General features: G+C 49.0%; 122 protein-coding genes and 3 tRNA genes (1 of these 125 running past the window's edge). 65 read left to right on the forward strand and 60 right to left on the reverse strand.

Annotation, left to right across the window (positions count from 1 at the left end; genetic code table 11):
• Positions 1-273 precede the first annotated feature (273 nt).
• From NT073_RS17955 to NT073_RS17965, 3 genes are all read right to left on the reverse strand, one after another.
• Positions 274-864 (reverse strand): TetR/AcrR family transcriptional regulator, encoded by a 591-nt coding sequence (locus NT073_RS17955; RefSeq protein ID WP_297376092.1) that lies wholly within the window; start codon positions 862-864, stop codon positions 274-276.
• Positions 865-891: 27 nt separating this feature from the next.
• Positions 892-2481 carry an ATP-binding cassette domain-containing protein gene (locus NT073_RS17960; protein ID WP_297376094.1) on the reverse strand — a complete coding sequence of 530 codons (1590 nt, stop codon included), beginning with the start codon at positions 2479-2481 and terminating at the stop codon, positions 892-894.
• Between the two features lie 313 nt (positions 2482-2794).
• Entirely contained in the window at positions 2795-3211 is a 417-nt protein-coding gene (locus tag NT073_RS17965; RefSeq protein ID WP_297376096.1) for a helix-turn-helix domain-containing protein, read from the reverse strand.
• Between the two features lie 101 nt (positions 3212-3312).
• Here NT073_RS17965 and NT073_RS17970 point away from each other — a divergent pair, with 101 nt between their 5' ends.
• Positions 3313-4176: an SDR family oxidoreductase gene (locus NT073_RS17970; RefSeq protein ID WP_297376098.1), complete on the forward strand. Its 864-nt coding sequence runs from the start codon at positions 3313-3315 to the stop codon at positions 4174-4176.
• A 233-nt stretch (positions 4177-4409) separates the two neighbouring features.
• Here NT073_RS17970 and NT073_RS17975 read toward each other — a convergent pair whose 3' ends face one another.
• The 3 genes from NT073_RS17975 to NT073_RS17985 form a co-directional block, all read right to left on the reverse strand.
• Positions 4410-5276, reverse strand: coding sequence for an oxidoreductase (locus tag NT073_RS17975; protein ID WP_297376099.1), 867 nt, complete (start codon positions 5274-5276; stop codon positions 4410-4412).
• Between the two features lie 83 nt (positions 5277-5359).
• Positions 5360-6163 (reverse strand): helix-turn-helix transcriptional regulator, encoded by an 804-nt coding sequence (locus tag NT073_RS17980; protein ID WP_297376102.1) that lies wholly within the window; start codon positions 6161-6163, stop codon positions 5360-5362.
• 412 nt (positions 6164-6575) lie between these two features.
• Positions 6576-7049 (reverse strand): hypothetical protein, encoded by a 474-nt coding sequence (locus NT073_RS17985; RefSeq protein WP_297376104.1) that lies wholly within the window; start codon positions 7047-7049, stop codon positions 6576-6578.
• A gap of 1475 nt (positions 7050-8524) precedes the next feature.
• On the opposite strand from NT073_RS17985, the gene NT073_RS17990 reads away from it, so the two are divergent.
• Positions 8525-9064 carry a gluconate 2-dehydrogenase subunit 3 family protein gene (locus NT073_RS17990; RefSeq protein WP_297376107.1) on the forward strand — a complete coding sequence of 180 codons (540 nt, stop codon included), beginning with the start codon at positions 8525-8527 and terminating at the stop codon, positions 9062-9064.
• Between the two features lie 41 nt (positions 9065-9105).
• On the forward strand, positions 9106-10824 hold the full coding sequence (locus tag NT073_RS17995) for a GMC family oxidoreductase (protein WP_297376110.1): 1719 nt from the start codon (positions 9106-9108) through the stop codon (positions 10822-10824).
• A gap of 263 nt (positions 10825-11087) precedes the next feature.
• Here the strand turns inward: NT073_RS17995 and NT073_RS18000 are convergent, their stop codons facing one another.
• Together NT073_RS18000 and NT073_RS18005 are read right to left on the reverse strand one after the other, a co-directional pair.
• Positions 11088-11507: a hypothetical protein gene (locus NT073_RS18000; RefSeq protein ID WP_297376113.1), complete on the reverse strand. Its 420-nt coding sequence runs from the start codon at positions 11505-11507 to the stop codon at positions 11088-11090.
• A gap of 22 nt (positions 11508-11529) precedes the next feature.
• Complete coding sequence (locus NT073_RS18005) at positions 11530-12300, reverse strand: hypothetical protein (protein WP_297376116.1); 771 nt, start codon at positions 12298-12300, stop codon at positions 11530-11532.
• Positions 12301-13461: 1161 nt separating this feature from the next.
• Between NT073_RS18005 and NT073_RS18010 the strand changes: the two genes are divergently transcribed.
• The gene (locus tag NT073_RS18010) at positions 13462-14199 is read left to right on the forward strand and encodes an outer membrane beta-barrel protein (protein ID WP_297376119.1); all 738 of its coding nucleotides are present in this window, start codon (positions 13462-13464) and stop codon (positions 14197-14199) included.
• Positions 14200-14393: 194 nt separating this feature from the next.
• Here NT073_RS18010 and NT073_RS18015 read toward each other — a convergent pair whose 3' ends face one another.
• The 5 genes from NT073_RS18015 to NT073_RS18035 form a co-directional block, all read right to left on the reverse strand.
• A complete protein-coding gene (locus NT073_RS18015) occupies positions 14394-14846 on the reverse strand; it encodes a hypothetical protein (protein WP_297376123.1) in 453 nt (150 codons plus the stop codon).
• 531 nt (positions 14847-15377) lie between these two features.
• Positions 15378-15773, reverse strand: coding sequence for a hypothetical protein (locus NT073_RS18020; protein WP_297376126.1), 396 nt, complete (start codon positions 15771-15773; stop codon positions 15378-15380).
• A 423-nt stretch (positions 15774-16196) separates the two neighbouring features.
• The gene (locus NT073_RS18025; RefSeq protein ID WP_297376129.1) at positions 16197-17063 is read right to left on the reverse strand and encodes a helix-turn-helix transcriptional regulator; all 867 of its coding nucleotides are present in this window, start codon (positions 17061-17063) and stop codon (positions 16197-16199) included.
• 75 nt (positions 17064-17138) lie between these two features.
• Positions 17139-17879, reverse strand: a complete 741-nt coding sequence (locus tag NT073_RS18030; protein ID WP_297376132.1) for an SDR family oxidoreductase — start codon at positions 17877-17879, stop codon at positions 17139-17141.
• A 217-nt stretch (positions 17880-18096) separates the two neighbouring features.
• Entirely contained in the window at positions 18097-19950 is a 1854-nt protein-coding gene (locus NT073_RS18035; protein WP_297376136.1) for an ATP-binding protein, read from the reverse strand.
• Between the two features lie 676 nt (positions 19951-20626).
• Between NT073_RS18035 and NT073_RS18040 the strand changes: the two genes are divergently transcribed.
• Positions 20627-21724, forward strand: coding sequence for an acyltransferase (locus tag NT073_RS18040; RefSeq protein WP_297376139.1), 1098 nt, complete (start codon positions 20627-20629; stop codon positions 21722-21724).
• A 174-nt stretch (positions 21725-21898) separates the two neighbouring features.
• Here NT073_RS18040 and NT073_RS18045 read toward each other — a convergent pair whose 3' ends face one another.
• The gene (locus NT073_RS18045) at positions 21899-22588 is read right to left on the reverse strand and encodes a hypothetical protein (protein WP_297376141.1); all 690 of its coding nucleotides are present in this window, start codon (positions 22586-22588) and stop codon (positions 21899-21901) included.
• An 851-nt stretch (positions 22589-23439) separates the two neighbouring features.
• Between NT073_RS18045 and NT073_RS18050 the strand changes: the two genes are divergently transcribed.
• The 3 genes from NT073_RS18050 to NT073_RS18060 all read left to right on the forward strand — a co-directional run bounded on the left by NT073_RS18050 (position 23440) and on the right by NT073_RS18060 (position 25425).
• Entirely contained in the window at positions 23440-24006 is a 567-nt protein-coding gene (locus NT073_RS18050; RefSeq protein ID WP_297376144.1) for a hypothetical protein, read from the forward strand.
• A gap of 219 nt (positions 24007-24225) precedes the next feature.
• Positions 24226-24390 (forward strand): hypothetical protein, encoded by a 165-nt coding sequence (locus tag NT073_RS18055; RefSeq protein WP_297376147.1) that lies wholly within the window; start codon positions 24226-24228, stop codon positions 24388-24390.
• Between the two features lie 606 nt (positions 24391-24996).
• A complete protein-coding gene (locus NT073_RS18060; RefSeq protein WP_297376149.1) occupies positions 24997-25425 on the forward strand; it encodes a BLUF domain-containing protein in 429 nt (142 codons plus the stop codon).
• A 260-nt stretch (positions 25426-25685) separates the two neighbouring features.
• Here the strand turns inward: NT073_RS18060 and yidD are convergent, their stop codons facing one another.
• Positions 25686-26057 (reverse strand): membrane protein insertion efficiency factor YidD, encoded by a 372-nt coding sequence (gene yidD, locus NT073_RS33410; RefSeq protein WP_366107463.1) that lies wholly within the window; start codon positions 26055-26057, stop codon positions 25686-25688.
• 274 nt (positions 26058-26331) lie between these two features.
• A complete protein-coding gene (locus NT073_RS18065; protein WP_297376152.1) occupies positions 26332-27021 on the reverse strand; it encodes an SGNH/GDSL hydrolase family protein in 690 nt (229 codons plus the stop codon).
• A 387-nt stretch (positions 27022-27408) separates the two neighbouring features.
• Between NT073_RS18065 and NT073_RS18070 the strand changes: the two genes are divergently transcribed.
• Positions 27409-27786, forward strand: coding sequence for a hypothetical protein (locus NT073_RS18070; RefSeq protein WP_297376155.1), 378 nt, complete (start codon positions 27409-27411; stop codon positions 27784-27786).
• Between the two features lie 1360 nt (positions 27787-29146).
• Here NT073_RS18070 and NT073_RS18075 read toward each other — a convergent pair.
• The 5 genes from NT073_RS18075 to dnaK all read right to left on the reverse strand — a co-directional run bounded on the left by NT073_RS18075 (position 29147) and on the right by dnaK (position 34506).
• On the reverse strand, positions 29147-30259 hold the full coding sequence (locus NT073_RS18075) for a hypothetical protein (RefSeq protein WP_297376158.1): 1113 nt from the start codon (positions 30257-30259) through the stop codon (positions 29147-29149).
• Between the two features lie 75 nt (positions 30260-30334).
• On the reverse strand, positions 30335-30838 hold the full coding sequence (locus tag NT073_RS18080; protein ID WP_297376161.1) for a hypothetical protein: 504 nt from the start codon (positions 30836-30838) through the stop codon (positions 30335-30337).
• Positions 30839-30938: 100 nt separating this feature from the next.
• Positions 30939-31391, reverse strand: coding sequence for a LytTR family DNA-binding domain-containing protein (locus NT073_RS18085; RefSeq protein ID WP_297376164.1), 453 nt, complete (start codon positions 31389-31391; stop codon positions 30939-30941).
• A gap of 320 nt (positions 31392-31711) precedes the next feature.
• Positions 31712-32047: a hypothetical protein gene (locus NT073_RS18090; RefSeq protein WP_297376168.1), complete on the reverse strand. Its 336-nt coding sequence runs from the start codon at positions 32045-32047 to the stop codon at positions 31712-31714.
• A 524-nt stretch (positions 32048-32571) separates the two neighbouring features.
• The gene (gene dnaK, locus NT073_RS18095; protein WP_297376170.1) at positions 32572-34506 is read right to left on the reverse strand and encodes a molecular chaperone DnaK; all 1935 of its coding nucleotides are present in this window, start codon (positions 34504-34506) and stop codon (positions 32572-32574) included.
• 264 nt (positions 34507-34770) lie between these two features.
• Between dnaK and NT073_RS18100 the strand changes: the two genes are divergently transcribed.
• Positions 34771-35106: a YrdB family protein gene (locus NT073_RS18100; protein WP_297376173.1), complete on the forward strand. Its 336-nt coding sequence runs from the start codon at positions 34771-34773 to the stop codon at positions 35104-35106.
• A 156-nt stretch (positions 35107-35262) separates the two neighbouring features.
• On the opposite strand, the gene NT073_RS18105 is transcribed toward NT073_RS18100, so the two are convergent.
• Positions 35263-35808 (reverse strand): DUF937 domain-containing protein, encoded by a 546-nt coding sequence (locus NT073_RS18105; RefSeq protein ID WP_297376176.1) that lies wholly within the window; start codon positions 35806-35808, stop codon positions 35263-35265.
• A gap of 126 nt (positions 35809-35934) precedes the next feature.
• Here NT073_RS18105 and NT073_RS18110 point away from each other — a divergent pair, with 126 nt between their 5' ends.
• On the forward strand, positions 35935-36375 hold the full coding sequence (locus tag NT073_RS18110) for a nuclease A inhibitor family protein (protein ID WP_297376178.1): 441 nt from the start codon (positions 35935-35937) through the stop codon (positions 36373-36375).
• An 85-nt stretch (positions 36376-36460) separates the two neighbouring features.
• Here the strand turns inward: NT073_RS18110 and rplT are convergent, their stop codons facing one another.
• From rplT to NT073_RS18150, 8 genes are all read right to left on the reverse strand, one after another.
• Positions 36461-36805, reverse strand: coding sequence for a 50S ribosomal protein L20 (rplT, locus tag NT073_RS18115; protein WP_297376181.1), 345 nt, complete (start codon positions 36803-36805; stop codon positions 36461-36463).
• A gap of 177 nt (positions 36806-36982) precedes the next feature.
• The gene (gene rpmI / locus NT073_RS18120) at positions 36983-37177 is read right to left on the reverse strand and encodes a 50S ribosomal protein L35 (protein ID WP_012926783.1); all 195 of its coding nucleotides are present in this window, start codon (positions 37175-37177) and stop codon (positions 36983-36985) included.
• Positions 37178-37404: 227 nt separating this feature from the next.
• Positions 37405-37962 carry a translation initiation factor IF-3 gene (gene infC / locus NT073_RS18125; RefSeq protein ID WP_297376187.1) on the reverse strand — a complete coding sequence of 186 codons (558 nt, stop codon included), beginning with the start codon at positions 37960-37962 and terminating at the stop codon, positions 37405-37407.
• Positions 37963-38196: 234 nt separating this feature from the next.
• The gene (gene thrS / locus NT073_RS18130; RefSeq protein ID WP_297376191.1) at positions 38197-40140 is read right to left on the reverse strand and encodes a threonine--tRNA ligase; all 1944 of its coding nucleotides are present in this window, start codon (positions 40138-40140) and stop codon (positions 38197-38199) included.
• A gap of 125 nt (positions 40141-40265) precedes the next feature.
• Complete coding sequence (locus NT073_RS18135) at positions 40266-41558, reverse strand: tetratricopeptide repeat protein (RefSeq protein ID WP_297376194.1); 1293 nt, start codon at positions 41556-41558, stop codon at positions 40266-40268.
• Positions 41555-42448 (reverse strand): class I SAM-dependent methyltransferase, encoded by an 894-nt coding sequence (locus NT073_RS18140; RefSeq protein WP_297376197.1) that lies wholly within the window; start codon positions 42446-42448, stop codon positions 41555-41557. The genes NT073_RS18135 and NT073_RS18140 overlap by 4 nt, the downstream gene beginning before the upstream one ends.
• A gap of 50 nt (positions 42449-42498) precedes the next feature.
• The gene (locus NT073_RS18145) at positions 42499-42942 is read right to left on the reverse strand and encodes an EVE domain-containing protein (protein WP_297376246.1); all 444 of its coding nucleotides are present in this window, start codon (positions 42940-42942) and stop codon (positions 42499-42501) included.
• Between the two features lie 103 nt (positions 42943-43045).
• Positions 43046-43621 carry a DinB family protein gene (locus NT073_RS18150; protein WP_297376249.1) on the reverse strand — a complete coding sequence of 192 codons (576 nt, stop codon included), beginning with the start codon at positions 43619-43621 and terminating at the stop codon, positions 43046-43048.
• Between the two features lie 368 nt (positions 43622-43989).
• On the opposite strand from NT073_RS18150, the gene NT073_RS18155 reads away from it, so the two are divergent.
• Complete coding sequence (locus NT073_RS18155) at positions 43990-45486, forward strand: capsule assembly Wzi family protein (RefSeq protein WP_297376252.1); 1497 nt, start codon at positions 43990-43992, stop codon at positions 45484-45486.
• A gap of 17 nt (positions 45487-45503) precedes the next feature.
• Here the strand turns inward: NT073_RS18155 and NT073_RS18160 are convergent, their stop codons facing one another.
• The 8 genes from NT073_RS18160 to NT073_RS18195 all read right to left on the reverse strand — a co-directional run bounded on the left by NT073_RS18160 (position 45504) and on the right by NT073_RS18195 (position 55075).
• Entirely contained in the window at positions 45504-46208 is a 705-nt protein-coding gene (locus tag NT073_RS18160; RefSeq protein ID WP_297376254.1) for an ElyC/SanA/YdcF family protein, read from the reverse strand.
• A 91-nt stretch (positions 46209-46299) separates the two neighbouring features.
• Positions 46300-49014, reverse strand: a complete 2715-nt coding sequence (locus NT073_RS18165; RefSeq protein ID WP_297376257.1) for a DNA gyrase/topoisomerase IV subunit A — start codon at positions 49012-49014, stop codon at positions 46300-46302.
• Positions 49015-49157: 143 nt separating this feature from the next.
• Positions 49158-50090, reverse strand: coding sequence for a D-2-hydroxyacid dehydrogenase (locus NT073_RS18170; protein ID WP_297376261.1), 933 nt, complete (start codon positions 50088-50090; stop codon positions 49158-49160).
• A gap of 207 nt (positions 50091-50297) precedes the next feature.
• On the reverse strand, positions 50298-51593 hold the full coding sequence (locus NT073_RS18175; protein ID WP_297376263.1) for an acetylxylan esterase: 1296 nt from the start codon (positions 51591-51593) through the stop codon (positions 50298-50300).
• 72 nt (positions 51594-51665) lie between these two features.
• Positions 51666-52919 carry a DUF4105 domain-containing protein gene (locus tag NT073_RS18180; RefSeq protein WP_297376266.1) on the reverse strand — a complete coding sequence of 418 codons (1254 nt, stop codon included), beginning with the start codon at positions 52917-52919 and terminating at the stop codon, positions 51666-51668.
• Positions 52912-53652: a 16S rRNA (cytidine(1402)-2'-O)-methyltransferase gene (rsmI, locus tag NT073_RS18185; RefSeq protein ID WP_297376269.1), complete on the reverse strand. Its 741-nt coding sequence runs from the start codon at positions 53650-53652 to the stop codon at positions 52912-52914. The genes NT073_RS18180 and rsmI overlap by 8 nt, the downstream gene beginning before the upstream one ends.
• A gap of 83 nt (positions 53653-53735) precedes the next feature.
• Positions 53736-53969 (reverse strand): 4a-hydroxytetrahydrobiopterin dehydratase, encoded by a 234-nt coding sequence (locus NT073_RS18190; protein ID WP_297376272.1) that lies wholly within the window; start codon positions 53967-53969, stop codon positions 53736-53738.
• Between the two features lie 566 nt (positions 53970-54535).
• The gene (locus NT073_RS18195) at positions 54536-55075 is read right to left on the reverse strand and encodes a helix-turn-helix domain-containing protein (protein ID WP_297376275.1); all 540 of its coding nucleotides are present in this window, start codon (positions 55073-55075) and stop codon (positions 54536-54538) included.
• Positions 55076-55241: 166 nt separating this feature from the next.
• Between NT073_RS18195 and NT073_RS18200 the strand changes: the two genes are divergently transcribed.
• A complete protein-coding gene (locus tag NT073_RS18200; RefSeq protein WP_297376278.1) occupies positions 55242-55481 on the forward strand; it encodes a hypothetical protein in 240 nt (79 codons plus the stop codon).
• A 519-nt stretch (positions 55482-56000) separates the two neighbouring features.
• On the opposite strand, the gene NT073_RS18205 is transcribed toward NT073_RS18200, so the two are convergent.
• Complete coding sequence (locus NT073_RS18205) at positions 56001-56264, reverse strand: hypothetical protein (RefSeq protein WP_297376280.1); 264 nt, start codon at positions 56262-56264, stop codon at positions 56001-56003.
• Here NT073_RS18205 and NT073_RS18210 point away from each other — a divergent pair.
• The 6 genes from NT073_RS18210 (at position 56263) to NT073_RS18235 (ending at position 59310) form a co-directional block, all read left to right on the forward strand.
• Positions 56263-56526 (forward strand): hypothetical protein, encoded by a 264-nt coding sequence (locus NT073_RS18210; protein WP_297376283.1) that lies wholly within the window; start codon positions 56263-56265, stop codon positions 56524-56526. The two genes, NT073_RS18205 and NT073_RS18210, sit on opposite strands and share 2 nt — an antisense overlap.
• Before the next feature lie 232 nt (positions 56527-56758).
• A complete protein-coding gene (locus NT073_RS18215) occupies positions 56759-56926 on the forward strand; it encodes a hypothetical protein (RefSeq protein ID WP_297376285.1) in 168 nt (55 codons plus the stop codon).
• On the forward strand, positions 56926-57336 hold the full coding sequence (locus NT073_RS18220) for a hypothetical protein (protein ID WP_297376288.1): 411 nt from the start codon (positions 56926-56928) through the stop codon (positions 57334-57336). Before NT073_RS18215 ends, NT073_RS18220 begins: the two co-directional genes overlap by 1 nt.
• Positions 57337-57599: 263 nt before the next feature.
• A tRNA-OTHER gene (locus NT073_RS18225) sits at positions 57600-57703 on the forward strand.
• Positions 57704-58282: 579 nt separating this feature from the next.
• Complete coding sequence (locus NT073_RS18230; RefSeq protein ID WP_297376291.1) at positions 58283-59011, forward strand: hypothetical protein; 729 nt, start codon at positions 58283-58285, stop codon at positions 59009-59011.
• An 8-nt stretch (positions 59012-59019) separates the two neighbouring features.
• On the forward strand, positions 59020-59310 hold the full coding sequence (locus tag NT073_RS18235) for a hypothetical protein (protein ID WP_297376294.1): 291 nt from the start codon (positions 59020-59022) through the stop codon (positions 59308-59310).
• A 77-nt stretch (positions 59311-59387) separates the two neighbouring features.
• Here NT073_RS18235 and NT073_RS18240 read toward each other — a convergent pair whose 3' ends face one another.
• On the reverse strand, positions 59388-59681 hold the full coding sequence (locus tag NT073_RS18240; RefSeq protein WP_297376296.1) for a hypothetical protein: 294 nt from the start codon (positions 59679-59681) through the stop codon (positions 59388-59390).
• 36 nt (positions 59682-59717) lie between these two features.
• Here NT073_RS18240 and NT073_RS18245 point away from each other — a divergent pair, with 36 nt between their 5' ends.
• From NT073_RS18245 to NT073_RS18345, 21 genes are all read left to right on the forward strand, one after another.
• A complete protein-coding gene (locus NT073_RS18245) occupies positions 59718-59954 on the forward strand; it encodes a hypothetical protein (RefSeq protein ID WP_297376298.1) in 237 nt (78 codons plus the stop codon).
• A gap of 29 nt (positions 59955-59983) precedes the next feature.
• Positions 59984-60253 carry a hypothetical protein gene (locus NT073_RS18250; RefSeq protein ID WP_297376300.1) on the forward strand — a complete coding sequence of 90 codons (270 nt, stop codon included), beginning with the start codon at positions 59984-59986 and terminating at the stop codon, positions 60251-60253.
• On the forward strand, positions 60234-60674 hold the full coding sequence (locus NT073_RS18255; RefSeq protein WP_297376302.1) for an NIF family HAD-type phosphatase: 441 nt from the start codon (positions 60234-60236) through the stop codon (positions 60672-60674). The genes NT073_RS18250 and NT073_RS18255 overlap by 20 nt, the downstream gene beginning before the upstream one ends.
• Before the next feature lie 212 nt (positions 60675-60886).
• Positions 60887-61360: a hypothetical protein gene (locus NT073_RS18260; protein WP_297376304.1), complete on the forward strand. Its 474-nt coding sequence runs from the start codon at positions 60887-60889 to the stop codon at positions 61358-61360.
• A gap of 194 nt (positions 61361-61554) precedes the next feature.
• Complete coding sequence (locus NT073_RS18265; protein ID WP_297376307.1) at positions 61555-62127, forward strand: hypothetical protein; 573 nt, start codon at positions 61555-61557, stop codon at positions 62125-62127.
• 2 nt (positions 62128-62129) lie between these two features.
• Positions 62130-65582, forward strand: coding sequence for a collagen-like protein (locus NT073_RS18270; RefSeq protein WP_297376310.1), 3453 nt, complete (start codon positions 62130-62132; stop codon positions 65580-65582).
• Positions 65583-65719: 137 nt separating this feature from the next.
• Positions 65720-66556: a S49 family peptidase gene (locus NT073_RS18275; protein WP_297376313.1), complete on the forward strand. Its 837-nt coding sequence runs from the start codon at positions 65720-65722 to the stop codon at positions 66554-66556.
• 5 nt (positions 66557-66561) lie between these two features.
• Positions 66562-67170: a hypothetical protein gene (locus NT073_RS18280; protein ID WP_297376316.1), complete on the forward strand. Its 609-nt coding sequence runs from the start codon at positions 66562-66564 to the stop codon at positions 67168-67170.
• A gap of 69 nt (positions 67171-67239) precedes the next feature.
• On the forward strand, positions 67240-68238 hold the full coding sequence (locus tag NT073_RS18285) for a hypothetical protein (protein WP_297376319.1): 999 nt from the start codon (positions 67240-67242) through the stop codon (positions 68236-68238).
• 102 nt (positions 68239-68340) lie between these two features.
• Positions 68341-69009, forward strand: a complete 669-nt coding sequence (locus tag NT073_RS18290) for a hypothetical protein (protein WP_297376321.1) — start codon at positions 68341-68343, stop codon at positions 69007-69009.
• A gap of 60 nt (positions 69010-69069) precedes the next feature.
• Entirely contained in the window at positions 69070-69267 is a 198-nt protein-coding gene (locus tag NT073_RS18295; protein ID WP_297376323.1) for a hypothetical protein, read from the forward strand.
• Positions 69268-69269: 2 nt separating this feature from the next.
• Complete coding sequence (locus tag NT073_RS18300; RefSeq protein WP_297376324.1) at positions 69270-69653, forward strand: hypothetical protein; 384 nt, start codon at positions 69270-69272, stop codon at positions 69651-69653.
• A gap of 193 nt (positions 69654-69846) precedes the next feature.
• A complete protein-coding gene (locus tag NT073_RS18305; protein WP_297376325.1) occupies positions 69847-70098 on the forward strand; it encodes a hypothetical protein in 252 nt (83 codons plus the stop codon).
• Between the two features lie 38 nt (positions 70099-70136).
• Complete coding sequence (locus NT073_RS18310; RefSeq protein ID WP_297376327.1) at positions 70137-70790, forward strand: hypothetical protein; 654 nt, start codon at positions 70137-70139, stop codon at positions 70788-70790.
• A gap of 19 nt (positions 70791-70809) precedes the next feature.
• On the forward strand, positions 70810-71430 hold the full coding sequence (locus tag NT073_RS18315) for a ParB N-terminal domain-containing protein (protein ID WP_297376329.1): 621 nt from the start codon (positions 70810-70812) through the stop codon (positions 71428-71430).
• Positions 71409-72152, forward strand: coding sequence for a hypothetical protein (locus NT073_RS18320; protein ID WP_297376330.1), 744 nt, complete (start codon positions 71409-71411; stop codon positions 72150-72152). The genes NT073_RS18315 and NT073_RS18320 overlap by 22 nt, the downstream gene beginning before the upstream one ends.
• A 1-nt stretch (position 72153) precedes the next feature.
• Positions 72154-72435 (forward strand): hypothetical protein, encoded by a 282-nt coding sequence (locus NT073_RS18325; RefSeq protein WP_297376331.1) that lies wholly within the window; start codon positions 72154-72156, stop codon positions 72433-72435.
• Between the two features lie 211 nt (positions 72436-72646).
• Positions 72647-73327, forward strand: a complete 681-nt coding sequence (locus tag NT073_RS18330; RefSeq protein ID WP_297376332.1) for a hypothetical protein — start codon at positions 72647-72649, stop codon at positions 73325-73327.
• Positions 73328-73371: 44 nt separating this feature from the next.
• On the forward strand, positions 73372-74163 hold the full coding sequence (locus NT073_RS18335) for an N-6 DNA methylase (protein WP_297376334.1): 792 nt from the start codon (positions 73372-73374) through the stop codon (positions 74161-74163).
• 110 nt (positions 74164-74273) lie between these two features.
• Positions 74274-74480: a hypothetical protein gene (locus tag NT073_RS18340; protein ID WP_297376336.1), complete on the forward strand. Its 207-nt coding sequence runs from the start codon at positions 74274-74276 to the stop codon at positions 74478-74480.
• A 158-nt stretch (positions 74481-74638) separates the two neighbouring features.
• On the forward strand, positions 74639-75151 hold the full coding sequence (locus NT073_RS18345; RefSeq protein ID WP_297376338.1) for a hypothetical protein: 513 nt from the start codon (positions 74639-74641) through the stop codon (positions 75149-75151).
• A 54-nt stretch (positions 75152-75205) separates the two neighbouring features.
• On the opposite strand, the gene NT073_RS18350 is transcribed toward NT073_RS18345, so the two are convergent.
• On the reverse strand, positions 75206-76093 hold the full coding sequence (locus NT073_RS18350) for an abortive infection system antitoxin AbiGi family protein (RefSeq protein ID WP_297376340.1): 888 nt from the start codon (positions 76091-76093) through the stop codon (positions 75206-75208).
• An 89-nt stretch (positions 76094-76182) separates the two neighbouring features.
• Between NT073_RS18350 and NT073_RS18355 the strand changes: the two genes are divergently transcribed.
• The 7 genes from NT073_RS18355 to NT073_RS18385 all read left to right on the forward strand — a co-directional run bounded on the left by NT073_RS18355 (position 76183) and on the right by NT073_RS18385 (position 82037).
• Positions 76183-76707: a hypothetical protein gene (locus NT073_RS18355; protein ID WP_297376341.1), complete on the forward strand. Its 525-nt coding sequence runs from the start codon at positions 76183-76185 to the stop codon at positions 76705-76707.
• A complete protein-coding gene (locus NT073_RS18360; protein WP_297376343.1) occupies positions 76700-78259 on the forward strand; it encodes a terminase family protein in 1560 nt (519 codons plus the stop codon). The genes NT073_RS18355 and NT073_RS18360 overlap by 8 nt, the downstream gene beginning before the upstream one ends.
• A gap of 118 nt (positions 78260-78377) precedes the next feature.
• On the forward strand, positions 78378-78554 hold the full coding sequence (locus NT073_RS18365) for a hypothetical protein (RefSeq protein WP_297376345.1): 177 nt from the start codon (positions 78378-78380) through the stop codon (positions 78552-78554).
• 33 nt (positions 78555-78587) lie between these two features.
• Entirely contained in the window at positions 78588-78878 is a 291-nt protein-coding gene (locus NT073_RS18370; RefSeq protein WP_297376346.1) for a hypothetical protein, read from the forward strand.
• A 1-nt stretch (position 78879) separates the two neighbouring features.
• The gene (locus NT073_RS18375) at positions 78880-80220 is read left to right on the forward strand and encodes a hypothetical protein (protein ID WP_297376348.1); all 1341 of its coding nucleotides are present in this window, start codon (positions 78880-78882) and stop codon (positions 80218-80220) included.
• On the forward strand, positions 80217-81218 hold the full coding sequence (locus NT073_RS18380) for a DUF6712 family protein (protein WP_297376350.1): 1002 nt from the start codon (positions 80217-80219) through the stop codon (positions 81216-81218). The genes NT073_RS18375 and NT073_RS18380 overlap by 4 nt, the downstream gene beginning before the upstream one ends.
• Positions 81219-81254: 36 nt before the next feature.
• Positions 81255-82037, forward strand: coding sequence for a hypothetical protein (locus tag NT073_RS18385; protein WP_297376352.1), 783 nt, complete (start codon positions 81255-81257; stop codon positions 82035-82037).
• 11 nt (positions 82038-82048) lie between these two features.
• On the opposite strand, the gene NT073_RS18390 is transcribed toward NT073_RS18385, so the two are convergent.
• A complete protein-coding gene (locus NT073_RS18390; protein WP_297376354.1) occupies positions 82049-82246 on the reverse strand; it encodes a hypothetical protein in 198 nt (65 codons plus the stop codon).
• A 57-nt stretch (positions 82247-82303) separates the two neighbouring features.
• Between NT073_RS18390 and NT073_RS18395 the strand changes: the two genes are divergently transcribed.
• Entirely contained in the window at positions 82304-82540 is a 237-nt protein-coding gene (locus tag NT073_RS18395; RefSeq protein ID WP_297376356.1) for a hypothetical protein, read from the forward strand.
• 47 nt (positions 82541-82587) lie between these two features.
• Here the strand turns inward: NT073_RS18395 and NT073_RS18400 are convergent, their stop codons facing one another.
• Positions 82588-82740 (reverse strand): hypothetical protein, encoded by a 153-nt coding sequence (locus NT073_RS18400; protein ID WP_297376358.1) that lies wholly within the window; start codon positions 82738-82740, stop codon positions 82588-82590.
• Between NT073_RS18400 and NT073_RS18405 the strand changes: the two genes are divergently transcribed.
• The 10 genes from NT073_RS18405 (at position 82739) to NT073_RS18450 (ending at position 94449) form a co-directional block, all read left to right on the forward strand.
• A complete protein-coding gene (locus NT073_RS18405; protein WP_297376360.1) occupies positions 82739-83170 on the forward strand; it encodes a hypothetical protein in 432 nt (143 codons plus the stop codon). The two genes, NT073_RS18400 and NT073_RS18405, sit on opposite strands and share 2 nt — an antisense overlap.
• A gap of 23 nt (positions 83171-83193) precedes the next feature.
• The gene (locus NT073_RS18410; RefSeq protein ID WP_297376362.1) at positions 83194-83532 is read left to right on the forward strand and encodes a glucosaminidase domain-containing protein; all 339 of its coding nucleotides are present in this window, start codon (positions 83194-83196) and stop codon (positions 83530-83532) included.
• A gap of 12 nt (positions 83533-83544) precedes the next feature.
• Positions 83545-83844 carry a DUF2829 domain-containing protein gene (locus tag NT073_RS18415; protein ID WP_297376364.1) on the forward strand — a complete coding sequence of 100 codons (300 nt, stop codon included), beginning with the start codon at positions 83545-83547 and terminating at the stop codon, positions 83842-83844.
• On the forward strand, positions 83844-84032 hold the full coding sequence (locus NT073_RS18420; RefSeq protein WP_297376366.1) for a hypothetical protein: 189 nt from the start codon (positions 83844-83846) through the stop codon (positions 84030-84032). The genes NT073_RS18415 and NT073_RS18420 overlap by 1 nt, the downstream gene beginning before the upstream one ends.
• On the forward strand, positions 84029-84862 hold the full coding sequence (locus tag NT073_RS18425) for a hypothetical protein (protein WP_297376368.1): 834 nt from the start codon (positions 84029-84031) through the stop codon (positions 84860-84862). The genes NT073_RS18420 and NT073_RS18425 overlap by 4 nt, the downstream gene beginning before the upstream one ends.
• On the forward strand, positions 84859-85365 hold the full coding sequence (locus NT073_RS18430; RefSeq protein WP_297376370.1) for a hypothetical protein: 507 nt from the start codon (positions 84859-84861) through the stop codon (positions 85363-85365). Before NT073_RS18425 ends, NT073_RS18430 begins: the two co-directional genes overlap by 4 nt.
• Before the next feature lies 1 nt (position 85366).
• Positions 85367-87418, forward strand: a complete 2052-nt coding sequence (locus NT073_RS18435; protein WP_297376371.1) for a DUF5977 domain-containing protein — start codon at positions 85367-85369, stop codon at positions 87416-87418.
• Positions 87419-87985 carry a hypothetical protein gene (locus NT073_RS18440; protein WP_297376373.1) on the forward strand — a complete coding sequence of 189 codons (567 nt, stop codon included), beginning with the start codon at positions 87419-87421 and terminating at the stop codon, positions 87983-87985. It begins immediately after the preceding gene.
• A gap of 97 nt (positions 87986-88082) precedes the next feature.
• The gene (locus NT073_RS18445; protein ID WP_297376375.1) at positions 88083-93041 is read left to right on the forward strand and encodes a phage tail tape measure protein; all 4959 of its coding nucleotides are present in this window, start codon (positions 88083-88085) and stop codon (positions 93039-93041) included.
• Between the two features lies 1 nt (position 93042).
• On the forward strand, positions 93043-94449 hold the full coding sequence (locus NT073_RS18450; RefSeq protein ID WP_297376377.1) for a hypothetical protein: 1407 nt from the start codon (positions 93043-93045) through the stop codon (positions 94447-94449).
• Between the two features lie 184 nt (positions 94450-94633).
• Here NT073_RS18450 and NT073_RS18455 read toward each other — a convergent pair whose 3' ends face one another.
• Positions 94634-95041, reverse strand: a complete 408-nt coding sequence (locus tag NT073_RS18455; RefSeq protein WP_297376379.1) for a hypothetical protein — start codon at positions 95039-95041, stop codon at positions 94634-94636.
• A gap of 78 nt (positions 95042-95119) precedes the next feature.
• Complete coding sequence (locus NT073_RS18460; RefSeq protein WP_297376381.1) at positions 95120-95305, reverse strand: type II toxin-antitoxin system HicA family toxin; 186 nt, start codon at positions 95303-95305, stop codon at positions 95120-95122.
• A 265-nt stretch (positions 95306-95570) separates the two neighbouring features.
• On the opposite strand from NT073_RS18460, the gene NT073_RS18465 reads away from it, so the two are divergent.
• A complete protein-coding gene (locus tag NT073_RS18465; RefSeq protein ID WP_297376383.1) occupies positions 95571-96176 on the forward strand; it encodes a recombinase family protein in 606 nt (201 codons plus the stop codon).
• A gap of 150 nt (positions 96177-96326) precedes the next feature.
• Here the strand turns inward: NT073_RS18465 and NT073_RS18470 are convergent, their stop codons facing one another.
• The 12 genes from NT073_RS18470 to NT073_RS18525 form a co-directional block, all read right to left on the reverse strand.
• Positions 96327-96773 carry a Fic family protein gene (locus NT073_RS18470; protein WP_297376385.1) on the reverse strand — a complete coding sequence of 149 codons (447 nt, stop codon included), beginning with the start codon at positions 96771-96773 and terminating at the stop codon, positions 96327-96329.
• Positions 96766-96936 (reverse strand): hypothetical protein, encoded by a 171-nt coding sequence (locus NT073_RS18475; RefSeq protein ID WP_297376387.1) that lies wholly within the window; start codon positions 96934-96936, stop codon positions 96766-96768. The genes NT073_RS18470 and NT073_RS18475 overlap by 8 nt, the downstream gene beginning before the upstream one ends.
• A 175-nt stretch (positions 96937-97111) precedes the next feature.
• Positions 97112-98344, reverse strand: a complete 1233-nt coding sequence (locus tag NT073_RS18480) for a phage integrase SAM-like domain-containing protein (RefSeq protein ID WP_297376389.1) — start codon at positions 98342-98344, stop codon at positions 97112-97114.
• 321 nt (positions 98345-98665) lie between these two features.
• Positions 98666-98752: transfer RNA gene (locus NT073_RS18485), tRNA-Ser, on the reverse strand.
• A gap of 34 nt (positions 98753-98786) precedes the next feature.
• Positions 98787-98876 (reverse strand) — tRNA-Ser (locus NT073_RS18490).
• A 70-nt stretch (positions 98877-98946) separates the two neighbouring features.
• Entirely contained in the window at positions 98947-100056 is a 1110-nt protein-coding gene (locus NT073_RS18495) for an asparaginase (RefSeq protein WP_297376391.1), read from the reverse strand.
• A 63-nt stretch (positions 100057-100119) separates the two neighbouring features.
• Positions 100120-100926: a TatD family hydrolase gene (locus tag NT073_RS18500; RefSeq protein WP_297376393.1), complete on the reverse strand. Its 807-nt coding sequence runs from the start codon at positions 100924-100926 to the stop codon at positions 100120-100122.
• Between the two features lie 199 nt (positions 100927-101125).
• Positions 101126-101926, reverse strand: a complete 801-nt coding sequence (locus tag NT073_RS18505; protein WP_297376395.1) for an SDR family oxidoreductase — start codon at positions 101924-101926, stop codon at positions 101126-101128.
• Between the two features lie 165 nt (positions 101927-102091).
• Positions 102092-103123 (reverse strand): glycosyltransferase, encoded by a 1032-nt coding sequence (locus NT073_RS18510; RefSeq protein ID WP_297376397.1) that lies wholly within the window; start codon positions 103121-103123, stop codon positions 102092-102094.
• Positions 103110-103757 (reverse strand): polysaccharide deacetylase family protein, encoded by a 648-nt coding sequence (locus NT073_RS18515; RefSeq protein ID WP_297376399.1) that lies wholly within the window; start codon positions 103755-103757, stop codon positions 103110-103112. The genes NT073_RS18510 and NT073_RS18515 overlap by 14 nt, the downstream gene beginning before the upstream one ends.
• A gap of 92 nt (positions 103758-103849) precedes the next feature.
• Positions 103850-104974 carry a glycosyltransferase gene (locus NT073_RS18520; protein ID WP_297376401.1) on the reverse strand — a complete coding sequence of 375 codons (1125 nt, stop codon included), beginning with the start codon at positions 104972-104974 and terminating at the stop codon, positions 103850-103852.
• A complete protein-coding gene (locus NT073_RS18525; RefSeq protein WP_297376403.1) occupies positions 104971-105948 on the reverse strand; it encodes a lysylphosphatidylglycerol synthase domain-containing protein in 978 nt (325 codons plus the stop codon). Before NT073_RS18525 ends, NT073_RS18520 begins: the two co-directional genes overlap by 4 nt.
• 30 nt (positions 105949-105978) lie before the next feature.
• On the opposite strand from NT073_RS18525, the gene ruvC reads away from it, so the two are divergent.
• From ruvC to NT073_RS18550, 5 genes are all read left to right on the forward strand, one after another.
• Complete coding sequence (gene ruvC / locus NT073_RS18530) at positions 105979-106581, forward strand: crossover junction endodeoxyribonuclease RuvC (protein ID WP_297376404.1); 603 nt, start codon at positions 105979-105981, stop codon at positions 106579-106581.
• Positions 106582-106675: 94 nt separating this feature from the next.
• Positions 106676-107770 carry a sensor histidine kinase gene (locus NT073_RS18535; RefSeq protein WP_297376405.1) on the forward strand — a complete coding sequence of 365 codons (1095 nt, stop codon included), beginning with the start codon at positions 106676-106678 and terminating at the stop codon, positions 107768-107770.
• The gene (locus NT073_RS18540) at positions 107767-108501 is read left to right on the forward strand and encodes a response regulator transcription factor (protein WP_297376407.1); all 735 of its coding nucleotides are present in this window, start codon (positions 107767-107769) and stop codon (positions 108499-108501) included. The genes NT073_RS18535 and NT073_RS18540 overlap by 4 nt, the downstream gene beginning before the upstream one ends.
• Before the next feature lie 172 nt (positions 108502-108673).
• Positions 108674-109426, forward strand: a complete 753-nt coding sequence (locus NT073_RS18545) for an intradiol ring-cleavage dioxygenase (protein WP_297376409.1) — start codon at positions 108674-108676, stop codon at positions 109424-109426.
• A gap of 191 nt (positions 109427-109617) precedes the next feature.
• On the forward strand, positions 109618-110343 hold the full coding sequence (locus tag NT073_RS18550) for a pirin (RefSeq protein ID WP_297376410.1): 726 nt from the start codon (positions 109618-109620) through the stop codon (positions 110341-110343).
• Positions 110344-110356: 13 nt separating this feature from the next.
• Here NT073_RS18550 and NT073_RS18555 read toward each other — a convergent pair whose 3' ends face one another.
• A complete protein-coding gene (locus tag NT073_RS18555; RefSeq protein ID WP_297376411.1) occupies positions 110357-111214 on the reverse strand; it encodes a hypothetical protein in 858 nt (285 codons plus the stop codon).
• A gap of 98 nt (positions 111215-111312) precedes the next feature.
• Between NT073_RS18555 and NT073_RS18560 the strand changes: the two genes are divergently transcribed.
• Entirely contained in the window at positions 111313-111735 is a 423-nt protein-coding gene (locus tag NT073_RS18560) for a secondary thiamine-phosphate synthase enzyme YjbQ (RefSeq protein ID WP_297376412.1), read from the forward strand.
• Positions 111736-111754: 19 nt separating this feature from the next.
• On the opposite strand, the gene NT073_RS18565 is transcribed toward NT073_RS18560, so the two are convergent.
• Positions 111755-113857, reverse strand: a complete 2103-nt coding sequence (locus tag NT073_RS18565; RefSeq protein ID WP_297376413.1) for a thioredoxin domain-containing protein — start codon at positions 113855-113857, stop codon at positions 111755-111757.
• 44 nt (positions 113858-113901) lie between these two features.
• Positions 113902-115343: the 3' portion of a T9SS type A sorting domain-containing protein gene (locus NT073_RS18570; RefSeq protein WP_297376414.1), read on the reverse strand. Its footprint extends 208 nt past the window's final position; 1442 of the gene's 1650 nt are visible here — the last part of the coding sequence; its start codon lies off the right edge, out of view — the gene reads right to left on this strand; its stop codon occupies positions 113902-113904.

The raw sequence follows: 115343 nt of genomic DNA on the forward strand, positions 1-115343 counted from the left end.
TAAACTAGTTGACAGGTAGTAAAACAAGCCGTCCAATTAAACGCCCCATTTATGAAGCAGTTGAAAAGAGAGCGCTTATAGCTCTTTAAGTAACCACAGAAGTATCTTTATATGCCTTGTCAATCTATGAAGCTGAATTGAAAAATGGGATTCGAAGGTCCGCGCATAAACGGGGTCTTTCGGGTAATGCAACCTATTTACACCGGTGTAGCTAAGTCAAATATTTCGCGTCAGGAGCGTTTTGTGGCATATTAATTATTTACTTATCTTCTACTAGGATTTAAAGAGTACTCGGATAATTAGGCCCTTACGTTCATTCATCAACTCCTTAAACGCTGATTCTGAAAGGCCAAAGAACTGACCATAAAGCGGGGCCATGATCAGGGGATAAGAGAGAAGCGAAAACAGATTCATAAGAAAATGAATCGGGTTCATCGGCTCCAGGGTTCCATTCACCATCTCCTGTTCTATTTCGGCCATAAACGACTTGACAGGGTCTATCTGTATATGCTCGATCAGTTGATGCCCTACGGTATTGAGCTGAGTAACCATAAAGGTTTCCTGGTAGGGGTAAGTGCCCATGTCGATTAGAAAAACCTCGATCAGTTCCTGGATTTTCTCCCGGAACGGTTGGGGCGATTTCATGGCGGTGGCCAACCGTTGGCTTAGCGCCTGCATGGCTTCCTGAAAAACCGTGTCAATTAACTGGTCTCGCGACCGGAAGTAGTAATGCAGGGCCGCCCGGTTAACACCTGCCGCATCGGCTATATCCTGCGTGGTGGCATGTAGTCTGCCTTCGGCAAATAGAATCCGCTTCGCCGTTTCTTTAATCAGTTGTTCAGTTCCAGTGTCTTTTGATGGCATGTGCGTAAGGGTAAACCATTCATTTATTCAGGCGACGCGAATCCGGCTGTCAATCCCTACTTGCTGGATAAAATAGGAATCGTGCGAGATCACCAGTAATGTACCGTTGAAATTCTTCACGGATGCTGTAAACACATCTAGGCTTTGTCCATCAAGGTTATTAGTCGGTTCATCCAATATCAGCATATCGGGTGTGTGATTGCTGACCGATAGACAGCATAAAGCCAGCTTCATTTTTTCACCCCCACTTAATCCACTACATTTCCGGTCGAACAAATCTCGCCCGAACTTTGAATAAATAAGCAATGATTTTACCTCGTGTTCAGGTAAGTGGCGGCTATTAAAGTGCTCCACTTGTTCATAAACCGTTCGGTTGGGATCGATCAGGGTATAGTCCTGGTCAAGATACAGGTAAGTGAACGAAGCTCGCTGAATTGTGCCCTGTACTGGCTCCAGCTTACCAGTTAGAAGGCGCAACAGGGTTGTTTTACCTGCCCCATTATCGCCCTCAATTCGGATACGGTCGCCCGAGCGGATCTGAAATGTCAGCGGCTTCCACAAGGGAGTGTTGCCGTACCCAAAACTAAGTTGCTCGGCATCGATCAGCATCTTTCCGCGGTGGAGGGTAGAAGCGCCAATATCGATTTTCAGTACGTGATAGGACTGAATCTGCGACCGAATCTGCCGGATATTTTCAGCGATTCCAGCTACTTTTTCACTATGAGTGTTTAACAGGTTAGCGGTGCTTTGCTCAGCTTTACTTTTCCGTCCACCGGCAATGATGCGCGGCAGCGATTGGCTCTGGCCGACTACCCTGCCGTTGGCTTCCTTTTTTTGACGCTGTTCGACCATATCCCGCGCTTTTTGCTGACTTTGTTTCAAGGTTTTAGACTGCTCATCCAGTTGGGCTTGCAAAGCCCCAACCTGGCCATTTTTCTGTTCGCGGTAAAAATCAAAATTCCCACCGAATACGGTTAGGCCACGCTCACTAAGTTCTAGGGTTGTCGTCAATAAATTGAGCAACGTGCGGTCATGACTGACAACCAGCAACGTTGCTGTACTCGACTTGATAACCTCATATAATTGCTCCCGGCTACCCACATCCAAATGATTGGATGGTTCGTCGAGTAAGATGATCCCCGGCTTGTGAAGGGATATGCCTGCCAGAAATACCTTCGTTTTTTGCCCACCACTCAGTTCGTCTAACCGCTGATCAACCGTTATGTGCGCCAAATCCCAGTTCGAAAGGGCAGTAGACACAGCCTCTTCGATCTCCCAGTCATCGGCCAGGTCCGTAAAAAACTGTGGGTCAGTTTCGCCGGACAGGATAGCCCGGATACTGCGCAGCTTTTGGTCAACGCCCAGCACCTGGGCAACCGTCAAGCTGTCGTATTGGCCCAGGTGCTGGGGTACAAACCAGGGCTTTTCGGTCGCCATGATTTGACCCGCTGATGGAAGCAATTTTCCGGCAAGGAGCTGCAAAAGAGTTGATTTCCCTGTTCCGTTGTTGCCTACCAGCGCGGCTTTCTCACCGGAGTTTAGGGTAAGGTTTAACCCCTCAAACAGCAACGTCTTATCGGGATGTCTATAGGTTAGCAACCTGGTCGTCAAACTCATGTAAATCGGCGTAAAGGCTTGTAAATGGCACTAACATCCATCAGTTTGATGAACGGAAGCGCAAACCTAACAAATTTGTTTAACAAATTTGTTAGGTTTGCGTAATAGAACTCAGCTTAAAACCTTGTTGCGCCAATATTCAAGCCTACTATACTCCAGCTCATAAGAGGGAGAATTAGCATTCCTGCTTGTTTCAAGCATATATGAGAAGAGGGCTACTCTGGCGATACTCCGGAAGTCTAGAAGAGCTGGCTTGAAATCGCACCGCTTTTTGGCCCACTACTTTCCAGTCCTAAGGTCGCACGACGGTTGTTTAGGCCAGGGCCTTTTCGCGGGCGAGCCGTTGGTACTTTTCAACGGCTGCATCTTTCCCAAGCTGTAGTTCTTCTAGTAAGCCTGGGTCGACGACGGCGGGGCCATGCTTAGTGCCCCACAGAATGAGCTCTATAATAATGGGGACTGTTTCAACACCTTTTTCTGTCAAGCGGTAGGTGAACTTCGACTTCTTATCGGAGGCCACTGCCTTGGTTAAGATACCTTGCGACTCCAGGACTGCCAGGCGGTCGGCCAGAACGTTGGTCGCCATTTTCTCCGCTGACTGCAGGAATTGGCCATAAGTAGACTTACCCGCAAACACCATATCCCGCAGAATGAGCAGGGTCCATTTGTCCCCCAACACATCGAGCGACGTGCTGATAGGGCAAGTAGAACGCTGTTTTAGCGCTTTCATAAAAAACGATTTATCTTTTACTTGCTTTTTGCAAGTATTACGCCCTATCTTTACACTTGTAATTTGCAAGTAAATATACACGAATTTTATTTCTTTCTATCATGATTCTAGTGACTGGAGCCACCGGTGGATTAGGCCGCCAAACCATCGACTTTTTACTCACAACCACCCCAGCCGCAGAAATCGTCGCACTGGTGCGCGACCTCAGCAAAGCCACGGACCTCGTCAGGCGGGGCGTGGATGTCCGGCAAGCCGACTACTTTGACTACCCCGCCCTTGTACAAGCCTTTCGAGGCATTGATAAGGTGCTGCTGGTTTCAGCCGTGGCCTTTACCGACCGGCTGCGCCAGCACCAAAATGTCATCGATGCCGCTAAGGAAGCCGGGGTGAAGCACCTTTTTTACACCAGCATCCAGCGCAGCACACATTTTGTCATGCCGGAGGTCACGGAAAGCGACCTGGCCACTGAAGCCTACCTCAAAGCCTCCGGGCTGATCTACACCATTCTCAAAAACGGCTACTATTTTGAAGGCCTTGGCTACCTGATTGGAAGCGAGGTGCCGGACACCGAACTACTTTTCCCGGCGGGAGAAGGCAAGATCGCTTTCGTTAAGCGAACCGAATTGGCAGCCGCTACGGCCGCCCTGTTAACCAGCGCAGGGCATGACAACCAGGAGTATACACTGTCGGGGAGCGAAGCCTATTCGTTTCACGATATCGCCCGGGAACTCTCCGCGTTAGCGGGCCGACCTATCGTTTACAAAAGTAGCGAGCTGGCGCCCTACATCGCCCAGAAAGTAGCTGCAGGCTTCCCCGAAGTCGTCGCCAACTTCTTTGCTCAGTGGGGTGCTGCCGCCAAACACGGCATGCTGGCCGGGACACACGATACCGTCGAGCGTATGCTGGGCCACAAGCCAACTTCACTTCGGGAGTACCTGAAAACGACTTATTTCCCGGGTGCCTAACAGCTTTTAGGGGCAGTCAATTCTCCCCGCATTAATTCATACAGGCTAGGCAGGTGACTTTGCACAGAAGCTCACTCGCCCGGCCTGGCCATCCCCCAAGACCCCTATCATGCCCCCGGCGCGGCCCTGTCGGCTAGGCGCTGGCAGCGAAGATTGAGCAAGCAGGTAACCCCAACTTAATCAGAAGACGATAAGCTCCAAAAGGTTAATTGATTAACAGGCGTACAGTTACCTTAACTCCTTGTAATAGCATCAATAGAGGTAAAACCGGTAGCGAGTGTAACGGCTTTCCAGTTTTCCATATCCTGCTGGACGGCCTGTATCTTACTATTCGCCAGATCATAAGCGTCCTGACCTAGCAACAAGTGCAGGGGCGGGTTTGAGGTGTTAGCCACACCAATGATAGCAGCTACCGCTTTTTTGGGATCACCAGGTTGATTTCCCCTGATGTGTTCCCGATGGAGCGCTTCGGATTCCCGCACCAACTCGTATTCGGACAACTGTTCTTGAGCGACCCGCATTGACCCCGATGATAGGAATTCTGTTCGAAAATATCCCGGCTCAACGATCGTTACCTTCACTCCGAAGGGGGCCACCTCGGCCGCTAGCGACTCGGACAAACCTTCAACAGCAAATTTAGTGGCGCAATAAATACCCCAGCCGGGAAAACTGCCTGTAATACCGGCAATCGAGGAGACGTTTATGATATGCCCCGACTGCTGTTGCCGCAAGTGAGGCATAACCTGTCGGATTACATTCAGCATCCCAAACACATTGACCTCAAAATTGCTCCGAGCTTCGTCATTGGTCACCTCTTCCAGACTACCTAACTGACCATAACCTGCGTTATTGACCACCACATCAATCTGGCCAAACTGCTTGACGGTGGCGTTGATGGCTTTGCTAACGCTGGCTTCGGCAGCTAACTCGACGGTTAATGGTAAAAAATCAGTCGAGTGGTGGCCAACGGCTTGCTTTAATTCGTCAATACTGCGGGAAGTTGCTGCCACCGCATGACCCGCCTGAAGGAGTTGATTGACTAATTCAAGACCTAAGCCTTTAGAAGCTCCCGTAACCAACCATACTTTTTTGTTTTCCATTTTGTTTTCGTGTTTAACGGCCACAAAGGTCGGTTAGCAGGACTTGTAACGGCTTTCGCGATTCAAACCGTTACTTACCAAATTCAAACAGTGCGAAAGGCTGATGGAGTCAGAAGGGTATGCTTTTTGAAGAAGTAGGAAAAATGGGCCGGTTCGTCGAAGCCTAAGCAGTAGCTAATTTCGGCGATGTTCCAGTCGGTATGTTTCAATAAAGCCGTGGCTTCGCCGATGAGCCGCTCGGCGATGTGTGTTGTCGTCGTTCGGCCTGTCGTATCGCGCACAGAGCGGTTCAGGTGATTGACATGGACCGATAATTGCCGGGCAAAATCACTGGCAGACCTTAACCGGAACCGCTGACCCGGCAACTCAATGGGGAACTGCCGTTCAAGCAATTCGATAAAGGCAGCCGTCGTGCGGGACTTGGCATTAGGGTGTTGATAGAGGTTGTGAGAGGGTTCAAACTTCAGGGCGGTATGAATCAATTCGGTTAGATAGCTGTGGAGCAGATCATATTTGTAGATATAGTCTGAGTTTACCTCGCTTAGCATTTTCTCAAAAAGCTTGCTTATTATATCATCCTGTGCCTTGTCAAGCAGATAAGCAGGCCTGCCCCCAAGACGGAACATAGGCAATTCATGCAGGTTTCCCCGCATATGTTCGGCCATAAAAGCATCTCGAAAAATACAGAAGAACCCGGTTTGATTATCCGAACGAGGCTCCCAATTATAAGGCACTTGCGGATTAAAAAATAGCAGTGCGGCTCCGTTAACCCGGATACTTTTATCTGCGTAATGATAGAGGTTGTCGCCCCGGATGAGTGAGACTTTATAATAATCACGGCGGCTGTACTGGATTGGAGCGGTTCCCTGATCCAGACAGTCTTCCAAGCGGAAGACGTTTATATGAGTAGCTTCGTTGTGCTGACCACTCGGTTGTTGATTGAATTTTATTCGATAAAAGTCGGCTATTGTTTCAACAGGTCTCATTCAACAAACTTACATGAATCAACCAAAACTTCCTTATTTACTTTCCAGAGTAAATGATGCGCTCGCGAAGTGGCTTTACTAGGGCTTCAGCGCCTTACTGTACAAGTAATTTCGGGCAACTATTTTCGGATGCCGTTGGACCGTATGCGACTTACTGGAGTTAACAGCTGTTAAACATAATCGTCCCATAAATGCCCCATTTAAGAAGCACTAGCATGATGCTCCCATCGTCTCAAGTGCGAGGTTTTTTGCGCGACACTGACTTTTTTATATCTGTACAATGCAGTTAGTAACATACGCCAGGGTTCAATTACTAGTTGAGTGATCTTCTGATTGAAGGTAGAAAAAGGAGTCTCAAAATCATCAAGCCCATTAGCGCGTCAAGTACTTGGTAAAGAGTACGAAAACCTACCAGCCAGATTAACCCTAACGTCCACAACAAGAGCAGAGTTGCTAAACCGACTGTAGCCAGCCAGGCCCAGTGATAGTCCTTATCACCGAAAATCATCTCCGCTAACGGCCATCGCAGACGAGTCAGCATGGCATAACTTAAGAAAATGGGTGCAAAGCCAAAGAAGATAAAAATATAAAGACCAGGTAAAAAAAAATCGCCTATCCATTGATTGAATAGAATGGGAGAAACCGCTAGCCAGTGACCCGAGGGCTCTGCCATCAGATGCCAGCCGCCCTGAAAGCCACCTACAGAAAGCAGACCTAAAAGAGCCAGTAACCCATAAAATGATCGGGATCTTTTCGCTATCGGGGATGCTTGTGTCTTACTACTCACTGGAAAAACGTCTTATGAAAGTCTTTAAAGCTACTAGTGAAAACCGGCCAAGTGTATGACAGTAATCGTGAGTAGCTTGTATGATTTATAATCTCAGTGGCTGTTGCAGAAGCCTGAAAGGGATGTGATATCCCTAGCCTAGTTGCCAACTCTACGCCATTTGTAAGACAACAATTGCTTACCTGGCAGCTGGCTTCGTAGGCCTGTTGGCTTATGCAACACCTATATATATGTGTTAAGCTAAATCTTGTGTCTGAGCCAATCGGTAAAGCTTCCAGGACGACGATCAAGCCAACTGTACCAGAAAGCTAACCCAGAGTTAATCAATAATCCTGTCAGAGCAATACAGAACTTGCCTCTGAAATTAGTAGCTCCCCAGAAAACGATACCGGTTATCGGAATGACTAACGTCATTACGACCGTGATTAGCCATTTAGTTAGTGAAGTAAGCATTGCTTAGTGTTGTATGATCGATTGTTAGGTTGACCTGACTTCTGCAAAGCCGCTATTGGGTGGCCTACACAGGCTTACGTTGAAAAATAAGCGATTGTATTTCCAAATAAGCAAAAATCAGCTTATACAGACAAATAACTCGTTGGCGGCCTAGTTTTATCTATATGTTTCACTCAAAGTAGTCCTAGATGCACTTACTTAAAACGCAGCCATAGGCCTGAATACAGAGCACAAAGGAAGCCTGATGACTCCTAGGCTGTCTGGCTTTTAATTTCTCTTCAGACAGAGTTGTGTAGCAGCCACAAGCCTTTTAGAAGACAATTATTTAATATTTGTCAACGACACCCCCTAGCCTACGAACAGGTTTGCCGGTATAGCAGGACATCCTCCGGCTTCGTATCACCAAGTTTACCTGACACATATTGCGCAAATTGAGGATAATATTACGTGAATTACGCAGCACTCTTTTTTCGTAGTTCGTACCTTTGAGTAGACGCTTATACTACTTTTCAAGGATTACATTAACCTTTAACTAGCTATTCGGGTAGACTCTGCTTGTTATAAACGTTCACACCTTTCTGAAAGGATAGTCAGTGATCCTATACCCGTAAACTATGTCCTCAACCTATCGCGATTTACTTTGGTATTAGTGCGGTTGAGTATGCCGATCTATGGTGGATACGGCCTATCCCCTAGCCTAAACCGACGACGCGACAAGGAAACAAGGTACTGAAAGTCATCACCAATGGGTAGATGCGGCCAAGTTCCAGGGTCGCCTTTCGGGTAAATTTATGCGGGAAAGGACCAACCCAAAACGTAGCCAAAGCAAGTATTAACTACTCATAAATGGTACAAATTGTCATAAAAGACAAAACATCAGCGTTTAAAGAATACATCGGTATTAATATTCGGGCGATCAATTAAGCGAGGACGAAGGCATTCACGCTTCAAAAGTTTTGCTGAAACGAGTAGGACAGACTGTTTAATTTTCAAGTAATTCGATTTCTAAATCTTTTAATTCTATGCAACGACGTTATGCTCTGAAAGGCTTGGCAATGAGCCTTGGCGGCTTAGTTAGCTTACCTGCCTGGGCTTCCGGCTGGACAGGCAACTCTTTAGGAAGCGTTTCTCTGGTATCATTTGACGAGCAAACCCTGTTAGGTGAGATCGTAGAAACATTTATTCCAGAGACAAACACACCCGGTGCTAAATCGCTCAACGTGCATCAGTTTGCCTTACGAATGATTAAAGACTGTTTCGGCGAAGCTGCTCAAACTACCTTAAAGCACGGCCTTGATTTAACGGAAACTACCGCTCAGCAAACTTACACCAAAGCATTTGCCGACTGCGACGCCCCCAAACGAAGGGACATTCTGTTGAAACTGGCAGCATCGACCGATCCGGCTGGCAAAGCTTTCATCGATATGATCAAACGGCTTACTATTCAGGGCTATACAAATTCTGAATACTACCTGGTGAATGTCCAGAAATTTAATATGGCTCCTGGCTTTTATCACGGCTGCGTCCCAGTACCAAAGTTGGCTGTAAGCGGAACTAAGTAATCCAGTTGACTCTATTTATTTACCCTTTATCTCGAAAATCGATGTCTTTTTTAAATATAGATTCAGTTAAGGAGCGTACGTTTGATGCAATTGTGGTTGGTTCAGGCATCAGTGGTGGCTGGGCAGCCAAAGAGCTGACGGGTCATGGGTTACGTACTCTCGTTCTGGAGCGGGGTCGCGATGTGAAGCACATTACCGACTATCCGACCACAATGATGCAGCCCTGGGAGTTTGCGCATGGGGGGCAGCTAACCAAAGAATACCGAGACGCTAACCCCATTGCTAGCCGATGCTATGCGAACCGGGAAGATGCCAGTCATTTCTTTGTCAAAGATGCCGAGCACCCTTACGTACAGGAAAAGCCGTTTGACTGGATACGCGGCTATCAGGTTGGCGGCAAATCGTTGATGTGGGCACGGGGAACCCAACGCTGGTCACAATATGATTTTGATGGTCCCGCCCGCGATGGTTTTGCCGTTGAGTGGCCTATTGGCTACGCGGACATTGCCCCTTGGTATAGCTATGTTGAAAAATTCGCCGGTATCTCCGGAAACCGGGACGGCCTGGCGCAACTACCTGATGGTGAGTTTCTGGCTCCTCATGAGCAGTCATGTGTAGAAAAGCACTTTACCGACCAAATGGCAAAGCACTATGCCGGTACTCGCCCCATTATTATTGGTCGTTGCGCTCATTTGACTAAGCCGCAACCCATCCACTACCAACAGGGCCGCGGTCAGTGCCAGAACCGTTCATTATGTCAGCGGGGTTGTCCGTATGGCGGCTATTTCAGCAGTAATTCATCTACGCTGCCCTGGGCGGCTAAAACCGGGAAAATGACATTGCGCCCTGACTCTGTGGTGCATTCGATTATCTTCGATGAGAAGAAAAATAAAGCGACGGGCGTTCGTGTTATTGACGCCCATACCAAGGAAATAACCGAGTATTACGCCAAAATTATCTTTGTTAATGCGGCTTGTTTAAACACCAATCTTGTTCTGTTGAACTCAAAATCAAACCGGTTCCCTAACGGCCTTGGTAATGACAACGGCTTGCTTGGTAAATATGTAGCGTTTCATAATTTCCGAACGACTATATCGGCTGAACACGAAGGTTTCCAGGATACAACCACCGAAGGTATTCGCCCTAACGGCAGCTACATTCCCCGCTTTCGTAATGTATTCAAGCAGGAAACAGACTTTCTGCGCGGCTACGCGGCCGGGTTTGGCTCCAGCCGTATGACTTCTACTGATACATCGGGACTGGGTGAAGACCTAAAGGCAAGTCTGATGCAGCCTAAGTATGGTAACTGGCAGGTAAGTTCGCATATGATGGGAGAAACCATTCCCAAAGAGAGCAACTACGTGCAGTTGGATAAAAGTTTGACTGACGCCTGGGGGATTCCACAACTGAAAATATCTGTCGCCTATGACGATAACGACGAGAAAATGATTCGGGACTTCCATGAACAGATGAGTGAGATGTTAACGGTATCCGGCTTCAAAAACATACGTACCAATGACCGGCCTGATAAAGCTCCGGGCCTGGACATTCACGAAATGGGTGGAGTTCGTATGGGCAAAGACCCCAAGACATCTCTGTTAAATAAGTGGAATCAACTTCACACTTGTAAGAACGTATTTGTTACGGATGGTGCCTGTATGACCTCAACGTCCACTCAAAATCCATCGCTTACATTCATGGCTATCACGGCCAGGGCTGCCGATCACGCAGTAAAAGAGTTAAGGAAAGGAAATTTGTGATTTTCGGTGGTGGTTGAACTGTGTTGATGACGTTCAGCCACTACCGAATAAGTTAAACCGTAAACTTTTGATTATAAGTTAATAGACCAACTACGTTTCGTATTAAGCCAGGAAATACTAGTTGATAAAATGTATTTTTGGTCATAACTGTATGTCGTCAGCCGCATCTGTACACTTCCGGTTGACGACATACAGCTGTTGCCAGTTATTAAAACAATCCTTCTGCTGATATATTCTATTCATAAACACATATTGGAATAGTTTTAACCGATTGCGTCTTTGAGCATAAGTATAAATTCAAATCCTGTCCACAAAATACCCATTGCAAATCCCACCGAAGCGAAAGTCTTTTTGTCGGTCAGTTTGTTAGTTGCGAAAGCGTATAACAGCAAGAGAGGCCCTGAAAAAAAGACAGCGAAATAGACGATCCCGATGTTAGGCCCACCGGGAGTTTTATAAAACTTCTCGCTAATCATGATGAGTATCGGTAAAATCAGCAGAGTGAGTATAGCAACATGCAGGTAAGAAGATCGGTCCATCTGTTTTGTTGTATAAGTGCAGTGGCTATTGCAAAAGTCTGAAACGGGTGTGACTGCCTTGGATGAATGGCTAATTTCACTCCATTTACAAGGTAAAACCAGCTTACTTGGCAGGAGTTTTCGTAACCCTGTTGACTTTTGCATCAGCCACTGTCTTTATATTCAGCTATGGCAACGGATGCTTAGAGATATAGACCACCCCCCGCCCCTGCTTACTGTTGCAGAATGAAAAGGCTTCCCCCGAATTCCCCCGCCCACAGACCGCATCGGTACCGGCTATATAGAGCCGCTGTTGCTCATCCAGATACAGACTCTTCAGCTGATGCAACTGAGGCAAATCAATTCGACGGCCGGTCGCCGTAACAACACCAGGCGTTTCGAAATTACCAGTTGTAGCGGTTGGCCCATCGAGGAAGACTCGGTTGATCTTATAGTTGTCTCCCGTGGTTGTCACAACTGGATTAACCAGCAGTCGTTTGTCAATAGTACCGGGGGCAGGCATCTCCGTTAGCAACCGGTTACGTCCCCTATACGGTTGCCAAGTTTGGCCATCATCTAAACTGTAGTTGTCGGCCGTGATTAGAAACTGTGGGGACTCACTGGATACTTTCACGGTTTGGCTTGCTAGCCCGTTCATGGTAAACAGTGTATCGCCGTTCTGAACTACGCCAAACATAGCGATCGATTGCTGATGGACCTGTTGCCAATTCTTACCCTGATCGGTCGAGCGGAAAAGTAAATACCTGGTCGAAATCAATAAGGTCTTGTCCCGATTGCCCCACACTCCTTGAATATCTTTGTCCACTGGAGCTTTGAACGTGTACCAGTCTGGGTATTCGGCTAATACAGTGTCGTGCTTAGGATCGACGACGTCAGATTGAGTTTTTTTACAAGACAAGGTTAGTAGCAGTAAGCTACAGTAAAGTAACGTTTTCATGGTTGTTGAGTCATGGTTTTACTGCTTTTAAAAGGCAATAATAGCTGCTTATACTCCCTGATTTAACCAATGGTTATGCTGTGAACCTACTGAAATTCTATTAACATAATATTGATCTTTCGTCTCTCCTTTCCAAAGGACAATCCGGCCTCTTTTCACGGCTTATATAGAAGGGTTGATCTTGGAAATTTCACATAACATAAGATTAGTGGCTGTTGCAGAAGTCGGCACCGGCTTACACATTCCGTTTCAACCGTTTGTTTTTGAAGTTAAATTACGTGAAATGAGAGCTGTTGTTTGAGCCAAAAAAGCGCCTTTCAGACTTTTTCAACAGCCACTGTAGTTATACAAAAAATCTAGAGAGAGTATATAGTTTAATGCCATTTAGAAGATAATACATTTTTGTATTTTAGCTTTAAAAGTACCAAATTAACTGAGCTTGTAAACTAATCGAATAGTCATTATAATAAGTTTTTGTCATGCTCAGATATACACCAAATTTGTACGTTTTCTAGCTATATCGTATAACGAGTTCTATGTAAAATGTTACAAATTGTAAGACAAAAACTGCCATCTGTCTTCCAGTGTAAAACGTAGTATAAGATTATTTAGCCGATAATTCTACAAGCAATTTCGTGGAGCAATAGGCCAATAAAACCTCTTATTCATGGTGAAAGTACATAAAAATTCCTCCATCTAATTTGGAGACATTTTGGAGAGAAAATGATTTTTAGCTATAGCTAATACAATCCAGTCGCGCACGTCGGGCAACTTCCTACTTCACGCGTTATAATAAGCTAAGTGATTTACTTTACTCACTTTTGTAGAGAAGCTACTGGTTTCATCTAACAAGGGGTTAGGGTCTGTTGTTAATCAGGAACAGAGCTAATAAACCTACTCACCACTTCACTTATGGAAAAGGAGCCGATTAACAAGAAGGTACTGGCCAACCACACAACACTAGTAGTTCTTAAACACGGTAATCCCGACTAAATCAAGGAAAAGCTAAAACTTATTGGGGAGAACATTAGCCATCTGGGTAGAACCATTGAACTAAAATTGATCAATACCAAACACTAGCTTTCTACTTCATAGAGGGCTTATTGAGACACTAAGTTTTTAATATTTATACAACTCTAACCATTATATACGCATATAACAATGACTGTAAGATTAATTGCCATGTGCTTGCTATTATCGGCATTTCAGCCGTTAAAAGCTCAATTTCGATTGGATTTAGAAGGAGGTTTAGTGTTTAGTACCAATTATAATGATATCCGGATACCCGGCATTGGTGGGACGCTCATTGATGTAAGTGATCAGCTTACGGTAAAGCCTCAGGTCTTCTACCGGCTTCGGGCAGGTTACACGATTGCAAACAGACACACAATTTCAGCATTATATGCCCCTCTTACCGTAAATTATGACGGATCATTTGACCAAGACGTCAACTTCAATGAGGTTATCTACCGCAGAAATGAAGATGTAAGTGTGAATTATAAGTTCAATTCATATCGTTTGACTTATCGATATGATTTCATTGCAAATAATAGTTGGAGAGTTGGCGCTGGTCTGACTGGTAAGATCCGAGACGCAGATGTCAGATACAGAAATGCGTCAAATGATCAACATTTCAGCAATATAGGTTTTGTCCCTCTTGTGAACTTTTACGTCGGTTATAAACCAAACGAGCATTGGACAGCCATTTTGGAAGGCGATGCTTTAGCTTCCAAATTTGGCAGAGCTGAAGATATCTTTGCTGGCGCATCCTACCACATAAATCAGAATTTTGGTATAAAATTAGGCTACCGCGTTGTCGAAGGAGGGGCCGATAATGACCAGATCTATAACTTCACCTGGATTAATTACGCTTCAGCGGGTTTGTTGATATCATTTTAAAAACCTACGACAGAAGGCAAGATCAGTAAGCTGATTCTTTTATAAGCAATCCAGGAAAGCAGTGTTTAAAATAATTTCTGTTTTAAAAAGCGGATACATGAACGTCCCTTCGTCGCACTCAGGAGAGTTTTAGTAAACGTTTTTAAACGTGGTTTAAGGCAGTTGCTTAAAGTACTTAGCCAAATACGGAAAGTTTATTTCATTAGATCAACGCCAACATTGAACGCAAGCCAAGCCTCTGATCTATCCCGGTACAAGTTAATAGAGGATGGTAATTTGCTGAACGTAATGGGATTTTTAATTTGAAGGTATTGTACTGGGGCAACAATGGTGGCATTGCTGCCCGTTGAATAATTCAGTTGAAGCATAAAGTTAACCCGGTTGGGCCGACTTCTGAACGCGGGCAGTTCGGGACTGACATCCACTTTCTTGACCAACACCACCTCCCCCGGAGAAATCGGACTACCAACTGTTGAAGTACCAACTTCATAAAATCCCGTCTGTAGACGCGAACCAACAATGGGGCTTTTCTTAGGGAGGAAACTGGCGGTATTGATGCGTCTGAAGTCGAGCGATACGTTATACAAATAGGAGTCCCCACTTGTTGAATGAATAATATCGACTGCCTTACTTTTGGGTAACTTCACGTTTGGACTGGCGGGCGTTATTTGGCCGACGATCTCCTGATTTTTTCCAAGAAAAGTTAGCCTCTGGATTTGAAATTCGCAGGGAAACGGTCTAGGCTGGCCATTATTCATTTTGCAAGGAAGAGGTGATGGCGGAGCAGTATCAACAATAGATACTGCGGAAATCAAACTGGCTAGGAGTACAGCGAATAGACTTGTTTTCATTGGTAAAGATCAGTGTATGGTTATCCGTAATGACATACTATATTTTCGTTGATCTTTAAGATAGCTAAAAATCTGGTGTGTAGAAAGGTGCCTTTTTCGCTTTAGGCTTTTCTTTATTAACTATCTTCGCATTCACCATCTGTCAAACGTGATCCCTCAAATACGAGAGGTTTAATAACTCCGATTTAAATAAGAGATTTTCCAGATAGTAAAGCTTTGTTCCAATCCGGGTAGCACCAATAGTTCGTGCAAACTTCACCCTACTATGGCTCGTCATACCGGCACGTTTACCCCGTAAAAGTTACTCCACACACCTTAAGTTAAAGGCTATCTACTACTGTAAGCCACTTTCTTGAAGGGCGTCGGCTGCAAGGCGCCAGATCGTAATGGACACTCATCGTTGATTAGTTTTAAGACCAGCTGATCATCTTTTATAATTGCTTGATAGATACCAATCGCCTGGGTGTCGCAGGGACTACTTCCACTTACTTTTTTCCAGCTCAGCGTGTCCCCTTTCATCGTGTAGGTCATCGTTTCGAGCAACTGCTGATCCGATGCCGTATACATAGAGATCGTGTCGGCGCCATACCGCATAATAACATTTACCAATTGGCTGGTCTCGACCGCACCTTGCCAGGCGGTATGGGCTAATGGGTTTTTTACCTGGGCAGTAGCCGGTAGGCTAACCCACAGGAGAAGAATTATACCAAAGCATGGTTTCATAAGCTAACCTAGTAAGGAGTCGTTAAAGGAAGGTCAAATTTATTCCGATAAACCTATTGGCTTTAGCGTATAATTACCCGATTTTACCGGATGCGCCTAATTTAGCTGGGGTAGCCAGCCGGAATGCCAATTCGGGCCGGGTCGCACCACCACATGTGCAGGACAACCGGCTAAATAGTCATAAATCAGCCTTCTACGGAACGGGAAGCGTTAGTGATGTCTACCTACTTGGTGTCTATCCCTGCTTTTCTCTTCGTTATGCCCTATCTGATAGCAATTAATTTGTTGAACTTAGCCAACCGCAATCTTAGCAGGACTCACTAAAGTGGATCAACAGACGCTCTCGTGTTTCACATGGGAGCATTTCCTGAGAATAATAACGTACCCGATACTGCAGTTAACGTTGTCGAATCTTAGGGTTGATTAATTGAACGATCGCCTAAACTCCAGCGGGGAGAGTTTAGTCTTCGTTTTAAAGAGCTTACTGAACGACTGCGGATGCTCAAACCCAAGCTGATAAGCGATTTCGGCAATGGAGAGGGTGCCAGCACTCAATAAATCTTTCGACCTTTCGATAAGCGCCTGTTGAATATACTGCTGCGTATTCTGCCCAGTGAGCGAACGTAGCATGTCGCTCAGATAACGAGCAGATACATTGAGCTGAAAGCTGACGTACTGCACCGATGGTAAACCGGTTTGCTGGCTTTTATTCTCCTCAAAATACTGATCAAGCAAGTTGTCCAATGAAGAAATGATATCGTGGTTTACCGCTTTTCGCGTGAGAAACTGGCGATTATAAAAGCGGTGGCTGTAGTTGAACAACACTTCAAGTTGTGATACCAATACATCCTGACTGAATGCGTCTATGTTGGTTTCCAGTTCGCTTTGTATGGCATCAAACAGGTGGCTGACGATCTCTTTTTCCTGTGCGGACAAGAAAAGTGCTTCATCAGCGGTATAGGAGAAAAACCCATAGCGGTTGATGGACTTGCTTAATGGATAGCCTCTAAGAAAATCAGGATGAACATATAACGCATAGCCTTCGTATTGGTTACTATCGTCAGAGGTAAAAACAACCTGGTTGGGCCTTAAAAAAGCGAGGCCTCCTTCGTCAAAATCATAATAGCGTTGCCCGTATCTCACCCGACCTTTAAAGCTTTTTTTAAAAGACACTTTATAAAAATCAAGTATGATTTTTTCGCCCGTCTTTAAGACGTCAAAATGAGTCTTGCTATAATCGATTAGCGCGATCAAAGGATGTAAGGGCGGAAGATGTCCCACATGCTTCATAAGTTGGGAGATACTTCTAAAATGGTATGTACGAATACTATCTTTCATGTAAGTACTAACAATATCTTTTCAGGCTTAATCCTGTTTCGCAGGCCGGATAACAATGTCTCCTACTTCTACATCGGCTGGCTGACTGATCGCATAGATAACGGCATTAGCCACCGCAACCGGAGGTAATCCTAATCGCTCCATTGTCTGTAGAACCTGTTGGCGTTTTTCTTCATCTTTTATCGTATTTACGAGGTTTGTCTTTACATAACCCGGCGATATACCCGTAATGCGAATGGTGCCATCCGACTCCTGGCGGAATGCTTCGGTCAGGGTTCGTACGGCATTTTTAGTTGCGGCATACACTCCCTGCGTCGGAACAATCTTTAGGCCCGAGGTTGAGATAATGTTGATGATGTGACCGGACTGCTGCTGTTTAAAAACAGGGATGGCTGCTGCCATGCCATATAATACGCCTTTCAAGTTACTGTCGATCATTTCTTCCCATTCGTTCAGTTCCAGTTCATCAATACGGTTTATGTGCGTGACACCGGCATTATTGACCATAACATCCAGCCTGCCATAAGTATCTACAGCGGTAGTAACCAACCGAAGCAGGTCTTCTTTTTTCTTTACATCGGTCACTACATGCACGGCATCTCCGCCCGCTAGTTTTATCTGCTCGGCTACCTCTATCAATGCCGCTTTCGTGCGGGATCCTAACACTACTTTGGCTCCGTATTTGGCCAACTCTACCGCAATGGCCTTGCCAATGCCACTTCCTGCACCCGTAATGGCAATTACCATATCCGAAACTTGCTTTTGCATATGCTTCAATTTATTTTATGCAAAGGTCCCATTCAGGCTTGGGCAAAAAGTAGTCAGATCGGTAAATGCTGTAATCAGATCGGCAGGATCGGTTTTCAGTATGTGACATTTTATCTAACGGAGGAGCGTTATTTGAAAATGGGCTTTCAGGAAAGTGAGGGCATTTGCCAAGGGCCGTACGGCTAAATTATTGACTAAGCACCTCTTAACGCATGGGCTACGCCGGTAGGTAGATGGTAAAGGTGGCGCCTTGCCCCGGCTGACTCGTGGCCGTAATAGCGCCCCCATGATTGGCAACTACCTTCTCACAGATGGCCAAACCAACACCTGTACCCGCATACTGGTTCTTACCATGCAGCCGCTGAAAGACCTGAAAAATGCGATCCAGGTACTGCTCATCAAAACCAATCCCGTTATCGGCTACCTCAAGCTTGTGATAAGCCCCGGATACGTAGCCCGGTTTGACGCCTGCCGGTAACTGATCAGCCGAGACCAGTTGAGCCCTGATCTCAATCAGGGGAGTCACCAGAGCGCCTGCCTGGTTCGTGCGGTGAAACTTCAGGGCATTACTCAGTAGGTTCTGAAAGAGCTGACTTAGTTGCGAAGCATCCCCCGTAACGGTTGGTAACAGCCCCACCTGGATCTGAGCCCCTAATTCCTCCATCCGCAGCTCTAAGGTGCTCAGTACGCTCTCCACTACCGTTTGCAGCGACACCGAGTCATTGGCTTCCCGTTGAGTGGCAATCCGCGAGAAGTTCAGCAGGTCTTTAATCAGGATGGACATGCGGCTAGCCGCCGATTGCATTCGATCAACGTACGCCAGCTCTTCCTTCTCTGACTCATTGTAGCGGGCCTTCAAAAGGTCGCCAAACTGCCGGATTTTTCGTAAGGGCTCCTGCAAATCATGACTAGCTACGTAGGCAAACTGCTCAAGGTTGTCGTTGGAGCGGTTGAGCAAAACGTTTGCTTCTTCTAACTCTTCGTTAATTGCCGCGTACTCTTCGTTGTTAGCCGACAACTCTTCATTTGTCGCAATCAGTTCGTTATTGGCCTCGGCTAGCTCCTGGGTGCGCTGGTTGACCAGGCTCTCCAGTTCGGCGGATAACTGTCGGTACTGCTGTTCGCTTCGACGCACCTCGGCTTCGGTCCGGGTTCGGTCAACAGCCACCACCAGCCGCTCAGCGACCATCTCCAGCAGGCCCAGCTCGTCGTCTGACCAGGCATGCGCTTGCTTATAGTGAATGAACAACACGGCTACTAACTTTCCCCCCTTCATCAGAGGCTTGTTCAGGGTAGCCCCTAGCTGAAGAACTCGATGCGCTTCTTTTTCGGCCGTTGACAGGGCAGGATCCTGGGCAATGTCTGAGCGAACCACCGTACGACCCGCCAGAAACTCAGCCAGTAGCGGCCCATAATCCGCATACTGGTAGGTACCCTGTAGATCAGGCACGCCGTTGATGTAGTTGCGCAGTACCACAATGGTATTGCCATTCCCCTGATCTTCGGCATAACCGACTCGGTTGGCTCCCAGGTATCGGCCCAGCAGACAGGCGGTATAATAGTAGACGTCCAGAGGATCGTTCAGGGATCGCAGGGTGTCGGACAGTTGCAGAATGAAGCGTTGCTGTTCTTGGAGTCGCTCCAGCACTTGTTGAGCCAACACCTGTTGGTTGACTTCCTGGGCGATACCCGCGAACCGGTAAAACTCACCTGTCGGGGTAAAGTAGGCACGTCCCTGAAAGCGTACCCACCGCAATCGGCCATCATCTAGGCCAATCGTGCGATAGGTTTCATCGTACATCCCATTTGATTGAGGATCTATCGCCCGTTGCACGGCTGCATCGACCCGGTCAGCATCATCTGGATGAATGTGTCGAACAGCTTGTTGGTAAGCAATATCATTGGCAGCGGAGATTCCATACAGTGCTCGGCATCGCTCGTCCCAGTCAACTAGTCCTGTTTGGGGATTATATTCCCAAACGCCGAGTCCAGCAGCTTGTAAAGCGAAGTCAAGATCTAGTCGCAGGGTAAGCTTAGTCGGGTTATTGGAAGGCTGTTGATGGCCGGTCATAAAGGACTTATACAGACTGTTACACAAATTATGGGGAATTCGTTAAGTCTATAGCCCCAATGACGACAAAAAAGGGTAATTGGTTTTGATTGAGCGAACTCTATCTATCAAAAGGGCCTCACAAAATGCCCCGTTTAGGATGCAGACACATGCATGTCCCTTCGTCTCATTTATGAGTATTTTCAGGAGACGGTTATTTTTAATCGCTTTCAAACAAAGTCAATAACATACGATTGCAAAGGCTAATGTTTGTCGTCCAGAATTTGGCAAATTATATACCATTGATTGTCAGACCTGTACATAAACATGATTAACGTCCAGACCCAACCCAACTGCCGAAAAAGTGGCTTACTAACGTAAAAAGGCATGCTTTTACGAGTAGCTTTGTCGAATATATTTTAAAATACATTCTCCGTAAGTAACTTATTCAGCGGCTTCCGCACTTAAAGCATTCGTAAAAAATACGGTCCTTCGTTTCTCTACCAATAGCTTTATCGGGCGGGTCTGTGTGAGAAGTAAGTCTGGATGTGCATGGAATAATAGGTAAACTATACTTACAAACTGTGACCGAGGGCCGAAAGGTTGGCTTTTTTTGCCTATTAACCGCCTTTAAGTTAATATGGTTACTACACTCACCATCCGATTAACGCAATCAATTTCTTACAGAAATAAACTCATGAGTGATTTAAAAAAAGAAAGAAATATAGGGTATGATGCTGTTAAAACTTTCTCAATATTTCTTGTATGTATTTATCATTATCCTTTTTTTAACGCCAACTTTACGGATACCAATACGTTTGACATCTATCTAAATTATTTCTTATTGGGTGCTGCAAGTGCGGGTGTTCCGTTATTCTTTATGGTAAACGGAGCATTGCTGCTTAATAAACCATATGAATTTCGGCCTTTTCTACATAAAATAGTCAAACTTATTAGTCTATTTGTTATTTGGGATATTATTTTATTAGTGGGCTTCCAACTGCTAACCAATCACCGGGCGTCGTTAAAATCGTTTGTCCTGGATCTATTTTATTTAAAAATGGATGTCACTAATCATTTATGGTTTCTTCAGGCCTTACTATCCGTTTATTTATTCTATCCCATTATTAAAGAAGTTTATGAAGCAGCAAGGAAGGAGGTTCTGTATTGGTTGTGTTTCACCATAGTCTTGTTTTCGTTTGGCAATTTATTTCTTAACTCAGCAATAAACGTAACAGAGTTCTTATTCCATAGAAACTATCTTAAAGAGGAAGAAGTCAATTTTTTTCCCTTTATCAACCCATTTGGTAATTACTACTTTAGTTTATTTTATTTTATCCTTGGTGGACTCTTGTCAAAAAAAAGATTAACCTATTTTTATAAAGCCCCAAGCTGGGTTCTCATTGGCATTTACTTACTATCCTTATTTATTTTATTCTTATATGGTATTATAATGACGATCTCCGACCAGAAACTGTATGACACAGTTTGGTATGGCTACTATTCGGTGATGACACTTGCTATGTCAATATCAGTTTTTATTCTATTTTCTAGACTAGAATATCGAAACAAGATAATAAATTATTGCCTTATTATTATTGGGTCTAATACACTAGGAATTTACTTAGTTCATAGGTTTATAGGCTGGTTTGTAAATCAGCTTGTTACTGGCAATAATCTTTCAGGAAACCTGGCTATCAGCTTACTATGCGCAGCAATAATAGTGGTAAGTTCACTATTAATTGTGCTGGCTATAAAAAAGGCACCCATTCTGAAAAAGTTAGTAAGTATATAAAAGGACCTACTTAAAGAGCAGATACCCGCAAGTTCTTTCGTCTGACAATGGAGTCTTTTGTGAGACATTGATTTTTTAACACCTGTCCAACACAAACAGTAGCATACGACTCAAAGAACCAGAAGTGGCCCACAGTTGATTAATCTTACTCTTACAAGCAGCATCGTTATACACTTAGAGTTTTTCAAAACGATTTACGATAATGTATTGTACTTTCTTATTCTGAAGATGAATCTCGACACCGTCAAATGATTGAGCTTGGCTACGGTAGATGAAGCGCCAAGGGGCACCGGACTTTGTTGGATCGTAGAGCGCATAACTATAGCGGCTTAACAGAACTATCCGCTCAAATTTGGGTGTGTAAGCTGCCCTCTGGCTTAGTGATTCTAGCTTCGTATAAAGAAGAGTGAGTTTGTCGCCCACTTGAATGGCTTGACTGGAAGAAACTGATTCAGGCCATTGTTCAAGCTGGCGCCGATTGTTAAGCGTTATAGCCTTGACTTGGCCTGATTCAAGCTGGATTTGTATCCCTGATTCGGTATCAAACGATTCATCTAGAACCAACCAGTCAAACTGAGCAAGTCGATCTTTCAAGTCCATTACGTTCGAGAAATAGGTATTAATAGCTCCCAAATAGGAAACCAGCTTTTGGTATCTATATTGTTCCAAAAGGGAAAAGGCCTCAGTCGTTGAGCTGCCAATGGCAATACCACGATACGAACCGTTGGCGATGCTGTCACGTCCGACTAACTTAGCGGAATATACTGGATCAGGTCGTGGCATAATGGGGTCGATATTCGTATGGGTACAAGCTGCTAGGACTAGTAGGCAAAGTAAGCTGAGACTAGCAAGTGTTTTTCTCATGATAAATCCGAGTTTAGGGTTTATGTAACGACCTGAGTTTAGGCCGAAGCGTTGTAGACAACACCATAGGGTTAGCTGACACATTTAGGGTATAGACGCCACCAAAGAGGGATAAATAACTGTATATTAGTAACTTGACAGAAAAACGTGTACGCTTAACGTTCGTTTTAGAGAGCAATTAATTTTGCAGTTTAGGAACGTGTAAAAGCAGCCAATTTGATACTTTTAGGCCTGTAAACGACATTAAGTCCATCTTATTCCGAAATGCAGCGGTTAACATATCAAATTCACATTTATTTCGGGTACTATATAAGTAAGCCCAGCCAAGGGGTATGTTTACCCAGACGAAAAGTAGAACAAAATTGGAGTTCTGTTCTACAGTTAAATTAGGTGCTTTCTTCTGAATTTATCTTTTATGAAAGAAGAGTTTTACATCTGAGTGGTAGCCGACTGATTATTTGACGGTAGGCCGTCGCTACCCCCTTTTTAGGTTTATCCGCTGCTCCTAGATATGTGGCCTTGAGGGACAGTTTCTCAACACGTCCTATTTAAGAAGTATATAAAAGAAGTTCCCCCGTCTCGCTTGGGAGCGTTTTATAAGACAGTTGAATAGTCAACATTAGTGTACACTATATCCAACTACTTAGAGGCCAAAATCCATAGCAATTTATAAAAGCAACTTTTACGTTTCGTTAACATTCTTTTACAGACTATTAATAAACGAAAGGATTGATACTTTTAGCTTTACGGCCCACAGCAGTGGTGGAAATCCTTGAAAATAAAAAAGAATTCCTTAAACGGATCTGATTTATTAGGATATAAATTCATTTTAATCAAACCATTAAAAAAAAATGAAAAAAATCATTTATGCGCTGATCTTACCGCTGATTGTGGTGAGCGGACTAGTATTTGCTAATCGTGAATTTAAAAATAAAGCTTCTATAAACTCAATCGCAAAACCACTCACAGCCGCTGAAAGGAAAGCTGCATTGAAAAAATGGGAAGCTACCCCAGATGGTATAAAGTATAAAAAATGGGAAGTGTCAACCGAAGGCAAAAAAGTGTATGCTGGTGAAGCTAAAATAAGGAAGCATTTGAGTGCTTTTACCAATATGGAGGCTGTTGTAACCTCTCTTTCTCTTCCGCCAGGCTCACGATTAGGTTTCGGAGTAATGGTCAGGATTAATGGTGACGATTATATTCTTAGTTTTGGGTCGGAACAGTCTGACAAGAATTTTTTAAATTTTAACAATGAATTTCAGCAATTGCATAGCCTGGAAGTTAACGACAAAATAATAATTAGAAGCCACAATGTATCGCACGCACCCAAGTATTCATATCCAATAGTATCGGGCGACTATATAGAACGTGATAGTAAAATAATTTATAAACGTGCCCCTCGTAAAGGCGGTTGCTGAATAAATCATGAAATACATATATGTTTTAGCTATTCCTCAAACCGCTCCATTTACGGCCGAAGAAACCTCATCCGTCTTCAATAGGAGGTCTTTTTGATACGAGTAACTAACCATCATACAGGTGAAATTGGATTACGTTATTTCTAGTAATGGAGTAGAAGAACGGTTTTTAGTGCTTAAAGGATTTAGTATTTTTCTAATCAACTTACTCTACTGGCTATGGACATACTTGAAGTGCTTGCTAAATGGCTTTTTTGGCTCTTTGATGGAATCGGCGTCAACCTTATTCTTAAGAAAATTGCCAAAACATTCGACAAAAAGAGTGAAGACAGCCCAAATTCTAACAGCAATTCGCTAATCAGCCCAAAGATACCACAGGTATAATTTACGTTTTGCTCAAGGTTACGCAATTACAATTTGGCTTTCGTACTATTCTTCCTTAAGTACGAAAGTCGGTACTTGTTTGACCTTCCAATCCCCTTAAAGCTTAGTAACAGTGGTTTTGGAATGGCTTTATATCCGTACTTCCTAACTACCGCAACGATGATTCCGACAAAGATCAGAAAAAGAAATTGGCAGCATAGCTTACCGACAGAAACAGAGCCGCAAACAGCAAGCCAACAAAAGTATCCCTAGCAGTTGGTTTCAAAAAAGAGGGGATCTGTCATAGGGTAACCGGGGTTATTCTGCCTACTGGTAGTCAGGGGAGGATAAGTAACGTTTTGAAGGCTGCCGAATGGCCACCATAATTTTATCGGTGGTAACCCTCCCCTTGCGTATGGAATTGTGTTAGTAAGCTACGGGATGAAATAGCAGCGCAGGTTCACTTTTAATTGCGTGCCTGAGCCACGGCCATCGCACCGATAAACCAGGCACGTATATTTTTAATAATATGATTATGTTAACCTATTTTTATAGATAACTATACTATATAAAATAGGTGTTTGATTACCGGTATAATTTTGGCTACCTATTCTATTGGTGCATAATATGGAGTACTGCATTGTTTACCTTAGTTCATCACAAGGTATCTTATCTACTAACGATTTAACTCGTATTCTTGATCATAGTCAACGAAACAACCGTGCTTTAGGGATTACAGGTATTTTGCTCTACTTCAATGGCTGTATTATTCAAGTGCTGGAAGGGCCTGAAGAGCGTGTAAAAGCCTTGTACGAAGTTATTCGTCAAGACCCCCAGCATACGCAGGTCATTAAGTTGTACGGTGATTCCATTGAGCAGCGTTCCTTCTCGGACTGGTCTATGGGCTACAAAACACTATCCGCTCGCGAGTTAGACCACTTGAAGCATGAACTTTCATTCATAGACGACTTCTTCCTTCCCCCATCGAAGACAAAAGAAAGTAATCCGATTCTGGCTTTGGTAGAGGTATTCTACAAGACCAATTACCGCAATTAAAGTAGATACTAGTCGTCATCATCTCAAACCGATCAATCACCAGATTGTCAAGTAACTCGGGCTGGGAAAAGTGCGGTTAGAAGGCAACTCAAGCGATTCCGGCAGAAAGCTCATCAGTATATACAAACGGGTTGCCAATCACTGAGTTGTGTGACTTATCCGTGGATCATAGCAGACTCGTTTGTGTTCACATAATCTGGAGGCCCACATGGGGTCAGCGAGGTAGTCCTGTCCAGACTCGCTAAGGGTATAGAAAAGGGCTAGGGATGATCAATTCCCCCCGCTCCCGCTCGGCAACGGCGCAGGCGTTTCAACGTATGATAGAGTCCTTTCCTGAATCCATACTGACGCAAGGCCAGTTCAGCGTAGCGCGAACAGGAGGGTTCAAAAGCACATGGCACACTTGAACGATGCGCCCCTTTAGTACGATACCACTTGAGCGCCCGCACGCTTAAGCGCAACCACAGGGGTCTAGCAGGAACAGGGAGTTCATCAACTTGAGTATCCGTGGGAGTGGTACCAGTCAGGGACCGCAGCAGGCTGATCTGTAGCTTTTCGTCTTCGATTAGTTTAGCCCGTACGCCATTAATAGTCATGAAGCGGATTCCTTGTTGGCTCATTGTACGTATCATTGGTGAATTATGAGGCAAAAAGGCGATTAGTAGCGTAACCTACAGGGGTGGTAACCGGTTATTTAGCCAACGGTAGTTACTCGTATATATGAACAGTTACCGCTACCCTGCTTCACCAGAAGTTGATGAGTAGCTAGTAGCGTTATAAGCAATTCGTTTGACAAACAGGGCTTTTCTCCCCAAGTCAACGCTGCGAGCACAGGCGGCACTACGCTATATATAGTTAAGCGGGTTATTCTACCGGCAGTAGCTAGCTGATCCAGCTGATTGATTCCTACAGCAGGAAGCCTGATATGATCTTAAAAATTACTTCGTGCCCTGTATCATTGGGATGAATGCCGTCTTCGCTCAGCAGTTCGGGCTTAGTTAGATGCTGCGTGTTGGCGAGCGGGTCGAAAATGTTGACTGCCGATGAGCCATAGGTCTTCATGACCTGGTCTCGCTGAAGCAGTAAGTTGGCCGTCACCTCGGCACTGTAGTTACGCGGCAATGGCGTCGTAATAATGACATGGGCTACCCCAGCGGCTAACGCCTTACTTCGGATGGTATTGAAATTAGCGATGATCTCCTCCACACTACAGCCAATAATCAGGTCATTGGATGATATACTAAGAATTAAGGTGGTGGGCTTCTCTTTAAGGGCCGCGTTTAGGTTACGCAGAGTATCTGGCTCGGGCCGGTTAGCCGGGTGAGTGGCGTTGGTTGGCAAAAGCTGGTAACTGGTGTAGCCGCCTTTGGCCAGGTTAACAACGCGGCTATTGGCTAGCTGCTGGGTAAGCCGTCCGGCCCATGAATATTTGTAGTCCGAAGCGCCCCATCCTGCTGCGGTTGACGAGCCGATGATGACAATTGTTGCCGTAGCGGGCTTTTGGGGATCAGTTCCGCCTATCGGAGTGTCTATTTTGGTTGGTTTACAAGCGGCTAAAAACGCAATAAAAAGTAACAGAAGTAGGTGTCGTTGCATACTGGCCAAAACTGAAATATACATAGAGTTTACAAAACTAACAGAAGATGATTAATAGTTCTATCTGGTCTACAGAAAGAGAATAGTTCAGTAGTAAACCCGTACTATTATGAATACGTCCAAACTGAGAAAGGGAGTGTAATGATCAAGCCTACTAGAGTGGATACTCGCCTTATTCCGGAATCAGCGCTTTCTTAGCTTAGTTAACAAATTTTTTTTGTGGCTCTACAGGGTCATACTGAATCACTTAAGCCTCTTTATTTAGACCAACGACATCATGGCAAAACCCACCAAGTCAGCCAGTTAGTTTACATTTACAAACAAAAACATATTTTCATTTTTATCTATGTATATTTTCTTAGCCGCTTCATAAAATCTTTATTGATATTGTTCTTCCGTCGCCTTACATCCATTGGCTCTCGCCTGCAGCGTCGGCTAACCCGTTCCTCAACGATCATCTATCAACTGGACTATCTGGAAACAGGTGGGCTTGGTACTTCCTTTCCCTTTAAAGGATTGACGGGTAGAGTCGTTGCTACTCAGCGAGGCAATCAGCTCGTGTTAACCATCCGCGTAAAGGGGCAGGACATGATTCATCGCCCCATTACGCTTTATAGCAAGCCCCTTAGCCAGGATCTTTCCGGCTTGTATGAGTCGGCTGACTCGCGGGCCCTGATTGGGGTGATCGATTCGTCCTTGCTTCAGATTGAAGCCACCGATCCCGACGGAGTAGTACCCATCATTGTGCGGGCAAGCCGCAAGTAAACACCGATCTGCCCCTCGTTGCATTCCAATCAACAACCTTCTCCGCCCGACAAATTCTTACCAAGCGTAGAAGCCAGGCGCGTTTACGAAACGTTAACTTTTCATGGCTGTACGCTTGGCTCGCGCTGGTCCCCACAACGGCTGACTGTGCCGGGACTAGCGGCTGAACCGACCAACGCGGCTGGCTCCGTCGCATACAGAATTCATTTTCAACCAGATCTACAAACTAAGTTGTTAAGCCAGGTACACAGTTACTAAATGAGTGTACGGAAAGCCTTGCCAAAGTAGCCCGGTAGATAATAAGTCTGGTTGTATTGATTCCTTTTGTGATAATCCGGGTCTAAACCTTAGACGACCACACAGTCACTATAAACCATAAAGGGAGAGTTCTAAAACGCCTGGTTCACATTGACCAGGCGTTTTGCGATTAGATGCTCAGAGAAACTTTCCAATGCTTGAGCGCTTACTAAAAAAAGAACAACTGAATTCTAAGGCTGAAAAAATAAACTATGGCTTCTTGAAGGATGAAATGCCAGTATATGGGTCAGCCTGGTGGCGCTTTGTCCACAAGTGAATGAAGCAGTTCAAAACAAAGACCCGGTTCAGCTAATAGAGGGCGATAAGTCAGGCAGTTGCCAACACGAAAGAAAGTTTATCATACTGTGTTTGTCGAAAAATTTCTTTTCAATTTAAGGAATGAACATCGGCCCTAAGTAGATTGTGTCAGGCGAACGACCAGGTGCCCTATTCACTAACTTAATGAAGCCTTATGTTCACAACAAGCTTACTCGCGTTTCAACTTGAATGGTTTGCTCATTAATTAACCCAAATTACTATATCCTTTATATACGGGAAGGACAGTACTTTTTTACCGCTACTCAGAGTGTAATTGACACCTTCCATCGGATCGAGTTTATTACGAAAACCTTAAAGCTGTTGGTAGTTGGGGTCGTTGATCGTCAAGATGATCAGTTCAAGTGGAGTCTACCCGAAGTGGAAAAGCTCGATCATCAAGAGTCGGTAGAAACAATGCTCAAAAAGTTAAAGGCCACCAAGGTTTACCAGGCAGGCTTACGCTTGCGAGACCTAGATCCTGCGTATTTTCCTGAGCCAGTCAAGCGCTTTTGATGGATGTTCTCTTAGAGCTTTCACCACCCGTAGGCTATTCTGATTTTCCGCAGAGTCAGACAACCAAAACAACCTTAGGCGAAACACGATCAGGCTGTTAAGTGAACGAAGCTGATTGGACAGCCATCTACATACTGAACATCCTTTCGTTCGTCGAAGATTTGTCTGCTGGCTGTCAGTTTTAAAAGTTGCCTGGCACCTTCTGTAACCGGTTATTAGCTAAAATTATCCATTAAGCCATCCATCGGGAAATGTCTTCACCAATCGCTTCCCAACTTCGGCTTGACAAGAACCAGTCATGTAACACAGTACGACGTAGGTTTCCCTCCTCACTGGAGAGAAGTCCCGGATTGGCCGCCACCTCGGCTGGCTGAAATAACCCTCCCCCAGGGGGATTGACCAGCGTGGTAGGGGCGTGGCAAATCACGGCAACGCCATGAGCGGCCAAGGCGGCAAAGCTACCCGATTTATAGAGGCTATCAGCATCCTGTTTAACCACGGCTGCTTCAACCTCAAGCAAGTGAGCAGAGACCCCTTCAGCACTCAGGGCACCCAGTTGCCGCAAAAAGCCCTTGCCAAAATGGGCCTGGGCGAAGGCCGCTTCCTGTTGGCCATAGGCGTTATCTGCAGGCCCTATCGCTTGAATGTGGTGCAAATAGCCTGTTTGGTGCAGCCTCTTGATCATCGGCAGATGAGCCTGTAGAGCCCATAAACGGGTATGTGCCAATCCAAATAAAGCCCATAGGCCAGCTTGTCTTTGGCTTCTAAAGCCAGCGTCTTTGTCAATGGGAACAATGTTAGCCCCCACTAAACCAAGACGGACCCGTGTGTGGCCCAACACCGCTTCCAGATCTTTCTTCTGCCCCGTAGTCACCACCGAAATACCATCGGCCAACTCCCCCAACTGGTGAGAGGACCATTTGGCCAGTTGATTGCGTGCAATTTGATGAAACCTCATCTGAAAACTGTTGCTCCATAACTCATGGAAGAAGATAAACAGGCGGTTTTCACCATTGGCTTTCTTAAACCGACTCAGGGCCTTGATCAGCCGGATGGACAAGCCCGACTGGGCATAGGCAGTGGGGGTATAATGAATCAGTACGTCGGTGGGTCCACTTCTACTCGAAGCCTCTTGTAGAATCTGTTGCCAGTGACTGACTTTTAGAGCTTTAAAAGTGGCCTCATTTGACAATTTGGGCATATCCGCGACCCCAATGCCCACCGATTCATAAAATTGAGCGATTTTCTGGGTTGTCAGAAACGAGTAATCACTTACGCCACAAATGCCAGGAGGGGCCGTTGGCGAAATAACAATCAGTTGTCGACTCTTCGTTGAAGTATTCATACTACTTAGTTAGGGTGTGCTTACAAGTTGGGTGTGTTTGGCTTTCCCGGAGTGATGATGAGTAAGCGAGTCCAATTAACTTGCTAGGTGATCTTCAGGTGGCCGGTTAATGTACCACTCCCAATAGAGGAGACCGTACACCAACCCAATCAGACCAAAGCCGGGGGCAGTACACCAATTGGTGATAGTGGGCCATTTTACCCAATCCATGTTTGATGGCCCCCGCAATACCCAGTTAAGAACACCTCCCGTCAACACCCATACGCTGGTACTCAACAGGATAAAGACGAAAAAGGAGTGTTGTTTTTTGACAAAGGGGGCCATCACATAAATCAACAGTACCGGTATGGTATAGGGTAGCCAGTAGCCAAACACCGCCAGGGATATGAAAGCCTCGTAAAGTTGCCGTATGCGTTCCATGGGGGCGAGCGGTAAGTCCGCTATTGGTTTCAGCACTGTTCCATCAGTCTGTAAGGGACTGTCGATAAGGCTCACGGTCCCGGCATGAAACAGTAAACAAATCAGGAGAGTAGCGAACGGTCTTACTCCATAGGTTAACAGGTCTTCTTGAGTGGTCATCTTTAGTAGGATAGATTTCAACGTAGTCTTCAGCTGCTCGTTACTCGTCTTGCTCAGGTTGTCGCTTGAGTGGGGCTAACAGGGCTCGATAACCCGAGCGCTACCCGGCAGTGCCCAGATTTGACTTAACTGAAGGTCCCTTTGTCCCAGTGCTATCTGGTCTGGTTGCCCATGGCCGGACTCGGTTAAGACCAAACTTGGGCTTCTCTTCAAAAGCGGCCAGTTTAGTGCTCACTTCCTCGATCCGACGGCGAGCCACCCGGATAAGCTCACCATCGAGCAGGGTCAAGGTCATGTTCTTGGAATTGATCAAGGTCACCGTTCGTAAATAGGCGGGATTGATCAAGGCCCCCCGGTTGGCCCGTAGAAACTCAGCAAGCAGTTGATCAAACTCTTTTAGAGTTTGGCTGACCAGTAAGGGCGTCTTCTGCCCGCTTAGATGGATACGGGTATAATTCCCCTCTCCTTCCAGCCAGCGAATTTGGCCTACGGGTTGAGGAGTGCGATAGCCGGGAATGGCTAAATAGCCATTATCAAGTAGTATGGGTTTCATAGCGTTCGTTGAGTGCCGAGACCCGCATGGCGGGTGTGCGTTAGACCTAATTTTAAGTGTACTTCCTGTAAATTAACCACTTGTGACAAGGGGCAGACTTTCCTATTACCCTAGGCAAGCGCTTTCTGAGACAGCGGTAGCGTAAGAAATCCCGGCGCTGTCCGCTATGGCTACAAGAGGGCGTGTGTCGACTGTCTGAAGTCGGAAATCCAGATCGTTATGAGACAACAACCTACACCTGTTCAACATGCGGGCTGTACTTGTGTCAGCTCGCTTGGTTGCTGTCTTTGACCAGAAAACATCCATAGGCGCGAATCTGACTAGGCCAGCGAGAGCTGCCAGAATTGACCAGTATTGGGAAGGTAACGGGCTCGTATGGCTCTTAACAAGGTTAAGAGTATGACTACAGGCTGATACTGGGTCAGAGAGTGTAGGCCGTGCGAGAGAAGATTGTCTGGCAATTGAGAAGGGTGTACCGAAGGTACTGGTTTGTCAAACGGGTAATTAAGTTTAGGCAACAATTGGTAAGTGATCAGGAGTTGATCCTGGGGTTTGGTGCCGACCACCTGATACGGGAAGCCGCTTATTGGGTGAAAGTGCTGGTTATTCTGCTGGCGAAGCGTATTAAGGGTGCAATCTGTCCTTTTTAGGGTCATGTTCGTAAACAGAAAACATCTGGTGGATACCAAAGACGGCGTACTCAGGTTGCAGCAACCAGCGACGGAAGTTGGCCAAAGATGAACTTTAATTCTGTAGTAAATCTGTAGGCATTGAAGAGTATTATTGGATACGATGGCTAGAATAGAGTTTACGTGATACCCACCTATGGCTCAGTGAAAGGTAGAGCCCGCTGTCGAGTACTGGCCAGTCATAACTATAAGCTTGCCGAATCAGGAGTAGAATTCGCGCCTAGTTCGCGTAAGTGAGTGCTAAACAATGGAGACAGTTCTAGTCAGGCAAACTCTTACTTTATGAGACCTCATCTTATAAGATCATCTCACGGAGAGAACTCAAAACCTCACATTTTAGCTTAGCTTGTGAGATTTATAATAATTCAATAACTACACTTTTCCAAGAACTTTAAACACGAGACAAAGTCTTGTTTTTTTGGCTATGGCCTAATAGTAAAATAGCCCCGCTAAGTTTCCTCAGCGGGGCTATCCATCTAGTTTAATCTATATTATTTCACTTCTTCGTAAGGCACGTCCGAAACATTATCACCGGCGGGTTGGCCCTGGCCATTGGCTGAGCCGTTGCTACCATCGCCACCGAAACCGGCACCGTCCATTGGGTTGGCACCTGCGCCGTTTGTAGCGCTGTACATTTCAGTAGAAGCCGTTGTCCAAGCTGCATTCAGTCCTTCCAGTGCTTTGTCGATAGCGGCTGCGTCGCGGGCACCATGTGCGGTGCGGAGTTCAGCAAGAGCCGCTTCAATAGCTGACTTATTGCCTTCCGACAGTTTGTCGCCGTATTCTTTCAACTGCTTCTCGGTCTGGAAAATCATCGAGTCGGCCGCGTTGACTTTCTCAACAGATTCCCGCTCCGCTTTGTCGGCGGCTTCGTTGGCTTTGGCTTCTTCGCGCATCCGGTTGATTTCCGCTTCGGTCAAACCGCTCGATGCTTCAATCCGGATTTTCTGCTCTTTACCCGTGCCTTTATCTTTAGCCGTTACGTGCAGGATACCGTTAGCGTCGACGTCAAAAGTCACTTCGATTTGTGGAACACCACGGGGTGCTGGCGGAATATCCGACAAGATAAACCGACCGAGTTGACGGTTCTGAGCCGCCATTGGGCGCTCACCCTGTAAGATGTTGATCTCTACGCTTGGCTGGTTATCCGAAGCAGTCGAATACACTTCAACTTTCTTGCTTGGAATTGTCGTGTTGGCATCCACCATTTTCGTGAATACGCCACCCATTGTTTCGATACCCAGCGAAAGCGGGATAACGTCGAGTAGGAGAACGTCTTTCACTTCACCCGTTAACACACCACCCTGAATGGCAGCCCCAATAGCTACGGCTTCGTCGGGGTTAACGGCTTTGGATGGCTTCCGGCCGAACAGCTTTTCAACTTCTTCCTGTACTTTCGGAATCCGGGTCGAACCACCCACCAGAATCACTTCGTCGATCTGGCTGGCCGACAAACTCGCGTTTTTCAGAGCGCGACGGCAAGGCTCCAGACTACGCTGAATCAGTGAATCAGCTAGTTGCTCAAATTTCGCGCGGCTCAGCGTACGAACCAAGTGTTTGGGGATACCATTCACAGGCATGATGTACGGCAGATTGATTTCGGTCGAGTTCGAACTCGATAGCTCAACTTTTGCTTTTTCAGCCGCTTCTTTCAGGCGTTGCAGGGCCATTGGGTCCTGACGCAGATCAATGGCTTCATCCTTCTTGAATTCGTCGGCGAGCCAGTCGATAATTACCTGATCGAAGTCATCACCACCCAGGTGGGTATCACCATCGGTCGATTTAACTTCAAATACGCCATCACCCAATTCCAGAATCGAAATATCGAACGTACCGCCCCCGAGGTCGAATACGGCAATTTTCTGATCGTTGTTTGTTTTGTCCAGACCGTATGCCAGGGCTGCGGCTGTTGGCTCGTTGATGATTCGTTTTACGTCCAAACCGGCAATGGCACCGGCCTCTTTGGTGGCCTGACGTTCGGCATCGTTAAAGTAAGCAGGAACCGTGATAACGGCTTCCGTTACGGTTTGGCCAAGGTAGTCTTCAGCGGTCTGCTTCATTTTTTGCAGAATAAGGGCTGAAAGCTCCTGTGGCGTATATTGACGATCACCGATGCGAACGCGGGGCGTATTGTTCGGGCCGTTTTCAACGTCATAAGCGACGTTTTTAATTTCGTTCGTTACTTCGCCGTAACGTTTACCCATGAAACGCTTAATCGACGAGATCGTATTTTTGGGGTTGGTGATGGCCTGGCGTTTGGCAGGAGCGCCTACTTTGCGTTCGCCGTTGCCGTTGTCCATAAATGCGACTACCGAGGGTGTAGTCCGGGCTCCTTCGGAGTTAGGAATTACGACCGGCTCGTTGCCTTCCATCACGGCCACGCACGAGTTCGTGGTGCCTAAGTCAATACCAATAATTTTTCCCATGACTGGATTTAGTTTCTGTAAAATGCTGTGGTTGTAAACTGACAGACACAACCTATCTATCAATACAAATGCCAGCCCGAAAAATTGTTCAGTTTGCTGTCAGATTGGCAGAATAATCCAATCGACTGGGCCATCTTGACGGATAAATCTATATTCGGTTAAATTTATGGCAGTGTTTGACACCCCTAAAGCAGTAAGACCAGTGATTTTGACGCTTGCGAGCAGTCTGCTCGACTTCGCCCTGGACCCCTACCCTTTTGAGTTATGCAACTAATTAAAGTTATCCATCAATTGATCGCTTTTCTGCTTGAAATCGCCATGCTTATCTCGCTAGGCATGTGGGGATTTCACGGCGATAAATCAATCTTTGAAAAATTGTTACCCGGACTTGGACTACCTATTTTGGCGGCCGTTCTATGGGGTATTTTAGCGGCTCCCAAATCCGGCTACCGCTTGGATTTACCATACAGGTTGCTTTTCAGCTTTGCTCTTTTTTGCCTTGCCGCATTCCTGTTATATCGACTGGGTCACACAACGCTGGCCCTTACATTCGCCGGGGTAGCGATCATAAGTACTCTGCTCGAACTGGTTTTCGATTAGCTGAGTTCGGCTAGACATGCCCGACCTTGTAAATGTAATACTGGTATGGATTGTGGCACAGACCGGACATAAAAAAAGGCAGACCTTGCGGGACTGCCTTACTTAATTGCTAAGCTATTATTCAGCTTTCGAGCCTGTTTATACTTGAGCCAGCGTTTACTTACCGCCGAACAGCCCGCCCAGCATGCCACCTAGGCCACCACCGCCACTGTTGCCGCCCTGTGCAACGCGCAACAGATCATTCATATCCAATTTACCATCAGCCATCGCCGATCCGGCCATGCCCATCCAATCGACTCCCTGCTTGCCTGTAGCGGCACCCAGAATGGAGTTTCCATCAATGCTGGAATCGTTCGGATCGGCGGCTTTGTTCATTAACTTTCCCAATACCATTGGGACAACGGCACTGGCTACCGACATGGCTACCTGTGGTGATATGCCTAATTTTTCCATCAGATTCTGCTCAACATGCTGTTGGACGCCCTGCGTTACGGGACTTTGCTGAACGTTACCACCACCATTGGTAACCATACCCAGAAGACTGCCTAATCCACCACCCTGCGCTTGCTGGCCAAGACCACTCATAATGCTGCCCGCAACGGTTTGCATTACGCTATCATTCTGACTATTCGGGATGGCAGGGTTATTAATAACGGCCTGCCCCGAATGCTGCTGAACCAAATTCATTAAAGTCTCTAACATGATTTCACTCGTTTAGAAAAAAGTAAACAGGAATAGGTAATGAGGGCATCCCACCTAAAAATCATAGATCAACCAGCATACATTAAGCCAAAACGGCTAATTTTAGCTCCAATCTATTTCCCTCTTATGACGAACGAAAACTCGAAAAGTAGCGGTGATGTTTCTAAAGATACACGTTTTAGTGAGTCAGTCAGTGCCTTACTAACTGATTTACTGTATCCAAGTGAATCAGATGAGACAATAGAAATTGTTACGTGTTACCTTAAGCAGGCTGAGCCACTCAGTGTTAGTCAGATTAAAGACTGGTTGATGCTGCCTCCTTCCGTAGCTGTTGAAGAGATGCTAGAGGCTGACTTATGGGAGCCTGTCATTACCGAACAGGACTGGTACACGGCTGAAGAAAAGGACCGTACAGCCCGATTCCAAAAGCTAAAACAAGTGGTGGAAAATACATTAACGGTCCGTCAAGTGTTTCGCGTGGGAGAGGCTGAACTGGATGTGTACCTACTAGGCATTCAGGCAGACGGCGACCGGGCAGGTATCAAGACAAAAATTATACAAACGTAGAAACGGAAGCGGGGAGTGAGTAATCGGAGATTAATGGCATGGCCACTCCTATTACTCACTCCCCACTCCTACTACTTATTTCTGTTTACTTCACCTGTGCAACAACGGCAGCAAATGCTTCCGGGTGATTCATGGCCAGATCGGCCAGTACTTTGCGGTTGAGTTCGATACCCGACTTGTTGATCGCACCCATGAATGCCGAATACGACATACCATGAATACGTGCGCCAGCATTAATACGCTGAATCCAGAGAGACCGGAAATCGCGTTTTTTGGCACGACGGTCGCGGTATGAGTAACCAAGACCTTTTTCGACAGCGTTCTTAGCAACTGTCCAAACATTTTTACGCCGACCAAAATAACCTTTGGCCAACTTCATTACTTTCTTCCTGCGCGCCCGTGAGGCAACGTGATTGACGGAACGTGGCATTGTATGTTAAAAGTTTTTTGATGATCGGCGGGAGTTGAATGTATAGTGTATAATGAATAAAGTTTAACGATTACAACCGTTTTAACTATTCATTTTCCATTATTCATTATTCATTCCTCTTTAAAAGCCGGGCATCGGGTGAAACGTGAACCAGACGCAATTACGTCTTTCTTAATCCTAGACGTTCAGCAGCGCTTTGATACGACGCTCGTCTGGACCATCAACCAGCGCAGCATGTACTAAATTACGCTTCTGCTTGGTTGTTTTTTTAGTCAGGATATGACTGTGGAAGGCGTGCTTCCGCTTGATTTTTCCGGTGCCTGTCAGCTTGAAACGCTTTTTGGCAGCCGAGTTTGTTTTTACTTTTGGCATTGCAGTAACCCGCTTTGTACGGAAATTTAAGTAAACAGGCCGCAAAGATACGAAAAAGTCAGCACATCACGTAGGCTGCGCCAAGATTTGTGTAGCCTTTACAACCGACATAACAAATCCCCTGCAAAAAGCAATCTCAGAAATTGCTGTTAACAGGGGATTGATCAACACTATTAGTAGCTTATCCGGCAAAGGAATGATCTCCTTACGTCAGCAAGCACACATGACTATTTTTTGGGCGTCACTACCTTAGGCGAAAGGAACATACTCATTCGTTTACCTTCCAGCTTTGGTTCAGCTTCAATCTTACCGTAATCTTCCAGTCCTTTCGAAAAACGTTCCAGCAGTTGGAAGCCCCGATCTTTGAAGACGATGGCACGGCCAACGAACTGTACATAGGCTTTTACCTTCGCTCCTTCTTTCAGGAAGTTAATGGCGTGCTTCAGTTTGAACTCAAAGTCATGGTCATCGGTATTCGGACCGAATCGTATTTCTTTGATGACGACTTTAGTGGCATTAGCCTTAATTTCTTTCTGCTTTTTTTTCTGCTCGTACTTGAACTTGGAGTAGTCTACAATACGGCAGACAGGCGGCACCGCGTTGGGCGACACCTCTACGAGGTCAAGGTTCTGCGCTTTGGCCATTGCCTGCGCTTTATTGGTCTCGTAGATTCCCTGCTCTACATTTTCGCCGACTACCCGCACTTCGCGAGCCAGGATGCGCTCATTAACTTTGTAGGGTTCTTCAACCACACGACGGGGTGGTCTCCGCTGGGGTAATGCCATAAATTGTGTTTAGTGTGCTATTTTACTTCGTTTGGAAAACGTACTGTGGCTCAAAAAGTTCGGGAATCTATCGAAAATACTCGTTCGCTGCAAGTTTGTGCTTAAAAGTTGGTAAGTCAGTAAGCGGCTACGCCCAAGTCAGTAAGTCGGTAAGTGGCTGGCGCCAGAAGTATTTATATGCGTGAACTACTTACTGACTTAGGCACAGCCGCTTACTGACTTATCAACTTATTACTACACGGCTACTTCACGTTTAAACGTTTGTATGAAGTCGGCAATGGGCATGCTACCCAGATCGCCCTGCCCTTTGCGCCGAACAGACACCGCTCCTTCAGCAGCTTCTTTTTCGCCAACAATCAGCATGTACGGTACTTTGTTGACTTCCGCATCTCTAATCTTGCGGCCGATTTTCTCATCGCGTAAGTCGACAAAACCCCGAATGTCGTTTTCCTGTAAGCTGAAGAACAGGTCATTGGCGTAGTCTTCGTATTTTTCAGAAATCGGCAGGATCGCAATCTGATCGGGGGAGAGCCAAAGCGGAAAATTACCGCCCGAGTTTTCGATAAGAATGGCGATAAACCGTTCCATTGACCCGAACGGTGCCCGGTGAATCATAACTGGCCGGTGCTTCTGGTTATCGGCACCAATGTATTCCAGCTCGAACCGGTTGGGCAGGTTGTAATCAACCTGGATAGTTCCTAACTGCCATTTCCGCCCAAGGGCATCCCGCACCATAAAATCAAGCTTCGGTCCGTAGAAAGCGGCTTCACCCAACTCCGTTACGGTTGGCAAGCCTTTTTCGGCAGCGGCTTCAATAATCGCCGATTCCGCTTTTTCCCAGAGGTCGTCCGAGCCAATGTATTTGGTTTTATTTTCGGGGTCGCGAAGGGAAATCTGGGCGCTGTAATCCGAGAAGCCTAGCGTATTGAATACGTACAGCACCAGGTCGATTACCTTCATAAATTCTTCTTTCACCTGATCGGGGCGGCAGAAGATGTGAGCATCGTCCTGCGTAAAACCCCGTACCCGTGTCAGACCATGTAATTCGCCCGATTGCTCATACCGATACACCGTTCCGAATTCGGCTAACCGCAAGGGCAGATCGCGATACGAACGGGGTTTGGTTTTATAGATTTCGCAGTGGTGCGGGCAGTTCATGGGTTTAAGCAAAAACTCCTCATTCGGGTCGGGGGTTCGGATGGGCTGAAACGAATCTTCCCCGTATTTCTCCCAGTGGCCCGAGGTCACGTACAACTGCTTACTACCAATATGGGGCGTCACAACGGGCGAATACCCCGCCCGGACCTGTGCTTTCCGCAAAAAATTCTCCAGCCGTTCGCGCAGCACGGTGCCTTTGGGAAGCCACAATGGCAGACCTGCGCCTACTTTTTCAGAGAAGGCGAATAGCTCCAGTTCCTTACCTAGTTTGCGGTGGTCACGTTTTTTGGCTTCTTCCAGCAAAAACAGATAGTCGTCGAGCTCTTTCTGCTTCGGATAGGTTACCGCATAGATACGGGTTAGCTGCTTGTTCTTTTCGTTGCCTCGCCAGTAGGCACCGGCCACGTTCATGAGCTTGGCCGCTTTGATGAAGCCCGTATTCGGGATGTGTGGTCCACGACAGAGATCAGTAAAATCGCCTTGGGTGTAAAACGTGATCGTTCCATCATCCAGCCCTTCCAGCAAATCGAGTTTGTAAGGGTCGCCTTTTTCGTCGAAATAGGCAATGGCGTCGGCTTTGCTTATCGGTTTACGGATGTACTGCTGTTTCTGGCGGGCCAGTTCGAGCATTTTGTCTTCAACCTTCTTAAAGTCTTCCTGCGAAAATGGCTGGCCACCCAGGTCAACATCATAATAGAATCCCGTCTCGATGGCAGGTCCGATACCGAATTTCACACCCGGATACAGCGATTCGAGGGCTTCAGCCAGTAAGTGAGCCGACGAATGCCAGAACGTTGCTTTCCCTTCGGCGTCATTCCAGGTCAAAAGCTGAACACTGGCATCTACGTCGATGGGCCTAGTGGCATCCTGAACGACACCATTTACTTTGGCAGCCAGCACATTGCGCGCCAACCCTTCACTAATTTTTGTAGCAATATCCAACCCGGTACTACCTTTGGGATACTCCCGAACGCTGCCGTCCGGCAACGTCACGCGGATTTGTTCGTCCTGCGCAATCATACGTTTACACTCATTTATTTGTGGGCACCCGCAGCCTACCTACAACTGTAGGCTACTTAATCAATATACGCTATACCTGCAATCTATGCCTGTAAGAAGGGCTATAGCATACATTATAAATGTATTTATTTGTTAATTGGTTTAACGGTTCGCTGCAGCGAATCGCCGGCATTGGTTGTTACGCGTGCTTTTGGCGGAATGGTTGAAATACGTACCCGCGTGGTATCGATTTCGGTCCGGTTTCGACTCTGACTTGATGATTTACCAGCCGTATCCGACAAAAATAAGGAGTTATATGAGTTTTGCGAATACTGCCTCCGCTGAGAACGCCACAAACCCGCAGCGGCCTGCCTGTCGGCAATGTTCAGCTGGGTTGCTTTGGTGTAGGCAGCTATGGCCAGATCATATTGACCCATCTGCTCGTGGCAGTAGCCAATGTAGGTATCAATCCGCGGGAACTGAGGCCGTAACTCCTGCACTCGCTGGTAATTGTTTAGGGCTGCGTAGTAGTTCCGAAACTTCTGATTGATCAGCCCCATCTGAAAATAGGCTTGATAATACCCCGGCTGTACCTTCATTGTTTGCTGATAATAGACAATGGCACTATCGAGCTTACCCTCCGTGTGGTAAATAAGCCCGCGACCGTAATATAAGCGGGGGTTATTCGGAAAGTAACGTAACGCCTGGCCATTATAAACCAAAGCAGAGTTGAGATCACCCGTGGTGCGGTAGATGGACGCCAGTTGGTTGTACGTTTCCAGATATCGGGGTTTCAGGCGGAGTGAATGCTGATACAAGGCTAAAGCTTGTGTTGTATCCCCTTGCCGAGCAGCCATCAGCCCTTTGTAGAAGTAAGCTTCGCCATCGTAGGGCGCCATTTGCAGCGCTTTGGCTACGTAGAGTTTTGCTTTATCGAACTGATTCTGCCGTTGCAATAAATCGCCCTGTAATGTGTATAATTCGGGGGTGTCGACGCCCAGAATCTCGGCCCGCTGCGCATTCTGAAGTGCTTTGGCTGGCTGTTGTAAAGCCCTTAACACTTGTGCGCGGGTCAGGTAATACGTCCCCAAATTATCATTCCGGCTGATGGCCTCGTCAATGTCAGCCAATGCCTCATTCAACCTGCCCATAGCCAGCAGGATTACAGCCCGCTTGGCGTAGGCAGATGCCGGTGACGACTGGTTGATGGCTAGTGTCAGTGCCCGCAAAGCGCCTTCAATCCGGCTGCTGTCGCCCGGCTTTGGGTAGTCCGGTATGCGAGCCGACTGCCGGTCATCGCTACTGCAGGCGACTACTAAGCCTAAAACGGCCAGCGATAAAACGAAAGAGCGAACGAATGAAAGGCTGAAAGAGCGAATTCCAGCTGGGATAAAACGCTCTTTCAGTCTTTCATTCGTTCGCTCTTCACTATTTTTCATGATGCAAATCGGTAAAATACGCCTAATGGAAGCCGCTTCTGGTAATTATCCTGCATGAACAGTTCCCCCCACTCCGGATTGGGTATGCTGCCAAAGACCTGATTCATCAGGTTGTCGAGGATGAGCGACGAAAAACCCAGCGAGTACAAATTTATGATAAAGAAAAAGTCTTCCCGCTCCAGCAGATCGGCACAGGACTTAAGCAAGTCATTGAGGTGTTCTTCGAGTACCCATTTCTCGCCATCCGGACCACGCCCATATGCGGGCGGATCAAGAATAATGCCGTTATACCGGTTTCCCCGACGAACTTCCCGACGAACAAACTTCACTGCATCTTCAACTACCCAGCGAATGTTGTCTAACTCACTATGATCCATATTCTCACGAGCCCAGCTGATGACTGGTTTCACGGCGTCGACGTGGGTAACATCAGCACCGGCTTGGCGGGCGGCCAGGGAAGCCCCACCCGTGTAGGCAAACAGATTCAGGAATTTAGGCCGGGCGACATTGGCCGAAATCGCTTTTATTTTGTCATGAATGTATAACCAGTTATCGGCCTGTTCGGGAAAAAGCCCAACATGCTTAAAGGTTGTTAGAGCCAGTTTGAACTTCAGTTTTAACCCGCCCTGTTGAAAGGATACATACCAAGGGTCGTGCATGTCGGGGGCTGTTTGCCAGTCGCCCCGTTCGGGTGATTGCCGATCCCGCCGAAAAACAGCGTGTGCACGGCGTTCCCAATCAGTATCGGTCAGCGATTTATCCCAAATAGCCTGGGGTTCAGGGCGTGCCAAAACATAGGCTCCGAAGCGTTCGAGCTTCTGAAAATTACCCGAATCGATAAGCTCGTAATCTGCCCAGGGTGAAGGAGTAATTATCCGAATGTCAGCCATAGTTTAATAAATGAAAATGCAGCGGTATGAACGAAGATTACGCTCATTGATTATGGTTCACTCGTCACCCTTACTTCTTCACGAGTTGCCTGACCCATTTTCAGAATTAACTCAAACTCGTCGGCACGAACGGGCATAACCGACAGACGGGATTGTTTAATTAAGCTTATGCTTGCCAACATAGGCTCGGCTTTGATGTGCGCCAGCGTAACGGGCTTTTCGAAGGCCATGACCGGTTCGAGTTCAACAGCCACCCAGCGCGGATCTTCCGGCACGGTCGGATCCTGAAAGTGGCTCCGTACCACGGTAGCTAACCCAACAACGGCAGGACTGGTGACACTATGATAAAACAATACCTGATCGCCGATCGACATGCCTTTCAGGTTGTTGCGTGCCTGGTAATTGCGAACACCATCCCAAGTAGCACGACCTTGTTCAATGAAATGATGCCACCCGTACGTATCGGGTTCAGATTTGACGAGCCAGTAGTTCATGTAGTGAAGTAGGTGAAAGTAGTCAAATGAGTGGAATAGAAGTGTAATCCGTTGGTTAAAACTCACTCCACAAATTCCACTTACTCCACTAGTACACTACCTGTCAATAATAATCGTCGTGCTCATGGCCGCTGCCGAAAGGCGAGCCATATTCATCGATATCGTCATCTTTGTACCGAGAACCCGCGCTTTTGTAGCTTAAGGCCTTCTGAATGATCATTATTTGTCCGGTATGGTACATATCATGGTTGATAATACCATGTAGCATATCGTAGTATGTATAATCCCGACCCGGTACGATGTCTTCCAGAAACTCATCATCATCCCGTTTATCGAGTTCGTTAATAAGTTCTTCCTGGCTTAAGCTCAGCTCCATTTCGAGAGCTTCCCATTCGAAATCGTCAATTTTATCAGGTAACGCTCCGAAGTTTTTGTCGGGGGTTATAATATCAAATGTTTCGTCGCCCTGCATTTTTTTGACGCAGAATATCCGCCAGCTGGTCATGTGAAAAACCAGTTCAGCAATACTGTGGGTGTTTGGCGCTATCCGTCGCCCGGCCATATCTGGGGTTACACCCCGAAGGACATCAACTACCGAAGGACCATGCCAGGCTTCTTCACCTTCATATGTCGTATTCAATAAGTCGATGATTCGGATTAATTCATCGTTAGGGATCATAACAATTTTGTCATAGGGTTTGCTGACTATTCAGACAAGCGTTTTTGCCTTCATTACTCAGCAACGTCTATCGTATAACGTCAATTTAACTATACTTTACGGAGCTCTTGTTTTGGGCAGACCGGGAGATGATCAATTTGTTCGAAAGAAAGCCCTGTCTGTTCTGGAAAACAAACCACAAAGGTAAGGCAATATCAATGGCCTTGCGAAAAACTGCCAACACTTTTACCGAACGCATCCAGAGAAATACCCCAATTCGATACTCTACGCCGAAAAAAATGGCATGTTTTATGTAACACTTAAAGCAAATCATTCTACAAACGCATCCGTATCAACACTAATATGTCTCTTGGGAAGACAGCCCGTTTATGGTTTATACTCGTTTAGTTTTACTTTTTATCGGTTGTATACTGGTTTACCAGGGCTTTGGTCAGCTGAGCAAACCGGTACGGTACCGCACTGAACTTGGCAGCTATTTTGCCACATCGGGTGAAACACCGTTCTGGCTCAGGGCAAACCAGTACGGAATTGTTCCGAAAGAAGCAGCTCTAATGACCTTGCGGCAAGCTGTTTGGGTCGACTATCATGATTCCCCCAAAACAAAACTTGACAGTTTACGAGCAGCAAATCGGCAGATTGACTGGGGCTGGGGGGGCGAAGCCATCTTCAACGCCGGGTATACCTATAAACTGCTTATACCGGAAGCGTACGTAAAGGTCAAATTTGGAAAGGCACTGGAAGCCTGGGCGGGTAGGCGACGGGAAATTATTGGCCTTGTCGACTCAACGCTTACCTCCGGTTCGTATGCCTGGTCGGGGAATACCCTGCCCATGCTCAAAGTGCAACTGGCAGTTACCGAGTACTTACCGCGCAACGCCTTAATCGGCTTTAAAGGATTCTATGCACACGGCTGGTTTGAAGAAGAACGATTCATTAACAATGTCATGCTTCATCAAAAAGCGCTCTATGGACGGTTTGGAAAGCCTAACTGGCGGCTCAAACTATACGGGGGAATCAACCACCAAGTCATGTGGGGCGGTAATACCGAACGACTGCCGGGATCGGTTATTAAGAATAACCAGTTACCTAATCGTTTCAGCGATTACATTGATGTGATTACCGCCAGTTCTCTTGGCAACCGCAGTACTATCGACACGAATCGCGTCAGTTCGTTTGACAGGGAAAACCGTATCGGCAATCACCTCGGAACCGTAGACCTTGGCATTGAGTATGTGGCTCGTAATGTATCCATTTTCGCTTATAGACAAAATATTTATGAAGATGGCTCCCTTTTTTATCTGACCAATATCCGTGACGGCCTGAATGGGATACGATTCCGCAATCGGCGACCGGTTAACCGAACTGGCATACAGCTTGAACAGGTTTTGCTGGAATATTTATATACCCAAAGTCAAGGGGGGGATTTGTTTCTGGAGAATGCAATGCAACGGGGACGAGACAATTATTTCAATCATTCCCAATATCAGGATGGATGGTCACGCTTTGGCCTGACAATGGGGACTCCATTCATAACGCCTACGCAAGATAATCTCAGCGAATTGCCTCAGTATGGCTTCACCAATAACAATCGGGTTGCGGTCATACACATTGGGTTGTCAGGTCAGGCTTACGACTTTTTACGCTTTCAAGCCAAAGCATCCTACAGTGAAAATCTGGGAACGTATGTGCTGCCCTTTGCAACAAAAGTTCGACAGTTTTCGGCCGTTCTTAATCTTTCGGCGCCCTTCCAGATCCTAAATGGAATAACTGGTAGCGCTTCGATAGCTGCCGATATTGGCGATCTCTACACCAAAAACATCGGATTTTACGTAGGTATTCGAAAGGAAGGGAAAAGCCGGAAGTAGAAAAGGGCGTTTTGCCCTCAGGAATTACGCTTCCGCTCCCAGTTACCTTTTTCGGGCTGGGGACGAAGCAGGTACACGTCGAGGAGTGCATAGGGCCGAGCGAGGTACTCCCGAATCAGCGTACGGAATGAGTACCCGTCAGGTACATCCTGAGCGGCAAAGGCAATAGCTTCCATCCCCTCGTGGTTACCAATATAGAGGGCCCGTGCATTGTGGAAGTTTTGGGAAATAATCGTAATCTTTTCCTGATTAAATACATCCTTGCAGCGTACGACCGAATCGAAAGTCCGGTAACCGGCATAATCAAGCGTCATTACTGACGCCGGAATCCCCAGTTTAACCAATGCGCGCTGCATATCGACGGGTTCGTTGTAGTATTCTGAGTCATTATTACCGCTCAGAATAAGGTATTTCACTTTCCCCTCTTTCCAAAGACGGGCAGTGGCCTCCATTCGATACCGAAAGAACAGATTTTCTTTACCCGTTCGAACAAACTTGCTGGTTCCCAGTACCAGCCCCACGTCATTGGCGGGTAACTCGTGAATGTCAAAATAAATCTGGTTTCGGGTATTATAAACGACCCACCAGTTGCTAACCAGCACTACGGTCGCCCCGATAAACACCAAAGCAATTGTCAATTTAATAACACGCTTGACCGCACGGACTCCAGCCGCTTCGCGGGGCATGTCGTTACTGTAGTCCGTTGCCAAGGTCGTATTCATTTAAAAAGGGCTTAAATGGGTCTCCTTACCATGCCTATATCGTCTTGGTTGTAGGCCACAGGTGCGGCCTACAACTTAAAGTTCATCATTTTTAAGAGAATAAGCCCAACTGTATCGACTCTTTCTCTTCAGCCTCCGGAGCGGTTACAGGATCAGTAACTGCAACCAGTTCAGGAGAAACAGGTTCTTTAACAATCTTTGGGGCCAGCAATTTAACGTCTTTGACTTTGGCAAAAGGCAGTTTGTTGCCGAGCGCCTTCCAACCCCGAATATCAATAAAGCCTTCCGGCTCCAGCACCATCTTTTCAAGTGGTCCCCGGTCTTTCACCTGATGAGTGATCTCGATTCGGGGATATCTATCAGCGGTTACAGCCAGGTTTTTCGATCCTTTTGCGTCACCAATGAAATTAAACTTCTTATCGATGGTCGTTGTCTCAACTTTAAAGCGCTTCACATACCAGGCCTTCTGGTTAGCTTCGTAATACACAGATGACAATACCGTGTCGTGTTCGAACTTGACCAGAATAGCGATCTCGTTAGGCTCGTACCGATTTGTCAGGTCGAAACTCGTCAGTTCATACAGACCGTCTTTATAAACGACCAGTATACAGTCTTTCGCATCGAAGTTGCCCAATAATCGACCGCGCTCATCCCGGTTAAGTCGCCCCAGGTGCTCATCATACCAGATATCAACACCGCCCAGGGTAGATACGCCACCCGATTTTTGGGTTATTTTCCGGACGGGGTACTTGGTTAAAATATTTCCCTGAGCCGACCGGTTTTTAATACCTACGGAAGCAAAGTCAAAATCAAATTGTTTGATCTTCGCTGTGCACTGAGCCGTCAGGTTTATCGTGATAACCTCAGCCTCTCCATTATCGTTGGCACTAAAGTAGGTTAGCTTGGATTTCGGATTACCCATTGTCAGGTCATACTCCCGATCACGCGTGACACCCGTAACCGGAAAACGCTTGGCCATGGATATGCCGGATTTCCCATCCAGATAAACCAGGTTGTAAATTTTCCGCTCGTCGTTCTTCTTGAACACCGAAACATGTACAATATCCTTGCCGACAAATACTTTTTCCGCAATTTTAACGACCATACACTTTCCATCCCGCCGGAAAATAATAATGTCGTCGATATCGGAGCAGTCGCTGACGTATTCATCTTTTTTCAACCCATAGCCAATAAATCCGCCTTCGCGGTCGACATACAGCTTTTGGTTGGCAGCGGCTACTACACTGGCGGCAATGGTATTGAACGCCCGGATTTCCGTTTTGCGCTCACGGCCTTTGCCGTATTTCTTTTGCAGGTCTTTATAATAGGCGATAGCAAACCGCGTGATGTTGGCCAAGTTATCCTCGGTTTCAGCTAGTTCCTGCTCCAGCCGACGCATCAGCTCTTCAGCCTTGAACCCATCGTATTTGGAAATCCGTTTAATTTTGATTTCCGTCAACCGGATGAGATCGTCCTGAGTGATGACGCGATAAAATAGCTTTTTGTGCGGTTTAAGCGCCTTGTCGATCGCTTCGAGAACAGCTTCAAAGGTTTCGCACTCCTCAATTTTGCGATAAATTCGGTTTTCGATGAATATCTTCTCCAGCGAGCTGTACAGCAAGCGCTCCATCAACTCACTACGCCGGATCTCAAGCTCACGTTGCAGCAAATGCACCGTTTGGTGCGTGTTAACCCGTAGAATATCCGTTACACTAACAAAATGCGGTTTATCGCCGATAATGACGCAGGCATTCGGCGAAATAGACACCTCACAGTCGGTAAAGGCATATAATGCGTCGATGGTCACATCGGGCGAAACACCGGGTTGTAAATGAACCAGAATCTCGACGTCTTTAGCGGTGTTATCGACAACAGCTGCCACGTTGCGACTGGGTGCCTTGATGCGAATTTTCCCTAACTCAGCCGCTTTAACAATCGAGTCGATCAACTGTGAGGTTGTCACGCCATACGGCACATCGCGAATGGCGAGGACTTTTTTATCGACCTCTTCAATTTTGGCCCGAACCCGGACCTTGCCACCCCGGTGCCCGTCGTTGTAGTTGCTGACGTCGATCAGGCCTCCCGTCTGAAAATCCGGGAAGAGCGATACGGGTTTGTCTTTAAGGATGTTTATAGACGCATCAATGAGCTCATTGAAGTTGTGAGGCAGTATCTTCGTCGATAGGCCTACGGCAATTCCTTCAACACCCTGCGCCAGTAACAGCGGAAATTTAACAGGAAGGGTTATTGGCTCCCGTTTGCGACCATCGTAAGACAGTTGCCACTCCGTGGTTTTGTCGTTGTAAATGGCGTCCTGTGCAAACTTGGACAGCCGTACTTCAATATAACGCGGGGCAGCGGCACCATCGCCGGTCCGAACATCGCCCCAGCTACCCTGCGTATCAAACAACAGTTCTTTCTGACCGATGTTGACCAGCGCTTCGCCGATGGATGCATCGCCGTGGGGGTGAAACTGCATCGTTTGCCCGATAACATTGGCCACCTTGTTAAAGCGACCATCATCCATCTCTTTCAGCGCATGAAGAATCCGGCGCTGAACAGGCTTTAGTCCATCTTCTACTGCGGGTACTGCCCGTTCGAGGATGACGTACGATGCATAATCAAGAAAGTAATTTTCGTATAAGCCCGACACGACCGTCTGGTCGTGCAGCACTTCAGTTTTCGTGTTAATTGGTTGCTCTTCCGGTACAAGGTCGTCAGTCAGGTCGGTGCCTTCGGCAGATGGGTTAACCTCTGGCTGTTGATTATCGTCCTCTAGCGGTTGTTCATTTTCTTCGTTTATCATTGACTTGCTTCAGGAACTATTCCACTGGATAAGTACGCAGATTAGTCAAACAGTATACCACGTATTCGACTCCTTAAATATACAAAAAAAAGTTGAAAAATGGGCATATTCAAGCCAAAAAGGGCAATTCGGCCCACTTTTGCTTAGTAGCCGCGTCCCAGTTCAACGGCGTCTTTCAACGATTCACCAGCCTGAAAACGGGCCAGATTTTTGAGAAACTGAACCACTTTACCCGCGTCTTCGTCCGGCTGTCCCCCACCAGTATGCTGCGTTAGCAACACGTTTGACATCGTCCACAATGGGCTGTCTGTTGGTAAAGGTTCCTTATCGGTTACATCCAGCACAGCCCCCCCAAGATGACCTGATTGTAAGGCCTTGATTAAAGCTGATTCGTCGGTGGTAGTTCCCCGGCCAACGTTGGCATATAAACTACCGGGACGCATGGCCTTAATTACTTCTTCGGAGACAAATCCTTTGGCTGTTCCGGGCAGGCAGTTAATGACAATATCGGTCTGTGGCAGTTCGGCAATTAGCTCCTCGGCGGAATGTAAGTCAGCATGGGGATCGGTGCGAGCCAGCAGTTTAATGATACACGAAAAGCCGGTAAGCATTTGCCGGACCGCCTGCCCGATAGTACCGGTTCCCAGAATAACGACCCGCTTGTGCGATAACAGGTTGGTATTGGAACGAATGGGAGCCCCAACCCAGTCCGATCGCTGTTGTAAAAGCGTTAATTCAGGAATGCATCGGTAAACTGCCAGAATACCGGCCAGCATGGTTTCCGCACAGGGACGGGCAAAGTAATCGCCCATATTCGCAATAGCGGCCTGTACCTGAACATGTTTATAACCATCGAATCCGGCGGAGTCGAGCTGCCAGAATTTGAGGACAGGTAGCGGCTCGGTAAACCAGGCGGCAGGCGGATTGCCCAAGATAAAGTCGGCCGACCGAAAGGCTGCCTGCTGGTTTTCTTCCGGTAAGTCCTGTTTGAAGACAGCGGTTATACCAGTTGGTAGCTGTTGCAGTAAGCTGTCTTTAAGGGTATCGTTGAGAGCGGGGTTGACGAAGAGTTGCATACTATATGTACAGAAAATCGGGGTTTTTGGTTGCGTACGTTCATGGCAGGGCTAAAAAGTCACGGCCTGAAAACTATACGTCTTCAGTTTTGCATGAAATGACCGTTTTCAACCTGCACAGTTGGTCTGTAGCCTGGACGTAGCCGTCGAGGTAAGATAGACCTCACTTATCCCGGACGTAGCCGTCCAGGCTACAGACTGACTTCGTTATTTCTGGCCTTTTAACTGGCCAAGCAGCCAGCTGGTCATTTTTTCGGTTTGCTCCGGATACGTCCAGTGGCCGGTATCAAGAAACAGGGTGTCAAGGTTTTTGGGGCCGGGAATGACGTTATAAGCGGCATACATGGATGTGGGTGGACAGGTCTCGTCGTTGAACCCCCAGGAATAGTAGCCCGGCACGTTTACCTGCCGTGCGAAATTGACCACATCGTAATAACCGACGGTTTTGATCCGGTCGGGTTTGTTGTTATAGGCCAGATTATCGCCAGCGAACAGATGCGGCCAGCCACCGGCGCGTCCATTGAGGTAACCGGTCACATCGCTCAGGGCAGGGTAATAGGCACCCAACCACTTGATTCTGGAATCCAGACCAGCCGTCACGATACTAAGCGCCCCGCCCTGGCTACCGCCCGTAACCGCCATATTCTGACCGTCATACTGCGGCATACTCGCCAGGAAATCGACCGCACGTACACAACCCAGATAAACCCGTTTGTAATAATAGCGGTCTTTATCATCCAGATTGGCAGCCTGGTAGCCATTCAGCGGGCCCCGGCTCAGGTTATCGTACACGGCGGGGTCCATGGTTACGGGAACGCCATGAATACCCACTTCGAGTGTAATAAATCCTTTGTCGGCTTCGGCAATCATACCCCCGTAGGGACGAACACCAGCGCCCGGAACCCGAAGTATAGCCGGGTATTTACCTTCGTTTTTCGGAATGCATAAAATCCCGTAAAAGCGCGAGTTGTTGATGTTCTGCAAGTTGAGCTGATACACGTTCGTCAGCTCAGTACACCGTTCGGGCAGCAAGGTCATGCGGGCATCTAAAGGAACTTTAGCCAGATCGGCCTTAGCCTTATCCCAGAAGGCCTTGAAGTCGGCGGGATAGGTCACCGTTGGTTTAATGGTCAGTGGCTCGAAGCCAGCCGTCGTTAGCCCCCGGTACTCCTTTCCGTCGAGTTCAACGGTGGCGATGCAACGTAGAAAACCGGCGGTTTTCATTGTCCCGCCATCCAGCGCAAGGGTGCCCTCTTTTAGCGTGACTGTTTCCTTTTTAGTGGGCTCCATTTTTTCCGGTCCGATCTCGTACCGAAGTTTAGCGCCCCGAAGCAGTACGTTGTTCCGGTAAACGGAAATATTGAATTTGACCGGTTCGCCGGTTTTATAGAGCCAGTCGGCATGATCAGGCGTAACGAGGACTTTAACTAGCCGTTCGACAGGCTGAGCCAGCCCAATCTGAACCCAAATGAGGAGCAGGCCGGGCAGTAGTAGTTTTTTCATGGATGATAGATTGCAGATTTATTCGTTCATCCAGACAAAGCACCTGCATCCTCAATTATAACCAGACGCCAGTCAGGCAACCCGCACAGGCGTTTGCCGCCCCTGGCGCACAGGCTGCATATTGACAATGCACCGAACCAGCAGCGTTAGCGGGAAAACGATATCGACGCCCCCCGGAATTTTCGACAGAAACATACTGATCACAAGCAGCAACGCGGTGACTCCGAAGTACGTAGTCCGGCGTTTGGCGGTAGCGGTCGAACTGGTTGCCCAGTAGATCAGAGGCAAATGTAGTGGCATCAGAAACAATAGGGTTGGATTCCAGCCGGTAACGCCATCGTCTCGAATTGCCCACAGCAGCACCAAAAACCAGCCCATAAATCCACACACGCTGAACAAAAACCGGTCGAGCCAGCGATCAACCTTCCCGTTTGTCACATACCTCCGAATCGTAAATACCGCGATGATGATGCCCAGGATAGTAAATACAACGTCGGGGTCGAAAAAGATGGGGACCTGCTGACGAAAGGTTTTCTGCGCGGCAAATAATGTTTGATCGCTTTGCACCAACGGAATCAACTGCCCGTTCGACTGACGTATGGTAGCTTTGCTAAACTGGTCGTGTACCTGATCGGGCAGGTACATGGCCCGCCAGCCGTCGGTCTGCTCGTTGGCGGGCCAGCCAATGGCCAGATTCATCCCCAACTGATACCAGGGTTTTTCATTAAGGTAGTCGTTCATCCAATCGCGGTACGACTTACCCGTCATCCGATCGCGGGATGGAATCATTAGGCTATCGCCACAGGCTTCGACAATCATATCGCGGGGCCGGGTAGCGCAGTTATCGTAATAAAACTTGTAGCGATACTCCCTGTTTTCAGGCAGATAGTTCTTTTGCAGAGCGTCAAAGAGCCGTTGCCGCTGGGCTGGCGACAAGTTTAGCTGCTGTTCCCGAATGCTCCGGTTTGTCTGCTGGTAGTAGTAAGCGACCTGATATAAATTATGAACAGACACAAAATAAGGTAGTGTCCCGCGCAGAAACTTAAGAATAAAATAGTCGGCGCGGTAGTCAAACCCTCCGTAACTATAATCCTGGTCCATGCCCAGTACCGGGTCAACAAAGCGTATTTCAGTATGACCGAACGACGATGAGATATCGTCATCCCCCGGCCCGTACGTAATCAGGCTGACCCGTGCCGAAGGGGATAACGTCTGACTGAATGATGCCTGATGGCTGCCCAATAATACGACTAGTATTATCAGCAGTTTATACATAAGCTTTCCGCTCCCCTGCCCTATGCCTGCAGCTACCAGCCAGTTATTCATCTTCATCCTCCTTTTCAGTATCATCAAGTTCAGTATCATACACTCGTTTAGCCTTGCCCCGGCTTGGTTCTTTGCCCTGCACACAAACGACTAACTCGCCTTTAATGGTTTTCTGGGCAAAATAAGCAATTAGTTCGGACAACGTCCCTCGCTGGTTTTCTTCAAACATCTTGGTAAGCTCCCGCGAAACACTAGCCGGACGGTCGGGTCCAAATACATCGGCAAACTGTTGCAGGGTTTTTAATAAACGATGTGGTGATTCATAAAAAACCATCGTCCGCTCCTCTGCCGCCAGTTCGGCCAATCGGGTTTGCCGTCCTTTTTTGTGCGGTAAAAAGCCTTCGAACGTAAACCGGTCGTTTGGTAAGCCGGAGTTGACAAGGGCAGGAACGAAGGCGGTAGGTCCGGGGAGGCACTCGACCGTTATTTCATTCCTGATGCATTCACGAACGAGCAGAAAACCCGGATCTGAAATACCCGGCGTACCCGCATCAGAAACCAGGGCCAGTGTTTTGCCTTCTTTCAACTGATTAATCAACCGCTGAACGGTTTGGTGTTCGTTGAAGATATGATAGCTGTGCAGTGGTTTACTAATATTCAAATGGCGCAGCAGCACACCCGATGTACGGGTATCTTCGGCCAGAATGGAGTCGACACTTTGCAGGACTTTAATCGCCCGGAGTGTGATGTCGTCAAGGTTACCGATGGGCGTCGGCACAAGGTACAATTTCATGGTGCAAGATAGTCGATAGTCGCCAGTCAACAGCCGTTTGCAGTCTTATTCACGTCTATCAACGGTCAATTATAGACTCCTGCCTAATGGACCAATGCATCAATGGCTCCTGCCAGTATACGATCTTTTTCAGTCACCGTATTCCCGGCGTCGTGGGTCGACAATTTGATAGTAACCTGATTATATACGTTCGACCACCAAGGATGGTGATCCATTTTCTCGGCAATGAGTGCCACACGGGTCATAAAAGCAAAGGCTTCGCTGAAATCAGTAAACTGAAAATCACGCATGAGTTGGTTATCCTGTTCCCGCCACATAAGGAGTAGTTTTTAAAATTTATAACGTGCTACCAGATTACTAAACGAGGGTGTATGGGTTACGTTCCAGACACCGCAAGTGATCAGTTCTTACACTCCGGCATAGAACCAGGCCATCCGTCAGTTAATTCCAGAAGCGTTTGCCTATCCGAAAATACCCACCTGAATATGTTCCTGATAGAGTCCACACAGGCGAAACGGTTAGTAGAGAATTGAACGGGCTTCTCTTGTAATTAATTGACTAATTAACACATTAAGTTAATTAATTATATTTATATGAAAATAATTGTTACTATAAGAATATTTTTTGTTAACTTTTCAGAGCTATTTTAAATGTGTTGTTCGACTTGCTAGCCTCTTCTGATTTTCAATATTCAGTAAGTGACGCAATTTTTACAAGAAGGGAGCTAGTGGGAGAATGTGGTAGATGAGAGAGGGGTGTCAGAGCCAGCGTATTGCGCTGGCTCTGCTTGTTTTGGCGGTCTGACAAACAGCATAAAAAAAGTCCGCAAGTATACTTGCGGACTTCAATGCAGAGAGGAAGAGATTCGATCCTATCTACTTAATTATTTGTTAGCCAACACGTTCTCTACTTGTGAGAACCGGGTGCCACCAACTTTGCGACCACGCTGATTCAATTTTTGAACTGGAGTTGTCATGTGCCCCAGGCTTAGTGATTTGTATTGATCCATCAAATCAAAAATTGTCAAAGCGTATTCAGAAAGTGGCTTTTCGATAGCACCCTCAGACTTTCCCACCAGAACGTCAACCGTTCGTTGTAAGCCAGCTATTTGAAGATCTTTGGCCCGCAGTTGTTCTTCAAACATAGCCTTCATCTCATCAATATCTTTGGCCATTTTGCTTAAAATTTGCCCTCCGAAACCTGACAAATCTTCTGGCTTTTCGTTTGTAGCTCCATAAAGTTCTGAGATACTTATGTCAAAAAATTCGGCGATCTTCTCTACTCTAACTGCAGTGAATGTATTGTTTTTCATCATTGCATCGAACCCTTGCATACTCATCCCAAGATAATCATATAGACTTTTCTTGGTCCTTCGCTCTTGCTCCAGGAGCTTCTCGATTTTCTCCTTCAAACTATACTTCATTGAATTTCAGGATATAAAATGTTAACTAAAAAATATTTAAGATTATTATATCTTAAATATTTGGAGTTTATCTCCAATGGATTTAACATTGCATCACTAATCTTAGTAATAGCATCACAAAATACTGTTATCTCTCTAAGAAAAACAAGTTAAATGGCTGTTAACAATGCGAACGGTTCAGAATTTTTCGAAAGGTAAAAACCAGTTATGGGACTTGTATGTAAATGCGGTCCCTTACAAACACGCCCAAGTTGTATTCGAACTAAAGCAGGCAGGCTTATACCGGCACTGGCAGCAGGTAGCTAGTAAAGAGGGGCACGACTTGCGTATGGCTAAAGCGCCCCTTCGCGATATCTTCCTGAAGGTCATGCCCGAAACAGCGCCTTTTTTTGGTGTAACTATCTAAATAGTGATTTCTTAAGGAAAGTCTGACTGGCAAGTCGATAAAAAAAAACGCCTTAGCCCTGAATGGTTCAGGCCAAGGCGCAAGGATGTGATTTACTTAATTAGCAGTGACAATAGCTGCGGTCAACGTAAGTCTTATTGTTATTTGAATTAATGTAATAGCAACCTCCTTTGGGGCCCAGCATTAATGAATGGCCATTGTATTTACTGCCGGAACAGTCAATATCAACGGTAGAGATCATGTCATCGCTTTTGCTGCATGAATTAGCTAGTGACATTAGGCAAAGCAGACTTAGAAAGTAGACTGTTTTTTTCACGAAGGGATGTTTTAATTATTAACAAAATTTAGTTTACAACACTAAAATTAGTGACAACTACTTGTTAACAATTTTTGAATAACATCTTTTTGCATGCTTTTTATTATGAGGTACATGTTATTAAAAGTCATGCTTAATACGGCGTATTTTTTTGGTGTAACCTTTAATCGTAGAGGCTGATGCCAAACTGGCTTGATAGACAACTAGTCAAATTTTAGAACCTCTATAGAGTCTATGTCATCACCATACAGGCTGATTATTTCAGAACCTGCGTAATCATCCTGTCTGGCATGAGTTTCATCGGCAAATTTTATGAATAAGCAACTTGATGGATTGGGCGTAAAACCGGGAGTAGAAGGCTGCACACCGCCAATGGCGTTTACCTGGCCAATTATAGGGTCTGCGTATTCGGAGTCCTTAAGGGTGATTTTAAGAAACTCATTTTTGTAATCATTAAAGTTGATCATGGCTAATTTGAATTTAGATTTATTGTTTCCGCCGGGCGCTCTCAAGCAGCTGCATAAAGCAGGATCAAGCCTTGAGCAGGCACTTATAAAAGCCGCCCTGGACTACGGGCAGAAACAGGAATTGGAGATAGATAAAGAGGCTATTAATCAAGCCTATCAGTTTGAAAAAGAGGGCTTTATTACTTTCTCAGCCAGTGGCATTACGTTTCGTATTCGATTCGGAGCAGTCGAAATAGTTGATGAACCTGATGGGCAGTTATAAGAGGTAGTCGATTCGCAGCAGCATTATAAGACATTGCGGGGAGGGGGTTAAGTAAATTTTTGACTTGAACACTCAAACTTAACTCCCCTCCGCATAAATACACACACCATGAGTATCTATCAGGACACCCTACAAAACGTACAAACCAGAATGAATGAAACGGCCCTACTAGGCAATCAAGCCGCTTAACTCAGCATTACCAATACTTATATAACTATCAAACTTCTGTAATATGAACGCATCAGTACCCCCCCAGCAGACCCCTGCGGTAGTCGAGCAGCTTTTCGCTCAACTTCAGCAAGATTGTGGCGCATCAGCCATGGTAACATTCAAATCGCAAGGCTACCGCCACGCCCATAACATCGACGCATCAGTTCACCCTCAAACGGCTCTGAACTGATGCTTACTTTTTTTGGTAAACCTGCCCTCAAAGCGGCCCAGTCTTTGACAGAACTACGCCATGTCGAGATCGAGACACTTTACGTCGCGGTCAGTTTGCATCCAGAAGGAAAAAAGTTACTGGCTACTCAACTGGAGCGCGACATCGATGGGAAATCACGAGGCTGGAATCCAGTGCCGTTTACCCTACTTCAACTGCAAAAATTTGACCAGTTGTTAAAGCGCAAACCTGAAAGTGACCTGGTAGATGACGTATTATTCACTCATGAGGAACGCAAAGAACTGGCTATGTACGCAGTGCGCTATTTTGTGATGGCGCGGGATAGTGAGGATGTTGATAGGGCCACGGCCTATAAACTGTTGATTTCTTCCCTGTTGGAACTGTCAACCCTGATTAGACTACCCCTATGAGCAACCCCACAGTTGAACGGTTTGGTGCCGATGGCATGACACCCATTACACATTGAGTAAAAAAACAGCCCGCATTCAGACGAGGGCGGGCTGTAAGTATATCTATCAAAGTTCTGTGGGAGACCCAGCAGAGCTAGCAAAAGTAGAGAAAAGAGCTTATTAAAGATACTGGGAACGATGAAAGTCTCTCTCAGTACTCCCGAAAGGGAGTATGGTGTGGATAGAAGCGGTTCTACCGGGCTGGTCTCTGGCCTGGTAGACTTGGGGGATTAGTTCAGTGGAAGAGCAGTGAGAGGAATCGTGTGCTTAGGTTTTCACAGGCGATGACTAACTCTCATTAACGCAGGTTCGATTCCTGTATCTCCCGCTATACTGGAAAATCCAGTAGGTTGAAAAGAAGGGTTTTGGAATGGGACAGGCCGGTGGCGCTGCTACCGGCTTATTTAAGGCTTATTTAAACCCATTTCATTTTTTTTAACGCCTTCACGGGCACCTAAACGGCTTTAGCCATCAACTCGACGATTATGCTCCCATTAATCGCTTACCCCTACTATGTGCCGCCCTAAGTAGGCCAGCCCATCATATAACCCCCGGATGCCAAAGCTGAGTTGCAAATCAGCCTTGTGAGTGCCTACGCGCATCCCGTACCTGCCATATCGCCGAAATTTTTTCAGCCATTGACGGGGAAAATTATGTCTTAGCCGCTGGGTCGGCATTTTTTTAAGTGCAGTTTACTGTACTGTTAAGGCACTGAAAGTGCTACTCCCTTTTTAGGGAATTTGAGAGATGTTCAATGTTCTAAAATATGTACACTGTGTACACTTGTACAATTGTACAGTGCGCGAAAAATCGAAAAACGCGAACCCTCACTCCTTACCCCCGCATTCGCTCAGAATGCCCCTAAATGCGCCTAACAGCGCCAACAACCCCCAAATAATCTACTGCGATGGAAAACAGAAATAAGTCAGCCATGACCATTGGCCAAGTTGCGCAACAGCAGTTCAATCCCAACCTTCGGGAAGACACATTTAATCTCGAAACAAGCCCACAGACCCAACTTCCCGAGGAAGGTCGCAATGGCACATTTATCAAGAATTTTGGCCGCTTTGAGCGGGCCGGAGCAACCTACCACTGGAAGATTTTTCGAGCTGGAAGAGAAAAGCTGATTGGCTATTCGAAGCCCCTGAACATGGCCGAAAAAGCCAATAAACAGGAGTTGTTATTGGATTGCGTACGGCGGCTGGTTCGAAATGGATACATTAAAGAAGGCATGCGGATTGAGTTTTACCGGGCCTTCCACGAGAGTGATGACGATCAGAGTGTTAAGATTTTCACCATGTACGGCACCCGGTATATTCCTGAGCCTGTAATACTTACTGAATCATGGCTAATCGCTTTCCTGAAAAATGTGTACAGTCCCCCGGTTAGCTATTATAATCCGAGCGCCGGACTGTTTCCAACTGGCGGCAAGAATGAACCACCAGCCAATACAGCCATCATTCCTGATCCGGCTCACCAACTGTCAGCTAAAGACCCGTTCGATTTAGGGAGAAGTTTTAAAAATGAAGACGCGCTGATGAACTACATGCAGAAACTGCTCGACAATGGCGAGCCCAGGGGCCGTGTAGAGGAATATTACCGAATCAAGATTCAAGCATTTCACTCTAGAACTTAATATAAACAATGAACAATCAGTTCATTACAATCCTAGAATACGTTGCTCCCAGTTATCAACTAACTACGCTCAGTCTGCATCATATTGTTAGTCTGCAACACACCAATCCAGCGACAACGGTAATTACACTGACCGATGGTCGAGTCCTGGAGGCCGCTCACACCCTTCAGGAAATTCACGAGCTAATAGCCGACAGGAGTCGCGTCGTACCGTCAGCCCTGAAGATTTTTGACATGGACCGTGCTACCATATTTTCAGAGGAAGAAAAGTCCCTACCTAAAAATATCACCCGTACCTAGCCATGCTGAGCAACGCCAAATTTGCATCCAAACGTTAATGCCTACCTACTATGACACCGGATCTGAAACAAAAACTACTAACGTCTGAAGCTGATGCTTTGCAGCGAGTCAATGGCTTTAAAAATGGGGGTACCATTCCCTGCGAATACACCCAGTGTACCTGCGCAGAGCGATGTCGGGTTAATGTACGAACCTTCAGTCTGATTGTGAAGCCTGATGTAAGCATTGAACTCGTCTGTTTCAACGGCATGCAGCACTTTGCTAAACTCACTAACATTGATCTGTAGACCATGCTGCGCCTGAAGATTACCCCCCATGAATTTGCGGCTATGATCCACTTCATGCGTCAGGCTACTGAAGGGTACCGCCATAGACCCTTAAAAAGCCAGTCCGTCAAGGTACTGCTCATGGCGCAGTACTTAGCTAAATTGACTAATCACAAATTGACAGGTTGGCTCATTCGTCCGCGCAAGCCATACGCTCTGTCGATTCCGTTACCACTGGCCAGGGCGCTGCATCAAGACATGCAGGAGGCTTATCTAGGGGAATGGCAACAGGTTTTCTTAAACACACTCGACCGGGCTATCACCAATTACCGCGATCCGTTTACTCAGGCCCACACCGTTGGCGAGTTGATCCACTAACGAGGCCTTGTTTAACTTTCAGCTAACTTATGTGTACCTGCATTTCTATTCTGTCAAAGCCAGAAAGCTATACCCACCCAAAGGGCAAAAAAATTGTAAACGTCGAAACGCCCACCGCTTTGCGGTGGGATCAGCAGGCCAATACCCTGTCGGCCGTAACGGTATCAGAAGCCCTGGTTACTGTCGAGGGTCGAAAATCCAAAGAGAAATTCACGCTCGACCATACTTACTGCCCGTTTTGTGGTGAGAAGTATGGAGCCGATTTAACCTCTGCAAAAGATGAAAATCCTGCTGCTTGACATCGACTACACAACGTTTCACGAGTCAACCCCCAGACCCTTTTTAAAAGAGTTTCTGGAGCGGGTTACTGGGCAGTACAATGTATATTTCTTTACAGCTGCTCGCCACCAACGAATAACGGAGGTTTGTCGAATTCTATACCATCAACTGAAGCTGTCTGATGATATCGTACAGAAAATGAACCGCTACTCCCTAAGTCGTGACAACTGTCCAATGATCAGCCACAGAACGGATTTGGGTGGATACATTGACGTTAAATGCCTGCGGAAAGCTGCGGAGGTTCTTGGGGTTGATATCAGTGAAATTTTATTAATCGATGACGCTCCTATCTATGATAATCCCGATCGGGACTATCGAATACAGGCCCCCGGCTTTTCAGGAAACCCTGAGGATAAATACTTATTGACACTGTTATTATAACAATAAAATTAAATTAGTAACTTAGAGTTTACATTTTTATTAATACGTTAACTTAACTTCTTTGTGGCTGTCCTAACCAACTAGTTAAAATACCGGCACCTTTACCCATCAAAAGACCACCCGCGCCAACGGGTGGTCTTTATAAAAATACGAAAAGGGGATTTGATGAACCCTGGTGCACTAAAGATACTGAATAACACCGTAACTTACTTATGTTAAAGACACGTGTACCTGTTCGTGAACCTCATGTTCGCCAGTTTGTTGTTGCCCGTTTCGGTAACAATACCACCACCATCAATCTCAGCAAAAAATCCATGCTGGGTAGTTTAACCGAATTAGCCTGCGAAAAGGTTGGTTTCCGGCACGCCTTGCCCAAAACGACAATCGACGATTCGATTGCCATCACCCTGATCTACCCCAATTCACTGAAGAATCATTTTATTCACCCCCGCAAGGTGGATGTCTTCAGTAAGCTGCTGGCCTACCTGTTTAACCAGGCATTTCTGGAAGGTATTGAAACGGCCATATCAGTAGGCATTTCCGATTACCAGGCCGTGGACATGTTCATGGACAGGTACGGGATCACGGAAGAAATGATTTCCTCGGATACGCTCCGCAAAAAATGGCGGGATCATCAGCGGGGGATGACCAAAAAAACTGAACGAATGCTCCAGGCCGCTGCCTGAACGAAAAAATAAAGTCGGGGTACTTACTCGTGCGTTTTGGAAGGTTCTCACCGATTTTTACTAGTTACTCACTCGTTTAACGAGTTGCTCACGGCCAAAAACCGCCTTCCTGGCTAGGGAAGGCGGTTTTTGGCGTAAAAACAGCTGATTTTACGTCCTACCAATTGGCCGGATTTCGGGAGTACTTTGCAACCATGACTCCCATTGATCGGACCCCTGACATTCCTGCATTACCGAATCATGGCGGTCAAGCGAACGTGCCCGGGCTTCGGCGGCTATGGCTGATCGAAGCCCGGCATGTTTTAGCTGTGGTCGATCCCCGCACCGTGCCTGGCATCTTGGATGTTGGCTGGCACTTGCCCTCTCAGGGACTTAACCTAACCGAAGATGCTATTATTTATGACTGGCGCTTTCGGTCGAGGCAGGGTAGTTATGAGGAGAAAACGACGATTACCGTTCAGGGTATCGTCTATGGGCAGTCAATAAAACTGGTAGTACCTAAAGATGCCCCCGAAACGACCCTGGCCTGTTATCGTATGGGTCGGCGCAAGTGGCTGGCCATCTATCACGATTCGAACGGGCTGGTTCGGCTGGTCGGTACTCCCAACCAGCCGCTTCGGTTTGATCAGCAACTAACCATTGGCGCCAACGAGCGCGTATTGACCTTTACAGGCGAGAGTAAGTTACCATCCCTATACATCACTGAAGCGGATGTACTGTATTTGAGTGCCCTGCTTGGCTTTGAGTCCGATTTTTCCCTCCTATAACTATGTTACCACTCTCCACGGCTTATGCCGCCTATGCCGGTATCGAACGTATCCGGCGAGATGCCTGCACGGTCGCCTTTGTTTTCTACAACGCTGACGATACCCCCTGCCCCGTTTCGGATCAGGCTTACGAGTTCCGTATGTTCGATGATGCAGGCGTGGTTGTTCTGACCAAAAGCGGTAATGCCATAGTCTGGACAACGACCAACCGACTACAGATCGAGCTGACAACAGCCGATAAGAATGCCCTGTCTCGCAAAAATTACACCTATAGTCTATTCAATGCGACCCTGAGCCGCACGGAGGTGAACGGGACATTTGTGTGGCAACTGGGACGGAAATCGAGCGCTGGGTTACTGGCGGCACCGGACTTTAAAGTTGTTTATAATCTGGTACCCGGTGGTGTAGCCGTTGGGGGAACCATTGTACAGGGGACACTGGGCTGGACGCCCATTCTGGCGACGGTGGCGGACGGTGAACGATTGGTGCAGCAGGTGGTTGACTGGACGGGTGGTTTTCCGACAAAGCCTTCGACGGGTCAATACGTTGGAGCAACGGGTCTGGTAGCAACCCTTGACCAAGCCGTCAATATTCGCGGTAGTCAAGGACTAAAAGGGGATCAGGGTATTCAGGGACTAAAGGGTGATATGGGTCTGAAGGGCGATAAGGGTGATCAAGGGGCACCGGGTTTTCCAGGTTTGAACTGGCGGGGTGACTGGACGGCCAGTACCTCCTACGCGGTTGGGGACGGGGTTCAGAATGGGGGTAATAGCTACCGTCGGAAGGCCGCAGGTACATCCGGAAGCGTGTTCGATTTGACTCAGTGGGACCTGGTAGCTCAAGGCGGAGCACCGGCTGATGGCTCGGTGACGCCCGCCAAAACCTCGTTTTTGGTGGCCTCCAAAAACCTGTTCGATGTGAGCCAGGCCGTGGATGGCTCGTTTATCTCGTCGGGTTCGGGCAACATTTCGGCTACTGTGGGCTTTGCCCGCTCAGGCCGGATTGCTGTGCAGGCAAACACGCAGTACACACTATCGGGCATTACGGCCGCTACCACCGCACAATTTGGCTTACGCTTTGAAACGTCAGCCAATGCGTTGATTGATTACTATTCGGTTAGCCACAACGGAGCCTTTACTTTCCCGCTGACGATTACGACCCCGGCAAACTGCGCCTACGTGATCTTCACGATTCGTCATTCGTCGTCAGTGCTGAGTATTGCTCAGGCCAGCGCATCGGTTCAGCTTGAGTTGGGGGCTTTGGCAACCTCTTATGAGCCGTTCGGTCCCAAAACGTCGGGCATCCGGGTTGATCCGTCCACCATTACTCAGGACACCGCCAACCGGCTGGTGAGTGACGCCTTCATTGCCAGTGTAGCGGGTAAGCTGGATGCCAGTCAGGTCGTATCGACCGTAAAAACCAGTAAGAACCTGTTCAATCCGGCGCTGGCTACCGATGGTGCGTACCTGGAAACTAACGGCACGATAACCACCAACGCCGGATACGGCTACACCGACTACATTGCCGTAACGCCCGGTTTGAGCTATTCCGGCTGGGACGGCAGCAACGGCATGAGGAAAACGACGTTTTACAATAGCAGTAAGACGGTTGTTGCAGGTGGTTCAAGCAATGCCATCACCTCGTTTGTCATTCCCGCAGGCGTCTCGTTTGTGCGAGTAAGCTACTACATAGCCGGAAAGTCGAAATTCCAGTTTGAGCAGGCGGCAGGCGCTACACCCTTCGAGGCATACTACTCCCCCATGCTCTCACTGGTTTCGGTTAACGGGGCAATCCTGCCGGTGGTCAGCAGCGTCAGGAAAGTGACCCTGCAAACGGTGCCGCGCTTTCTGGTGTGCGGGGATTCGTACTCGGCAGGCAGCTACCAGCTTAACGGGAAGGGGCATATTTTCTCATTGTCGATGATGACCGACTGGAACGTGGAAAACTATTCCAAGAGTGGTGATCGGCTGGATATGATCCTGACCCGCATCAAAAACAACGATTTTACGTTTCATCCTTCGCTCGGCATCCGGGCTTATAAAGGGGGCGGGTATGCCATGATTATTTCGTACAGAAATGAGTTCGGCGGCAATATCATCAACACCACCGACCAGCTCAATGTCTATCTGGCTAACCTCGATAAGGTTTGTCTGGCCGTACAGGGGATGGGGTATAAGCCCCTCATTGCTACCGAGTATTTTATTTTTTCTGGTGCGCTGGGGTATCTGGTTCAGTCAGCGCTCTCGGAGTTCTGTACACGCCGGGGGTATTTGTTTTTTGATATTGCCCAGAAGGCCCAGACCCTGCGCGGGGCGTCCGATTACGCGCCCTGGTGGCTGGGGTCACATCCGGGCGTTCGCACGAACTCCCTGTTCTGGGGCCCACTCGCCAAGCACATCGAAGCCCTGCCCCGGCCCTCATCGGCCATCAAAGTGTACCGCAAGCGTTCCAGCGTAGCCGTCAGCAGCGTGGCCGATCTGCTGTTTGGCAACCGGATCGAGATGAACAAACGCTTTAAGGAAATTTTGCTAAACCAGTACGGGCTGGCTTCCTCGGTGGAGAAGTACTACGACGATCTGACAACGCTCAATTCAATGGGAGCTGTAGCCAGCACCAAAGTCTACGAATACACCTCCCTATTGAATAAAGAGAACGTCAACTTTGCTGACTACGCCCTGGTGCGCATCGTGGTCAATGCCCTGGCCGCTAACGTAAGCAGTCTGCGGCTAATCCTCTCTGACCCCACCGTGAGCGTATGGGTGCGGGATAACCTCAATGCAGCGTGGGTATCACTGGCGGCCAGTACGGCCGACGGGGTAACAGGCTTCTATCTAACCGATACCCAGACCCAGATCAATTACGATACGGCCAGTTTCCTGCTCTACAAAGCGGGCGGTTTCACGCTCAATGATGTGTACTATGAGTGGCAGGGTACAGAAGGGAAAGATATGACCCAGAAGGCACTGCCTATCGATCTATCCGGCGCAGAACTCCTCACCAAAACCAATATTGATGCCACTGTATCGGGCTGGATAGCCAGCGGCAGCGTGAGCGCCCTGACGCCGGTTGACTCGGTGCCCCTGGGTGCGGTCAAAGCCACCCTGATCGACACGGCGAATTTTTTGGCCCAGACGGTGAATTTTCCGGCTGAGACCGAGCGGACCCGTAAAGTGCAGATCCGGCTCACGGGTCGCAATAATCCGCCGATCTATAGCAGTAGTAACACGTACCCGGTTGGTTCACCCATCACGGAGGACACCTATGATCTGGCTAATCTAATCTGTGAGTTGGAGCTGAATGCCAATAACGTGATCACATTTTCACGCACCGTGGGCCTGCACTGGACCGAAACGCTGATCGAGTTCGTGCTGCCGCCCAATGTGGCCAGCCTGATCATGCGCGTGAAAGGAGAAACGGCCCTTGAATTTGTCAAGGCCAGTGTCAAGATTGAGTAGGTTATGTTGGCCCGTTTAGTAGCTAAAGCCTGACCGCACTGCGGTCAGGCTATTTTGTGAGGCACAGGTTGTGTCCTATTAACTGGCGTTTGTAGCCTGGATGTTTGCAGCGTCATATTCTCAAGACGCAGCACAGCATGAATCTACTTTCGGGCGCATGGGCCATTTCTGAACTTCACGAACATACCGTCAAAGAGGCTATCCGGGGTAATCTATTTCAGCTAAACATGCTCGGGTTCGCACATACGCTGTCCGAAAAGCAGCTTCAGGCCGCCGACTACTCCTACGAAAAAGCCTGGATCGACTACCTGTCGATGAACGGTAACGTGCCGGTGATCCCCATTCAGGGTACCATGAGCCGGGGCTATTCCTACGACAACTATTTCTCAAATACCTTTTTGATCCAACTGCTCAATAAGGTAGCCGAAGACGATTCCAAGTCGGGAGCGATCCTGCGCTATGCGTCGGGTGGCGGTACGGTCGATAGTACCGACGAGTTGGCCGCTGCGGTGGCCAACCTGTCCAGCAAAAAGCCGGTGCTATCCCACGTTTCGTTCTGCGCCAGTGCGGCTCTTTGGTCGGCGGCTCCCTCCACAGAGATCATGATGGCCACCTCCCCATTAGCCAAAATCGGCTCCATTGGTACCATTTACATTCACACCAATGTGAAAAAGGCGATGGAGCAACAGGGCTACGACATTCAGATTTTCCGCTCAACGGGTTCGGTCGATAAGGCCAAGCTGAATCCCTATGAGGATTTGGACGAAGAGACCATTGCGGAGATTTATTCTGATCTGGATGCGGCTAACAAGGCCTTCAAATCAGGCATTCGGGCTGGTCGGGGCAGCAAACTGACCTCCGACGACATATTCACCGGCAAGGTCTATGGCTACGCAAAGGCTAAATCCTACGGCTTGGCTGACTCCCAGGGCGATCTGAATGCCGCTTACAAACGAGTTATTCAACTTTCATAAATCCAATGGCAAAAAACACCGTTTCGGGCAGCTTCCTGGCGAAGCATTTCCCTACCCTGTACAAGCATTTTTCGGAAAATGCCACCCAGGAAGAGTTCAATAAAGCGGAGCAGGAAGCCGCTGTGGTCTTCCAGCAGCGCCAATCTGCCGAAGACAAACCGGCTGATCTTGGGGCTGATCTTTCCGCCCTGTTTCCCACGAGTGGTAAACTATTGGCTGATCTACTCTCGGCCGACCAGCTTAAAGCCCTCACCGTTGATGCGACAGAAATCCAGACTCGGCTCAGCGCGCAGGCCCAGGGCAACCAGGCCGTGGCGGATGATCTGACGAGCACCAAAGCCGAATTAATCAAAATCCAGGGCGAACTCTCCGCAGTTCAGGGCAAGCTAACCGAATTATCCCCAAAAGCGGCATCATGGGACGCTCACCAGGCGGCTCTAAAAGGCGCTAATCTGGCGGACGACTCGACCAACACCAACGGAAAAGGCAAGGTACAAGCGACCGATCTGACGGCGAAGGACCAGAAGAACCTGGATAAAATGCAGGAACTAAAGGCGAAATACCCCACCCTGATGGCTGATATCGACGTACCATCTGCGGAAGCGGAAGCCTAAGCCCAGCGCACCACATCTCCACTACGCATTCCATCATTCATTTTTTTTCACGTTTAACCGTTTACCCAAGTGGCAACAGGTTCACTCGACCTCAGTAAGTTAGCCGATAAGCTCAAGGAGAATATCGCTGATTATTCCGTAATTTTTAAACTGAAGCAGTCGAATGGCTTCAAAATCAAACAGGACCGGCTGTTTACCGGCTTTAAGATTCGGGACAAAGTGCCCCTGATCCGTTCCAGCTCTGACCCGATGGTTCAGCCTGGTCGTACCGGCAGCACCAACTTCAAGGGTGGCGTGGCATTAGCCAACCGGGAAGGTGTTTTGCGTCCGTTCAAGGTGGATTTGAAACTCGACGAGAAGCAAATTTATGCCTGGAGCAAAACGTATCTGGCCCGCAAAACGGCCACCGACTCATCGGATATCTACTCGTTTCCGGCCCTAAACTGGTACATGGGTGAAGTCAACACGCAGATTGGCAAAGACGTACAGGGAGCGATCTACAAAGGTGTCTATAACGCAGCTGGTACCAGCAATGTGGACATCACTGATGGTCTGGACATTCTGTTCGACAAAGGTATTGCGACAACCGGTACCGGTGCGGTAGGTGATATTCCAACGGCTAACGTCGTGGTTTCGGCGGCTACCATCAACGCGGGCAACATTCTGAGCGAAATTCTGAAAGTGGCTATGGCCTTCTTCACCGGCATGGACGAGCCGCTGGAAGAAGATGCGATCCTGGTACTCGATCCGCTGTTGTACGTCTACGCTACTCAGGCTTTGGATGCTCAGCTGAGCAACAATTCCCAGATCCTATACCGCGAAGGTGGGAAGCTGAAACTCTCGATGCTACCCAACGTAACGGTTGAGCCCCGCTCGTGGTTGAAAGGCACCAGCAAAATTATGATGACGCTGGCGGGTAATCTGGCCGTAATGGGACCAGAAGATGATACCGAAGACGTGCCAAGCATCCAGGTTGAGAAAGCCGACCGCGCCATCAAAATCTTCATCGACGGTGAATTCGGTATCGACTATTGCGATGGCCGGGTGCTGTTCATGAACGATAAGTAAAAACGTGGCCAGGCACACCAGATGCCTGGCCACCGTCTAAGGCAAGGATGTTCAATGCGTCAATTCTCTAGTTCACTTATACACCCAGATTATTTTTTCATCATGAAGAGTTTACGGATTATCGGTTCTTTTCTTTTCGCCCTCGTGCTGGCTGCCAGCGTGTTGGCTCCTGCCGAAGTAGCCGCCCTGGTGCCCCCTTCAGCGCACGATTTCTTTTTTGGCCCTGAGGGCGTAACCCTGGCCACCGTTACGTTTACGGGTATTTCTCGTAAAGCCAGGGGCCTCAGCAACCTGGGTGGTATCAAGCAGATCATTTTGTTTGCCGAAGGTGATTTTACTGCTGATTGGCCGCTGAAGGAAGACATTGTGGACGGTATTTTGTCCGAGGCTCCCCCGCTGAAAGTTGGCGTAGTCGGTGCGGTACTGAAGTTCGACAACAACACCGCGCGGGTAAAATCCAACCGGAAGGGCGAACTCGGCTATCAGAATGTGGGCGTCGATGGGGAAGGCAAATTTGCCGGCTATGAAGCCGCGCAGCTGGCTGCCATTGAGAAAACCTTTAACCAGGGCGGGGTGGCCATTGCGACCTACAAGGATGGTACGCGTTCGGTCGTTGGCACCAGCTATGAGCCATTGGTATTTGAAGACACGACTGATTCGGGTGCGAAAGCCGACGATAAATTGCAGATCGACTTCAAGTTCAAGGGTGATGGGTATGATTTCCACCCGCCGATCCTGGCCTCGTCGGTTACCATTCCGCTACCTGCCTAGGCAGGTAAGCAACTGATCCAAACCGGGCCTCTCTCGACAGGGAGAGGCTTTTTTTTACTCATGTCAAAACGCAAACGCAAAATGGTCTATCAGGTAAAACCCGAATGGCTGGGCAAAATAAAGCTGCAGACGGGCAAAAGCACAATTGTGCTGGATGGTACAGCCTCCCAGGAAACGCTGGCGGAGCTGCATCAATCGTCCGTGCTGGCGGGTCTGTATATCGAACTGGTGGCTGAAAAAGCCCCACAAATTAAGTAATCATGCAAAAGCTGGATAGTAAGAAAATTGACGCGGCCCTGAAAAGCCTGGAGAATGCTGGTAAAGGTGCCCTGCGGTCGCTCAACGAGATGACCGATAACGATTTCAAGGGATCGACCATGGAAGAAGATCCACTGAACCATTTGGCTCAGATCGTTCGTATCCTGCAAAAGGGAAAGGAACAGGCAGCTCTCGACGTTAAATACGAGGGGATGGATGTCGATCAGATCACCGAAGCTCAGGAGCAGGCCCGCGCGGCAGAACTGGAGTCGATTCAGATCAAATTCAATGAAAAGCTGGCCAAACGGATGGAGAAACCAGAACCAGAGGTTTTGGAAGAAACTGAATCGGAAGGTAACCCGGATGATCAGGAGCATCAGAGTTAATCAAAATCAAACATACGAAAAAGCCCTACCTGTTGAATAGGTAGGGCTTTTTCGTATGTTTGTGCCGCTAACTTACTATTGCTTAAAGACGACCAACCGGCCCGTGCTCCAAGACACGGCCGGTTGGCACGTTGATGCGAGTTCAACACGGTCGTCTTTGGGCGTAAGTTAGCAGTGACCAACCGGCTTATATATGCCCATCCCTGCGCCCCCGCGGTTTACTGACCTGAAGGTTCACCTTCACTCCGCCGGCGTCGATGCGGCCCGACTCAATTTTGTGCTGGAGCATTATCTGGATTTACCGGCTAACAAGCCCCTGGAGGCCTGGTACCTGGAACCCCACGAGGAACATCAGGCGTGGGCCTTCCGGGAAGCAATTCAGACCTTCCAGCAGATGATCGTCGATGATCCCGAAGCGGGAAACGGCGAAGTAGATCCTGATTAGTCCTACCAGAACCGGCCCAGCGCCGGTTTTTTTGTGTCATGAATCTTCAGACGCAGATACGCCAGCAGCAGTCGAGTGTGCAAATGCTCGAAAAACTAGTGAAAGCCCGGCGGGCTTCACCGGAAGAGTTGGACCAGGCTAAACGGCGGCTCACTGATTTGCAGGAGCAGGAAAACTTCGTACCCCTACCGGAGCGCGCGCAGCGAGTTGATCAGCCAGCCGCCCAACCTCACAGGGAACTGCCCATTGGCCCACTATTGTCCGGGGACGAATACGCCCGCACGCAGGCTGACCTTTCCAAAGAAGCCGACAGCCTTAACCGGCAGATGGCCGAGCTGAGCAACACCCTGCATACCATTCCCCAGAACGTTGCCTGCCCTCAGGTGACCAAACAGATTCTGGCGCTGAAGGAGAAGATCGAAGCCATTTGGGACAAAAAACGCTATTTGGAGCGTAACCGTGCCCTACCGGCTGAGCCTAATCAGGAGCCGGGCTACCTGCCTGACCTGGTAAGCGATGAGGCGGGTAAGTTTGAACTGGCCCACGTTAAGCGTCGCCTGATCGATCAGCGGTCAAAGCTGAGACGAAAGCTGCGTGACCCCAAAGCCAAACCCTCGAAGCGTCAGGAGTGGGAAACAGAACTGGCACTTTGCGAACGGCAGATTCAGGAGATTGAGTTTAAACTAAGTTAGCCGTGGCGACGAACGCAGTATGGAACAATTAGCCTGGAGTACTCAACAACGCCGTGTTGTTGATTTAATGCCCTACGAGTACAACCCTCGTAAAATGACGGCCCAGCAGAGCCGTAAACTACGCGAATCGCTGGAGAAGTTTGGCCTGGTCGAGATACCGGTTGTTAATTTAGACGGTATTTTACTCGCCGGTCACCAGCGGTGCAAAGCTATGATCCAACTGGGACGTGGTGACGACCTGGTAGACGTGCGCGTTCCCAACCGTCAACTGACCGAAGAGGAGTTCAAGGAATACAACATTGCTTCCAATGCCATCAAGGGCGATTGGGTCGACGAGATTCTACGTGAACACTTCGATGGGGTAGACTTGAATGATTTCGGTATCAGTCTCTCCGAAATGGAAGACTTGCACGAAAAGACCACCGCCAAGGAAGAAACGCCCGAAATGCCCATCGTGGCCAAATTTTCGGAGAAGTACGATGCATTCGTGATTGTCTGTGACAACGCCATCGACGCCAACCACCTGGCGGAGATACTAAAGGTCGATATGGCCCACAGCTACAAAAGTGAACGGGTGGGACGCACCAACGTTATCAGCGCTAAACACTTCATCGACGCATGGAAAGCTGCAAAATCGTAATTCCCTCCCATAAACGAGCGACACGCGTGCGAACCTCGTCGGTGGTAGCCAACGCCATTCTATGCGTTTCGGAGAGTCAGGCGGCCCAGTACCGGCTCTGTAATCCCTTAGAGGAGATTGTCACGCACCCGGACAACGTGGTGGGACTGGCCGCTAAACGGGACTGGATCATTCGCCATTTCGGCAACGTGTTCATGCTCGATGACGACATTGACACCATGCAGCGGGTGTACACCGAACCAGGAGAGAAATCACAGGTTGACCCGCTGACTGCGTACGACCTGATTCAGTCGGCCGCTGATGCTTGCCACCAGGCTGGTGCCTTTCTGTTTTCGTTTGCCCACGTGCCGGCACCGGTGCTCTACAATCCGATGATGCCAATCGATTTGGCCGGCTATCATACGGGCTGCGCCCATGGCGTGCTGGCGGGTAGTAAACTCTGGTACTCGCGGGAGATTCTTGTCAACGAGGATTATTGGATCAGCTGTTTAAATGCGTATCAGAACCGACTCAGCTGGAAGGATACGCGGTTCTACTTTCAGCAAAAAGATACATTTGTGAATCCAGGTGGACTGTCCGAGTTTAGAAATGTAGAAGCCGAAGCGCAGGATTTTGCCACCCTTCAGCGGGTATTCGGCCAGGATGTTGTTACTTTGAAGAAGGCGAGTGAGAAGAGTAAACTCAAGCACCCGTTTCAAAAAACGCTCAAATTACCTTTTTAAAATGGCTCTTGCAGAAAAAATCAGGCCAATAGCTGACGAGATCGTCAAGCTTCTGACCCATTCATATCCACAGTGGAGTGTTAAGGCTAGTTTTTCGACTCCTGACCCAAACGGTGTGTTGGATCTATTAATACGAGACATTGCTTCGGATCGAAAATACCAACACCGTTTTACTCGATTTGATGCTGAGACCATGCTCAAGTCGCCAAGAGAGACAGTTGCCGAAGTAATCGTTGAATTCATCGCTTCTGATGCTCGAAAAGCATTTGGACAAACAGTATAAATCGACCCGGCTGATAACGTGGGATAGAGTCAGCCCCCACACTGATCCATGTAGTGTAGCCGCGCCACGGTGGCCCCTGAACGATCCGGTTCAGGGGCTTTTATTTGGCGTAGAAACGTATAAAAGGGATAAAAAAAATCAGGAATAACGCTTTTTATATCCGTTTTGCTGGGAGAATATACAGGGGATGTTCAAGTTTAACAATCTCCAAATGGAAACGCTCACAACCCCCAAATCGCGCAATTTAGATCGCTTCATTACCGCCACCGGCAAGACCGAAAAAGAGTATCAGCAGTGGGCTACCCAGGTAGGTAAGCAGATGCACATCAATACGCTCGACCGTATTATTTGCGCCAAACTCGGTATCTACACCGTCGCTCACCTTCCCCAGCTGCCAACCTGCATCCCGGAACTAATGTGGGATGAACAGCAGATCGACGAGCACCTGTTGGCCAATTCGGAAAACCCGCTTGAATTAGCCCGGCTTTGGAAAACCTATCATTCCGAAGCACGCATGTATGTCTCAGTCGAATCGGTGCTGGCGGAGTACCTGAACCCCTTTCCCAAAACGGACTTTGAGAAAAACGGCGATGCCAACTGGCTCCCCGATGTGTCGAAAAGCTGGTTCAAGAAAACAGGTATTAATCTGGATGTACAGGTTGACGAAATCAACGAGGTAGCGCCGATCCGGATCACGATGAATGATGTGATCGCCTTCGTCCGGAACTGGAAGCCAAACGCCTACAAATCGCCCATGCAGGAAATGCTCGAGCGCATTGAGGAGCGCTTCAAGGCAGTGACCACCTTCCGAATTAAAGAGTATTACGCTGAGCACCTAATGCGCTCTTCGATGCTCATTCACTCCGCATCGACCGAAGAAGTTCCATTTTAAACCCAGGCCCCGCCATCGAGCGGGGCTTTTTTTATTTACTCGCCATGCCGAAATCAACCGACGTGCCGCACGAGCTGCGGCCGCTTAACAAGATATTTTCCGAGCAAAATTATAAATGGGATTACAGTGACTCGTTTCGCGACTGGGTAGACTTCCTGACCGAATCGTTCATGCCGGTGCGCCAGGGCGTTTACGAACAGCTGAAGAAAAAACATAAAGACCTGGATTGGTTCGTGCGTATGACCCATGAGTGGGTCAGACTCCAGAGCCAAATGATTGTTGGCGACAACGATTGGTACGATGCCCTAGGCACCTACTACGAGGTGCTGGCCAGCCAGGGTAAACGCCAGATCATGGGGCAGTTCTTCACGCCCCCCTGCGTGGTTGACTTCATGAGTGTCCTTCAGGGAGCCGACCAGAGTCTGACCGGGAAAGGCCAGCTGGTGAACGACCCTTGCTCAGGCAGTGGCCGCATGCTGTTGTCGTTCCACGCTAAAGCACCGGGCAACTACCAGTTTGGTGCTGATCTGGATGCCATCTGCGCGAAAATGACGGCCGTGAATATGTGCCTGCACGGCTGCGTGGGCCAGGCTGTGTGCATGGATTCCTTGAATCCGGACGATTGGCGATTTGGCTACCACATCAACCGCCGGCTGGGGCGTGGTGGTGGTCCAACGATTGAGCCGATGACCGGGAAAGAGGAGTGTCATACCTGGAAACTATGGCAACAGGAAAAAGCCGAATGGGCCGAAAAAAAGAAAACTGAGCCGGAGCTGCCACCGCCTACGCCCCGCATGGCTAAAGCTGCCAAAATGGGTCAAATGAGCCTGTTTTGAGCTGAAAAAAAAACTAAAAATTTATCAGAATTGACGAATTGTATATCCGTTCTGCTGGGAGAATATTACAGAGTAGTCAGCCAAATAAACCCTGATTATCAACGCAAAAAATGTTCATTAAAAAGCGCCAACGATTTGAAAACCCCAAAATGACCAAGAAGAAAAACCTGCTCAAGCTGGTAATGAAAGAAGCGCACCGGCTCTGGAAAAAGGGTATCTGGCTTTTCTTCGGTGAATGTGTACGGGATGCCTGGATGAACGTCCGGACGGGCCTGCGCAAAAAGCAGATCAATGTGGCTCAGGTGAGCCTGTTTTAAAAAGCGAAGCCCGCAGTATGACCTGCGGGCTTCTAATCCAACGCAAGGATGTTCAAGCCTCAATCAGATTAAGTCAAATGTACGCTAAAAATCGAAATCATGAGTAAATACGATATAAAGACAAAAAGGGGTATGATTTTTTTGAAGTCTCCAGTGCTATGCAAAAATGCATTCGTCGTGGCCATGAGGACCAAGCTATGTTCTGGGCCGTTGAACTATACGACAGTGGGTTTTCAGAATACGTTTGGAAGCGCTTACGCATTATGAGTTCGGAAGATGTGGGGTTGGCAGAGCCAATGATGCCATCTAATATTTGGGCACTCTACCGGATGTTCCAGGAACAGGCCAAGAAAAAAGATGACAAGAACGAGCCACAGCGGTTGTTCATGACCCATGCGGTGTTGCTACTGTGCCGGGCGCGAAAGTCGCGCATGATCGACTGGAGCTTGCTGTTTCACTGGCTCACTCACCCGTTCAAGAAGTTGGCTATACCCGATTTTGCCTATGATAAGCACAATGAGCGGGGTCGGCTGTTAAAACGCTCCTGGGCGCATTTCTTCGACGAAGGTACCATCCTTCACCCCCACCATGACGTCGAAGGGGAACTGGTAATGCGCATGCAGGCCATGAAAGCCATTAGCGATCCGAGCAGTAACGGGTTGTTTGATTGAGTATGAGTTAATGAAAAGCCTAATCGCCCGGCGTTTACACTGGGCGATTTTTTGTTAGAAGTCTTCTTTAATTTGATCTGAAGTTAAAATTCGACTCGTTAACAATGATATTTCCTCCGGTGTAAAACGGAGTCCGTTATTAGTATGGCTAGGTAGTAATTGGAGGTATTTTACGAGTGGTATAATTTCCTCGTCACTTTTCACTATAATATACTTTACATCCGACGCAGAAAAATCAAGCTTATATTTTCCCTCCGCTTCTATTTTTGCATTATACTGTTGCTTTTCTTCTTGACTCAGATGTTCTCCGTGCAGATTTACTTCTTCAATCTTAGGCGGCTTGTTTCTACTCTCAAAATCATATTCACGCTCAACATAGCGCCACTCTCTTTCATCATAAAAATGATAGTTAGGATAGTGTTTCCCCCCGATAACATACTCGCCTACGCGTGGCTTAAAGTAGCATTTTAAACCACTTAAAGCCCCTAATCTATCAATCACTTGCCAATATGCATCACGTTTTTCCTTGTATCCTTCCGCCTTATGATCCACTATAAGTGACTTACTCCCCCCGTCTCCGACCCATTCACCGTTAGCTGCAAGCCTATACAATTCTTGGGTTTTAATATGTCCATCAAATATTAGTTTGAAAAAGCTCTGTATTAAAATCGATTCCTCATTGTAATATAGAACAGGATTAAGGCCTTTAGCTATTCCCCATTCTTTTGTCATACCAACACCATATTTCCCATACTTAAACATATGGTCATCAACCATTGACAAGGGTATGTCACAAAAACAAATCATGGGTAAATAAATATCCTCTATGTTCAAAAACCGCTCTCTTGATAACCTGGGGTGAAAGCCATTCGATATAATGGCTAATAAATGTGGCAGTTCAGCAGTGAATCGAAATAAGGTGTTTGCAGTCTGTACAGGCATGGTTGTATAGTTTACTTCAAAGCTAATTAATCTGTCCTACCCCTGCAAAAAGCTACCTACTAACGTTGTAGGTAGCTTTTTGCATTCTCATGTCTTCCAATCTACTGCCCCAATCGTCCGACAAGACTCCCGAACAAAAACGCGCTGAAAGGCTCGACAAGTTTCGGGATCACCTGCTGTACCGCGTTCCGCTCAAGCCCTCTGAGCACGCCATGCTCGATAAATACCGTAAGTGCTTTGCCTGGCGGGGTAAGCTCTTTTCGCCCCAACAGTGCGTCAATATGCTCATGCAGGAATACGGTGTCAAGTATTCCCAGGCGTACCAGATCATGATGGATTCGACCAAGCTGTACGGCAAAGTCGAAGACCTTGATAAAGCAGGTACTACCAAAATCCTGATCGAAACGCTCTACGTGGCCATGAGCATTGCGGTAAAAGACCGAAACGCCGAAGCCATCATTGCGGCCACTCGTCAAATCGGTGTCCTCGCCAAACTTAACGATGATCAGGTACCCCTGTCGGTGGACGAATTGATGCCTGCCCGTGTGGCCAGATACACGCAGAATAACATCACGGTGAACAATTTCGGCACGGAGGGCCAAGCTGGTGAGTAAGGAGGCCATTATTACGCTGAACCCCAAGCAGCTGCTGTTTCACCAGACTGTCACCAGCAACCAAGCTGATTTCTTCAAAGACAGTAAAGCTTATCAGGGCGGATTCCGGGCCACGTTTCAGGGTGGCCGGGGAAGTGGCAAATCCCGCACGTTAATTCATCTACTAGCTGAATCAGCCTTCCAGTTGCCACGGGCCAAAGCCGGTTTGGCCGGTTTGACCTTTCGCCAGGTGCAGGATATTATCCTGAGCCAGAGCAGCGCTGTTTTTGAAGAACACGGCCTAACCGAATACAACTCTAAAACAGGGGTAGGTCAGTACGTGATCAACCGGCGACCGCCGGATCACTGGCGGTCGGCGCTGAACACGGTAAGGACCTACGATAACTGCCTTGTTTTCGCGAATGGCTATACCGTGCAGTTTATTTCAGCTGACCGCCCCGAAACCATTCGCGGTGCCAATTTTGACCAATTGTACATCGACGAATCGGCTACGATTAAAGAAGACTTTTATAACCGGGTATTACGGCCAACCGTCAGGGCTAACAAATCGATTTATAAAGACCCCCGCCCGGGCCGCAAGGGGCTAAATCACCCGCTACACTGGCTAATCGCTGATTTCACCTCGGTGCCGACTACGCCCCAAGGTAACTGGGTATTCAAAACAGAGGAGCTGCAAAAAGAGAAACCCGAACGGTACTATTTTCAGCAGGCCACCGCTTACGATAATCTGGATTTTCTTCCTGGTTCGTTCATCGATGACCAGCGCGAATCCTGTGGCGATGAGCTGACCTTCAACATGGAGATCCTGAATCAGCGTCTAAGCAAGATCGCCAATGGATTCTACCACAGTCTGGATGCCAATCGGCACACCTACAGTCAGGGTTTCGGCTATCAATACGATGATGAAAAGCGGCTTTATGTATCCGAGCGAACCGATTACGATACGAATAAAGCCCTTGATTCCAGTTGGGATTTTAACGCTGAATTCACCTCAATGCTGGTGGGTCAGGAGGCCCATGCTGAATATAGGTTCATTGACGTGCTGTTTGTCAAGACCGCTACCGAAACCCTTGTGGAGAAGCTGGCCACTGAATTTGTGGCCAAATACAAGGACCACAAAAAGAAGGTTCTTCACGTGTATGGCGATAATGGGGCTAATAAAAAGGACCCTGGCCGAACACGCACCTACTTTCAAATCATTAAGGATACCCTTAAAAAGGCAGGCTGGACAATCGTTGATCAGGTTCAAACGTCTTATCCCCCCTACCCAATTCGTTACCGCATAATTAACACCCTACTTCAAGAGACAAACAAGCGGTTGCCTGTTATTCGTATCAATGAGACAACCTGCAAAGCTTTGCTCATTGCACTTCAGTCTGCGCCTGTCGATGGCTCGACCTATGAGAAGATCAAGAAGTCGGAAAGCAACAAAAAGTTGCCTCAGGAATATGCCACTCACTTGACCGACTGCTTCGACTATCTTCTATTTAAGAAGTTCGGCCAATACGTTACCAGCGGCCACGGGCGCTCGGGCGGCATCGTCGTTCGCTAAGTCAATTAGTTTCTTTGGGTTTACAAATCGGCTTCGCGCCTGGTCGGCCCGGCCACCTGCGCGGAGCCGAGCCCACGAGCGCACGCGAAAAGGCTCGGCATATATTCATTTTTTCGGATTGGCGGTCGCCAGTTTCGATAGAGCGTGGGCGATCAGCTTCGAGTCAACCGGAAAATTCGCCCCCTATTTCGGGCTTATTGGCCTGACGTTCAGCCGGTCGATTCCCATGCAGACCGGAAAAACCCCGGAATCGACCCGGTTTAAGTTTCGTCCTACCAGCTGGGTGTCAATCTAGCGAACATTGTCCCATCAAAACGGGGCAATCTCCATGATTTATCTCTCACAAGTGCTGGCTGAATACCGAGCCAGTGGGCTATCGGGCCGCTCGCCGTACTTCGATCTGACCTACCGCAAAGCGGATGGCAGTTTCGGTAGTAAAACCAGCGTTTGTCGCCGGGCGGGACTTAATCCGGGTGGCAAAAAAGACCTCGCCAGTATCGTCCACGAAAACCGGCAGGCCGGTAAGCTGCACCTGGTCGATTCGAGTGGACACCAATTTGAGTTGCACATCCCGCTGCTGGAAAAATTCAACGGCAAAACAATCGACCACCGCTTTTAACATGAGTAAATTTAAAAATGGGCCGATGGTTCTGAGTCATGCCGGTCCATCGGCCACGGCCATCAACACGGCCGATCAACAGGATGGCAATTCTGCCAAAGGCACCATCAAACGCACCGTATCGGGCACATCGTACAAAATCTATCCCTGGGGCACCAATAACAAGCTGCCTAATGAGATGGTCGATTTATACCGCTCCAATGGCGACGTAATGAACCTGGTCCAGACGCGCGCTGACTTTTTGTTCGGGGCCGGTTGTGGTTGGTTTCGTCATCGGTACGAAGGAAAAACCCTGATCCGCGAGCCCTATACCGATAACAAGGTCAAAGATTTTGAAATAGCCAACGACGTGCAGGAACTGGTCAACACGCAGCTGACGTACCTGGTCGAAACGGGTAATGCGTTCGTCAACCAGAGCCGGGAGAAAGGAAAATCCGGTCAGTTGGTGCTGTCGATGCGGGATTCGCTGACGGTGCGGGCCGTGGTGGCTACCAAAGGGTACGTCGATACATGGCTGTTGGCCCCTGACTGGAGCCAGCCAAAGGCGGGCAACATTGTGGCCGTGCCCAGTTTAACGCTCGACACGAGAGATGATGCCCCCGAAACGCTCTACCAGATCAAGCGCAAGCAGTCCGGGCAGTTCTACTACGGTTTTGCTATCTGGTGGGCGGCTGCCGAGTGGATTCGCCTGGCCAACCGGGTGCCGGCATTCCACAACACGGGCCTCGATACCGAGTATAACGCCAGCCGAATCTGCCGGGTGGCCGAAGACTACATCAACAAGTTTGGGGGAGACACGGACGAAACGCGTGATGCCTTCCGGGAGAAGTTTTACCAAAGCGTAGATGGCCTGCTGTTTGGTGGGGAAGGTACACGACGGGTGATCTTCGATGAATGCGCGATTGGCCCCGAAGGCAAAATGGTGCCCTACATCGAGTTCGAGGACATCAAAACGCAGCTCACCGGCAAGGAATACACCGAACTCTACCAGATGGCTGTGACCGCATTCGCCAATGCGTCAGGCATTCTGAGTGGCCTGGCTGGCGTGAGTGATGGTAAAACGCTCGGTGGTTCAGGCTCTGAACTGCGCGTATCTGCCGAATACCAGCAGTTTTACCGTACTCCCCGTGACCGTCAGGCGGTCGAAAGCTACTGGAATCGCCAGATCAAACCGCAGATCGGCTTGCCCGATGATGTGTATTTCGGCTTCAACAACATTTTACTGGAAACGCTCGACAAAGAGAAATCCGGCTCCTCACAGAAATCAACCGGCTCGGGTGGCGCAGCCAGCGACACCAAAGAAACGGGCAAAGAGACCACCACTGAAACGAAAAAGAAATGATCATTTCTACGATTGATCAATTAAGAGTCCATCTGGGCAGGGCAATCAACAGTGCCTCGACGCTGGAATTCATAGTGCCTTACATTCAGCTGGCGCAGGATGAATTCATTCTGACGGCTATCGGGCCACAGATGCTGGCCGAACTCGACAGCCAGGCCAACAGCACTGATCCGGATGCGCTTACGCCTGTTAACCGGGGACTGCTGCAGCTGGTGCAGCGCGCGCTGGCCTTCTACACCTACCAGAAGTATTTGCCTTATAGCCTGGGCAATGATGGCGATAAGGGCTTGCAGGAGCAGGGTACCGACAATTCCAAGCCGGTGCGCATGGGCGTTTTGGATGTGCGCCGTCGGGAAACGGCTGAGAATGCCGCTAAAGCGCTGGAATCGGTTCTACTGCACCTGTTTTCCTTTCCCGACAAATACCCCACCTGGAGCAATTCACCGGCCTACAAATCCACCCGTGGTCTGTTTATCACCTCAGGAACAGAGCTAACCCAGTACGTGCCTCAGGCCGCAGGCAGCTACCGGTTGTTTGTCTCGCTCAAACCCTTTTTGAGTAAAGTCGAACGAACGGATCTGTTGCCCCTGCTGGGTAAGGACCAGTACGATGCGCTCAAGCAATCGCTGATCAGTAGTGACCAGCCCAGTGGCGCCACGCTGTACCTGCTGGAGAAAGCCCGTCAGGCCGTGGCCAGCGTGGCCTACGCCCACGCCCTGTATCACCTGAACGTAGTACAAACCCCCGGTGGACAGTTGCGCGTGCTGTCGGACTTTGACGGCATCTACAACCAGAAAGCGGTCACGGGTCACGACCTATCGGAGGCTCAGCGCCTGGCTGATGGCGAAGCCGCTGCCAGTCTGAACACGCTCAAATCGTTTCTCAACGCCCACGCCGACGATTATCCCCTGTACAAAAACAGTGATCGCTACCAGGCGAAGGGCCCCAACGAATTCCCCGATAATTCAGCTTACCGAAGCGTCTTCCGGATGCGTTAATCCTGATTTTTTATGAAACCTACCGATAAAACGAACATGACCGTACGACAAGAACAGCCCCGTAACTCCTTCCGGGAAGTCCATCTCAACGATGCTTCACAGCCCCAGGGGCCTGATGCCAACACGTTGGCGCAGGAAGTAGATGCCGAAGAAACCGAAGTGAATGCTGTACAGGAGGCCCTGGAGCTACGTAAACAGGAGATTGCCACCAAGAAGGCAAACCTCGCTGAGACCCTCCGCAACCAAAAGCTGGAGAAACGCACCGCTAGGCTCGCTGATGCGGCCGACTACCGGGAAATTGCCCGGACCAGCACCGATCCGGAGCGGGCGAAAGAGTTCCTGCGGCAGGCCAAAGCCGCTGAACTGGAGGCTACCCAGCTGGGGGCTGAACTGAATCTGAACGAGCCAGCCCCTGTGGAAACACAAGAACGTAAACCACTCCGGGTGCTGTCCACCAACAAAGCCATTGGCTGGATGGTGGGTCTGTTCGTCTTCTTCGTGCTGCTCTCCTATATTTTCGGTGCCCCCCTGAGTGCCGATCCGATGAATGCCATAGGCCAGTCGATGATTAAAAATGCGCCGGTGCGCGCCCTGCTGAGCTTCACGCTCACCTTCCTGACGGTCCTGGTAGCCGTCTTCCTGATCCGCGTTTGTTTTCCCCAAATTTATCGAATATGGCACAATCAAATCGACTCCGAGCGAACGCTGGAGCAGTTACTTCAAGAAGCGCCCGCCTGGGCTGTATTGGGCTCCTTATTGGCCTTATTCTACATGTTCATGCAGCTTTTTGCCAGTTTCTACCAGGCTCTGTACGCGTAGCGACGCCCGGCCTAGATTCCCTGAACCGAAAGCGGGTCTGTCTGCTGGAAACTGCCGCCAGTCAGGCCCATGTCAAGGAAAAAAGTAACCGGAATGATCATCCGCAGATCGATGCCTATTTCCGGGCCATCGGCTGGGCGCATCCGGAGCGGCTTGGCGCGGGTGCCAAGCCCTGGTGCGGGGCCTTCGTGGGTTGGGTGTTGAAACAATGCGGGGTACCCACACCCAAGGGTGCCAACCTGGCTGCGGTGGCCAGCTACAACGCCATGAAGAAACTACGGCTGCCAGCGGGTTCCCACGCAATTCCGGGCGACGTGGTGACCTACCGGACCTGGAGCCACGTCGAATTTGTCAACTCGTGGCCACTCGACCCGCGCATCCGGATTTTTTACGCCAGTGGCGGCAACACCACGGCGGGTAACAATGTGCAAGGGGTGTATATCAATATTCCCCGGCCCAAACAATACGTGCGCAACATTGTGCGCTTTGTCCCCGAAACATGATGAAAAGAACGTTTAATCTACCCGCCTGGCTGTTTGGGCTGGCCGTTTTAGCCCAGCTGCTGCTGGCGGGTCTGTGTACCAAAGTGCTCTGGTCGAATCACCAGCCCAAAGGCTGGAGCCTGGATTCGGCCACCTTTTACAAAACCCAATTTGAACAGGGTAAACTCAATCTTAATCTGTATATCCAGCAACAAAGTCATGAGGAACGTTTACGTAAACTGGATAAAAAACGGCTCACCCGCTTTCGCCAGATTGATACTATGTCTGTGCCTGCTCTCCAGTCTGAATTCGACCGCCTGTACAATCGACTCCCTGAAGATCCTCGATCCCAAGCCGATTCGACTCACCGCAAACGGAGCCCGTCAGGTGTTAAAAGACAAAGCCAGCCTGATCATGCTCCAGGGCGTAGTAGCAAGCCAGGACACGCTGTTGAGCCAACTCCAGAAGGCGGTGAGCAGTCAGCAAAAAACGGTGAAGACACTGAACGAATCCCGTCAGGCCGTCATCGACTCAGCCAGGCAGCTGCAAACCAATCTGGACAAAAAATCGCGCAAACTGCGAGCCGCCCGGCTGGAGAACTGGCTGGTTCGGGGGGCAGCCGCACTTTATCTGGCGCTCAAACTAATCTAACCTACTGGCGACTGATCCGGGGCATGGGCTATACTTATCCTGATATTGCCTTCGCCATTTCGGCGGTTGAAACCGGCTACTGGTGGACGCAACCGCCTGGTTTCAACCTGTTCGGCATGAAAAAAAATCCGCGCGGGTTCTACGCCAGCCTTTCAAAGGATGGGTACTGTCGGTATACATCTGAATCGGCCTCACTGGCTGATTACGGAGCGTATGAACGGCAGGTGATCGCCAAATACAACCTGGTCTCCAGAGCCGCTTATCTGGGCCATATCCACCGCAGGTTTTGTCCTACTGCCAGCTACCGGGTCAAACTAGCTTTGGCTTTTCAAACGCTGGCTACCATTCGGTCACTCACCTAAAATCTTTTTGTTATGTTCAGTTTTGCGATCGCGGTTGAAGCCGTCAAACAAGGTAAACGAATAGCCCGCAGTGGCTGGAACGGTAAAGGGATGTTTGTCTTTCAGCGACCGGCTGATACATTACCTAGTGCCATTCTTAGTAACGTCAAAAGTTTACCTGAATCAGTAAAATCTTTTTTGATTAACGAGGATAAGGGGAGTGTCCTTTTTACCGCTTACCTGTGTATGTATGCCGCTGACGGTTCAATCGTCAATGGTTGGCTGGCCTCTCAAACGGATATTCTTGCTGAAGACTGGACCATCTTAGATTAATGTCGCAGACGCTCACCAACATTATCACGACACTGGCTGGCCAGGCTGTATCATTCGGCCTGGCCGCTTTCTTTTGGCAGTACATTCAAAAGAAGCTGGAGAAGATCGACGACGTAGATCGTCGCGTGCACCGCCTGGAGAACCGGGACGAGATGCGAAAAGAACTTGGTTTAGACAATCACAAATGAAGACAATCCAATTTGGCCCCAAGACCTATAAGGTCGCTGAAAACTGGAGCGAACTGACGCCCGATCAATACCAGCAGCTTATCCTGTGCCCTCGGCTGAAGGTAGATGGTTCCTACGACACCCTAGAAAATGAGGCGGCAGCCTGCCGGGTCTGGCTGGGCATGAACGCTACTTTATGGGCTTCCCTGCAACTGGCCAACTGGCAATGGGGCCAGCTGCGGCAACAATTCAACTGGTTGTTCACCACCTTGCCCCAGGGCAAACCACCTATCGATACGTTTTTTCACGCTGGGGTTAACTACCATCTGCCCGCAGCGGATTTCGCCGATACCACGGCCATTGAACTCTCGTACGCTAACATGGCCTACGTGGCCTTTGCCAATCCAAAAGAACCCGAACCTGAAGCATTGGACCGGCTGATCGCCATTCTGTGCCGACCACGCCGGGTTGACTGGCGTAAGTTCCAGAAATCACGGGACTGGAACGGCGACGTGCGCGAACCTTTCTCGGAACCCCGTATGGTGGAGCAGGCGACTCGCCTGGCTTCGCTCGACATGAGCCTAAAGCTCGTTATTCTGGATTATTTCGAGCGCTCCAATAACGTCTTCCTGACCGACTACGGTGAGTTGTTCGGCGGTAAGCAGGAGCCTCGTTACGGGGATGGGCGCGGCTGGGTGATGCTGCTCAAAAACGTGGCCAAAGAGGGTCATTTCGGTGATTTCGATAAGGTGTGCAGCACCCCAGCCCATCTGTTGTTTGCTTCGCTGCTGGATGATCTACTCGACAAAGAGGAAGCCCAGGCTACATCCAATAACCAACCCATTCAATGAAAATCACGGACCTGATTACCCTGACTGATTTCTTTGAAGGAATCGCCAAACGTACCGAGGGGATCGATTTCTTTCTTCCCCTGAGCAACGGCGAAAAAGCCATCGATGAGATTGAGAGCTACTACACCAACGATTACAAAGGGACGACCGCCTTTTTTCAAATGGCCGAAAGTGGACGAAAAGACAACGGGGCTGGCTTGGAATCACTCACGTTCATGTGTTCGATGACGGTTGCCCAAAAGCCTGATGGCGTTGGCGCCCGCGCGGGGCTGATCACGCGCGATCGTACTCAAAAATTACTACTGTCCATGCTGGGCCAGATTGAATTGGCCGTCGAAGCCAGCATCGAGGAACTGGAGGATGAAGGCGAAAGCTACGAATTCAGTGTAGCCCCCGCCGAGCGCATGTTTCCGATCGGGCAGTTGGCCAACGTCAATCTGGAGGGGCATTACATCGACATCGATGTGACGATCCCGGCCAATCACCTCTTATACCCCGCCTGATATGGACCCACTTCTGCAAACCCTGTCGTTTTTACCCCTGCGTTTTTCCCGTAATCCCATCGCCTACACCATCGATGCCGCTCCGGATTCGATTCCGGAGCGGCAGAATCTGTCGTATCTGCTGACGTTAAAGAAGCCCCGGTCTTACGGATCGGGCGAATACAACACACTCATCACCCTGCCTGGCCGGGAATTTCCCCCGCGTGCAGAATTGGGAGCAACGGTTTACCCAGGAGCGCAGTTCGATGTGAGTGTGTTTATCGATGACCTTCTTTTACGCACCCCACCTACCCCTACCCAGACCGGTTTTGTGGCCTGCGTGGATATGATCACGCCCTATCTGACCCAAACCCGGGTAGAGAATGCAGGTGTGCTGCTGGCTGGCACCAACCAGACCTTACCACTGGAGTACGCCCTGAAGGGAGCCCTGTCGGTCGAGCAATTTGCGGGCTGGCGGGATCAGTTCTTTACGACTTACCTGAGCCAGAGCCGTCAGTTTCTTACCTGGCAGCCAGCGCAAAAATGGGTGGAAACCAACCAACCCGAATTTCTCTACTACCTGGTTAACTTTTCGCCCAAACCAAGCGAACTGCGGCTTCGGGTGGCGATTCAGTATACCGATGGCAGCTCCGATCTGCTGACCGGGCTGAGTCTCACCACCGTCAGTCAGTACACGGTCTACAGCATTCCCGTTGGCTTTCAGGCGCTGGGTCTGGCCGCGCGTGAAGAACTTACGAGCAAAACGGTCCAGTCCTATCAGGTATGGGTCAGTTCTGAAACCAATGCCCGGCTGTCTGAAATACGAACCTACCACGTCAACCGGGACTACGAACCCAACACCCTCTACCTGCTCTTTGCCAACTCGCTCGGTGGCTACGACACCCTGCGCTGCACCGGCCAGACCAGCCGCAACCTGACCGTAAAAGGTACGGCTGCCCAGCGCGCGCTGTTAGCGGATTACCTGCCCACCAGCGCCGAACTGTTTTCCAGAGATCGCAAAGGGGAAAAGGTGCTTGTGGCCAATACGGGCCTGCTCGATGGTGAGCTGCTCGACTACCTCTCGGAGCTGAGCCTGTCGGACGAAATCTACGTGGCCACCCAGGAGGGATTCGTGGCCTTAGTGCCCTCCGATAACACACTCAATCTGCGCACCGATGATGAAGATCTGGCCGGTCGCACCTTCACATTTACCCATGCCAAAATGGAGATCGGCTACAGCGCCCTACCAATGGCACCGGTTACTGAGCTTCGGGCCACGCGCTGGGTACCCATCAACACTTTCTGTCTCATCAACGAGAACGGCGTGCGGACGGGCCTGATCGGTGCGGCTCAGCTGGAGCTTCATTATGCGGATGATGGCTCGCTGGTCAAACCCCGTCAGATCAAAGCCAACGTACCCGGTACCGATGGCTACCAAACGCCCGTTACCACCTCAGCCTGTGCGCCCGCTACGACACCCTTCCTCAACAGCGCCATTAGTCGGACGGGTACCTATATCCGCAATAACTGCCCGGCCAGTCAGTATGGCGGGTACGCTACCCTAAGCATACCGGCCGGTACGTACGGTGCTCAGACCGCCGAGCAGTTGCAGGCTCGCATCGACACCGCCCTTGTCAATATGGACACCCAGGCTTACGCTAACGCAAATGGTCCGTGCCTGCTGAATCCCTATGATTACGTGGTATCAGTGCCCGCCGGTTCCTTCCGCTTCCGGACCAATGCGCCGGAATATATCACCGTTTTTTATGACGGTTCACCCACCGCGGGCAATGCCTGGCAGCTGGATCGACCGCAGGCCAATGTGTACCCGTATGCCCAGAACGATCTGGAACTGCCCATCGGTGCCAACCCCTCGCTCTGGATGCTGATGGTTCGCGCACCGGGAGCCGGCAGCAATCGGATTCGGGTCTACCGGAATGGCGTGCTGGTCAGCACACGCACCGATATTCCGTTCAATAGTGATCTGGGAAAACCCATGCTCGGGGCTGGTCTTCAGGTGGCCAGTGGTGACCGAATCTACATTGACATAACGGTGCTAACTCGTTACTGGTAAATGGCCACATCGATAAAACTAACCCAGGAGCAGTTTGAGCAAGTAGCGGCTGATGTAATCGGGCGCATCGTGGGTGAAGCCTCGATTGTCATGCAACGCAAATTGCAGGCGGCTGGTCTGGTGTTGACGGGGGAACTCCTGAACTCGCTACGCCATCAGCAGGTGATTGTCGGCCGTGAACTGTACGCTGAATTCAGCATCGGTTTTTCGGGTTATGGCCGCTTCAAGGATATGCGCAAGCTGCTCTATGGCAAGCTGCCTCCAGCCGAAGTGATGGAAGAATACGTTCGCCACGTGGGGCTTGATAAATTCAAGTATGTGCCTGGCTACTTATTGGGAGCCAACTACCGGGTGCTGCACATTCCTGATACCAGAGCAATCAACCGGATTGCCTGGGGCATTTCGGTCAACATCATGAAGCAGGGGGTAAAACGGAGTAAGAAAAACGCCTTTTACAACCCCACTCGTGGGAAGCTGATTTACGAAACGGGCTATAAATTACTGGAGTCGATGCCCGAACCAATTCTGAAGGCCATCAAGCAGCAATTTGAGCAACAATCCACTTAGTACACAACGCCCTGCCAGTATTGGCAGGGCGTTTTTTTGTCCTACCTGCTCGCATTTGTAGTGTATTTCTTCGCTGTTGGTAAAATCCACCAGCACTATGCAACTCAAAGAGGAAGCTCTATTTACCCTCAAATTCGATGGAAAGCCCGTCATCAACCAGTTGGGGGAACTGGAGCAGCGTCTGAATGACGTCAAAGAGGCCCAAAAGACAGTCGAGAAGGGGACAAAGGAATGGGCCGAAAATAAAGCCGAAATCAAAGCCCTCGAACTCAGCATCAAGCAGGTCCGGGAGGAAATGGGCACCACGGGCATGACCGTTCAGCAGTTGAAGGGATACTATAAGCAGTTGGCTGTAGAGATCGACAAGCTCACCCCCGGTACCGAAGCCTATATCAAGAAAGCGGCTGAGATGCAGGAGGTCAACACCGCTCTGGCTAACCACCGGCAGACAATCCGGGGGGTGAATGAGGAAGTTGAAAAACAGCCTAGCCTATGGGAGCGGGCCAAGTCAACAGCGGCTGGCTACCTGGCTGCGTTTGGCGCTACCGAACTGCTGGAGCGTGCGTTCAGCTTTGTGCAGGACGGCATTAAAAAGGCACTGGCGCTATCAGATATGATGGCGGGTGTGGCCAAAGCCACGGGCCAGAGTGCCGAAGAAGTGCAGCAGTTGTCGCAGGAGCTAGACAAGATTGATACCCGCTCGTCAAAAGAATCTCTGATGGATATTGCCCAGATCGGGGGACAGTTGGGCGTAGCCAACACCGAACTACTGGGTTTTGTCAAGTCGGTCGATATGGCCAACGTCGCCCTGGGGGACGAGTTCAGTGGTGGTGCTGAAGAAGTCAGCTCAAAGTTGGGTGGTCTGCAAAAGCTGTTCAAAGAGACCAAAGACCTCCAGGCCGGTGAAGCTATCAGTAAAATTGGCTCAGCCATTAACGAGTTGGGGGCTGCCGGTTCAGCTACCGGTCCCGTCGTTGCTGAATTTACCGCGCGCATTGGTCAATTAGGGGATCTGGCTCCCCAGATTAGTCAGACACTGGGCTTAGGGGCTGCCTTTCAGGAGTTGGGTATGACGGCTGAAATTAGCGCCAGTGGTCTGACCAATATTCTACAAACGGCCTCGGTTGATACCGCCACGTTTGCTCAGCAGATTGGGGTGAGTGATGCCCAGATGAAAAACTTCATACGGAATGACCCCAATGAGTTCCTGATGCGCTTGGCAGAAAGTTTTAAAGGGGTTCCCATCGACGTAGTGAACACGCGTTTGGTAGAGCTAGGCATCAAGTCGATGGAAGCCAATAAGGTGATGAGCCTGTTGAAGGATCAGACCGACATGGTTCGTCAGAAACAGGAACTCGCCAGTAAGGCAATGGCCGAAGGGACCAGTCTGCAAAAAGAGTTCAACACGGTTAATAGTAACGCTGCGGCTGAGTACGAAAAGTCCCAAAAAGCCATTGCCCTCATTGCCACTGAAGTAGGTCAGGGTCTGTTGCCCGCTATCACCACCGGTACTCGCGGTGTTATCGCTTTTGTCAATATTATCCGGGCAGTCCCTGAATTTGTTTCCGAGAATCGGACCAGTTTTGCGGCTTTAGGCGTAGCCGTGCTGGCCTTCAATGGTCATCTGATTCTCGCTACGGCCGCCAGCATCGCTCATGCGGCGGCTGAAAAGGCCCGTCTGATATGGACCAACTCAGCAACAACCGCGCAGGTAGCTTTAAGTGCTGCTATGACAGCCAACCCCATTGGTGTTATAGTTGCCGCAATAGCCCTTTTCGTCGCTGGTTTGGTTGCTATCTATAACAATTCAGAGACAGTTCGGGGGGTAATCAATGGCCTTTGGGAAGGCATAAAAGTAGGCGTGGGTATCGCTGGTGATATTACATCGGCAATTGTTGGCTTCATTAAATCCGGGCTGGAACCCATGCGTCCGGCGTTGGAGTTGGCTGGCCATCTGGCTAGTTCACTCTGGGATTTATTTAAAGAGGGCGTTGGGTTTGTGGTGTCAATCCACCAGGCCATTCTTTCGTTTGTTACCGGTGGTCTGGGTCAGATTGGCACCGCCCTCACGCCCGTACGAACGGCTCTTTCCAGCTTTTGGAGCCTGATCGATACGGGCATTACCAAGATCAAGGATATCGGCTCAACCATTGCTTCATTTTTACACCTAGATACGCTGGTTACCAAAACGAAACAAGCTGCTTCTCAGATCGGCGATGCCTTCAATAAGGGCTATGGTGAAAAATTAGCCGAAGGTCGTCCGAAACAGCTAGCCGATCATGATCAGCATCTGAGCAACAAGAAAACGCTCGAAACCAAAGCCGCCGGCGAAATGGTCAACATCGTGACTGCGTCGGATCAGAAAGCTCTTGATAAAAAGGCTGCCCAGTCTGAAAAACACCGGGCAACCGAAGCCAAAAAAGAGGCTGATCATGCCAAGAAGGTCAACGATGAAGCCATCAAGGCTACTAATGAGGGATTGAAAAAAATCGAAGACATGCGTATTGCTTCGATCAAAGATGATCTCCAACGGGAAATAGCCACCATTCGTCAGAAGCGGGATGCTCAGGCCGAAGCCATGATGGCCAGTAAGGCCAGCTCCCAAGTAAAAGCAGTCTTCGAAAAAGCCCTTAACGATCAGATGATCCGGGATATCGAAAAAGCAGAAGCGGCCCATCTGAAGAAAAAAGAGAAAGAAGATGGTGAAACGGCCAAACGCATTCTCGACCTGAAAATCAAACTATCGGGGGATGAAAACGCGGATAAGCTGCAAAAATTGCAGGATGTCGCCGTCGCTCAGCGTGCCCAGGTTGAAAAGGATATCAAGCTGGATACGGATAAAGCGAAAATGCTCAAGCAGATTAATGATAATCTGATTAAGGATAAAGAGCGGGTCGAAGAAGAGTACCGGCGTAAAAATGCCCAGCAAACGCAGGCCCTGCTGGATGCGCAGTTTGCCGCGACAATGGCCGACGCGCAGAACCGGTTGTCGCTGGCGGGCTCCAATGCGAGTGCCATCTTCAACGCTAAGAAGGCGATGCTCGATGCGGAGTACAACCACAACAAGCAGAAGCTAATCAATGAGGCTGCTGAAGAGAAAGCCCGCAACAATGAATCCATTCAGGATGCGGATCGTCGGGCCGCTGCCAACAAAGCCATTGATGACCGGCTAAAAGCCCAACTTACCGCCAGCGACATCAAATATGAAACCGATAAAACCCAGCTTCACCAGGAAAAAACGGAAGCCCGACGCCAGAAAGTAGCGGAGTATTATGATGCTGTCATGAGTTTTATGGAAGGTGACTTTAAGTCATTCGGCACCTTCCTGCTCAATAAAATTACGGCCAAAAAGAAAAACCTGACCGAGCAGCAACAGGCCGAAGTCGATATGATCGACGAAGTGGGTCAGTACACGGTGATGGCGGTGCAGGCCCTGCAAAAGCTCTCCCAGATGAAACTGGATAAGGAACTGGCCAACATCAAAAAGGAGAAAGATACCCAGCTGGCATCGTGGAAGGATAAATACGATAAAGGTCTTATTACCAAAGATGAGTATGAGAAAAAGGTTGATGAAATCAATAAGGAAGCTGACCAGAAAACGAAGGTAGCCCAGCTGGAGGCCTTTAAGCGTCAGCAGAAAATCGATATTGCGATGGCTGTTATTAACGGGGCACAGGCCGCATTAAAATCACTCGCTATGCTAGGCTGGCCACTGGGGCTGATTGCGGTGGCCGGTGCGGTGGCTACGACCGCCGTTCAGATTGCCATGATCAAAAAGCAACAGCCACCCAGCCTGGCAAAAGGGGGTCAGATCAGAAATGCGGGGGTGCCTAATGGTCCACGTCATGGCGCCAGTTATGGCGATTCGGGTCTATCCATAACCCGACGCGATACGGGTGAAGAAGTAGCCGAAATGGAAGGGGGCGAACCCATTATGGTGTTATCTAGAAACACCTACAGCAATAACCGGGGCGTGGTGGATCGGCTCTTACATTCTTCTCTTCACCGAAATGGTGCACCGATTATGCTGAACGGAGGTATGTTCGGCTCGGATGGCGGCACCTATGGTGACTCGCTCCGGAAAGGTGGCGTTCGCATGTTCTCCGACGGAGGCTGGATGGATGTAATTAACAACAACGATGCTGGCAGTTCGGGTGGTGGTGGCGATGGTGGTGAGAGTAGTGGTGGCGTGAGTAGCGAAACTAGCACTGATCTACAAGGGCAGATCGACCAAAGCCAGAAAACCCAGGATGATATTGCGGCCAATACCCTGGCCACAGTCGATACGCTTAAACTGATGATGACCAGCCTGGCTGATATTCAGCAGCAGGTTAAAGCCGATTCAGGAACCAACCAAACCATGCTGATGGGTCTGCGGTCTGAACTGGTGAACGGGTTGATGCAACAAACAACGGATTTCGCCCTGCAACACCTGGCGACTCGGGAGTCGATTCATCAGGATTTACTGGCCCTGCAAAGCACGATGAAATTTGAACTGCCTAACCTGAGCCAGGATTTGACCCAGGAATTTACGTTCCTGCGGCAAGCCTTATCGTTTGGGTTATTGTCGCTCCGGACGGGGATCAATACGGACGTGCTGAGCCTGAAAGAAACGACCAAAATGGGGCTGACCGATCTGCAAAAGATCCTTCATGATGACCTGACCAAATTGATCACCACCAGCAAGACCAGCCTGACGGATTTGGGCCTGAATGTGCATACTGATCTGGACAGTTTAAAGCTGGCGCAGGCTTTCCAGGGCATGGCCCTGCGCACCCAGACCCACAAGGATTTTACCGACCTGATCGATGCGCTGAAGGCCGCAATGGATGAGTTGCAGACCAAGACGCATCAGGATCTGTCGAGCCTGAGCGCCTCGACCAAAACCGAACTCCAGAGCGTTCAGGCCATTCTGAACGGGAGCCGGCAGGAACAGGGCTATCAAAGCGGTTTGCTAAGCCGAATCGCCAGTAAAGATTTGTCTGTTTCGGTGCAGACTTTTGTAAACGTCTTTAACCAGATCGACGTAGTTGTCGACCGATCCAACCTAAAATAACATGATTGATATTCGCATCGATGGTGAGTCGGCAGACCTTCTGCCAACGACCAGCCTTACGCTGGAGCGGTTCAACCCGCTGCTCGATTTTGACCAGATTCAGGGTTCGCGCGTTTACGGGTTCGATTTGCCAGACACGCCCACTAACCGTCGGTTGTTAGGCTATTTCTATCAGGATCAGGTAGGCTACCAAACCCGCATATTTCGCTGTGAAAAATACGTTCACGGCCAGCTTATTGAGCAGGGATTCGTGATGATCCGTCAGGTCGAGCCCACCTTCAGTCTGTACTTCACCCAAAACTTAGGTGAGATATTTGGCGATAGTCAGAAGTTACTGCTTTCGAAGCTGAGCCTGGGCAATGACGTGATCGCCCCACTGGCTACTGCCAACCACCTGATGGACCGGTACTGCTTTCCCACTATCCAGAATGACGCCTTTTACGGCAATCAGGCAGTAGAAGGGTTTACGGGCCTCATCAATCAGTACACACTCGCCACCGGTTATAATCCGACCGCGCGAGTACCCATGCCCTTTGTGAAGTGGGTGTTTCAGCAATTCGGCAACCTCACCGGCTGGACTTTTACGGGTCAGTTCTGGCAAGATCCCGATTTATGTCGACTGATTTTTTACAACCTGTTTTCCCTCGATGGTCAGAACTCGATCAACAGCAATAATCATCTACCCGACCTGACGCTGTCGAACGTGCTGATCGACCTTCGAAAACTCTTTAATCTTTACCTGGAGTTTGACGTACGGCGCAACATCTGCACCATGGATTTTGGGAATGAGGTGATCAATAGTGGTGATATTTTAGATTGGACCGATAAGGCGCACCCGAAGCATGTAAAAGCGCCCGACCTGGTTAACCGGCTGGAGCTATCGTATGATATCGACAGCAACGATGCGCTGATGAAGCCCGTACCACCCGCGATGGATAGCTATACTACGCCCGAAACGACAATCAACGAAGGTGGCACCACCGTGCCTATTAAATCGCGTTTTTCCACCTTACTGACTGATCCACTTACCGGACGAGCAGTGACCCAGCAGGCCGGCATTTCACCCAATAACAAAGACAGCAAGACTAATACGACCCCTAAATTCCTTTTTTGGCATGGAGTTGTCAACGATCAACCCCTGGCCACATCCGCCCATGGTAACCGGTCGCTGAACTGGCATGGCCCCAACAATCTGGTTGATGCCGGATATAAGCGTTTTGAGGCCTTTAAGGGAAACACCTTTTCGGTGAACAAGCTGGTGTTTCTGAGCCCTGCTGATCTGGCGCTATTCTCGTTCCGAAAGAAGGTTCACATCAAGGGAGTCAATTACGTGGTCGGCTCAATGAAAGCCGCCCTGGGGAATGATCGGGAGACAATCCCAACGGAAGTTAGTTTAGCCCGGATATAACCTAAACATCCCGACTCCTGGTAGGAATGTTTTTTGGGTATCCCAAAACGAAACTATTTAATTGGTTTTCGGGGAAACTTCCTTTATTCTATTTTAACTGTCTTTAAGCATTTAAAAAAACCCGGCATTCATTGAACGCCGGGATTCCGTACTCACCGTAACTGTGTATGTTGGCAAAAAGGGATTAGGCAAAATGAACCTGCTGTAAGGTAGTTGCGAGTTGATGAACAGCCTGCTCAATTTTTTTTGCCTGTTGACTGGATGGATGTTTATGGCCCGAAGCATACTGCCGCATCAATGTTTGATTGATACCTGCTCGGCTGGCAATGGCCCCCATCTTAAGCTCGGAAAAGACCTCAAAAAAGGCCGTTAGATCATACGTATAATCGAAGGCAATATTATCGATCGTAATACCTTGCCATTCAGGGAAGGCTTTGCCTTCATGCGCAAAAAAATCAGCAATCAGTTCCTTTATGTTGGAGGTTACTTCTTCAATAGTTTCACCCGAAGTTGTGTACAAAAAGCCGGGAGCTTCCACACGGCCCCATAGCTCGTCTTCCTGCTTTTCTAGAATTAATTCTAACGATTTCATAGCTAAGTCTTCCTTCTATATTTAATGGTGTATATATATACCGTAACTAAGTTAAGGGCCTAGAAAAAGGCCGGGTTGCTATTTCAACCCAGCCTTTTTCAAAAGGTCGTTCAACGTGCCGATTGGCACATCTTTCTTTCCATGTATTGGAACCGAAAGATTGTTGGGATTCTCTTCATGTTTTAAAATGAGATGACTCCCAGACTGTCGAACTTCCTGCCACCCGTTGCTTTTCAGCAACTTTGTAAGCTCAGAAGCCTTCATATTTTTTTATAGTTACGGTTTGTTGATGCAAAGGTAACAAAAATAATACCTTTGTCAAGGGTAAGGGTATTATTTTTGTTACCTATTTTATCGACTAAAGGGTAGCTATAGTCTTGTAAAATTAAACATCCATGGTGGTTACCAAAACGAAGGTTTTTGTACACGATCTGGATGAGCCTAAAAAAGCCCTAAAATGGTTTACTATTGTGGTTTATTTATTCATGGTTTATATTTAATAAAATAAACCAGTTTAAGTAAACCGTCTATGGTATTCGGGTATGGCCGGGTTTCGACCCGCGATCAGAATTTGTTTCTTCAGGAAGATGCCCTCAAAGCAGCCGGTTGTGAGGAGATATTTATGGAGAAAGTCACCGGCAGCAAAAAGAACCGGCCTGAACTGGATGCACTGCTGGCAAAAGTAAGGGAAGGTGATACCATCGTGGTCTGGAAGCTCAGCCGCTGGGGACGCTCCAATCAGGATTTGATCGAATTGATGAATAAGCTGCTGGCAAAAAAAGTGGCATTTGTCTGTTTATCGAATTCGATGGATACCCGGACGCCCGAGGGCAGATTGGTCTACGGAATATTCGCAGCTCTGGCCGAATTTGAACGGGAGACGATTGTGGAAAATACTATTGCCGGTCTGACGGCCGCTCGGGCACGTGGCCGGGTGGGTGGGCGTAAGCCGGGCCTCTCGAAGGAGGCTGATTTGAAGGCCACTGCGGCTAAAACGTTGTATCAAAGTGGCAATACCGTGCAAAAAATCTGCACGATGCTCCAGATCGGTAGCAAGCGAACCCTCTACAAATACTTGCGACTTAAAGGAGTGAAGATAGGCGATGAGCAAGTGACCGAAAAAGCTGACTCATGAAAAGCTAATGTTCGTCCCATATCGCCACGCCAAAACCGACCATAGACCCGAACACAGCCCCGGCAATGCCTCCAATTGCAGCTCCGATAGAGCCTATTCCCAGCGCGCTTGCCAGAAAGGTGCTTGATTCAAATCTTTTGGTCGAGATTTTCATGGAGTTAGCCTATGTGGCTGATTGACTACGGTTTTTCTCAATACGCGCTCAATGTGACGCATGCAATTGTCCTTATCGTCAGGAGGACTATCGGCTACATAATGAGCTAGATCGACTAAATCTTTATCTTCAATAAAAAGCTCCCGTCTGTTAATGTAGCACAGAAAACCAACTGTGATACAAGCCATTCGTTTATTTCCATTGGCTAGTGGATGTCCTTTGGCGATGTAATAGAACAAAGCGGATGCTTTCTTATAAAATCCTACATACGCTGCCCGGCCAAATACAGTTTGAAAGGGCGCATTGAGGCAACTCTCAATGCGGGCTTTACTGTTTTCGTTCAGGCTTGGAATGGGCTCGTTGCGATTGCGGTGTTCGTGCTGGGCAAGTGTCAGAAGAGTGTCAAATGACTTAAACGAAACAGCCGCAATCTGCTTACTCATAAGCGAGTTGCGTCATAGCCCGGCCATTCTTCTGGTAAAATCCTTTAACAAATTCTTCAATAACCTTATTGGTAGGAGCAGGCGTGCTCTCACAAACGTCTACGAAGCGGCCCGATACAGCATTTCTTTTGGCACTTGTACGTTTTTTTGCTTTTGTGTTCATGAATTGTTCCTTTGATAGATAAGCACTTTGCATTATTTAGTGACGCACAGTGTCATTTTTAGTGCTGTACAATACCAAAAATGACACTGTGCGTTACAAATCAACACAATTTTTTGTGTTTTGATTTATGACAACCTAACAAAATTATCCTGACAAGATAATTATATCAGTTTTTTCAGGGACATGTATCTTTCTTTCGCTTCTGGAGCACTGTGCTCTGATTCATCTCACCAATAACCCGCCGTTCATCGGGTCGGCCGTACACATCCAGCCCACTGGCGGTCTTTCGGCCCAGGACAACTTTAACTGAGTCGGTGCTTAAAAACAATGTATTAAAACACCAATCAGTGAATGTTTTCCGACCAGCCTTACTGGAGAGATCTTCCGGCAAGTCGAGTTTTGCGGCAATCACTTTTAGCCAGGCGTTGAATTTGGGAAGTGAGGTCAGTGGTAACTTTTCCCAACCACCGTATTTGTTAACGATCTGTTTGACCTCCTCAAATTGAGGTACCCGAATGGATACTTCCGTTTTGATTCGATCCTTGATCAACCACACCTCACCGTCGAGGCCAGTGCGTGAAGCGGTCTTGTGCTGCAAAACGAAATCCTTTAAATCGCCATAGTGGAATCCGCACCGGCACAAAAGTATGAACACGTCGGCCGCGTGCTGGAGGTGGGAATTATCAAACTGGTAGTTGCGGAGCTTCTCAAACTGCTCATCGGTCAGAAAGACCGGATCATCGTACTTGGGGTTGTTGATGCGCATGCCTTCAAGGGGATTTAGGTCTGAAATTTTTTTGAGCTTTGCCCAGGCCAGCACGTTTTTGATGGTCTGTGTATGTTTGGCTACGTAGCTGTCAGCGTGCCCGATCTGGTCGGCAGCCAGAGGAAACTTTTTCATCCAGATCCGAAATTTCTTTACCCAGTCTAAATCGAAATCTTCGACCAGCAGGTCCAGCGCCTTTTCGCTAATGAGAAAGTCGATTAATTTTTTGCGAACGTTGTCATATACGTCAAGACTGGCTTTCTTGAGATTCCGATCTGGATCACTGCGGCTTTCGGCCATGTACAGCTCAAAAACTGAGAGCAGCGATACCTTTTCACTGCCGCTTTCATAGATTCGCCGAACTTTGGCCGCTGTAATTTTCTCCTTTCGCCGGAATAGATCGTTGAAGATAGCCCTTAGCTGATCCCGCATGATACCCAGCTGCTCGTTTTTAAAGAAGGCTTCCGGATCCTGAGCACTGACCTGGCTGCCATCCCAATAATCTACGTAGGTCGTTATGCCGGTAGATCCAATGTCGGCCCGATCCCCACCTACCGCGATGCGGCAGTACAATTGAACTTTGTCCTTCTGTTTGCTCTTGCGACGCCAGAAGCTAATTTCCATACGCTTTACAATCTTCATTGCACTACAGATTTAAGTGTAGCGCTGGTAAGTAAATGAGGGTTATACCGTTCGAAAGTTGACGTTTAAGAGAAAGCCAACTACCGACCAATAGGTATTAGACCCGTTATATAACTTCTGTTAGTAGCTATACCAATCGATAACGGATCATATGAAGGGGGGGGGTGTCACCAGGCACAAGGGGGTGTCACCAGTATTGCTACGGGAAAGGTAAAACCGGCCTGAATGGGCTTAAAAAGGCTTAGGATGGAATTAAAAGGGTAAAAAAAATGCCCGAAACGATCAGTTTCGGGCACCCAATGACTAACAAACACTAAAATGCAGAGAGGAAGAGATTCGAACTCTCGATACGGTTGCCCGCATACACACTTTCCAGGCGTGCTCCTTCAACCACTCGGACACCTCTCTAAAAACGAAGTCAGCAAAGCACCTTGCTGACTTCTGGCAGAGAGCGAGGGATTCGAACCCCCGGTACCCTTGCGAGTACTTCTGATTTCGAATCAGACCCATTCGACCACTCTGGCAGCTCTCTATGTCCTTTGGGAGTGCAAATATGCATGTTTGAGTATAAAAACGCAACAGCTTCCGCTCAAAAAAACTGATTATTCACTCATTTCGCCACTAATCGACTGAGTCAGAAGCACACGCAGTTTTGCCGGGTCGTGTTCCTGACCGAGCAAAACCATCAGTTTGGTAACGGCAGCTTCGGTTGTTATATCGGCCCCACTTACTACACCAATTTGCAGCAGTTGTTTACTGGTCTGGTACTGGCCCTGGGTTACACGCCCGCCTTCGCACTGCGACACGTTAAAAAATACCACTCCTCGATCAATAGCCCGTTTGATCGTATCTAGAAACCAGCCATCAGTCGGAGCGTTACCGGCCCCAAACGTTTCCAGAACGACCGCCCGCAGATCCGGGATATTCACAATCGACTCAACCACCGGCTGTGTAATCCCCGGAAAGAGTTTAAGAATGGTTATGTTCGGGTCAAGCGTTGTACGCAGGCTTAATTGCTGACCGGGCTGATAAGGTCGAATAAACAATCGGTTATAATCAATACTTACTCCTGCCGTAGCCAGATGCGGGTAATTTTCAGAAATAAAGGCGTTAAACTGCACACTTTCCTGCTTGGTAGACCGGTTGCCCCGTAACAGTAACGAATTAAAATATACACACACTTCCGGCACTAGGGGAACCCCTTTGGCAGGAGTCAGTCCCCCACCCTCATCCACGGCGGCAGCATCCACCGCGGCAGCAATTTCGAGGGCAGTGATGAAGTTTTCGCGGGCGTCGCTTCGGGCCACTCCGATTGGTAGTTGAGCTCCGGTCAGAATAACCGGTTTGTTTAGCCCAACCAGCATAAAACTCAGGGCCGATGCCGTGTAGGACATGGTGTCTGTACCATGCAGAATGACAAAGCTGTCGTACTCGTCGTAGGTATCCTGAATGATCTGTGCCAATTCGACCCAGATGGCGGGCTTCATGTTCGAGGAATCAATGACTTCATGCAGGGTAAGAATCGTAATATCGAAATCGAGCCGATTTAACTCAGGGACGCGATCCAGTACCCGGTCAAAATCAAAGGGAATGAGTCCGCTGGCTTTGGGGTCGTAGATCATTCCGAAGGTGCCGCCGGTATAAATAACTAGCACCGACGCCCGCGACTGCCGGGGAGAAGCAGGGCTTATGTGAACGGTTTTATAAGGCATTACTACAAGTCAATTGGTTACGTGCAGGAGTCAGACAAGGCTAGGCAGTGTGTGTCGCCCTGTCTACCCTGGTAAAAGATTGGCGTACAAGGCCGGTAGCAGCGAAAGCGCGTTGGCGGTTGTATGCCGGGCTACATCATCGATATTGATTTGCTTGAGGTCGGCTACCCGCTGGGCTACCAGCCGGATATAAGCCGGTTCGTTGCGTTTCCCACGGTAAGGCACCGGCGCCAGATAGGGCGCGTCGGTTTCGAGAACGAGGTGCTCAAGGCCGATGTGCGGAAGAACTTTGTCCAATCCACCATTTTTGAAGGTAGCCACCCCGCCAATACCTAATTTAAAGCCAAGGTCAACGGCCCGGCTGGCTTCGTCCAGCGTTCCGACAAAGCAATGAAAGATGCCGGTCAATCCCGGAAGAGCCAGTTTCTCAATCAGGTCAGCCGCTTCGGTAAACGCATTTCGGTCATGACCCGAACGGGTGTGCATAGATACCGGCAACTGCTGTTCAGCGGCCCATCGGAGCTGGGTTTCAAAGGCAGCGAACTGCTGATCGACGTAGGTCATATCCCAATAGAAATCCAGACCGATCTCGCCCACGGCCATGAATGCATTCCGGTTGAGAGCCTCCTCAACAGCCCTCAGTTCTTCCTCAACGGTGTCATTAACATAAGCCGGATGCAACCCCATCATGGGTAGGCAACGGTCGGGGTATTGTTCGGCCAGAGCCATTAGGCCGGGTATGGTTTCACGGGCACAATTCGGCATCCAGATCTGACTGATCTGCTCTTGTTGAGCCTGATGAAGCATAGACTCCCTATCTTCCTCAAACTGGGAGTCATATAGGTGAGCGTGAGTGTCAATTAAAATCATTATTAGTTAATCCAAGTTGTCTGTAAAAAGTTTGTTTCGGGAACATCGCCCACTAGAAACAGTATAGTTCTCCGAGCAGGTATGCACAAGGCCTTGCCTCAGGGCTGCCAGGCAGGCTTCGTCCTCGAATTAATACAGATTTAGGGATTTATCAGGCAAGGCCCTATCACTTCGCTAAAGCTGGTGGCTCAACCACCGGTTACATTTCGTAATGATTGCGAATCATGCGTTCGTAGAGGGTGGTGGGTAATACGCGCTTTAGCAGCACCGAAAATTTTTCCAGCGGTTTGCCGACCCGGTATAGACGCTTCACCTTTGGCGAGTTGATGATAGAATCAAGCAAAGGACCGAATACGGCAGACTCAATACCCTCACTAACACTCTGATCGATCAACTCGTACGTTCGGTCGAAAGTCGCTTTATAGATATTATCTGCTTCTATAGAAGCCCGCAGCCGATTTTTGTTGATGTCTGTTTTTGTTCCGCCCGGCTGAATGGAACATGCCTGAACCCCAAAGGGAGCAAGCTCCAGGCGAAGTGCTTCGGTCAATCGTTCGACGGCGGCCTTGCTGGCACTGTAGGCACCCCGGTACGGTAGGCCTGCCTCAGCCGCTATGGAGCTTATATTAATAATCAGGCCCGACTGCTGCCGGCGCATGATTGGCAAGGCGGCCTGTACCATCCGAATTACGCCAAGTACGTTGGTATCAAAAACTCGTTGTACATCCGAAAGGGACATTAACTCGACCGGGGCAGCAATACCCAAACCTGCATTGTTAACCAGCACATCCAAACGGCCTTCCTGCTGCATGATCTGATCAACAGCTTGCTGAACGCTCTGAGGGTCGCCAACATCCATTGACAACATCCTGAACGATCCTAGAGACAAACCCGCCTGACGTGACGTACCATAAACAACGTACCCACGCTGGGCTAAGTAGCCAGCAATTGAGTAACCTAAACCGGTCGACGCACCAGTAATTAATATGACTTTTGCCATAACACAATTCTTGAAAAGCAGTTTGAGTTAGCGATTTGAGCCGAAAAGTAGTGGATTTTGGTCTTGGTCAAGGCTAAAAACCGCGCTTTATGGCCAAAACGATCAACTTATACCACGTTTAAGCGAATTTGAAGGGAGCAGAAATGCCCTTTACAAAGTGGGGAGTCAGTTGTATGTCCTTCCTTTCCACTCAATTTTCGTCGGCATGAGGTAAAAAAGCACCGCCAGCGGCCCGATGATAAGTTGGTAAACCTCAAATAATAACGCGTAAGGCCATAAGTCGCTTTGCCGAAGTCGGCTTAGCCCAAACGAAATGATCGTTGTTTGCACAAATAGTCTGGCGATATACAGACCGATGGCTAAAGTTGGCGAAAACAAGCCCAGCAGCAGAAACAGGGGTGCCGCCAAGTACTGGACGTAAAGCGAACTAACCATCCAGATTGGCAGTTGACTCGCTCCCCGCATCCAGCGTTTGCGTTGATGCAAAAACCCGTTCAGGGTATCCACTGCCCTGGTTCGGGCTAGCACATCGGCATTTAGCAAATTAGCGAAACCATATCCTTTAGCGACAACGGCCCGAAAAAGCGCATAATCTTCCACCACCGAAAACGGCAGGGACTCGTATCCGCCAACAGCGTGGTACCCCTCGCGGCTTACGGCCATGTTATTACCCATAGCCGTCACAGGCATTCCCATACTGCTTACCAGATGCGTGAGTGTCAGGTTGTAGAGCCAGTCGACCGTTTGAAGCTTATGAAAGAGGTTCGGGCCTTCCGGGAGTGTAACGCCCGTTACGATACCCGTCCGCTTCTGAAACGAATGCCCCATAGAGGTCAGCCAGTCGGGAGGAACCTGCGTATCGGCATCGGTAAAAAAAAACAGTTGGCCGCGAGCCTGATTAGCCAGCTGTGCCAGCACATTGGTCTTGCCGCGCAACCCATTGACCGACTCGCGGACTTCAATAAGCTGAAAGGCAGGTTTATCCTTAATGAACCCAGCTACCAGCGTAGCAGTCTGATCGGTAGACTGGTCATTGCCAATGAGCACCTCCAGCTGATCTGCTGGGTAGTTCAGACGGTCGACAGCCTCCAGACAGGCGAGAATGGCGTGTTCTTCATTTCTGGCGGCAATCAGGATACTAATCAGCGGACGACCCTGGCGGGATTGCGGCCAGTCTGGTGTATTAGTAACCGGCATAAACAGGTTGTGGCACGGAACGGAACGAATACCCACGGGCGGCAAAGTAAGCCAGCATTCGGGGTAGAACATAGCGCATCGTTGGCCAGGCCTTTACACTATCGTGAAATACGACAATAGAACCGGGCCGGGTGTACTTAATGGTTTTACGCAGACAAACGTCGGCGGGGAGACTACGGTCAAAATCGCCCGTCAGCACATCCCACATCACGATGGAATAATTTTCGAGCACTTCGGCTACCTGCGTTTTTTTGATGCGACCGTATGGAGGACGAAAAAGCGAGGTTTCAACCCCCAGCAGCGTCTGGCATTTTTGGATATTTTCCAGATAGGTGACATCTTCAGTTTTCCAGCCATTCAGGTGATTGAACGTATGATTGCCAACCATATGCCCGGCTTCGAGCACCTTGTACAGTATGTCGCGATGCTTTCGAACATTATCTCCTATGCAGAAAAAGGTAGCCTGAGCCGCAAATCGATCCAGTTGTTCGAGAACAAACTCGGTCACATCGGGGATTGGCCCATCATCAAATGTGAGGTAAATCGTTGGTTCAACTTCCTCTTCGATCTTCCACCAGAACTCAGGGTATACCGTCCGGAGCAAAAAATTCGACTTATGCAGAAAAAATGACAAGTTGATGTACGGTTTAGGATATATGATACCTGATTTAGATTACATAATGCATTCATTCACTGCATCAAATAGGCTATACCATTCATCACACATTACGTAAGTTTTCTTCCTTTCCAATAGTACCCTTTTCCCTGAGCAGCCAGCCCGAAGAAAAGTACATAAAGCGGGTATACAAGTTGAGTCAGCGGGATAACCGGAACTGACGATTTTTTTTGTAAAAAAACAAGAATCTGACGTAAAAACAAAAACTCCGGTACCAGCTTCAGCCCAATAACGAGTAGTGTTACGTTTCCGTTTAAAAAATTGAGGCACCAGCCCAGAACAGCTACAATAGGGACAACATTACATAGAAATATAAACACCGCCAGGAGCGACGGCAGATAACTATCGTAAGCCCGCCACTTGCTGGCCCATCGCTTACGCTGGTTATAAAATCCACGCCACGTCTGGTGAGTGCCCGTCCGAACGATTGCTTCCGGACTTTTCAGAAACTTAACTCCGTTGGGATACCGTGCCGAAATCTTATGCATCAAAAACTCATCGTCGCCCGAGGCAAGGTGATCGAAACCGGCGAAGCCGCCCACTGCCGCAAACACCTCTTTCACATAGCCTAGGTTGGCTCCGTTGCACATAGTCGGCACACCAAGCTCCATGGTGCAGGCCCCGGAACCGATAAGGCTCGAAAACTCAACCGTTTGCAGGGCGTCAAAAACCGTATGTTCGTCGGTAAAGGTGACCGGTCCTGATATCAGCCGGGCACCTGTTTGGGACTGAAAAGCGGCAAAGGAAGCTAGCCAATTCGGACCAACCCGGCAGTCACCGTCGGTAGTCATAATCAGGTCGCCGGTGGCAATGGCTATGCTTTGGGTGATAGCCCGTTTCTTAGGGGATGCCGTCCGTTCATTGGTCAGCGGCAATGGACGGAGCACGAAGGGAGCCGACTGCGCATACTGCTGAACGAGTGACAGGGTGGTGTCGGTCGACGAATCATCGGCTACGATTACTTCGAACCGGGTATAAGTCTGGCGGCTCAGGTCATCGAGCAGATTGCGTATGTTATCGGCTTCGTTGCGAACGGGAATCACGACGGTAATATGCGGTCCATCGGTCATTGACCGGTCCGGCAGTTGGCCCGGCGGGATGCGTAGCCAGGTTATCCAGAGCAGTAGCGTAAACAGCGCGTAGAGCCCGCTGATTACCAGAAGAAAGATCGTCATTCAGCGGTTAGTTTGAGTTTCCAGACCCAGATCAGGCCAGCCAGCACGGGCGTCAGAACGTTGGCTACCCAGAGCGTCAGGGTGACCGTTATCAACACCGAAGCCGAACTGCCAACGGGTGCAAACACCCATAAAGAAGCAGCTTCCCGAACCCCCAGATCGCTCAGTAAATTAAACGCGGGGGTGATCGTCTTTGCCAGAAAGACCAGCCCAATACCCGATATGGCCCAAACCATGGGCAGTTCCAGGCCAACCAGCCGCATGGCCAGGTAAAACTGCCCGGAGAAAACGACATACCGCAACCCGGCGACCGCCAGTGCCCGGCCAATCTCCCGATCGGAATACTGAACGGCCACCTGCCAGTAACTAGAAAAGCGGTTCAAGCCCGAACGGCCCGCCAGAAACGAAACCATCGGCCGACGGAATATTCCGAACACTACCCCACCCAGCGATAACACCACGAGGACGGCCAGCAGCCATTGGCCGGTCTGGTTGTTGCGCTCAGACACCAGCCGAAGGTGCTGCGCCCAGGCAATGGTGCCAAAGACTATAGCGACGTAGAATTGCATACCGCCCGACACCAGTGACGCCCCGATGGCACCGGCCCGGTTGGTGCGCAGCGACAGTACACGACCGGCGGTATCGCCCAACTGAGCCGGCAAAGCGAAGCCTAACGAAACACCGGCCAGTACCCCCTGATATGCCTGCCAGAACCCCGTAGGCACGACCCGCCGGAGCAGAATCTGCCATTTTAGTGCTTCGAGCCCCCAGTTGACCGGTGTGAGAACAAGTAAGCCCAACGCCCATCGTTCGGGGTGTTCGACCGCCCGAAGCTGGGAGCTGACAAGGGGCCAGTCGAACGGTTGCTGGCGCAAAACATGGACGATGTAACCGATGAGGGCCAAAAACACGGCTACTTTAGCCCAAAAGATGATTTTTTTACCCGGTTTCAGCGACAAAATAGAGGAGAACACGTTACTTTGTAATAGAGCCAACACCCAATCATGATCATTAAACCTACTTCTTCTACCATTCAGCCAGTCGTTACACCCGAAAAAGTGATTTTGGGCGTCGACCCAGGTACCATGATTGCCGGTTATGGCATCATATCGGTGAAAGGAGGTTCCATGAGTATGATTCAATACGGCGTGGTTCAGTTGAGCAAATATACGACCTACCAACTGAAGCTCCAGAAACTCTACGAAACCATCCTTCGCTTAATTGACGAGTATCACCCCGATGAAATGGCGATCGAAGACCCGTTTTTCGGTAAAAACGTGCAGGCCATGCTGAAGCTGGGCCGGGCGCAGGGGGTGGTGATGGCGGCTGCTCTGTCGCGTAATATCCCCATCGTCGAGTACGCACCCCGCCGGATCAAACAGTCGGTTACGGGCAACGGCAATGCCTCCAAAGACCAGGTATCCCAAATGGTCGGGCATTTGCTGAAGGAAGACCTCGACCCTAAGTTTTTCGACGCTACGGATGCCCTGGCCATTGCCGTCTGCCACCATTTCCACGAAAACGCATTGCCGGTAGCGCCGGGCAAAAAGAACAAGAAAGGAGCCTGGGGAGCTTTCGTCAGTGAAAACTCCGACCGGATTCTTTAGGTCACACGGCCTGTTTACCGACACATTCCGGCTATACGCCCCGATTCGGTCGTCCCGTTTCTCTTTCTGGTCAATTCAGGAGTAATTTCCCGGCATGAATAACCGGTTCTCCCAGATCGCGATTCACCTGTTGGGTTGCTTTACGTTTCTGGCCCTGCCTTACGTCTTTGCTGACGACGGATTTGCCCGACTGGCCGAGCTACCTGACAACCCGCACGAACAGCGTACGCAGCTGTCGTACCTGCTTACAATTGCCTTTTTTTACGTTAATTTTTACGTACTCATTCCAAGGCTTTATTTCGCCAGACGGTTTGTCCTGTATGTGCTTGCCTCCCTGAGCTGCTTTCTTCTGATTGAGAGCACGCTGGCCGCCATCAATCGACGCGGGTATCATCCACCCGCCAGCCCCTCCTTTTCGGCTCCACCGCCCAATGCCGCTTACCGGCACGAGGAGATTCCGGGCGCTTATCCTTCACCACCACCCCACCCTGGCCAACGCCAGCCGGGCCTTCCCTCCGAATTGGCGCAAACGTTTTTCCTGACACTGGCCGGTTTTCTGATGGCGCTGGCCCTGCGCATCAACAGCCGCTGGCGGGAAACGGAACAGGAGAAAATTCAGACCGAACTGTCGTACCTCAAAGCCCAGATCAACCCTCATTTTCTGTTCAATACCCTGAACAGCATCTATTCACTTGCCATTATCGAGTCGCCCCAAACGGCAGCCGCCCTTGTAGAGTTGTCGTCCTTTCTGCGGTACGTCATTCAGGAGTCACAGAAAGACCGGGTTTCCGTTCATAACGAACTCGATTACCTCCGTCAGTATATCGCCCTGCAACGATTACGACTGGGCGATACGGCCCAAATCGAGTTTACCATTGAGGGCAACCCAGGCAGTCAGCAAATTGTCCCCCTCCTGCTGATTTCATTCATTGAAAATGCCTTTAAGTACGGCGTCAGCCCGGAGGAGCCCTCAACCATCCGGATCGGCCTCCGGCTCGAAGAGCAAGCCATTCATTGCCATGTTTTCAACAAAAAGGTTCGGGTTTTTCAGCCGACAGCCGTAGCGAGCGGTATCGGGCTGACCAACACCAAAGCCCGTTTGCAACTTTTATACCCAACGCATCACCAACTGCGCATCAACGACCAGGCCGATCGCTTTACCGTTGATTTATCCATTACCCTGTCATGATTCGAGCCATTGCCGTTGACGACGAACCCCCGGCCCTGCGGATTCTCAGCCATTTTTGCCAGCAGGACGGATCAATCGACTTACTCAAAACGTTTACCCGAACCGACGAGGCACTGACGTACATCGAGCAGCACCCGATCGACCTGCTGTTTCTGGATATAAACATGCCGTCTATGTCGGGAATCGACTTTTACCGGGCCATTGCGAATGTATCGACCAATGGAAAGCCGCCAGTTATGGTTATTTTCACGACTGCCTATGGCGAGTATGCGGTGGAAGGCTTTACCCTCAATGCCGTCGATTACTTGCTTAAGCCTTTTACGTTCGAGCGGTTTTCGCAGGCCATTACGAAAGCAGCGGACGTCTATCGCTGGCAGCAACGTACGGATACAACCACCGAGGCCTATGTGTTCGTCCGCGCCGACTATACGCTCCATAAAATCGCCCTGACGGACATTCTCTACATCGAAGGGCTGGATGATTACCTCAAAATTCATCTCCAGCCGGAAACCGGCAAACCGGGCGTTCCAAAGCCCGTCGTGGCTCGAATGACGATGAAATCCATGCTGGAACGACTGCCAGCGGTCGATTTCGTTCGGGTGCATCGGTCCTATATCGTTCCCCTGGCCCGCGTCGACGCGGTCCGCAACAGAACACTGTTCGTGGAAGGTCGTGACATTCCCATTGGCGCCAGCTACGAAGCGGATTTCCTGAAACGCTTTGGTCTCTGACGGTGCATCAATTCACCGACACATTCGGGGCATTGACCTATATCTAACCGTCCTTTGCAACGAAACATCTGCTTTCTGCGCTACTGAGAAAAAGCGAATCAGGTTAGCTACTTATCAGAAAACTCACGCTGTTTTTTAACTCATTAGAACGAATCAACTCATCGCCAGTAGTATGGAACGTAAAGAATTTTTGAAGCGTGGCTTTGTTAGCTTACTGGGCATTACGGCGGTTGCTCCGCTGATTGGAGCCTGTTCATCTTCGACGGTTGATCCGGTCAGTACCACCACCACCGGCAGTACAACTTCGACTGGATCGACAAATGGCAGTTCGTCCAGTAACTGCACCGTTACGCCTTCAGAAACGGAAGGGCCTTTTCCGACCAAAGTACCGGCCAACCTCGTTACAAAAGACATTCGCTCCGACCGAACCGGTGTGGCCTTTACCATGAATATCACGATCAAAAACACCAACAACAGTTGCACGGCTCTGGCCGGGGCACTTGTTGATGTATGGCATTGCGATAAAGACGGCTATTATTCTGAATATGGCGGCACCGGGATGCAAAGCGCCGATTTCACGAAAGTAGACTTTCTGAGAGGTCGGCAGGTGACCGATACCAACGGACTGGTTTCCTTTACGTCGATCTTTCCGGGCTGGTATTCGGGCCGGGCGCCCCACATTCACGTGCATATTTATAATTCGGCGGGGAAGTCGCTGCTGGTCACGCAAATCGCCTTTCCGTACGATGTCAGCAACACAGTTTACACAACAGCGCAATCGTACGGCTATACCAAAGGCAAGCAGGACACGCTCAACGAACGGGATAACGTGTTTTCGGATGGCTTTACAACCGAGTTGGCCACTGTTTCAGGAAGTATATCCGGTGGGTATACACTCACGCACACCATCGTTGTGAACGCCTGACGAAATGGAAGTAATCCAAACGAAATGGATCAGGGCAATGGCCCGTGACGCTCGGCATAGTTTATGACTATGTCGATGCGTTACCCGGTCTCTACCGGTGTATAAAGACCACTCATCGAACTCCGGTCAGAGACCGGATAATACCCGGACATAGTTACAGACTATGCCCGACGTACACCCGCTACTTAGCCATGATAGACACCCGAACGCAGGCTCAGTTGTATGTTGCCGACCAGCGCGGCTGCTCACAGAACCGTTTTTTTCGGAGTTACCATACGTTCAACTTCGGCTCCTATACGGCCGAACACCGGACTGCGTTTGGCAGCCTGCGGGTGTTAAATGACGATACCCTTGGTCCGGGACATCGGTTGTCGATAACGGTCGATGACGATACCGCGGTTGTGCTTGTTCCGCTGGTGGGTGGTCTTGAGTTCAACAGCCCCGTTGCCAGCGGCTTTCTGGAAGCGGGACAGATTCAGACGCTCTGGCTGGCAAAGGGGATGACGTATGAACTCATTAATCCGTACGAAACGGAGCTGATCAATTTTGTTCAGCTCTGGTTTTCCACTGGTTCCGAAACCCGTTTGAGTACATCCCGGCAATCGGCTATTGACCTGACAATGACCAACCAACTTCTTCCCGCCTTCGCGCTATCGCCCCTCAGGGATGATGCCGAATCGGCTGGCCGGGGTTTTATTGGCCGCTTCGACGGGCGGGCAGAAGGAACGTATGCGCTAAAAAATCCGGCAAATGGTGTTTTTGTGTTCGTTCTGAGTGGCGCTTTCGAAGTTCAGAACCGGCTCCTCCACGAACGCGACGGCTTATCGCTGACGAACATGCCGGATGCCGTGGTGGAGTTTGAGGCCTTAGCCAATAATGCAATTCTGCTGCTCATGGAAGTGCCCCTGCACGGCTAACGACCGGATATCGTTACAAGCGATAGAACATATTGTACTGGAGACTTCCGTAAACACGAAAAACGGTTAGCACACAGGTCGACGCGGTAGCCTTGCCATCGTTAATGGCGGGTTTCCAGTTGAGCTTTTCGGGTGTCCACTCGGGCATGTTCCGGATCACCTGCTGTACGTAGGTTACCGCTTCGGGCATCTTCGCGTTTTCGGATACATTTGTATTCAACAATACCCCAATACCCGTCACCTGCCCGATTTCATTGATGGCCAGCGTAGCGGTAACCCGCCGGATGCGTTCGCCATCAACCAGCGGCCCTAGTTTTTGCTTCATATACGTCGAGAGTTCCGTGGGTTTCCCCAGAAACTGAGCCGACTGGTAGAAAGGGGTACACGCTTCTTTGGTTCCATCGGCGGTAAAACAGGCACTCTGTGTCATGCGACCGTTCCGGTAGTACTCTTTTCGCTTGATGGACCCGTCTTCATAAAAGACCATGAACGGGCCATGCAGCACATCGTCTTTGTATTCGCAGGTGATGTAGGGCTTCCCCGTGAGGTACATGATTTTCGTAGGGCCAAACCGAAATATGCGGCTCAGGCTATCCAGAGGAAAGCCGTTTGGCAGTGTCTGCGGCAAAACCTGGTAGGAATCGACTCGAAATAAAGACCCGTTTTTCAGCAACGTTCGAACTGTAAAGTATTGGTTGCGTTTACCAAAATAGAGAATTTCTTCGTCGTACTCAGCAAAGGTACGACGCACCATTTGGCTATTTTTAACCAGATCAGACTGCGCCTGAACGGGCAGGCTCAACAACAGGCCAAGTAACACTATGAAAACAGCATTCATACAGGCATCAATCGTTCGGTTCCGCTTTCGCATACAGGGCGGCACGCGTTGGCTACCAACTGGCCCGGCACACATAGTACTAAGATAGGTATTATCAATTTATGTTTTAACCCTCTCCCGTTTTTTTGGCTATGGCCATCTTCCAGCATACGTTTCAGCTACCGGCTTACCCGCGCGGCTTCCATCTGATTACCCAAACCATCGAGCGGGAGTTTGGTGCGATCCGGCAGATCAGGGTTGGCTTGCTACAGGTTTTTATACAGCACACCTCGGCCAGCCTCACCATCAACGAAAACCCCGACCCTACCGTGCGCGGTGATTTCGAACGGTTTTTCAACCGGACAGTACGCGAAAACGAACCCTATTACGAGCACGATTATGAAGGCTCCGACGATATGCCTGCTCACCTGAAAGCGGCTCTGCTTGGGCACTCCGTCCTGATTCCGATCACGAACGGACGGCTGAACCTCGGTATCTGGCAGGGCGTCTATCTGGGTGAACACCGTAACAACGGTGGTCGCCGGACACTCGTGCTAACGGCCTGGGGAGACTAACAGAAAGGGCCGTTTTAGGTCAGTGCACAAGCTCGCTCACCTCGCTCACGCTCGTTACCGGTAGCTGGCAGGCGCGGTTGTAGCAGACATAAATAGCCGTTTGCCCATCAACCAGGCCCCGATGCTGCAACAGCGGTAACCCGTCCGGTCCCGTTTCCTGCAAATCGCTCGTACCGCATAACACCCGGTTCGGGTGAAAATCGGCATTCAGCTCGGCGCGGAACTGCTCTGCCTCTGGACCAACAATGGCAATCTCGGCTGTGGGCCGGGCACGCAGGGCAAACTGGGCCGCCCAGTTTGTCAGGTAGTCGGCGTTTTGCTCCACCAGCGGCTGCACCCGCCCCAGCATCTGATCGACGCGTTCGGCATAGGCGGGTCTGTCCAGCAACAAACTTAGGACGTAGAGATTTTCGGCCATCATCGAATTGGACGACGGAATAACGTTATCGAACAGCTCCTTCCGTCGGGCAATCAACTCCTCGCTGTTTTTGTCGGTGAAGAACAACAGGGGTTCGGAACCGGTAAGCTCATCGACGGACGAATCAGCGAAGTTCGTTAGTACATACTGCATCAATTGATCGGCTTCGGTTAGCCAGTTTCGGGTGAACGTGGCCTGATACAAAGCCAGAAGGCCGTCGATCACAGCGGCATAATCGTCCAGAAAACCCGCCTGCCGTGCCCGTCCGGTGCCCCCTTCGCTCACTTTATACGTATGCCACAACCGGCCGTTTCGGCTGTCGCGCATTTTTTTGAGGAGAAAATAAGCCAGACGTAGGGCCAGCGTCAGAAACTCGGGTTCGCCGAAAACGCGGTAAGCCGTAACCAGCCCCTTTAGCATAAGCCCGTTCCAGGAACAGAGAATCTTGTCGTCCAGGCCGGGCCGAATACGTTCGTTACGCACCCGCAGCAAGCGCGTATGGGTGGCATCCAGACGCACATTCAGATCGGCAACCGACCAGCCCATTCGAGCCGAAAACTCGTCATCGGCTTCGATGCGATGAAGGATATTTCGTCCATGTTCCCAGTTTCCGTTTTCACTGATCGAATACAGGTCAGCGAACCAGTCGAAATCAGCACCCAGAATTTCCCTTAATTCGGGGGTGGTAAATGTATAAAACTTACCCTCTACGCCTTCGCTGTCGGCATCGAGGGCAGAATAAAAACCTCCTTCCGGACTCAGCAGTTCACGTTGGGCAAACGCAATTGTTTGGTAAACAACGTGTTTATATAGCTTACTTTTCGTCAGGCTATAGGCTTCCGAATAAAGGGTAAGTAGTTGCCCGTTGTCATACAGCATTTTTTCGAAGTGCGGGGCAAACCAGTCGGCATCCGTCGAATAGCGGGCAAATCCGCCCCCCAACTGGTCGTAAATACCGCCAAGCGCCATACGATCCAGCGTAATCCGAACCAGATTAAGTGCCTGATCTGACATGTCGGCAGCTTCGGCAGTTTGCCGGGACGACGAGGCAACGGCATAGTACCGAAGTAAAAACCGCCATACACTTGGCATCGGAAACTTGGGCGCCCGGCGCATGCCTCCTTTTTCGTCGTCGGCTTTAACGGCTACTTTCCGGTACAGTACAGCCAGCGTTTCGGGGGCAAACAGGGGGTCATTCTGCGTCAGCCCGTAGCGTTCGGCATCGGACAGGTTCAGTTCACGCGCAAAGCCCTCCGCCGACTGCGCCAGATCGGCACGGTGTTCGTTAAAGGCGTTGTCGATACTCTCTAGCAGATTTACCCAGTTTTTGGGCGGCAGATACGTAACTCCGTAGAACGGCTTGGCATCGGGCATGAGGAACACGTTGAGGGGCCAGCCGCCCTGTACGCCCATTGCCTGCACGGCATCCATGTAAATCGCGTCGACATCGGGGCGCTCTTCCCGGTCAACTTTAATGCACACAAAATGCTCGTTCATGACCTGCGCCACCGCTTCTTTCTCGAACGACTCCCGCTCCATAACGTGACACCAGTGACAGGCCGAATACCCGATACTCACGATAATCGGTTTGTCTTCTTCAATCGCTCTGGTCAGGGCTTCATCCCCCCACGGGTACCAGTTTACCGGATTTTCTGCGTGTTGAAGAAGGTATGGACTGGTTTCGTACTGAAGTTGATTAGGCATAAGCTAAAATGGGTATGACGGCACCATGATTGATTAGCCGTTGTTCAAAAGCCCTGAATAACTATTTTTTTCGACAGAATCTGGTCGCCACTTTGTACCCGGAGGAAATAAATACCCGCGGGCAAATCGGCAATATTTACACGCTCCGTAATCGTATGAACCGCTCGTTTAACTACCGGCTGACCACTTGTGTTCAACAATGTGAGGCTGGTGGGCGCAGCGGGCAACCTGCCGAAGGTGACAGTGAGCGTGGTTTGCGCCGGATTTGGAAATACGGTCATATCGGCCAGTATCGGCTCGTTAGCCGTTACCACCCCCATATCGAACTGACACAGATAAACCTCGCGACCGGTGAGTTCGATGGTCTGCTGCCAGGTTTTGTACCTGACCGTCAGCGTTGTTCTGGCCCCTTCGTCGGCATAGGGATTCTGGGCGGCAATCAGGATTTTGTTGCCCTTGGCCACACCCCGCCAAACGGGAAGCTCTTTATCCAGTAAGTCGCGGGCGGGTGTTTCGATGACCAGTTCGTAGGCTCCCTGAAACATATCGGCAAATCGCGACAGCCGATACAGGCCGTGCGTAAAATGCTCATAGGCCGCGTAGGTATCCGTGCGGGTCGGGGTCAGGGTTGGGTTTTCCCAGAGCCATAGACCGGCCGCTCCCGAAAAGAACGGGAAAATAGCCGTGGCTTCGGCCATAAACCGCTGAATGAAATTCGGGTAACTAGTCGAACTATCGTGGTAACGCAGCCATACCCACGGCACTACGGGTTTGGGACTCCAGGCCCGGTTCACCTCAACCTGAAACAGCAGGTAGGCCAGATACTGTTTGGCAAATGGATTCGGGTAATCGTAGAAATAATACGCGGAGGGCGACAGGGCGTTTAACTGCTCGTAATAAGGCCCGCCGATGCCCCGGCCAGTGGAATCCTGAACCAGATAATTCGTTCGGGCAAGATTGGTTGACCAGTCAGACCAGGAGAACGTCGCCACGTTCATGTACGTATTCAGCACAGGCGAATCGGCGTAGCTGGTCAGGCTGATGTTGGTCAGGTCGGCATGCTGGCGCACGTAACGGGCAGCTTCGGCATACAGATTCCGCATATCGCGCTTGTAGGCTGCGACAAAGTCGGCATCCGACAGGTTTCGATAAGGGGCGGGAACACGGGGATCGGTTTTGATTCGCAGAATCCGGGTATCCGTTTCCAGAATTCGCTCAAGATCGAGCGCCAGCCGACTGATGGGAAGCACGTACAAACCTGCCGAATTTTTCTGTCCACCGGCCAGGCCCGACAGAAAACTATCCCAATTGGCGCGGTAGCCGTTCAGGTCATTTGCCCAAGGGCTTTCGATGGTTTCCCAGGGTTGCCCAAAGCCGGTAGCCACGCCATAATAGACCACCGCCCGTTGCGAAGGTTTTACCAACGATCCAAACTCATTGTCTTTAATATCAACCAGGTGGCTAAATCCATGTCGGAGCGGGCTTG

The organism is Spirosoma sp. (assembly GCF_026391055.1).
Taxonomy (GTDB): Bacteria; Bacteroidota; Bacteroidia; order Cytophagales; family Spirosomataceae; genus Spirosoma.

Coding starts and splice junctions, on each gene's coding strand:
- NT073_RS17955 (WP_297376092.1), bottom strand. CDS start 864: ATGCCATCAAAAGACACTGGAACTGAACAACTGATTAAAGAAACGGCG.
- NT073_RS17960 (WP_297376094.1), bottom strand. CDS start 2,481: ATGAGTTTGACGACCAGGTTGCTAACCTATAGACATCCCGATAAGACG.
- NT073_RS17965 (WP_297376096.1), bottom strand. CDS start 3,211: ATGAAAGCGCTAAAACAGCGTTCTACTTGCCCTATCAGCACGTCGCTC.
- NT073_RS17970 (WP_297376098.1), top strand. CDS start 3,313: ATGATTCTAGTGACTGGAGCCACCGGTGGATTAGGCCGCCAAACCATC.
- NT073_RS17975 (WP_297376099.1), bottom strand. CDS start 5,276: ATGGAAAACAAAAAAGTATGGTTGGTTACGGGAGCTTCTAAAGGCTTA.
- NT073_RS17990 (WP_297376107.1), top strand. CDS start 8,525: ATGCAACGACGTTATGCTCTGAAAGGCTTGGCAATGAGCCTTGGCGGC.
- NT073_RS17995 (WP_297376110.1), top strand. CDS start 9,106: ATGTCTTTTTTAAATATAGATTCAGTTAAGGAGCGTACGTTTGATGCA.
- NT073_RS18000 (WP_297376113.1), bottom strand. CDS start 11,507: ATGCAAAAGTCAACAGGGTTACGAAAACTCCTGCCAAGTAAGCTGGTT.
- NT073_RS18005 (WP_297376116.1), bottom strand. CDS start 12,300: ATGAAAACGTTACTTTACTGTAGCTTACTGCTACTAACCTTGTCTTGT.
- NT073_RS18010 (WP_297376119.1), top strand. CDS start 13,462: ATGACTGTAAGATTAATTGCCATGTGCTTGCTATTATCGGCATTTCAG.
- NT073_RS18020 (WP_297376126.1), bottom strand. CDS start 15,773: ATGAAACCATGCTTTGGTATAATTCTTCTCCTGTGGGTTAGCCTACCG.
- NT073_RS18025 (WP_297376129.1), bottom strand. CDS start 17,063: ATGAAGCATGTGGGACATCTTCCGCCCTTACATCCTTTGATCGCGCTA.
- NT073_RS18030 (WP_297376132.1), bottom strand. CDS start 17,879: ATGCAAAAGCAAGTTTCGGATATGGTAATTGCCATTACGGGTGCAGGA.
- NT073_RS18035 (WP_297376136.1), bottom strand. CDS start 19,950: ATGACCGGCCATCAACAGCCTTCCAATAACCCGACTAAGCTTACCCTG.
- NT073_RS18040 (WP_297376139.1), top strand. CDS start 20,627: ATGAGTGATTTAAAAAAAGAAAGAAATATAGGGTATGATGCTGTTAAA.
- NT073_RS18045 (WP_297376141.1), bottom strand. CDS start 22,588: ATGAGAAAAACACTTGCTAGTCTCAGCTTACTTTGCCTACTAGTCCTA.
- NT073_RS18050 (WP_297376144.1), top strand. CDS start 23,440: ATGAAAAAAATCATTTATGCGCTGATCTTACCGCTGATTGTGGTGAGC.
- NT073_RS18055 (WP_297376147.1), top strand. CDS start 24,226: ATGGACATACTTGAAGTGCTTGCTAAATGGCTTTTTTGGCTCTTTGAT.
- NT073_RS18060 (WP_297376149.1), top strand. CDS start 24,997: ATGGAGTACTGCATTGTTTACCTTAGTTCATCACAAGGTATCTTATCT.
- yidD (WP_366107463.1), bottom strand. CDS start 26,057: ATGATACGTACAATGAGCCAACAAGGAATCCGCTTCATGACTATTAAT.
- NT073_RS18065 (WP_297376152.1), bottom strand. CDS start 27,021: ATGCAACGACACCTACTTCTGTTACTTTTTATTGCGTTTTTAGCCGCT.
- NT073_RS18075 (WP_297376158.1), bottom strand. CDS start 30,259: ATGAATACTTCAACGAAGAGTCGACAACTGATTGTTATTTCGCCAACG.
- NT073_RS18080 (WP_297376161.1), bottom strand. CDS start 30,838: ATGACCACTCAAGAAGACCTGTTAACCTATGGAGTAAGACCGTTCGCT.
- NT073_RS18085 (WP_297376164.1), bottom strand. CDS start 31,391: ATGAAACCCATACTACTTGATAATGGCTATTTAGCCATTCCCGGCTAT.
- NT073_RS18090 (WP_297376168.1), bottom strand. CDS start 32,047: ATGACCCTAAAAAGGACAGATTGCACCCTTAATACGCTTCGCCAGCAG.
- dnaK (WP_297376170.1), bottom strand. CDS start 34,506: ATGGGAAAAATTATTGGTATTGACTTAGGCACCACGAACTCGTGCGTG.
- NT073_RS18100 (WP_297376173.1), top strand. CDS start 34,771: ATGCAACTAATTAAAGTTATCCATCAATTGATCGCTTTTCTGCTTGAA.
- NT073_RS18105 (WP_297376176.1), bottom strand. CDS start 35,808: ATGTTAGAGACTTTAATGAATTTGGTTCAGCAGCATTCGGGGCAGGCC.
- NT073_RS18110 (WP_297376178.1), top strand. CDS start 35,935: ATGACGAACGAAAACTCGAAAAGTAGCGGTGATGTTTCTAAAGATACA.
- rplT (WP_297376181.1), bottom strand. CDS start 36,805: ATGCCACGTTCCGTCAATCACGTTGCCTCACGGGCGCGCAGGAAGAAA.
- rpmI (WP_012926783.1), bottom strand. CDS start 37,177: ATGCCAAAAGTAAAAACAAACTCGGCTGCCAAAAAGCGTTTCAAGCTG.
- infC (WP_297376187.1), bottom strand. CDS start 37,962: ATGGCATTACCCCAGCGGAGACCACCCCGTCGTGTGGTTGAAGAACCC.
- thrS (WP_297376191.1), bottom strand. CDS start 40,140: ATGATTGCGCAGGACGAACAAATCCGCGTGACGTTGCCGGACGGCAGC.
- NT073_RS18135 (WP_297376194.1), bottom strand. CDS start 41,558: ATGAAAAATAGTGAAGAGCGAACGAATGAAAGACTGAAAGAGCGTTTT.
- NT073_RS18140 (WP_297376197.1), bottom strand. CDS start 42,448: ATGGCTGACATTCGGATAATTACTCCTTCACCCTGGGCAGATTACGAG.
- NT073_RS18145 (WP_297376246.1), bottom strand. CDS start 42,942: ATGAACTACTGGCTCGTCAAATCTGAACCCGATACGTACGGGTGGCAT.
- NT073_RS18150 (WP_297376249.1), bottom strand. CDS start 43,621: ATGATCCCTAACGATGAATTAATCCGAATCATCGACTTATTGAATACG.
- NT073_RS18155 (WP_297376252.1), top strand. CDS start 43,990: ATGGTTTATACTCGTTTAGTTTTACTTTTTATCGGTTGTATACTGGTT.
- NT073_RS18160 (WP_297376254.1), bottom strand. CDS start 46,208: ATGAATACGACCTTGGCAACGGACTACAGTAACGACATGCCCCGCGAA.
- NT073_RS18165 (WP_297376257.1), bottom strand. CDS start 49,014: ATGATAAACGAAGAAAATGAACAACCGCTAGAGGACGATAATCAACAG.
- NT073_RS18170 (WP_297376261.1), bottom strand. CDS start 50,090: ATGCAACTCTTCGTCAACCCCGCTCTCAACGATACCCTTAAAGACAGC.
- NT073_RS18175 (WP_297376263.1), bottom strand. CDS start 51,593: ATGAAAAAACTACTACTGCCCGGCCTGCTCCTCATTTGGGTTCAGATT.
- NT073_RS18180 (WP_297376266.1), bottom strand. CDS start 52,919: ATGAATAACTGGCTGGTAGCTGCAGGCATAGGGCAGGGGAGCGGAAAG.
- rsmI (WP_297376269.1), bottom strand. CDS start 53,652: ATGAAATTGTACCTTGTGCCGACGCCCATCGGTAACCTTGACGACATC.
- NT073_RS18190 (WP_297376272.1), bottom strand. CDS start 53,969: ATGTGGCGGGAACAGGATAACCAACTCATGCGTGATTTTCAGTTTACT.
- NT073_RS18195 (WP_297376275.1), bottom strand. CDS start 55,075: ATGAAGTATAGTTTGAAGGAGAAAATCGAGAAGCTCCTGGAGCAAGAG.
- NT073_RS18200 (WP_297376278.1), top strand. CDS start 55,242: ATGCGAACGGTTCAGAATTTTTCGAAAGGTAAAAACCAGTTATGGGAC.
- NT073_RS18210 (WP_297376283.1), top strand. CDS start 56,263: ATGGCTAATTTGAATTTAGATTTATTGTTTCCGCCGGGCGCTCTCAAG.
- NT073_RS18205 (WP_297376280.1), bottom strand. CDS start 56,264: ATGATCAACTTTAATGATTACAAAAATGAGTTTCTTAAAATCACCCTT.
- NT073_RS18215 (WP_297376285.1), top strand. CDS start 56,759: ATGAACGCATCAGTACCCCCCCAGCAGACCCCTGCGGTAGTCGAGCAG.
- NT073_RS18220 (WP_297376288.1), top strand. CDS start 56,926: ATGCTTACTTTTTTTGGTAAACCTGCCCTCAAAGCGGCCCAGTCTTTG.
- NT073_RS18230 (WP_297376291.1), top strand. CDS start 58,283: ATGGAAAACAGAAATAAGTCAGCCATGACCATTGGCCAAGTTGCGCAA.
- NT073_RS18235 (WP_297376294.1), top strand. CDS start 59,020: ATGAACAATCAGTTCATTACAATCCTAGAATACGTTGCTCCCAGTTAT.
- NT073_RS18240 (WP_297376296.1), bottom strand. CDS start 59,681: ATGGCGGTACCCTTCAGTAGCCTGACGCATGAAGTGGATCATAGCCGC.
- NT073_RS18245 (WP_297376298.1), top strand. CDS start 59,718: ATGGCGCAGTACTTAGCTAAATTGACTAATCACAAATTGACAGGTTGG.
- NT073_RS18250 (WP_297376300.1), top strand. CDS start 59,984: ATGTGTACCTGCATTTCTATTCTGTCAAAGCCAGAAAGCTATACCCAC.
- NT073_RS18255 (WP_297376302.1), top strand. CDS start 60,234: ATGAAAATCCTGCTGCTTGACATCGACTACACAACGTTTCACGAGTCA.
- NT073_RS18260 (WP_297376304.1), top strand. CDS start 60,887: ATGTTAAAGACACGTGTACCTGTTCGTGAACCTCATGTTCGCCAGTTT.
- NT073_RS18265 (WP_297376307.1), top strand. CDS start 61,555: ATGACTCCCATTGATCGGACCCCTGACATTCCTGCATTACCGAATCAT.
- NT073_RS18270 (WP_297376310.1), top strand. CDS start 62,130: ATGTTACCACTCTCCACGGCTTATGCCGCCTATGCCGGTATCGAACGT.
- NT073_RS18275 (WP_297376313.1), top strand. CDS start 65,720: ATGAATCTACTTTCGGGCGCATGGGCCATTTCTGAACTTCACGAACAT.
- NT073_RS18280 (WP_297376316.1), top strand. CDS start 66,562: ATGGCAAAAAACACCGTTTCGGGCAGCTTCCTGGCGAAGCATTTCCCT.
- NT073_RS18290 (WP_297376321.1), top strand. CDS start 68,341: ATGAAGAGTTTACGGATTATCGGTTCTTTTCTTTTCGCCCTCGTGCTG.
- NT073_RS18295 (WP_297376323.1), top strand. CDS start 69,070: ATGTCAAAACGCAAACGCAAAATGGTCTATCAGGTAAAACCCGAATGG.
- NT073_RS18300 (WP_297376324.1), top strand. CDS start 69,270: ATGCAAAAGCTGGATAGTAAGAAAATTGACGCGGCCCTGAAAAGCCTG.
- NT073_RS18305 (WP_297376325.1), top strand. CDS start 69,847: ATGCCCATCCCTGCGCCCCCGCGGTTTACTGACCTGAAGGTTCACCTT.
- NT073_RS18310 (WP_297376327.1), top strand. CDS start 70,137: ATGAATCTTCAGACGCAGATACGCCAGCAGCAGTCGAGTGTGCAAATG.
- NT073_RS18315 (WP_297376329.1), top strand. CDS start 70,810: ATGGAACAATTAGCCTGGAGTACTCAACAACGCCGTGTTGTTGATTTA.
- NT073_RS18320 (WP_297376330.1), top strand. CDS start 71,409: ATGGAAAGCTGCAAAATCGTAATTCCCTCCCATAAACGAGCGACACGC.
- NT073_RS18325 (WP_297376331.1), top strand. CDS start 72,154: ATGGCTCTTGCAGAAAAAATCAGGCCAATAGCTGACGAGATCGTCAAG.
- NT073_RS18330 (WP_297376332.1), top strand. CDS start 72,647: ATGGAAACGCTCACAACCCCCAAATCGCGCAATTTAGATCGCTTCATT.
- NT073_RS18335 (WP_297376334.1), top strand. CDS start 73,372: ATGCCGAAATCAACCGACGTGCCGCACGAGCTGCGGCCGCTTAACAAG.
- NT073_RS18340 (WP_297376336.1), top strand. CDS start 74,274: ATGTTCATTAAAAAGCGCCAACGATTTGAAAACCCCAAAATGACCAAG.
- NT073_RS18345 (WP_297376338.1), top strand. CDS start 74,639: ATGCAAAAATGCATTCGTCGTGGCCATGAGGACCAAGCTATGTTCTGG.
- NT073_RS18350 (WP_297376340.1), bottom strand. CDS start 76,093: ATGCCTGTACAGACTGCAAACACCTTATTTCGATTCACTGCTGAACTG.
- NT073_RS18355 (WP_297376341.1), top strand. CDS start 76,183: ATGTCTTCCAATCTACTGCCCCAATCGTCCGACAAGACTCCCGAACAA.
- NT073_RS18370 (WP_297376346.1), top strand. CDS start 78,588: ATGATTTATCTCTCACAAGTGCTGGCTGAATACCGAGCCAGTGGGCTA.
- NT073_RS18375 (WP_297376348.1), top strand. CDS start 78,880: ATGAGTAAATTTAAAAATGGGCCGATGGTTCTGAGTCATGCCGGTCCA.
- NT073_RS18380 (WP_297376350.1), top strand. CDS start 80,217: ATGATCATTTCTACGATTGATCAATTAAGAGTCCATCTGGGCAGGGCA.
- NT073_RS18385 (WP_297376352.1), top strand. CDS start 81,255: ATGACCGTACGACAAGAACAGCCCCGTAACTCCTTCCGGGAAGTCCAT.
- NT073_RS18395 (WP_297376356.1), top strand. CDS start 82,304: ATGAAGAAACTACGGCTGCCAGCGGGTTCCCACGCAATTCCGGGCGAC.
- NT073_RS18405 (WP_297376360.1), top strand. CDS start 82,739: ATGAGGAACGTTTACGTAAACTGGATAAAAAACGGCTCACCCGCTTTC.
- NT073_RS18400 (WP_297376358.1), bottom strand. CDS start 82,740: ATGACTTTGTTGCTGGATATACAGATTAAGATTGAGTTTACCCTGTTC.
- NT073_RS18410 (WP_297376362.1), top strand. CDS start 83,194: ATGGGCTATACTTATCCTGATATTGCCTTCGCCATTTCGGCGGTTGAA.
- NT073_RS18415 (WP_297376364.1), top strand. CDS start 83,545: ATGTTCAGTTTTGCGATCGCGGTTGAAGCCGTCAAACAAGGTAAACGA.
- NT073_RS18420 (WP_297376366.1), top strand. CDS start 83,844: ATGTCGCAGACGCTCACCAACATTATCACGACACTGGCTGGCCAGGCT.
- NT073_RS18425 (WP_297376368.1), top strand. CDS start 84,029: ATGAAGACAATCCAATTTGGCCCCAAGACCTATAAGGTCGCTGAAAAC.
- NT073_RS18430 (WP_297376370.1), top strand. CDS start 84,859: ATGAAAATCACGGACCTGATTACCCTGACTGATTTCTTTGAAGGAATC.
- NT073_RS18435 (WP_297376371.1), top strand. CDS start 85,367: ATGGACCCACTTCTGCAAACCCTGTCGTTTTTACCCCTGCGTTTTTCC.
- NT073_RS18440 (WP_297376373.1), top strand. CDS start 87,419: ATGGCCACATCGATAAAACTAACCCAGGAGCAGTTTGAGCAAGTAGCG.
- NT073_RS18445 (WP_297376375.1), top strand. CDS start 88,083: ATGCAACTCAAAGAGGAAGCTCTATTTACCCTCAAATTCGATGGAAAG.
- NT073_RS18450 (WP_297376377.1), top strand. CDS start 93,043: ATGATTGATATTCGCATCGATGGTGAGTCGGCAGACCTTCTGCCAACG.
- NT073_RS18455 (WP_297376379.1), bottom strand. CDS start 95,041: ATGAAATCGTTAGAATTAATTCTAGAAAAGCAGGAAGACGAGCTATGG.
- NT073_RS18460 (WP_297376381.1), bottom strand. CDS start 95,305: ATGAAGGCTTCTGAGCTTACAAAGTTGCTGAAAAGCAACGGGTGGCAG.
- NT073_RS18465 (WP_297376383.1), top strand. CDS start 95,571: ATGGTATTCGGGTATGGCCGGGTTTCGACCCGCGATCAGAATTTGTTT.
- NT073_RS18470 (WP_297376385.1), bottom strand. CDS start 96,773: ATGAGTAAGCAGATTGCGGCTGTTTCGTTTAAGTCATTTGACACTCTT.
- NT073_RS18475 (WP_297376387.1), bottom strand. CDS start 96,936: ATGAACACAAAAGCAAAAAAACGTACAAGTGCCAAAAGAAATGCTGTA.
- NT073_RS18480 (WP_297376389.1), bottom strand. CDS start 98,344: ATGAAGATTGTAAAGCGTATGGAAATTAGCTTCTGGCGTCGCAAGAGC.
- NT073_RS18495 (WP_297376391.1), bottom strand. CDS start 100,056: ATGCCTTATAAAACCGTTCACATAAGCCCTGCTTCTCCCCGGCAGTCG.
- NT073_RS18500 (WP_297376393.1), bottom strand. CDS start 100,926: ATGATTTTAATTGACACTCACGCTCACCTATATGACTCCCAGTTTGAG.
- NT073_RS18505 (WP_297376395.1), bottom strand. CDS start 101,926: ATGGCAAAAGTCATATTAATTACTGGTGCGTCGACCGGTTTAGGTTAC.
- NT073_RS18510 (WP_297376397.1), bottom strand. CDS start 103,123: ATGCCGGTTACTAATACACCAGACTGGCCGCAATCCCGCCAGGGTCGT.
- NT073_RS18520 (WP_297376401.1), bottom strand. CDS start 104,974: ATGACGATCTTTCTTCTGGTAATCAGCGGGCTCTACGCGCTGTTTACG.
- ruvC (WP_297376404.1), top strand. CDS start 105,979: ATGATCATTAAACCTACTTCTTCTACCATTCAGCCAGTCGTTACACCC.
- NT073_RS18535 (WP_297376405.1), top strand. CDS start 106,676: ATGAATAACCGGTTCTCCCAGATCGCGATTCACCTGTTGGGTTGCTTT.
- NT073_RS18540 (WP_297376407.1), top strand. CDS start 107,767: ATGATTCGAGCCATTGCCGTTGACGACGAACCCCCGGCCCTGCGGATT.
- NT073_RS18545 (WP_297376409.1), top strand. CDS start 108,674: ATGGAACGTAAAGAATTTTTGAAGCGTGGCTTTGTTAGCTTACTGGGC.
- NT073_RS18550 (WP_297376410.1), top strand. CDS start 109,618: ATGATAGACACCCGAACGCAGGCTCAGTTGTATGTTGCCGACCAGCGC.
- NT073_RS18555 (WP_297376411.1), bottom strand. CDS start 111,214: ATGCGAAAGCGGAACCGAACGATTGATGCCTGTATGAATGCTGTTTTC.
- NT073_RS18560 (WP_297376412.1), top strand. CDS start 111,313: ATGGCCATCTTCCAGCATACGTTTCAGCTACCGGCTTACCCGCGCGGC.
- NT073_RS18565 (WP_297376413.1), bottom strand. CDS start 113,857: ATGCCTAATCAACTTCAGTACGAAACCAGTCCATACCTTCTTCAACAC.